The sequence below is a fragment of the Streptomyces netropsis genome, assembly GCF_014203545.1.
GTDB classification, from domain to species: domain Bacteria; phylum Actinomycetota; class Actinomycetes; order Streptomycetales; family Streptomycetaceae; genus Streptomyces; species Streptomyces netropsis.
In genome coordinates this window covers 320,204-421,248 of the sequence record NZ_JACHJG010000006.1, presented here as the reverse complement: position 1 = coordinate 421,248, position 101,045 = coordinate 320,204, and the positions used below count along the sequence as shown (strand labels likewise).

General features: G+C 69.8%; 94 protein-coding genes and 10 pseudogenes. 60 read left to right on the top strand and 44 right to left on the bottom strand.

What is annotated here, in order from left to right; all coding sequences use genetic code 11:
* Window positions 1-338 (bottom strand): annotated as a pseudogene (locus FHS38_RS35450) (hypothetical protein); the annotation flags it as partial.
* Between the two features lie 470 nt (window positions 339-808).
* Here FHS38_RS35450 and FHS38_RS17490 point away from each other — a divergent pair.
* On the top strand, window positions 809-1,345 hold the full coding sequence (locus FHS38_RS17490) for a molybdopterin-dependent oxidoreductase (protein WP_184734489.1): 537 nt from the start codon (window positions 809-811) through the stop codon (window positions 1,343-1,345).
* On the opposite strand, the gene FHS38_RS17485 is transcribed toward FHS38_RS17490, so the two are convergent.
* On the bottom strand, window positions 1,247-1,921 hold the full coding sequence (locus tag FHS38_RS17485; RefSeq protein WP_184734488.1) for an HAD family hydrolase: 675 nt from the start codon (window positions 1,919-1,921) through the stop codon (window positions 1,247-1,249). The two genes, FHS38_RS17490 and FHS38_RS17485, sit on opposite strands and share 99 nt — an antisense overlap.
* Window positions 1,922-2,174: 253 nt before the next feature.
* Window positions 2,175-2,555 (bottom strand): LysE family translocator, encoded by a 381-nt coding sequence (locus tag FHS38_RS36110; RefSeq protein WP_308433507.1) that lies wholly within the window; start codon window positions 2,553-2,555, stop codon window positions 2,175-2,177.
* A 532-nt stretch (window positions 2,556-3,087) separates the two neighbouring features.
* Between FHS38_RS36110 and FHS38_RS17475 the strand changes: the two genes are divergently transcribed.
* From FHS38_RS17475 to FHS38_RS17435, 9 genes and pseudogenes are all read left to right on the top strand, one after another.
* Window positions 3,088-4,245, top strand: coding sequence for an aminotransferase-like domain-containing protein (locus tag FHS38_RS17475; RefSeq protein WP_229822025.1), 1,158 nt, complete (start codon window positions 3,088-3,090; stop codon window positions 4,243-4,245).
* A 111-nt stretch (window positions 4,246-4,356) separates the two neighbouring features.
* A complete protein-coding gene (locus tag FHS38_RS36105) occupies window positions 4,357-4,719 on the top strand; it encodes a D-alanine--D-alanine ligase family protein (protein WP_184734487.1) in 363 nt (120 codons plus the stop codon).
* Window positions 4,716-4,811: a hypothetical protein gene (locus tag FHS38_RS36365; protein WP_373301769.1), complete on the top strand. Its 96-nt coding sequence runs from the start codon at window positions 4,716-4,718 to the stop codon at window positions 4,809-4,811. The genes FHS38_RS36105 and FHS38_RS36365 overlap by 4 nt, the downstream gene beginning before the upstream one ends.
* Before the next feature lie 305 nt (window positions 4,812-5,116).
* Entirely contained in the window at window positions 5,117-5,392 is a 276-nt protein-coding gene (locus tag FHS38_RS17460; RefSeq protein WP_184734485.1) for a hypothetical protein, read from the top strand.
* A 451-nt stretch (window positions 5,393-5,843) separates the two neighbouring features.
* Window positions 5,844-6,563, top strand: a complete 720-nt coding sequence (locus FHS38_RS17455) for an alpha/beta hydrolase (protein ID WP_184734484.1) — start codon at window positions 5,844-5,846, stop codon at window positions 6,561-6,563.
* A gap of 195 nt (window positions 6,564-6,758) precedes the next feature.
* Window positions 6,759-6,887 (top strand): annotated as a pseudogene (locus tag FHS38_RS36360) (helix-turn-helix domain-containing protein); the annotation flags it as partial.
* A 622-nt stretch (window positions 6,888-7,509) separates the two neighbouring features.
* Window positions 7,510-9,405: an AMP-binding protein gene (locus tag FHS38_RS17445; protein WP_184734483.1), complete on the top strand. Its 1,896-nt coding sequence runs from the start codon at window positions 7,510-7,512 to the stop codon at window positions 9,403-9,405.
* A 920-nt stretch (window positions 9,406-10,325) separates the two neighbouring features.
* A complete protein-coding gene (locus FHS38_RS17440; protein WP_184734482.1) occupies window positions 10,326-10,685 on the top strand; it encodes a UBP-type zinc finger domain-containing protein in 360 nt (119 codons plus the stop codon).
* A gap of 107 nt (window positions 10,686-10,792) precedes the next feature.
* Window positions 10,793-11,227 (top strand): hypothetical protein, encoded by a 435-nt coding sequence (locus FHS38_RS17435; protein ID WP_184734481.1) that lies wholly within the window; start codon window positions 10,793-10,795, stop codon window positions 11,225-11,227.
* Here FHS38_RS17435 and FHS38_RS17430 read toward each other — a convergent pair.
* Complete coding sequence (locus FHS38_RS17430) at window positions 11,196-11,708, bottom strand: low temperature requirement protein A (RefSeq protein ID WP_184734517.1); 513 nt, start codon at window positions 11,706-11,708, stop codon at window positions 11,196-11,198. The two genes, FHS38_RS17435 and FHS38_RS17430, sit on opposite strands and share 32 nt — an antisense overlap.
* A gap of 73 nt (window positions 11,709-11,781) precedes the next feature.
* Window positions 11,782-11,904, bottom strand: a pseudogene (locus tag FHS38_RS35435) (nuclear transport factor 2 family protein); the annotation flags it as partial.
* Window positions 11,905-12,864: 960 nt separating this feature from the next.
* Here FHS38_RS35435 and FHS38_RS17420 point away from each other — a divergent pair.
* Together FHS38_RS17420 and FHS38_RS17415 are read left to right on the top strand one after the other, a co-directional pair.
* Entirely contained in the window at window positions 12,865-14,700 is a 1,836-nt protein-coding gene (locus FHS38_RS17420; RefSeq protein ID WP_184734480.1) for a glycoside hydrolase family 15 protein, read from the top strand.
* Window positions 14,701-14,749: 49 nt separating this feature from the next.
* On the top strand, window positions 14,750-15,283 hold the full coding sequence (locus FHS38_RS17415; RefSeq protein WP_184734479.1) for a GlxA family transcriptional regulator: 534 nt from the start codon (window positions 14,750-14,752) through the stop codon (window positions 15,281-15,283).
* Between the two features lie 153 nt (window positions 15,284-15,436).
* Here FHS38_RS17415 and FHS38_RS17410 read toward each other — a convergent pair whose 3' ends face one another.
* Window positions 15,437-15,961 carry a MarR family winged helix-turn-helix transcriptional regulator gene (locus FHS38_RS17410; protein WP_184734478.1) on the bottom strand — a complete coding sequence of 175 codons (525 nt, stop codon included), beginning with the start codon at window positions 15,959-15,961 and terminating at the stop codon, window positions 15,437-15,439.
* A 112-nt stretch (window positions 15,962-16,073) separates the two neighbouring features.
* Here FHS38_RS17410 and FHS38_RS17405 point away from each other — a divergent pair, with 112 nt between their 5' ends.
* The 4 genes and pseudogenes from FHS38_RS17405 to FHS38_RS17395 all read left to right on the top strand — a co-directional run bounded on the left by FHS38_RS17405 (window position 16,074) and on the right by FHS38_RS17395 (window position 18,134).
* Window positions 16,074-16,649: an NADPH-dependent FMN reductase gene (locus FHS38_RS17405; RefSeq protein ID WP_184734477.1), complete on the top strand. Its 576-nt coding sequence runs from the start codon at window positions 16,074-16,076 to the stop codon at window positions 16,647-16,649.
* Window positions 16,650-16,740: 91 nt separating this feature from the next.
* Entirely contained in the window at window positions 16,741-17,169 is a 429-nt protein-coding gene (locus FHS38_RS17400; RefSeq protein ID WP_184734476.1) for a nitroreductase family deazaflavin-dependent oxidoreductase, read from the top strand.
* 203 nt (window positions 17,170-17,372) lie between these two features.
* Window positions 17,373-17,432 (top strand): annotated as a pseudogene (locus FHS38_RS36355) (hypothetical protein); the annotation flags it as partial.
* A gap of 39 nt (window positions 17,433-17,471) precedes the next feature.
* Window positions 17,472-18,134, top strand: coding sequence for an NADP-dependent oxidoreductase (locus FHS38_RS17395; RefSeq protein ID WP_308433506.1), 663 nt, complete (start codon window positions 17,472-17,474; stop codon window positions 18,132-18,134).
* A gap of 52 nt (window positions 18,135-18,186) precedes the next feature.
* Here FHS38_RS17395 and FHS38_RS17390 read toward each other — a convergent pair whose 3' ends face one another.
* Window positions 18,187-18,705 (bottom strand): winged helix-turn-helix transcriptional regulator, encoded by a 519-nt coding sequence (locus tag FHS38_RS17390; protein ID WP_513824523.1) that lies wholly within the window; start codon window positions 18,703-18,705, stop codon window positions 18,187-18,189.
* A gap of 104 nt (window positions 18,706-18,809) precedes the next feature.
* Between FHS38_RS17390 and FHS38_RS17385 the strand changes: the two genes are divergently transcribed.
* From FHS38_RS17385 to FHS38_RS35430, 3 genes and pseudogenes are all read left to right on the top strand, one after another.
* On the top strand, window positions 18,810-19,595 hold the full coding sequence (locus tag FHS38_RS17385) for an SDR family oxidoreductase (protein ID WP_184734474.1): 786 nt from the start codon (window positions 18,810-18,812) through the stop codon (window positions 19,593-19,595).
* A 63-nt stretch (window positions 19,596-19,658) separates the two neighbouring features.
* Window positions 19,659-19,976, top strand: coding sequence for a nuclear transport factor 2-like protein (locus FHS38_RS17380; protein ID WP_308433505.1), 318 nt, complete (start codon window positions 19,659-19,661; stop codon window positions 19,974-19,976).
* A 171-nt stretch (window positions 19,977-20,147) separates the two neighbouring features.
* Window positions 20,148-20,361 (top strand): annotated as a pseudogene (locus FHS38_RS35430) (MOSC domain-containing protein); the annotation flags it as partial.
* A gap of 15 nt (window positions 20,362-20,376) precedes the next feature.
* Here the strand turns inward: FHS38_RS35430 and FHS38_RS35425 are convergent.
* Window positions 20,377-20,829, bottom strand: a pseudogene (locus FHS38_RS35425) (transposase); the annotation flags it as partial.
* Here FHS38_RS35425 and FHS38_RS17375 point away from each other — a divergent pair.
* Window positions 20,773-21,066 carry a site-specific integrase gene (locus tag FHS38_RS17375; RefSeq protein ID WP_184734472.1) on the top strand — a complete coding sequence of 98 codons (294 nt, stop codon included), beginning with the start codon at window positions 20,773-20,775 and terminating at the stop codon, window positions 21,064-21,066. The pseudogene FHS38_RS35425 and the gene FHS38_RS17375 overlap by 57 nt on opposite strands.
* A 100-nt stretch (window positions 21,067-21,166) precedes the next feature.
* On the opposite strand, the gene FHS38_RS17370 is transcribed toward FHS38_RS17375, so the two are convergent.
* The 5 genes from FHS38_RS17370 to FHS38_RS17350 form a co-directional block, all read right to left on the bottom strand.
* Window positions 21,167-21,823 (bottom strand): hypothetical protein, encoded by a 657-nt coding sequence (locus FHS38_RS17370; RefSeq protein ID WP_184734471.1) that lies wholly within the window; start codon window positions 21,821-21,823, stop codon window positions 21,167-21,169.
* A gap of 65 nt (window positions 21,824-21,888) precedes the next feature.
* Entirely contained in the window at window positions 21,889-24,186 is a 2,298-nt protein-coding gene (locus FHS38_RS17365) for a hypothetical protein (protein WP_184734470.1), read from the bottom strand.
* Window positions 24,187-24,217: 31 nt separating this feature from the next.
* The gene (locus FHS38_RS17360; protein ID WP_184734469.1) at window positions 24,218-25,021 is read right to left on the bottom strand and encodes a hypothetical protein; all 804 of its coding nucleotides are present in this window, start codon (window positions 25,019-25,021) and stop codon (window positions 24,218-24,220) included.
* A 113-nt stretch (window positions 25,022-25,134) separates the two neighbouring features.
* On the bottom strand, window positions 25,135-25,773 hold the full coding sequence (locus tag FHS38_RS17355; protein ID WP_229822007.1) for a Crp/Fnr family transcriptional regulator: 639 nt from the start codon (window positions 25,771-25,773) through the stop codon (window positions 25,135-25,137).
* Between the two features lie 92 nt (window positions 25,774-25,865).
* Complete coding sequence (locus FHS38_RS17350; protein WP_184734467.1) at window positions 25,866-26,378, bottom strand: Pycsar system effector family protein; 513 nt, start codon at window positions 26,376-26,378, stop codon at window positions 25,866-25,868.
* Between the two features lie 511 nt (window positions 26,379-26,889).
* Here FHS38_RS17350 and FHS38_RS17345 point away from each other — a divergent pair.
* The 3 genes from FHS38_RS17345 to FHS38_RS36095 all read left to right on the top strand — a co-directional run bounded on the left by FHS38_RS17345 (window position 26,890) and on the right by FHS38_RS36095 (window position 29,182).
* Window positions 26,890-27,648 (top strand): MerR family transcriptional regulator, encoded by a 759-nt coding sequence (locus tag FHS38_RS17345; protein ID WP_184734466.1) that lies wholly within the window; start codon window positions 26,890-26,892, stop codon window positions 27,646-27,648.
* Between the two features lie 91 nt (window positions 27,649-27,739).
* Window positions 27,740-27,934 (top strand): hypothetical protein, encoded by a 195-nt coding sequence (locus tag FHS38_RS17340; protein ID WP_184734465.1) that lies wholly within the window; start codon window positions 27,740-27,742, stop codon window positions 27,932-27,934.
* Window positions 27,935-28,486: 552 nt separating this feature from the next.
* On the top strand, window positions 28,487-29,182 hold the full coding sequence (locus FHS38_RS36095) for an RICIN domain-containing protein (protein ID WP_184734464.1): 696 nt from the start codon (window positions 28,487-28,489) through the stop codon (window positions 29,180-29,182).
* A 103-nt stretch (window positions 29,183-29,285) separates the two neighbouring features.
* Here FHS38_RS36095 and FHS38_RS36540 read toward each other — a convergent pair.
* A pseudogene (locus FHS38_RS36540) lies at window positions 29,286-29,816 on the bottom strand (winged helix-turn-helix domain-containing protein); the annotation flags it as partial.
* Window positions 29,817-30,218: 402 nt separating this feature from the next.
* On the opposite strand from FHS38_RS36540, the gene FHS38_RS17325 reads away from it, so the two are divergent.
* A complete protein-coding gene (locus FHS38_RS17325) occupies window positions 30,219-30,518 on the top strand; it encodes a hypothetical protein (protein WP_229822000.1) in 300 nt (99 codons plus the stop codon).
* Between the two features lie 22 nt (window positions 30,519-30,540).
* Here the strand turns inward: FHS38_RS17325 and FHS38_RS17320 are convergent.
* The 3 genes and pseudogenes from FHS38_RS17320 to FHS38_RS17310 all read right to left on the bottom strand — a co-directional run.
* Window positions 30,541-30,892, bottom strand: a pseudogene (locus FHS38_RS17320) (transposase); the annotation flags it as partial.
* 194 nt (window positions 30,893-31,086) lie between these two features.
* A complete protein-coding gene (locus tag FHS38_RS17315) occupies window positions 31,087-32,343 on the bottom strand; it encodes a protein-glutamine gamma-glutamyltransferase (protein ID WP_184734462.1) in 1,257 nt (418 codons plus the stop codon).
* A gap of 280 nt (window positions 32,344-32,623) precedes the next feature.
* Window positions 32,624-33,106 (bottom strand): hypothetical protein, encoded by a 483-nt coding sequence (locus tag FHS38_RS17310; RefSeq protein WP_184734461.1) that lies wholly within the window; start codon window positions 33,104-33,106, stop codon window positions 32,624-32,626.
* A gap of 121 nt (window positions 33,107-33,227) precedes the next feature.
* On the opposite strand from FHS38_RS17310, the gene FHS38_RS36090 reads away from it, so the two are divergent.
* Window positions 33,228-33,461 carry a hypothetical protein gene (locus tag FHS38_RS36090; RefSeq protein ID WP_184734460.1) on the top strand — a complete coding sequence of 78 codons (234 nt, stop codon included), beginning with the start codon at window positions 33,228-33,230 and terminating at the stop codon, window positions 33,459-33,461.
* A 350-nt stretch (window positions 33,462-33,811) separates the two neighbouring features.
* On the opposite strand, the gene FHS38_RS17300 is transcribed toward FHS38_RS36090, so the two are convergent.
* Together FHS38_RS17300 and FHS38_RS17295 are read right to left on the bottom strand one after the other, a co-directional pair.
* Entirely contained in the window at window positions 33,812-34,693 is an 882-nt protein-coding gene (locus FHS38_RS17300) for a TIGR03620 family F420-dependent LLM class oxidoreductase (protein ID WP_184734459.1), read from the bottom strand.
* Window positions 34,690-35,616: an NmrA/HSCARG family protein gene (locus FHS38_RS17295; RefSeq protein ID WP_184734458.1), complete on the bottom strand. Its 927-nt coding sequence runs from the start codon at window positions 35,614-35,616 to the stop codon at window positions 34,690-34,692. The genes FHS38_RS17300 and FHS38_RS17295 overlap by 4 nt, the downstream gene beginning before the upstream one ends.
* 118 nt (window positions 35,617-35,734) lie before the next feature.
* Here FHS38_RS17295 and FHS38_RS17290 point away from each other — a divergent pair, with 118 nt between their 5' ends.
* Both FHS38_RS17290 and FHS38_RS36535 read left to right on the top strand, forming a co-directional pair.
* Window positions 35,735-36,310, top strand: coding sequence for a TetR/AcrR family transcriptional regulator (locus FHS38_RS17290; protein ID WP_308433504.1), 576 nt, complete (start codon window positions 35,735-35,737; stop codon window positions 36,308-36,310).
* 151 nt (window positions 36,311-36,461) lie between these two features.
* A complete protein-coding gene (locus FHS38_RS36535; protein ID WP_446556750.1) occupies window positions 36,462-36,782 on the top strand; it encodes a hypothetical protein in 321 nt (106 codons plus the stop codon).
* Here the strand turns inward: FHS38_RS36535 and FHS38_RS17285 are convergent.
* Together FHS38_RS17285 and FHS38_RS17280 are read right to left on the bottom strand one after the other, a co-directional pair.
* Window positions 36,686-37,096 carry a VOC family protein gene (locus FHS38_RS17285; RefSeq protein WP_184734457.1) on the bottom strand — a complete coding sequence of 137 codons (411 nt, stop codon included), beginning with the start codon at window positions 37,094-37,096 and terminating at the stop codon, window positions 36,686-36,688. The genes FHS38_RS36535 and FHS38_RS17285 overlap by 97 nt on opposite strands.
* Window positions 37,097-37,356: 260 nt before the next feature.
* Entirely contained in the window at window positions 37,357-38,178 is an 822-nt protein-coding gene (locus tag FHS38_RS17280; protein ID WP_221495076.1) for a helix-turn-helix domain-containing protein, read from the bottom strand.
* A gap of 297 nt (window positions 38,179-38,475) precedes the next feature.
* Between FHS38_RS17280 and FHS38_RS17275 the strand changes: the two genes are divergently transcribed.
* The 3 genes from FHS38_RS17275 (at window position 38,476) to FHS38_RS17265 (ending at window position 41,362) form a co-directional block, all read left to right on the top strand.
* The gene (locus FHS38_RS17275) at window positions 38,476-39,930 is read left to right on the top strand and encodes a serine hydrolase domain-containing protein (protein WP_184734455.1); all 1,455 of its coding nucleotides are present in this window, start codon (window positions 38,476-38,478) and stop codon (window positions 39,928-39,930) included.
* A gap of 780 nt (window positions 39,931-40,710) precedes the next feature.
* Window positions 40,711-40,947 (top strand): hypothetical protein, encoded by a 237-nt coding sequence (locus tag FHS38_RS17270; RefSeq protein ID WP_184734454.1) that lies wholly within the window; start codon window positions 40,711-40,713, stop codon window positions 40,945-40,947.
* A gap of 22 nt (window positions 40,948-40,969) precedes the next feature.
* Window positions 40,970-41,362, top strand: a complete 393-nt coding sequence (locus FHS38_RS17265; protein WP_184734453.1) for a class I SAM-dependent methyltransferase — start codon at window positions 40,970-40,972, stop codon at window positions 41,360-41,362.
* Between the two features lie 178 nt (window positions 41,363-41,540).
* Here FHS38_RS17265 and FHS38_RS17260 read toward each other — a convergent pair whose 3' ends face one another.
* Window positions 41,541-41,909: a hypothetical protein gene (locus FHS38_RS17260; protein WP_184734452.1), complete on the bottom strand. Its 369-nt coding sequence runs from the start codon at window positions 41,907-41,909 to the stop codon at window positions 41,541-41,543.
* A 102-nt stretch (window positions 41,910-42,011) separates the two neighbouring features.
* Here FHS38_RS17260 and sigJ point away from each other — a divergent pair, with 102 nt between their 5' ends.
* From sigJ to FHS38_RS17245, 3 genes and pseudogenes are all read left to right on the top strand, one after another.
* Window positions 42,012-42,929, top strand: coding sequence for an RNA polymerase sigma factor SigJ (gene sigJ, locus FHS38_RS17255; protein ID WP_184734451.1), 918 nt, complete (start codon window positions 42,012-42,014; stop codon window positions 42,927-42,929).
* A 154-nt stretch (window positions 42,930-43,083) separates the two neighbouring features.
* The gene (locus FHS38_RS17250; RefSeq protein WP_229821998.1) at window positions 43,084-43,620 is read left to right on the top strand and encodes a GNAT family N-acetyltransferase; all 537 of its coding nucleotides are present in this window, start codon (window positions 43,084-43,086) and stop codon (window positions 43,618-43,620) included.
* Window positions 43,533-44,038, top strand: a pseudogene (locus FHS38_RS17245) (transposase family protein); the annotation flags it as partial. The gene FHS38_RS17250 and the pseudogene FHS38_RS17245, both read left to right, overlap by 88 nt.
* 127 nt (window positions 44,039-44,165) lie before the next feature.
* Here FHS38_RS17245 and FHS38_RS17240 read toward each other — a convergent pair.
* A complete protein-coding gene (locus FHS38_RS17240; RefSeq protein WP_184734450.1) occupies window positions 44,166-44,600 on the bottom strand; it encodes a VOC family protein in 435 nt (144 codons plus the stop codon).
* A 220-nt stretch (window positions 44,601-44,820) separates the two neighbouring features.
* Between FHS38_RS17240 and FHS38_RS17235 the strand changes: the two genes are divergently transcribed.
* Both FHS38_RS17235 and FHS38_RS35400 read left to right on the top strand, forming a co-directional pair.
* Window positions 44,821-45,558: a dienelactone hydrolase family protein gene (locus tag FHS38_RS17235; RefSeq protein ID WP_184734449.1), complete on the top strand. Its 738-nt coding sequence runs from the start codon at window positions 44,821-44,823 to the stop codon at window positions 45,556-45,558.
* 284 nt (window positions 45,559-45,842) lie between these two features.
* Window positions 45,843-45,974 carry a hypothetical protein gene (locus FHS38_RS35400; RefSeq protein WP_260420763.1) on the top strand — a complete coding sequence of 44 codons (132 nt, stop codon included), beginning with the start codon at window positions 45,843-45,845 and terminating at the stop codon, window positions 45,972-45,974.
* Window positions 45,975-46,716: 742 nt separating this feature from the next.
* On the opposite strand, the gene FHS38_RS17230 is transcribed toward FHS38_RS35400, so the two are convergent.
* A complete protein-coding gene (locus FHS38_RS17230; protein ID WP_184734448.1) occupies window positions 46,717-47,451 on the bottom strand; it encodes an SDR family oxidoreductase in 735 nt (244 codons plus the stop codon).
* 138 nt (window positions 47,452-47,589) lie between these two features.
* On the opposite strand from FHS38_RS17230, the gene FHS38_RS17225 reads away from it, so the two are divergent.
* Both FHS38_RS17225 and FHS38_RS17220 read left to right on the top strand, forming a co-directional pair.
* Window positions 47,590-48,519: a helix-turn-helix transcriptional regulator gene (locus tag FHS38_RS17225; protein WP_184734447.1), complete on the top strand. Its 930-nt coding sequence runs from the start codon at window positions 47,590-47,592 to the stop codon at window positions 48,517-48,519.
* Window positions 48,520-48,663: 144 nt separating this feature from the next.
* Window positions 48,664-50,226, top strand: coding sequence for an FAD-dependent oxidoreductase (locus FHS38_RS17220; RefSeq protein WP_184734446.1), 1,563 nt, complete (start codon window positions 48,664-48,666; stop codon window positions 50,224-50,226).
* Between the two features lie 202 nt (window positions 50,227-50,428).
* Here FHS38_RS17220 and FHS38_RS17215 read toward each other — a convergent pair whose 3' ends face one another.
* From FHS38_RS17215 to FHS38_RS17205, 3 genes are all read right to left on the bottom strand, one after another.
* Window positions 50,429-50,698, bottom strand: coding sequence for a hypothetical protein (locus FHS38_RS17215; protein ID WP_184734445.1), 270 nt, complete (start codon window positions 50,696-50,698; stop codon window positions 50,429-50,431).
* A 220-nt stretch (window positions 50,699-50,918) separates the two neighbouring features.
* Window positions 50,919-51,458 (bottom strand): GNAT family N-acetyltransferase, encoded by a 540-nt coding sequence (locus FHS38_RS17210; RefSeq protein WP_184734444.1) that lies wholly within the window; start codon window positions 51,456-51,458, stop codon window positions 50,919-50,921.
* A gap of 291 nt (window positions 51,459-51,749) precedes the next feature.
* Window positions 51,750-52,379 carry a class I SAM-dependent methyltransferase gene (locus FHS38_RS17205; RefSeq protein ID WP_184734443.1) on the bottom strand — a complete coding sequence of 210 codons (630 nt, stop codon included), beginning with the start codon at window positions 52,377-52,379 and terminating at the stop codon, window positions 51,750-51,752.
* A 36-nt stretch (window positions 52,380-52,415) separates the two neighbouring features.
* Between FHS38_RS17205 and FHS38_RS17200 the strand changes: the two are divergent.
* A pseudogene (locus FHS38_RS17200) lies at window positions 52,416-53,327 on the top strand (IS5 family transposase).
* On the opposite strand, the gene FHS38_RS17195 reads toward FHS38_RS17200, so the two are convergent.
* Window positions 53,324-53,749 carry a hypothetical protein gene (locus FHS38_RS17195; protein ID WP_184734442.1) on the bottom strand — a complete coding sequence of 142 codons (426 nt, stop codon included), beginning with the start codon at window positions 53,747-53,749 and terminating at the stop codon, window positions 53,324-53,326. The pseudogene FHS38_RS17200 and the gene FHS38_RS17195 sit on opposite strands and share 4 nt — an antisense overlap.
* Window positions 53,750-53,818: 69 nt before the next feature.
* Window positions 53,819-55,444: a phytoene desaturase family protein gene (locus tag FHS38_RS17190; protein WP_184734441.1), complete on the bottom strand. Its 1,626-nt coding sequence runs from the start codon at window positions 55,442-55,444 to the stop codon at window positions 53,819-53,821.
* A 242-nt stretch (window positions 55,445-55,686) separates the two neighbouring features.
* On the opposite strand from FHS38_RS17190, the gene FHS38_RS17185 reads away from it, so the two are divergent.
* The 4 genes from FHS38_RS17185 to FHS38_RS17170 all read left to right on the top strand — a co-directional run bounded on the left by FHS38_RS17185 (window position 55,687) and on the right by FHS38_RS17170 (window position 61,560).
* On the top strand, window positions 55,687-56,076 hold the full coding sequence (locus FHS38_RS17185) for a hypothetical protein (RefSeq protein WP_184734440.1): 390 nt from the start codon (window positions 55,687-55,689) through the stop codon (window positions 56,074-56,076).
* A gap of 373 nt (window positions 56,077-56,449) precedes the next feature.
* Complete coding sequence (locus tag FHS38_RS17180; protein ID WP_229821997.1) at window positions 56,450-57,973, top strand: M23 family metallopeptidase domain-containing PLL-type lectin; 1,524 nt, start codon at window positions 56,450-56,452, stop codon at window positions 57,971-57,973.
* Window positions 57,974-58,074: 101 nt separating this feature from the next.
* Complete coding sequence (locus tag FHS38_RS17175; RefSeq protein ID WP_311775275.1) at window positions 58,075-59,490, top strand: DUF8189 domain-containing protein; 1,416 nt, start codon at window positions 58,075-58,077, stop codon at window positions 59,488-59,490.
* 66 nt (window positions 59,491-59,556) lie between these two features.
* Entirely contained in the window at window positions 59,557-61,560 is a 2,004-nt protein-coding gene (locus FHS38_RS17170) for a DUF8189 domain-containing protein (protein ID WP_184734438.1), read from the top strand.
* 80 nt (window positions 61,561-61,640) lie between these two features.
* Here the strand turns inward: FHS38_RS17170 and FHS38_RS17165 are convergent, their stop codons facing one another.
* The 3 genes from FHS38_RS17165 to FHS38_RS17155 form a co-directional block, all read right to left on the bottom strand.
* Window positions 61,641-62,678: a CU044_5270 family protein gene (locus FHS38_RS17165; RefSeq protein WP_184734437.1), complete on the bottom strand. Its 1,038-nt coding sequence runs from the start codon at window positions 62,676-62,678 to the stop codon at window positions 61,641-61,643.
* Complete coding sequence (locus FHS38_RS17160; protein ID WP_268246161.1) at window positions 62,675-63,304, bottom strand: RNA polymerase sigma factor; 630 nt, start codon at window positions 63,302-63,304, stop codon at window positions 62,675-62,677. The genes FHS38_RS17165 and FHS38_RS17160 overlap by 4 nt, the downstream gene beginning before the upstream one ends.
* A 149-nt stretch (window positions 63,305-63,453) precedes the next feature.
* On the bottom strand, window positions 63,454-63,948 hold the full coding sequence (locus FHS38_RS17155) for a cupin domain-containing protein (RefSeq protein ID WP_184734436.1): 495 nt from the start codon (window positions 63,946-63,948) through the stop codon (window positions 63,454-63,456).
* A 50-nt stretch (window positions 63,949-63,998) separates the two neighbouring features.
* On the opposite strand from FHS38_RS17155, the gene FHS38_RS17150 reads away from it, so the two are divergent.
* Complete coding sequence (locus FHS38_RS17150) at window positions 63,999-64,880, top strand: LysR family transcriptional regulator (RefSeq protein WP_184734435.1); 882 nt, start codon at window positions 63,999-64,001, stop codon at window positions 64,878-64,880.
* A gap of 317 nt (window positions 64,881-65,197) precedes the next feature.
* On the opposite strand, the gene FHS38_RS17145 is transcribed toward FHS38_RS17150, so the two are convergent.
* The 3 genes from FHS38_RS17145 to FHS38_RS17135 form a co-directional block, all read right to left on the bottom strand.
* The gene (locus tag FHS38_RS17145; protein ID WP_184734434.1) at window positions 65,198-67,783 is read right to left on the bottom strand and encodes a SpoIIE family protein phosphatase; all 2,586 of its coding nucleotides are present in this window, start codon (window positions 67,781-67,783) and stop codon (window positions 65,198-65,200) included.
* Window positions 67,784-68,253: 470 nt separating this feature from the next.
* Window positions 68,254-68,916 (bottom strand): SGNH/GDSL hydrolase family protein, encoded by a 663-nt coding sequence (locus FHS38_RS17140; RefSeq protein WP_184734433.1) that lies wholly within the window; start codon window positions 68,914-68,916, stop codon window positions 68,254-68,256.
* Window positions 68,917-68,977: 61 nt separating this feature from the next.
* Window positions 68,978-70,498: an FAD-dependent oxidoreductase gene (locus FHS38_RS17135; protein WP_184734432.1), complete on the bottom strand. Its 1,521-nt coding sequence runs from the start codon at window positions 70,496-70,498 to the stop codon at window positions 68,978-68,980.
* A 146-nt stretch (window positions 70,499-70,644) separates the two neighbouring features.
* Here FHS38_RS17135 and FHS38_RS17130 point away from each other — a divergent pair, with 146 nt between their 5' ends.
* Complete coding sequence (locus FHS38_RS17130) at window positions 70,645-73,914, top strand: ATP-binding protein (RefSeq protein ID WP_184734431.1); 3,270 nt, start codon at window positions 70,645-70,647, stop codon at window positions 73,912-73,914.
* Window positions 73,915-74,412: 498 nt separating this feature from the next.
* Window positions 74,413-76,047 (top strand): ribosomal protection-like ABC-F family protein, encoded by a 1,635-nt coding sequence (gene abc-f / locus FHS38_RS17125; protein WP_184734430.1) that lies wholly within the window; start codon window positions 74,413-74,415, stop codon window positions 76,045-76,047.
* Between the two features lie 463 nt (window positions 76,048-76,510).
* On the opposite strand, the gene FHS38_RS17120 is transcribed toward abc-f, so the two are convergent.
* From FHS38_RS17120 to FHS38_RS17105, 4 genes are all read right to left on the bottom strand, one after another.
* Window positions 76,511-77,500: a PI-PLC domain-containing protein gene (locus FHS38_RS17120; RefSeq protein WP_229821996.1), complete on the bottom strand. Its 990-nt coding sequence runs from the start codon at window positions 77,498-77,500 to the stop codon at window positions 76,511-76,513.
* Window positions 77,501-77,836: 336 nt separating this feature from the next.
* Window positions 77,837-78,637, bottom strand: coding sequence for an ABC transporter permease (locus FHS38_RS17115; RefSeq protein WP_184734429.1), 801 nt, complete (start codon window positions 78,635-78,637; stop codon window positions 77,837-77,839).
* On the bottom strand, window positions 78,634-79,269 hold the full coding sequence (locus tag FHS38_RS17110) for an ABC transporter ATP-binding protein (RefSeq protein WP_184734510.1): 636 nt from the start codon (window positions 79,267-79,269) through the stop codon (window positions 78,634-78,636). Before FHS38_RS17110 ends, FHS38_RS17115 begins: the two co-directional genes overlap by 4 nt.
* Before the next feature lie 65 nt (window positions 79,270-79,334).
* Entirely contained in the window at window positions 79,335-80,405 is a 1,071-nt protein-coding gene (locus tag FHS38_RS17105; RefSeq protein WP_229821995.1) for a polyprenyl synthetase family protein, read from the bottom strand.
* A gap of 404 nt (window positions 80,406-80,809) precedes the next feature.
* Here FHS38_RS17105 and FHS38_RS17100 point away from each other — a divergent pair, with 404 nt between their 5' ends.
* Window positions 80,810-82,147, top strand: coding sequence for a phosphatase PAP2 family protein (locus tag FHS38_RS17100; protein WP_373301775.1), 1,338 nt, complete (start codon window positions 80,810-80,812; stop codon window positions 82,145-82,147).
* A 175-nt stretch (window positions 82,148-82,322) separates the two neighbouring features.
* On the opposite strand, the gene FHS38_RS17095 is transcribed toward FHS38_RS17100, so the two are convergent.
* Together FHS38_RS17095 and FHS38_RS17090 are read right to left on the bottom strand one after the other, a co-directional pair.
* Entirely contained in the window at window positions 82,323-83,216 is an 894-nt protein-coding gene (locus tag FHS38_RS17095; RefSeq protein WP_229821993.1) for a hypothetical protein, read from the bottom strand.
* A 166-nt stretch (window positions 83,217-83,382) separates the two neighbouring features.
* Window positions 83,383-84,441: a saccharopine dehydrogenase family protein gene (locus FHS38_RS17090; RefSeq protein WP_184734426.1), complete on the bottom strand. Its 1,059-nt coding sequence runs from the start codon at window positions 84,439-84,441 to the stop codon at window positions 83,383-83,385.
* A gap of 111 nt (window positions 84,442-84,552) precedes the next feature.
* Between FHS38_RS17090 and FHS38_RS17085 the strand changes: the two genes are divergently transcribed.
* From FHS38_RS17085 to FHS38_RS17070, 4 genes are all read left to right on the top strand, one after another.
* Entirely contained in the window at window positions 84,553-85,539 is a 987-nt protein-coding gene (locus FHS38_RS17085; protein WP_184734425.1) for a helix-turn-helix domain-containing protein, read from the top strand.
* Between the two features lie 313 nt (window positions 85,540-85,852).
* Window positions 85,853-86,260 (top strand): YciI family protein, encoded by a 408-nt coding sequence (locus FHS38_RS17080; protein WP_184734424.1) that lies wholly within the window; start codon window positions 85,853-85,855, stop codon window positions 86,258-86,260.
* Between the two features lie 8 nt (window positions 86,261-86,268).
* The gene (locus tag FHS38_RS17075) at window positions 86,269-87,453 is read left to right on the top strand and encodes an RNA polymerase sigma factor (protein ID WP_184734508.1); all 1,185 of its coding nucleotides are present in this window, start codon (window positions 86,269-86,271) and stop codon (window positions 87,451-87,453) included.
* Window positions 87,454-87,610: 157 nt separating this feature from the next.
* Window positions 87,611-88,171, top strand: a complete 561-nt coding sequence (locus tag FHS38_RS17070) for a beta/gamma crystallin family protein (protein WP_184734423.1) — start codon at window positions 87,611-87,613, stop codon at window positions 88,169-88,171.
* Between the two features lie 120 nt (window positions 88,172-88,291).
* Here FHS38_RS17070 and FHS38_RS17065 read toward each other — a convergent pair whose 3' ends face one another.
* Entirely contained in the window at window positions 88,292-88,831 is a 540-nt protein-coding gene (locus FHS38_RS17065) for a flagellar hook-length control protein (RefSeq protein ID WP_184734422.1), read from the bottom strand.
* Window positions 88,832-88,986: 155 nt separating this feature from the next.
* Here FHS38_RS17065 and FHS38_RS17060 point away from each other — a divergent pair, with 155 nt between their 5' ends.
* Window positions 88,987-89,319, top strand: coding sequence for a PadR family transcriptional regulator (locus tag FHS38_RS17060; RefSeq protein WP_184734421.1), 333 nt, complete (start codon window positions 88,987-88,989; stop codon window positions 89,317-89,319).
* Window positions 89,316-90,230 (top strand): hypothetical protein, encoded by a 915-nt coding sequence (locus FHS38_RS17055; RefSeq protein ID WP_184734420.1) that lies wholly within the window; start codon window positions 89,316-89,318, stop codon window positions 90,228-90,230. Before FHS38_RS17060 ends, FHS38_RS17055 begins: the two co-directional genes overlap by 4 nt.
* A 186-nt stretch (window positions 90,231-90,416) precedes the next feature.
* Here the strand turns inward: FHS38_RS17055 and bla are convergent, their stop codons facing one another.
* Window positions 90,417-91,343 (bottom strand): class A beta-lactamase, encoded by a 927-nt coding sequence (gene bla / locus FHS38_RS17050; protein WP_184734419.1) that lies wholly within the window; start codon window positions 91,341-91,343, stop codon window positions 90,417-90,419.
* 163 nt (window positions 91,344-91,506) lie between these two features.
* On the opposite strand from bla, the gene FHS38_RS17045 reads away from it, so the two are divergent.
* From FHS38_RS17045 to FHS38_RS17020, 6 genes are all read left to right on the top strand, one after another.
* Window positions 91,507-92,409: a LysR family transcriptional regulator gene (locus FHS38_RS17045; RefSeq protein ID WP_229821992.1), complete on the top strand. Its 903-nt coding sequence runs from the start codon at window positions 91,507-91,509 to the stop codon at window positions 92,407-92,409.
* Entirely contained in the window at window positions 92,406-93,308 is a 903-nt protein-coding gene (locus tag FHS38_RS17040; RefSeq protein WP_184734417.1) for a serine hydrolase, read from the top strand. Before FHS38_RS17045 ends, FHS38_RS17040 begins: the two co-directional genes overlap by 4 nt.
* 60 nt (window positions 93,309-93,368) lie before the next feature.
* Window positions 93,369-94,157 carry an aminotransferase class IV gene (locus tag FHS38_RS17035; protein WP_184734416.1) on the top strand — a complete coding sequence of 263 codons (789 nt, stop codon included), beginning with the start codon at window positions 93,369-93,371 and terminating at the stop codon, window positions 94,155-94,157.
* Window positions 94,158-94,212: 55 nt separating this feature from the next.
* Complete coding sequence (locus FHS38_RS17030) at window positions 94,213-95,424, top strand: cytochrome P450 (RefSeq protein ID WP_184734415.1); 1,212 nt, start codon at window positions 94,213-94,215, stop codon at window positions 95,422-95,424.
* A 134-nt stretch (window positions 95,425-95,558) separates the two neighbouring features.
* Window positions 95,559-96,158 carry a 2'-5' RNA ligase family protein gene (locus tag FHS38_RS17025; RefSeq protein WP_184734414.1) on the top strand — a complete coding sequence of 200 codons (600 nt, stop codon included), beginning with the start codon at window positions 95,559-95,561 and terminating at the stop codon, window positions 96,156-96,158.
* Between the two features lie 240 nt (window positions 96,159-96,398).
* The gene (locus FHS38_RS17020) at window positions 96,399-97,619 is read left to right on the top strand and encodes an ATP-grasp domain-containing protein (protein ID WP_184734413.1); all 1,221 of its coding nucleotides are present in this window, start codon (window positions 96,399-96,401) and stop codon (window positions 97,617-97,619) included.
* A gap of 53 nt (window positions 97,620-97,672) precedes the next feature.
* Here the strand turns inward: FHS38_RS17020 and FHS38_RS17015 are convergent, their stop codons facing one another.
* Window positions 97,673-98,308, bottom strand: coding sequence for a hypothetical protein (locus FHS38_RS17015; protein WP_184734412.1), 636 nt, complete (start codon window positions 98,306-98,308; stop codon window positions 97,673-97,675).
* Between the two features lie 178 nt (window positions 98,309-98,486).
* On the opposite strand from FHS38_RS17015, the gene FHS38_RS17010 reads away from it, so the two are divergent.
* The gene (locus FHS38_RS17010; protein WP_229821991.1) at window positions 98,487-100,031 is read left to right on the top strand and encodes an FAD-dependent monooxygenase; all 1,545 of its coding nucleotides are present in this window, start codon (window positions 98,487-98,489) and stop codon (window positions 100,029-100,031) included.
* Window positions 100,032-100,237: 206 nt separating this feature from the next.
* Window positions 100,238-100,780, top strand: a complete 543-nt coding sequence (locus tag FHS38_RS17005; protein WP_184734411.1) for an RICIN domain-containing protein — start codon at window positions 100,238-100,240, stop codon at window positions 100,778-100,780.
* Window positions 100,781-101,045 lie beyond the last annotated feature (265 nt).

Below are 101,045 nucleotides of genomic sequence, written 5' to 3'. Positions count from 1 at the left end.
GTCTCGACGGCGAAACCGCCCTCGACGTTGCCGGTGAGGCCGACGGAGACCGAGATGGTCGTCTGGGTGCTGGTGGTGACGGTCTGGGTTCCGGTTGTGCCCTCGGTGACGTACCAGCCCTTGAAGTGGGTGATCGTCGGGGACACTTCGGTGCTCTTGATGTACGGGTGGCGTGTACCGAGGTCGGCCGCCGTACAGGTGTCGCCGGGCCCCGGCGTCTGCGCCGTCGTGGTGGTGGGTGCTGCGGCAGCCGGTGAGGCGGGGCAGGGCCCGGATCGACCAGACCGCTGTGGGAACCCTGGCGGATGGGATTCAGCTTGGGTAAAGCCCGACACCAGACAGGGTGATCAAGTCGCGGGGGCCACGGCGTCCACCAGCACGCGAGGCTGCCGCAGGGCTGCGTCTGTGTCGGCACCTGTGGTCTCGGCCACGGTCACGGCGGGGTGGAGGACGGCGACCAACCGGCCGGCCGGCCGCGATGGCGGGCGGCTGGTCGCGTAGACCGGATCTGGGCCAGTGCCAATCCCACTGCCCGCGGGCAAGGTCATCGGTCGGCTGTTGCTCCGCTGCGCTGGGCCGCCAGGCGCCCTGGCGGAGGTCGGCCAGCAGATTGGCGGCGTCGCGCCGGACGGCTTCAGCCAGGGGTTCGGCCACAGTCCGCCAACTCAGCGCCCGCCTCGCGGTCACGGGGCGGGCGCCGAAGTGTAGCTTCAGCCTGCGGGCGCCAGGTCTCTGGCAGCCTTCTTCGCAGCCATCTCCAGCTCGTACCGCCCCATCGTGGCGACGGCGGGGCGTCGTGAGGGAGGGCATGCCCCCGCCGGGGCAGCGTCTAGCGAAGGGCTGGCCGGTCTCGCACTACGGGCCCGTGCCCCGCTTCCGCCCGGACCGGTGGAATCTGCAGGTCTTCGGAGCCACCGCGACCCGGCAGACGTACTCCTGGACCTTCGACGAGGTCCTCACCATGCCCCGGGCGACCGTCCTCGCGGATCTGCACTGCGCATCCGGCACCAGCACCCTCGGCCACGAGTTCTTCGGCGTGCCCGCCTCCACCCTGCTGGACCTCGCTCCTCCCGCGCCGGGCGTCTCCCACGTCATGGCCTGGGCCGAGTACGGCTACAGCGCCAACCTCCGCCTGTCCGACTTCACCGCGGACTCCACCATCATGGCCACCCACCACGACGGCGAGCCGCTCACGCTCGAACACGGCTTCCCGCTTCGACCGCTCCTGCGCACCAAGCTGAGTGGGTCAGCGAACCGTGCCATCTCCCAGTTGCCTGGCCCAGTCCAGCAGTTCGCGCTCGGCCAGGCTGGTGCCCAGCCAGTCGTGGTCGAGGCCGGCTCCTGAAAGAGACGGTACGACCGCGACGTAGAGCCCGGCAGCACGCGCCGAGGCAATGCCCGTGGCCGAGTCCTCGAAGGCGACGGAACGCTTCGGGGCCACTCCGAGCGCCTCGCATGCGGTGAGGTAGAGCTCTGGTGCGGGCTTGGGGGAACGTACCTCGTCGGCGGCGAACGAGTGGGTGAAGCAGTCGGCGAGGCCGACCGACCACAGTGCCGCGTCCAGCAGTTCCCGGGGGCTGTTGCTGGCTACGGCGATGGGGACGGCCGCCCGGCAGGCGCGCACCAGTTCTGCCGCCCCGGGGAGGGCTGCGGCGCCTCGGGAAAGCTCCTTGCGGACTCTTTCGAGGAGGTTGGCGGCGAGTTCGGCACCGGCGCCGGGGCGGCCGAGGTACTGGGCCATGGCCTCTCCAGCGGCCTCCACGGTGCGGCCGATGACCAGGGCTTTCTGTTCGGGGCCGAAGGGATGGCCGTGAGCGGCGAAGATTGCGGTTTCCGCAACGGTCCAGCAGGCTTCGGTGTTGACCAGCAAGCCGTCGCAGTCGAAGACCACGGCCTCGGCGCTGATGGGGAGCGAACACATGCAGATGTCCTTTCGCTTCGGTTGATGCGCGGGTTACCCGTTCCGCGGCTGCCGGTGGTCTTGCGGATGCGTCGGGCCGGTGCGTCACTGCCCGAGCGCGAGGCGGATGCCGAAGGCGGCGATGACCGTGCCGGCGATGCGGTCGAGGTAGCGGCGGGTCGTTGCAGGCGATGTCGGAGCACGTGTGCGAAGGCGATCAGCGCGCAAGCCCGGACGACGGCCAGGGAGATGTGTACACCGGCCAGGAGCACGCCTAGAGCAACGTGCGAGGCGTCGGCCAGGATGAACTGCGGGAGCACCGCAACGTAGAAGGCGCCCATCTTCGGGTTGAGGAGATTGCTCGTGCTTGCCGCCAGCCGCCGAGCAGGGTATCCACGGCGCCTACCCTGGCCTTGGTCTCGGCCTCCGTTGTCTGCGGGCTCTCGCTCGATGAGTGGCGCCAGGCAGTCCACAGCAGCCTGCCGCCCATCCACACCAGGTATGCGGCTCCGGCCCAACGAAGTGTTTCGTAGACGAGGTGAGACGCCGTCAGCAGTGCGGTCACGCCGAGCGAGGTGAGGGTGCCCCAGGCCGGCGTGCCGCTCTGGATGCCGAGGACCACGCCCCAGGCACGACGATGGTGCCCGAGTGCCACGGTGCACAGGATGAGTGCGGCATCCAGTCCGGGAGTCGGCGTGAGAAGTCCTACTGTCAGAGCAAAAGCCCCTATCGCGCCTGGAGTGATCACGAGCGATTACCCTAGGTCGGGAGCCGTGGGGCGTCTACATTGCTGCCCGATGTCGGGCAGGAATCGCGGCGTTCGCCTCCGAACTTGTGCATCGCACCTCGCGATGACGTGTCCGGGATGCGCCTCAAGCGATGGGGTAAGCCGGTCAGCCTGGCCCCCTCTGGAACGAGGTGTCTACAGTCACGACGGCAGTACAGGCACAGGCCCCCCGGTGATCACGGAGCGTCGCAACTCCATGATCGCCAAGACCTGTGCCTGCCTCGCTGCCTGAACGACGATCTCATCTTGTGCGCGGGGCGACGCCTGTGGCCACCGTCGGGGAATGGGACACGAGGCCTCGCGGACGTGCGTGTCTCTCCGCAGTGTTCCACCCTGGAGAGAAGAACGGGTTGGCACATCAGTTGGAGGCGTCAGCGGATGAGCGATAGCGTCGTGTCCCTTGATCGCCTCCGAGGTCCGGGCCCTGTTCGCGGTGGCCGCCCGCCCGGAGGTGGTATCGCTGGCCGGCGGGATGCCGAACATCGCCGCACTGCCGCTGGAGACCGTCAGCGCCGTGATGGCCGACCTCGTCACCCAACAGGGGGTGGTCGCCCTCCAGTACGGGTCTGCCCAAGGTGTGGAGTCGCTGCGGGAGAGCATCTGCGAGGTCATGGCCCTTGAGGGCGTGGTCGGGAGCTCGGATGATGTGGTGGTCACCAGCGGCTCGCAGCAGGCCCTGGACCTGGTCGCCAAGATCTTCCTCGACCCCGGCGACACGGTCGTGACGGAAGCGCCCACGTACGTGACGGCGATCAACACCTTCGCCGCCTACCAGGCCCGCATCACCCACGTGCCCATGGACGACAACGGGGTCATCCCCGAGGCCCTGGCCGAGACGTTCGCCCGCCTGAGCGCCGAAGGGCACCCCGCCAAGCTCTTCTACACCGTGCCGACGTTCCAGAACCCCGCCGGTGTGACCCTCTCCACCACGCGGCGGCCAGAGGTCCTTGAAGCCTGCCGACGGGCCGGCGTCCTGGTCCTGGAGGACAACCCGTACGGGCTGCTGCGCTACGACGGCGAACCCGTGAGGGCCCTGCGCGCGGATGCCGAGCGTGCCCACGACGTGATCTACCTCGGCTCTTTCTCCAAGACCTTCGCCGCCGGGTTGCGCGTCGGCTGGGCCCTCGCCACCACAGCCGTCAAGGACAAGCTCGTCCTGGCCGCGGAGTCCGCGATCCTGTCGCAGTCCCCGTTCCCCCAGCTCGCCGTCGACCGCTACCTGCGCACTCAGCCCTGGTCCGACCAGATCAAGGTCTTCCGGGAGATATACAGGGAGCGCCGGGACGCGATGCTGGACGCCCTCACGGAGTACATGCCTCCGGGCGTGACGTGGACGACCCCGGCCGGCGGGTTCTTCGTGTGGGCCACCCTCTCCGAAGGGCTGGACGCCAAGGCGATGCTGCCGCGCGCCACCAGCGCCCGCGTCGCCTACGTACCGGGCACCGGGTTCTACGCCGACGACAGCGGCCAGGCCAACATGCGCCTGTCGTTCTGCTACCCGCCGCCCGAGCGCATCCGCGAAGGCGTCCGGCGCCTCGGCGACGTCATCACCCAGTGAGATCACGCTCCGCGATACCTTCGGCGCCGCACCCGCCCGATCCGTCCACGGCCCGCAGGCCCCCGGCCCTGAACTGCCCTGGCCACCCTCCTTCTTCTCCGGATGGCCACGATGAGCGATCTCAAGTCGGTACTCGTCCTCGCGAGCGGCCTGTCCTCCGAGCGCGAAGTCTCCCTGCGCTCCGGTTCCCACGTCACCCAGGCCCTGCGCCGGGCCGGCATCGAGGCCCAGCAGCGCGACGCCGACAGCACCCTCCTGCGCGACCTCGCTCAGGACCCGCCGAGCATCGTCCTGCCGCTGCTGCATGGCGCCGCCGGGGAAGACGGCACGATCAAAGAGGTGCTGGAGCTGGCCGGCGTCCCCTACATCGGAGCGCCCCCGGCGGCCTGCCGGGCTGCGTTCGACAAGCCCACCGCCAAGGAGGCACCGAGGGCCAGGTGCACATCCTCGAAACCAACGTCGCGCCCGGGATGACCCAGACCAGCACTTACCCGATGGCCCTGGAGGCCGCGGGCTACGACCTCGGCGGCTTTCTTCGCGACCTCGCAGCCAACAGCACTCACTGAGCGACGAGCAACGCGCTCTCTGGAACGCGTCCTGCTCCAACGGCTCGGTTGCCGCAAGCTGCTGGTGTTCGTGGCCAATGGCGACAGCGACCCGATATCGAGACCGCCGAGGGCGAGTTGCTCGAGGAACTGGAACGACCACGAGACTCGTTCGCCGACCACACGCTCAAGACGCTGTGGACGACCCTCCAGCCGGCCTGCTTCGTTGGCACCGCGATGGGGACCTACCTCACCCAGCCCTTCACCTTCACCCTCCCGGGCTTCGACACCAGGGAACTGGAACCCTGGCAGTTGAACGATGAGCGGTGGCGACGGCTCCGCGTGGTCTGGCCGGGCATCTCGCCGCCCATAACAGCGTCCAGGCCGTTCACGTCGGCGACGACTGCCTGATGCGGCGCGAGGACTACGACGTCGACATCAGGGCCGGCAGCGCCGCTGCCCACTACTTCTCGGGCTACACGCAGGTCGCCGGGATCACCCTCCCCACCGAGCACCGCATCCTCCCGCGCACACCCGAAGGCCAGGCGCCGGCCGAGCTGCTGCTCGTCACCATCGACCTCAGCGACATCTCCTTCGCCTGATCACCCTGAGAGGCCCTCCCGCGACGGCACCGCGACAGCCCGAGCCCGGCCACCCGACCCGCACCGCGCCAGCCCATCAGAACCGACGACGTCGAGGCGGCGCCCAAGAAGTGCTCCTCCGCGACCGAGTTCTTCCACACGACGGTCGACCGCCACCCCGACCTCCCCTACGGCAGGACCCTCCTGTGGGCCGGCGCGAAGACGATCTACGCCCTGCGTGAACCGGGGGCGGACCCCGTCGCCGCCGCTGTGGGCGGCTGGTTCCAGCCGCGATCGTCCCGTACCACGCGGCAGGAGGGCGACTCCACCCGGAGCGCCGGGCCTGGAGCTGCCGCGCGACTGCGCTCCTCACCCGATTGCGTGTGCCGAAAGACCCAGTGCGGTGACAACCCGGGTACAGCCTTGTGTTCAGGGCCGCTTGCGGCGTCCGTGAGCACGTACGGAGGTTGGGATGAGCAATCCATTTGAGACGGCACCAGCGTCGCGCGGACGTGCCGAGCGGGTGCACCCCGCGACGACACATCTGATCGTCCTGCCGGGCGGGGGCTATGCCTCGCATGCCCCACACGAGGCGGAGCCGATCGTTGCGTGGCTCTCCACACTGGGCCTGTCGGCGAGCGTTTTCCGCTACCCGCTCCACGTGCGGCATCCCGAACCCCTCCTGGCTCTGCGGGCCGAGATCCGCCGCAGGCGCGAACAGGGGGCGGACCGCATCGGGCTGATCGGCTTCTCGGCCGGCGGGCATCTCGCGGGCCTGGCCGCACTCGCACCCGGTGACGAGTCACGCGAGTCTGTCCAGTTCGCCGTGCTCGGCTACGCAATCACATCGATGGAGACCGAGACCTACCGACCCGCGCGACTGATCCTGCTCGGGGAGGATGTCTCACCGCACCTGCGCCGCCAGACATCCCTCGACGCGCTGGTGACCACGGCGTCTCCGCCCTTCTTCCTCTGGCACACCGCCGAGGACATCTACGTCCCGCCCGAGCACACCTACCGGCTGGCCTCGGCACTGGCTGCGCACGAGGTGCCGCACACCGTGTACGTCTTCGCCCACGGCCCGCACAGTCTCGGTCTCGCCCAGGGAGCGGGCGATGCCGCCACCTGGACACAGCTCGCGGAATCCTGGATCGCCGAACAGGTCCGCACGCCGGCCCCGGGCGCATCCTGACCAGATTCTCCACGCATGGTTCGACACCGCCTGAAACGGACGGTACTGATGACAGAGTTTTCTCCTGTTCCGGAATTCGCACGAGGGCTCGGGATCCCCAATTCCGGCTACCGGGTCACGCATCTGGGCGGAGGCGCCTACGGCATCACGGCATGGTGAACACCATGTTTCTGGTGACGCGCGGCGCTTGAGTACTTCGTCGCGGTGGCGGAGGAGCGGTCGTTCATCAAGGCGGCGGCACGCCACTATGTCGTACAGCCCGCGATCAGCCGGCAGATCCAGGCCTGGAGAGGGAGCTTGGCGAGCCCTTGTTCGAGAGGCTGACCCGGCAGGTGATCTTCACCTCCGGCATCCCCTGCTGCCGCACGCCCGCGCCTGCCTGGGCGCGCCGAGTCTGCCGTCCTGGAGTTCGCCGACCGTGCCCGACTGCTCAGCGGTTCGCTCGCACCCCCCACCAACCTCACCGTGATCACGCCGGCCGAGCACATCCATCAGCGCGTGTACCAGAGCAGGAGCAGCTGATCTTCGACTCGCCACTCGCCCTGAGGACCGACAGCAGAGGACGGTCTTTCGACGAGCACCCTGGTGTGACGATCCCGTCCGCCGGGGCGGCCGCGTGTCGGTCCAATCGACCACCACCAGGCGAAGTTCGGCGAACAGCCAGACCCCGACCTGTTTCAGCATCTTGTCGAGATACCGGATCGAGGCGACCATTGTGGTCCGCGAACCGTCCTCGGCCTCCGTCAGATGGTGAGCCAGTGCAGCAACTCTCCCCCACGACCGGCGCGCCCTCGCGCCGCCGCCGGCCTCCTTCGCCGGCGGGCTCCCACCGGCCGATCTCCAGCTCTTCAGCGTTCCTCAGGAAGCCCTCAGAGTTCGACCAATGCCGATCTTGTCCTGCCAGGTACCTGCACGGTGTCGCAACCGCACTACGAAAGAGGTAGGTATGCAGTTCGAGGACGTGCGGAGCGACTGGTCGACCGACCCTGGAGGCTTCTGGGAACGCCAGGCGGCCCGGCTCACCTGGGCGCGGACCCCGGATAAAGCCCTGGAGGCCGATGGTTCCGCGTTCTACCGCTGGTTCCCCGGCGGAATGATCAACGCGGCCGAGAACTGTCTGGACGTCCATCTCGCCGCGGGCCGGGGCGAGGACGTCGCGCTCATATTCGACAGCCCGCAGACCGGCGCCAAGGACACCTACTCCTACCGTCGTCTGCATGACGAGGTGGTTGCGTTCGCCGGGGCCCTCGATGACCTCGGACTGGCTGCCGACGAGACTGTCCTGATCTTCATGCCCGCCGTGCCGCAGACCGTCGTGGCCATGCTGGCCTGCGCCCGGCTCGGCCTCACTCACTCGGTCGTCGTCACATCGGTGCCCGTCGCGGTGCTCCGCGACCGCGTCGACGACGCCCGCCCGGCGGTCATCCTCACCGCGTCCGGCGGGTTCGACGGCCCGAACGCCACCGTCTACCAGCCGCTGTTTGAGGCCGCCCTCGCCCAGGCCCACCACCGGCCGCGGCACCTCGTGGTGCTGCAGCGCCCCCAAGCCGGCCGGTGGACGCCGGTACCCGGCCGCGACCTCGACTGGCACGACCTGACCGCCCACTCGACCAAGGCCGGGCCGGCGCCCGTTCCCGTGCCGTCGACGCACCCTCTCTACATGCTGTACACCTCCGGATCGACTTCCCGCCCCAAGGCCGTCACGCGGGACACCGGCGGTTACCTGACCGCGCTGCGCTGGGCCGCCGAGAAGGTGTTCGGCGTGCGTGCGGGCGACGTGTTCTGGACCGACTCCCACCCCGGCTGGGTAATGGGCCACTCGTTCACCGTGTACGGGGCCCTCGTCACCGGGGCAACGACCGTCGTCTACGAAGGGTCTCCGGTCGACACTCCCGACCCGTCGGCGTTCCCGCGGATCATCGCCGAGTACGGCGTCAGCGTGCTGTTCACCACGCCCATGACACTGCGCCGCATCCGCGCGGCGTCCCCGGAGGACCGGCCGTTCGGGTCCGGTGGCTCACCGCTGCGCGCGGTGTTCCTGGCCAGCGAACGGGTCGAGCCGGAGCTCATGGACTGGACCGGCCCGTTCTTCGGCTGCCCCGTCGTCGACAACTGGTGGCAGACCGAGACCGGCTGGCCGATCGCGTCCAACTGCCTGGGCCTTGGCCTGCTGCCGGTCAAGCCCGGCTCCGTGGCCCGGCCGCTGCCCGGCTATCGGGTCGAGATCCTCGACGAGGACGGACGCCCACTCCCGCCCGGAGAGCAGGGCCACGTCACCATCCGGCTTCCGCTGCCGCCCGGCTGCCTGACCACGCTGTGGAACGACGACGAGCGGTTCGCCGAGACCTACCTCAAGAACTTCCCCGGCCACTACGACACCTCCGACGCCGGCCACCTCGACGAGGACGGCTACTTGTGGATCGCGGGCCGCACCGACGACATCATCAACGTCGGCGGCGACAGCCTGTCCGGCCTCGATGTCGAGCACGTCATCGGCGCGCACCCGTCCGTCGAGCGCTGCGCGGTCGTCGCCGCCCCGGACGACTTCTACACCCAGGTCCCGGTCGCCTTCGTTGTCCAGCGCGACGATACCGACCTCGCCCCGCATCACCTGGCCCGTGAACTGCGTGCCCTGGTCGACGAACGGATCGGCGCATGGGCCCGGCTGACCCGCCTGCTCTTCGTACGCGCCCTGACCTACACCCCCTCCAGGAAGATCAAGCGCTCGGACCTGCGCGCCTGGCTGTCCACCGGCACCGGTCTGGACGTCCTCGCCGACATCCGCCTGACCTCGGACGTCATTGCAAAGGTGGTGGGGTGCAGCGCTGTTGAGGGACGGTGATCGCGCGGACCTTCGCCTTCCGGAAGTCTGAACGAGATCCGGGCGGCCGCCTCCCACGGCGATCCGGACCAAGGCCCGAGGCTCGCCCCGGCGCAGCGAGCCCTCGAGCGTCAGTACCGCGTCGTACTGTGCGCTGAACCGTGCATATGCCCTGAAGGTGGGGCCTGGTGCTGCGGCAACGCCGCCGCTCCGCTTCCAGAGGCCCGTCGGACATCGGCGAGGTCTCTGGAGGCGCTTCCCGATCTCGAGGTCGAGTCTCAAGTGAAGCAGGCTGTGGTCAGCTCTAGTCGGACGAATGCTGACCCTTTGCTGACTCTGCTGACGAGTAGCCAGTTTCCTGGAGTCGAGAGGTCTGGTCCCCGGACTCTTCGGCTGCCGCGGGCAGCTCTGGGTGGGCTCTCCTCCGAGGCCGCAGCCGCTGTCGGTCTGTCGTGGAAGCTGGTGTGCGGTGTTGTGGACAGTCAACAAAGTGCAGTGTTGAGGAAGCCGCCATCCGGCAGGATCGCCAGATCCGCGAGCAGATGCGGCACGGGGACGGTGCCGTCCCACCGGCTCGTCGGGAGCGGCCTGTGGGGAGGAGAACCCGCCCGGGACCGCTGACCGGGCGGGTTGGCGCTGCGGCCGTTGACGCACCTGCGCGGGCCGGACTCTGCGCTCGCGCGAGGATGGAGATGTGGGGGATCTGCGAGGCACAGACCTGGCGCACCTCGGCCAGAGTCCAAGAGCTGTCCCACGGCCGGGTTGTGCGCGAGGATGAGGAGCGCGGGTCCGCTGCGCTGAGCTCCTGCCAGGGCCTGCGAGCCTGATCCGCGCCGATTACGGTGGAGGGAAGGGGGTCATCCGTCTCGACTTCGGCTTCAAATGCCGAGACGCCGTCCGAAACGGCATCTGAGCGAAGCCTCGCCAGGGAGGCGCAGCGTATGGCTCACGAGCAGATCCCGGGTATTGATCTCACTGCGCGGCCGAGTGGGGACGGGTGTGTGGAGTGCCTGGCAGGCGATGGACCGGGGTGGTGGTTCCACTTGCGGCGCTGCGCGGCGTGCGGGCACATCGGATGCTGTGACTCCTCGCCCTCGCAGCACGGCACGAAGCATGCCCGGGCGGCCGGGCACGCCTTCCTGACGAGCTTCGAGCCCGGCGAGTCCTGGTTCCGGAACATCGAGACCGAGCAGTACTCCGAGGGTCCGCCACTGACACCGCCCACCTCACGCCCGACGTCGCAGCCGACCCTGGGGCCGCGGGGCAAAGCCCCGGCGGACTGGCAGCTTCACCTGCACTGACCTGGTCCGGGGCTCCGGAGCCAGTGGGTGGGGGAGAACCGGCCGCGTTTGACATGCTTCTAACGGATGGCAGGGTGGTATCCGGGGCCAATGTTGGGAGGCTCGGCATGGCATCCAGTTGGGCACGATGTTCCGCAGTACGGCAACTTCCGCTCAGGCTCACGGTCGGTGCGTTCTTCCTGAACTCCGGGCTCTCGAAACGCGGTGCTGATGAGGCCACCGCCGAGAGGCTGCAGCAGTTCGCCGCCACGACCTACCCGCTCCTGGGCAAGCACGACGCCCAGAAGTTCGTACGGGTGCTCTCCGCCGGGGAGCTCGCCATTGCCACCACCCTGCTCCTGCCGGTCGTTCCTGCCGCTGTCGCCGGGGTTGCGCTGACCGCTTTCTCCGTTGGCACCCTCGGGCTCTACCTGCGTACACCGGGGATGCGGCAGGAAGGCAGCCTGCGCCCGACCGAGCAGGGAACCGTGCTGGCCAAGGATGTCTGGATGCTGGGCATCGGCATCTCCCTCATCGCCGAGGGCCTGAACGAACACCGGTGACGCACCACGAGCACGTCAAGACGAGGTCCAGCAGCAGCCAGACGATGAGGCGACCATCGACAGGCAGCGAGGCCGTCGAGACCAGCAGAACCGCACAGGCGGCGGTCCCGGCCACGAACACCCGGGCGGAGCGGCGGTACTCCGTACTCGTGCCGCGCCCGGCAAGTCCCCAGACCAGGGCCAGGACCGCGAACAGCACCGCGGCGCTGACGGAGTGGGCGAAGCCGCCCGAGCCGCCGGCCTCCGGGATGAACGCGCCCAACGGGACCATGGCGAGAATCTGTACGAGCAGCACTGTCCGGCTCCGGGCGTCCTCGCGGCCGTGTAGTTCGTGGTAGAGGCTGCCGTTGAGCCAGGCGATCCAGATCAGCGCGAACACCGCGGCGAACACCGCGAGCCCGTGCCGGGTCACGTGCTCCGACAGATGATGCGCGGCCTGGCCGACCAGCACGACCACGACCAGGTCGTAGAACAGCTCCAGCGGGCTGACAGCCCGTTCGAGTCAGATGGTGGGCCAGACAGTAGGTTTCCCCTGTCACGCGATCGCCTTCCAGCTCGATCGTGCTCTGCCCGTTGAAGTGCATGGTGGCCGCGTAGGCGTTGAGCGCATCGAAAACCGGCGACAGCGACTTGCGGCCGTGCAACTCCCGCGCGGGCTCTGGGTCCCTCGCATCCATGTACACCACGAAGTGGGTGTCCTCGGTGAACAGGGCATCTGGCCCTTGGCGTCCCGCCGGTCGGCGCAGTGCGCGTAGGCGTCGATCAGTTCGCGGAGGGCGAGCCGGTCGGCGGCCTCCGCTTCGATGACTGACGTACGGATACTCACAGCGACATCTCCTTCACAGACCGCGGCGTCGCCACTGCCCGCCCCTGTTAAAGGTTCCCGCCGGGCAGGTGAACGGTCCTCACCTGATTCTGGTGATTCCCGCCGGCCCACCGCGATCATCGCCCGCCCGACGTTCTCGGTGCTGGTCACGTAGCGAGGTGCCACACGGCCACCGCTCCGGGCCGGACTCCACCGAGGGCAGAGGGAGTCTGTCCATCGGCCGGACGGCAACCGGGCCTCGCAACAGCGAGCGACAGCCGTTCCGTACGATCATCCGCAGCCAGGCGCCCACCGCCGCAGGTTCGGGGACGTCGCCCACCCGGCGAAGCGCGGTCACGGCCGCGTCCCGGCTCATCTTGACTTTGAACTGCGCATCGTCGAGGCGGCGGACGAGTGCCTGCGCCATCAGCGGTTCGGCAGGGACAGCGCGGAGTCCACGACGGCGGCGTACGCTGGGGCCATCTCCCTGTATCTGCGCTGGTGCGGGGAGAGTAGCCGGGCCTGGACCACTGGCGCCCGCCATCTGGGCATGTTCATGGTCTGGCTCGGACACGAGCCGAGGCACCCGACGTCGACACCGGTGTTCACCGGAGCAGGAGCCAAGCGGGTCTGCGGATCCGCGTCGGCTGAATTGATCGACCGCTCGGCGAAAGCAGTCGCGTCCCCCCGAGAAGCACCGGCGGCCGCCTGAAGCGAGTCGGCCGCCGAGTCTGTCCGCACGGCTCTGTCAGACCCCCGCCCCGAGTAGCGGTCTAGCATGAAAAGCAAGGCTTCGTCTCCAGGCCCGGGCCGCAGCAGCTGGGAGGCCGGTATGGCGTTCGACACGACTCGTTTCGAGCAGGCGGACGGCTGCCGTTACATCCCGATCTCCCAGCACGGCCTGATCGGCGATCTCCGTACGACCGCCCTGGTCGGCACGGACGGCACCATCGACTGGTACTGCTGCCCGCGCTTCGATGCGCCCAGCGTCTTCGGGTCCATCCTCGACGCCGACCGGGGCGGGTCGTTCGAGCTGGCCGCCGAGGTCCCGACCCGCACCAGGCAGTTCTACTTCCCCGACACGAACGTGCTGATCACGCGGTTCTTCGCCGCGGACGGGGTGGCGGAGATCCAGGACTTCATGCCCGTGGTCGACGAGTCGCGCGAGGCGGCCCGGCACCGGCTGATCCGGCGGGTGGTCTGCGTCCGCGGAACCCTCCCGTTCAGGGCGCGGATCGCCCCGCGCTTCGGCTACGGCGCCGAAGCGCACACCACGCACCTCGAAGGCCACACGGCGGTGTTCCGCTCCCCGTCACTGACGCTCGCGCTGACCGCCACCGCACCCCTGGAGAGCGACGGCCTGGACGTGTGGTCGTACTTCAAGCTCCTTGAGGGCGAGTCCAACGTGTTCGCCCTCGACCAGATCGGCGACGACGTCCCGGCCCGGTCGTGTCCGCGTGCCGAGGCGCAGGAGCAGGCCGAGGCGACCGTCCGGTTCTGGCGCCACTGGCTGGCCGGTTCGCGCTACCACGGGCGGTGGCGGGAGATGGTGAACCGCTCCGCGCTGGTGCTGAAGCTGCTCACCTACGCGCCGACCGGTGCGATCGTCGCCGCACCGACCACCAGCCTGCCCGAGCAGATCGGCGGCGAGCGCAACTGGGACTACCGGTACGTCTGGGTCCGCGACGCGGCCTTCTGCGTCTACGCGATGCTGCGCCTGGGGTTCACCTCGGAGGCCGAGGCGTTCATGGGGTTCCTCTCCGAGCGGGGCATCCTGCGGGGTACGGGGGAGAGCGGTCCGTTGCAGATCATGTACGGCATCGACGGACGCATCGATCTGCCCGAATATGAGCTTCCGTACCTGGAGGGATACCTCGGCTCCGCACCGGTCCGGGTGGGCAACGCCGCCACCGGCCAGCTCCAGCTGGACATCTACGGTGCGCTGATCGACTCGATCTACCTCTACGACAAGTGGGGGCAGCCGATCAGCAGTGACCGCTGGGACGAGGTCGGTGCCGTGGTGGACTGGCTGTGCGAGCACTGGGACCAGCCCGACGAGGGGGTGTGGGAGACCAGGGCGGGCCGGCGGAACTTCGTGTACTCGCGGCTGATGTGCTGGGTGGCGCTGGAGCGCGCGATGCGCATGGCGAACCGCCGCGGTCTGCCGGCGGACCTGCCCCGCTGGCGGGAGTCCCGGGACGCGATCTACCGGCAGATCATGCGGCGCGGCTGGTCGGCCGAGCGAGGGGCGTTCGTCCGGGGGCTGGACGACCACGTGCTGGACGCCTCGCTGCTGATGATGCCGATGGCCAAGTTCATCTCGCCCACCGACCCCAAGTGGCTCTCCACCCTGGACGCGCTCACCACGGACCTGGTCTCCGACTCGCTGGTATACCGATACGACCCGACCGCCAGTCCGGACGGCCTGCACGGCCCCGAGGGCACCTTCTCGATCTGCTCCTTCTGGTACGTGGAGGCGCTGGCCCGCGCAGGCCGGCTGGAGGAGGCCAGGCTCGCCTTCGAGAAGATGCTCACCTACGGCAACCACCTCGGTCTGTTCGCAGAGGAGATCGGCCCGACCGGGGAACAGCTGGGCAACTTCCCCCAGGCCTTCACCCACCTCTCGCTGATCAGCGCCGCCTTCAACCTCGACCGCGCGCTGGGCTGACGCAGCATCACCACCGGGACGGCGGTCGCGTAAGACTGTCGATCATGTCTTGCGGCTCGAACTGGCCGGCCAGGATTTCCGTGAAACGGGCCCTCACGTCCTCGTCCTCGACCTGTGCCTGCACCTCATCCGCCGCGATCACGGCACCCGACTGGCGAATCAGCGAGCACGTCTGCTGGTCGCCGCGCCTCACCGCGCGGGTGGCCAGGCCCAGTTCGTAGACCTGCCGATGCCCCCCGACCTGGATGACGGACCGGCGCCGGTGTACGGGTGGGCCCTGCACAACCTGCACCAGCCGCTCACCGTCGACCAGTTTGCGCACCAGGCAGGGATGTCGCGTCGTACCCTCATCCGACGCTTTCACGCCGACACCGGGCGACCGCCCATGCGTTGGCTGCTCGACGCAAGGCTCGGCCTCGCACGGGAACTCCTGGAATCGAGCGACCTGACGGTGGAAGCGGTCGCACGGCGCTGCGGCCTGGGCACCCCGGCCAACTTCCGGACCCTGTTCAAAGCCCACGTCGGAATACCGCCCCGCGCGTACCGCGAGACGTTCAACTCGGCCCCGCTGAGAAAGGTTTGATGTCCGGCCGATCGTTGTCGTCAACCACCGTCCAGCCGCCCCCCTGCCCCACCTCGCCTCCGACCTCCTCAAACAGCGCGGAGCCACCTACGTGCAGGCCGCCAGGTCAGAGCCCACATCCGCACGCCCGAACCCAGCCTTCTGCAACAAGGTTCAGGACCCGGGTTCGGCGACGTCGCACGGGTCGGATGTGACGTCGCAGGGGGCAGTGGCCAAGTCCATGTCCCGGACGTCGCAGGCGATCCGGCTGAGCAGGTTCCGGAACGCTTGGCGCTCATTCTCATCGAGTGCCTCAAGGAGCCGGTCTTCGGCTTCCCGTACCTGCCGCTGCAGCTCTTGGAGGGTGCTGACGCCGCGGGCGGTGGCGACGATCTTGCGTTGGCGCCGATCGGCAGGGGTGAGCCGGCGCTCGACCAGGCCGGCCGTGACGAGGTCGTCGATCAGGTAGGTCATCACCGTGCGGTCGATCCCCAGGTACGTGGCCAGGGCCAGCTGATTTTGCTGTTCACCTCGGACGACCACGGCGAGCGTCTGATAGCCGCGGGCACCCTGCGGGACGTCATCGAGGACCGACGCGACGACGGTCCGGTACGCGCGCATCAGAACGAGGAGGGAGAGACCGAAGTCCCCCGTGAAGTCGACACCGTCGACCGGCGTGGTCGGTGTCTTGCTGCCCATAACCGGAATGATACCCGCCCACTCGTTGTTGGACAGATCATCTGTACAGCATGCGATCTATCAGACAACGCACTTCGCGTGACGAAGCGCCGCAGATGAGAAGGCAACCGTCATGCTCAAGATCGGCATCATCCTCGGCAGCACCCGCCCCAACCGCAACGGCGAACAGGTCGCGAAGTGGGTGCTCGACATCGCCTCGCGCCGCGACGACGCCACGTTCGAGCTCATCGACCTCCGCGACCACCCCCTGCCGCACTTCGACGAGCCGATGCCGCCGATGTTCGGCCAGTACCAGAACGAGCACACCAGGCAATGGGCGGCCAAGATCGCCTCGTTTGACGGGTTCGTCATCGTGACACCCGAGTACAACCACGGCATCCCCGGCGTGCTCAAGAACGCCATCGACTACCTCTACGCCGAGTGGAACAACAAGGCGGTCGGCTTCGTGTCCTACGGCGGGGTCGGCGGCGTCCGGGCCGTCGAGCACCTACGCGCCGTCGCCGCCGAGCTCCAGATGGCTGACGTACGCCAGCAGGTCGCACTGTCGATGATCACCGAATTCGAGAACTTCAGGGTCTTCAAGCCCGGAGAGCACAACCTGCCCGCCCTGGACACGATGCTCGACCAGGTCATCGCCTGGAGCGCCGCGCTCGCACCGCTGCGCTCAGCCTCGGCCGTCGCCGCTTGAGCCGCCCGCCGGGCTCTGTTCACCCATTTGCGGCTCACAAGAAGTCCCGCCATGTCCTCGACAGCGACGTCGTGAACGACAGGAGTTCGTCATGAGCGAAGCACTCGACTGGAACGCGAAGACCATCGCGGAGTTCCGCGCGAACGAGGGCAGTGTCGGTGGGGTCTTCGAGGGCGCTCCGCTGGTCCTCGTCCGTCACCGCGGCCGCAAGAGCGGGCAGGAGCACGTCAGCCCGATGATGTACCTCCCGCACGACACCGCGCCGGACATCGTCTACGTCTTCGCAACCAAGGGCGGAGCACCCACCAACCCGGATTGGTACCGCAACCTGACCGCCGCCGGTGAGGGCACCGTCGAACGTGGCACCGAGACCTACCAGGTGACCGTCCGCGAACTGGTCGGCGCCGAACGCGACCGCATCTACGCCGAGCAAGCGCGGCGTTACCCCGGCTTTGCCGAGTACGCACGCCAGACTGCCGGAATCCGCATCATTCCCGTGCTCGAACTCCGGCGGGTGTAGCCCACAACCCTGTCAGCTTCGGAGAGTCGAAGGAGAGAGATCATGCCCAAGGCGGTCAGGTACGACGAGTTCGGCGGGGTCGACGTGTTGCGGGTCGACGAGGTGGAACGCCCGGTGCCCGGGGACGGGCAGGTCCTCGTACGCGTGAAAGCGGCCGGGATCAACCCCAGTGAGGCGGTCATCCGCACGGGGGCGTTGGCGACCTGTTCCCGTCGACGTTCCCGTCCGGGCAGGGCAGCGACCTCGCCGGGGTCATCGAGGAGGTCGGCGCCGGGGTCGCCGGATTCTCGGCCGGCGACGAGGTGATCGGATTCACCCAGAAGCGGGCCTCCCATGCCGAGCTGGTCCTGGTCGAGGCTGGTGACCTCACACGCAAGCCGGAGAAAGTCCCATGGGAGGTGGCCGGCAGCCTGTACGTCGTCGGTGTAACCGCATGGGGGGCGGTGCACGCCGTCCAGCCCAAGGAGGGCGAGACCGTCGTCATCTCCGGAGCCGCCGGGGGAGTCGGCTCGCTCGCCGTCCAGCTCGCGCGCCGTACCGGGGCCACGGTGATCGGCCTGGCGAGCGAGAGCAACCACGCGTGGCTGAAGAGCCACGAGGCGATCCCGGTCGCGTACGGCGAGGGCGTCGCGGACCGCATCAGGGCCGCCGCGCCCAGCGGTGTGGACGCCTTCCTCGACACCTTCGGCGACGGGTACGTCGAGCTGGCCCTCACCCTCGGCGTCGCGACCGATCGGGTCGACACCATCGCCGACTTCGCGGCCGCCGAGAAGCACGGGGTGAAGACAGACGGAGGGGTCGCGGCCGGGCCGGGCGCCAAGGTGCTCGCCGAGCTTGCCGGCCTGATCGCCGACGGACAGCTCGAGGTGCCGATCGCGAACGTCTACCCACTGGCGCAAGTCGGCGAGGCCTACACGGAGCTCGAACGCCGCCACACCCACGGCAAGATCGTCCTCAGGCCCTAGCAACCGTGCGATGGCTCGGGGTGCGGGCGACCTGTCCTTTGAGGTGGCCCGCTTACGTACCCGCCGTCGGGACCACTGGCAGTGGTCGCCGGTGGGCGTAGCGGCTGCGCATGGCGTCGCTGGCCGCAGGGCCCGCTGCGAAGACGTAGGCACGGCTGTCGTCGAGTCGCCGGCCGGTCCTGGCGTCGACGACTACGGGCTGGACCTCCTCGCCGCTTTCCGCGTCGACGAGAATCATGCTGCGTTCGTGCGGCTCCAGCCGGGAATTGCCCCACGCGGCCAGGGCGACGATCACCGGGCGCAGGGAGCGCCCGAGATCGGTCAATACGTACTCGTGGCGGACCGGATTGGTCTGGTAGGGCCGACGCTCCAGCAATCCGTCCGTCACGAGGGTCTTCAGGCGGGCCGTGAGCATGCTCGAGGAGATGCCCAGGTTCTCCTGGAACTGATCGAAGCGGGTGTAGCCGTCGAAGGCGTCGTGGAGGATCAGCAGCGTCCACCATTCACCGACGTGTTCCACCGTCGTGGACAGCGGGCACTCCCGGTCCTCCAGCCTGATGCGGCTCGCCACGGTGACCATCCCCTCGGTTACTGCTAAAGTAGAAGTGAGTAGCTTCTACTTTAGCAGTAACCGAGTGTGGTGCCGAACGTGCGCACCAGGGATCGGAAGACGCCATGACCAGCCCCGTCAACGAATCACTCGAAGGCCGCCGTGCCCTGGTCACCGGCGGCACCAAGGGCACCGGAGCCGCCATCGCCCGACGGCTCGCCGGCGCCGGCGCCGACGTGCTCGTCACCGGCCGCAGTCGCCCCGAGGAAGTCGAGGAAAAGACCTTCATCGCCGCCGACCTCTCGACCGCTGATGGCACCGATCGGGTGATCGTCGAAGTGGAGGCACGCCTGGGAGGTGTCGACGTCCTGGTCCACACCCTCGGCGGCTCCGAGGCGCCGGCCGGCGGATTCGCGGCGCTCGGCGAGGAGGACTGGGCCAAGGAGCTCAACGTGAACCTGCTGGCCGCGGTCCGCTTGGACCGCGGCCTCCTGCCCGGCATGATCACGAGCGGCAGGGGCGTGATCCTGCACGTCACCTCGATCCAGCGCCGCATGCCACTCTGGAACGGCACCCTGGCCTACGCAGCAGCCAAAGCGGCGCTGACCACCTACAGCAAGGGCCTGGCCAACGAGGTCGCCCCGCACGGCGTCCGCGTCAACACCGTCTCACCGGGCTTCATCCAGACCACCGCCGCAGACCACCTGGTCGCCAGGATCGCCCGGGAGGGCGGCGTCACCCGGGAAGCCGCCCTGGACCGGCTCATGGAATCGCTCGGCGGCATTCCCCTCGGCCGCCCCAACCGACCGGAGGAAGTCGCTGAACTCGTCGCCTTCCTCGTCTCCGACCGCGCCTCGGCCATCGTCGGCGCCGAACACGTCATCGACGGCGGCACCACCCCCACCGTCTGAGCCCCCACAGTCACGAGGACCGTCATGCCGAGCCATCAGCCCCACACCATCGCCCCGAGCAACTTGCCCAAGACGATCACCCGCTACCTGCGGGCCCACCACGACGACACCGCGACCGCAGTCGCCGCTTTCACCAGCGACGCCACGGTGACTGACGACGGCAGGACGTACCAGGGCGCCGCTGCAATCGAACAGTGGCTGAACCGCTCCGCCACCGAATTCACCTACACCATCGAACTCACCGAAGCGCAGCAGACCGATCCGACCCACTACGTCGCCACACATCACCTCGAAGGCAACTTCCCCGGAGGCAGTGTCGATCTGCGCTATCAGTTCAGCCTCCGCGACGACTTGATCGAGCGCCTGGTCATCGAGCCCTGACCCGCCTGGGCATGCTCCTTCCGGCCCTCGGAGGCCGCGGCAGCGTCCCGCCCTAACTCAATCAAGACGGTCGGGCACGGTGCCGGCACGGCTGTGCTCGCGGCCAACTCGCGGCTGCTGGACGGCATCGGCGGCCGCTACGTGGTCGACTGCAACGCGGCCGAGGTCCCCGAAATGGGCTATGCCAAGCTCGCGGTGCGCTGCGCGGTCACCCTGGTCGACCAGGAGGCCGGGCGCGGCAGGGGTGTGAGCCGCTGCGCACGCTCGCAAGCTACCGGCGAGCGGAGGCGTGGTGTTCGGCGTGAAGTCCTCTGTGGTGCGGCCGGGGAAGCTGTCTGTCGGCGACGAGGTGGTCGTCCACGAGTGGGGCGACGCCGATGGGTAGGAACCCCTTCTGCGATGAGTTCAGACGTCGCCAGCAGATGAGTGCACATCCCAGGGTGAGGAAGGCTTCGCGGATGTCGTCGCGAACCTCCCAGCGGATCCGCAGACGACAAAACCAGTGCAGGTGGGCGAACGCGCGCTCCACAAACCCGCGTTGGGCGTCAAGTCCCTAGCCGTGCTAGGCCCCGGCGGGCGATCAGCGGCTTCGTACCGAGCCCCCAGACCAGGCGGCGGTACTTGTCGGTCATAGCTGCGGTCGCCCAGCGCCGCGTCCGGGCGGCGCCGGGGCCGGCCTCGCTTGCCCCGCACCGGCGGCACAGCTTCGAGCAGCGGGATGGGCCGGGTGACATCGTTGCGGTTGCCGCCGGTCAGGGCGGCGGCGAGCGGGATGCCAGTGGCGTCGGTGAATCAGATGGTGCTTACTGACGGTTCCACCCCGGTCAACTTTCCCAACGGGCTGAACCGGATCGCGGGCGACTACCTGTTCTCCAACGTCGGACGCACCAACATCCTCATGTACTCCCTCGTCGACCGGCTCTGGCGCAACGCCAAGAAAGCCGCCGGCATCGTCTTCTGTTCCGCCGGCCTGTCCAAGGGCGTACCCGTCACCGACATGGCCGAATGGATCGGCCACCGCGACCCCAACATCACTCACCAGACCTACGCCCACATCATGCCCGACGCCCCAACCGTCTCCGGACCGTGATGGACTCCGTCTTCATGCTCGAGACCGAGCTGAGCCTGCCCCTGTAGTTCGACACACTCGTCGAGGCCGCATGGATCCCTATGGGGACGGCTGAGGCGCCTCACTGCTGCGGATGTTCTGTCGTCCCTCCGGGGTTCCCCAGTACGTCGTCGGCCAGGTCCCGCAGCCCGTGGCGGTCGATGAGCTCGGGAAGGGTGTCCTTGAACGCTTTGAGCAGCAGCTTCATCGCGTAGCGATCTCCGTGACGCGCAGGAAGTTCCGAGGAGAGCGTCTCCAGGCAGTCGAGCAGGGGGTACCACCATTGGCCGCCCAAGCGCAGGCTGCGCGACAGGCGCTGGAACGTCGCGATGTCCACGGTGCCGATGTCCTGCGGATGCCGGTCCAGGTGGTCCAGGAGGAGCATCTCCGGGTCGTTGTAGAGGTTTTCTTTCAAGTAGCGCAGCCGTGCGACGCGTGCCCTGTCCGCACGGTACTGCTCGGCGTCGGCGCGCGCCTGTGCGCTGAGTGTCAGCTGGACGTTCCCCCACAGTTCGGACCCCGGCATGCCGGGGAGCGGAGCGGGACGGCCGAGGTCCGCGTTGACCGCGTCCTCGGCGCCCGTGACCTCTGTCGCTTCCCATCTCTCGGTGACCGTCGTGGCTCGCCGCACGAGCTCGGTGATCACCATGGCCTCCGGCGCGTGGTGGTCCGTACGCCCCAGCGTCCACCCGGCGGAGAACACAGCGGTGAAGCAGACACGCGGAGTGGCACTGCGCACGCTCCGGGGCTCGGTAAAGGTGTGTTCTGTATGCGCGGGTGGACGCCGGCGAAGAAATCGGAAGGTCACGCGGGGTACGTCTCCAGAGTGATGCCGCCAAGATCGGGATCGGCCTCGATCTCGTCCTGCAACCGCGCACCCGCACCGCGACCGTCAGGCCCGCGGAGTTTGTTCAGCTCTTTCACCAGCTGGACGACTGCCATCAGCCCGACTCGGCCGGAGACGGCCTCGTGGACGACGTTCATGACCTGGTCGTGGAGCGCACCGCCGTCGGCGCCGAGCCATCGGGTGATCTCATCGAGGACTCCTGGGTACTGGTCCAGGTCGGTGAGGAGACGGCGCAGCGCAGCAGCGACACCCAACGCCGCGGGCCTGTCGCCTGTCAGGAGCCAGGGGCGGCCCTGTGTGCCGGCCTCGTCGACGGACATGAGGGCCAGCGTGCCCAGGTTCGCAGCCGGTGAGCCCGCGTCTCCGGCCTGGGCGTGCCACTCCGCGACTGCCTTGGCGAATCCACCGGTCAGTCTCCGGTCCGCGGCCACGGCCTTGAACGCGGCCAGGACATCGGCGTCCAGTGCCCGACCCGCGGGGTTGTCGGCGACCCGTCGCAGCCGGGTCACCGCGGGGCCGGGCTGGTCGGCGATCAGCTCACGGCACGCGGCGACCACCAGTCGGAGTGTCTCCTCCGTGGAATGGCCGGCCCAGACGTAGAGCAGCTGACGGGCCCGGCGGCCCAGGTGCTCGTCCCGTGCGGCTCCGACCATGACGGCCGTCGCGACCGATGCCTTGCCCAGGGACGCCGCCTGATCGCGGACCTCTGCCAGCTGCGAGTCGTCCTGGTGGTAGGCGAGGACGCCGAGGATGGCCCGAACGGCGGGGTCGCCGGCCGTTCCGCCGCTGTCCGCACCGCAGGCAATCATCCAGCGGATCAGCCGCTTGTGGAGGGGGTGGTACTGGCCCCAGACGTGGTTGAGCAGGGCCTCGCCGTAGTTCACCGAGGTGAAACGGGCCTGTCCGTACCGCACGTCGGCGCCGATGGAGTTGAAGCGTGTGCGCAGTCCGACGCCGCCGAGGATCTCCCTCAGGTCGGTAGTCTCCTTGTCCTCGGCGCCCTTCTTGCCGTTCGCTGCGTTTGCGCCGGCCAGGATCTCGGCCAGCCGCTCGGCGTCGGCGTGGATCCGGGCGGCCGGCCCGGAGCGGTGGACGGCCAGGGCGAGGGAGAGGCAGCGGTCGTCGAGGTCGAGGGGCCGCACGACATCATGCGCCGTACCGATTGCGCCCTCACCGCTTGCCCCGGGGGCTCCGAAGCGGATGTCGAGGTCCGTTCCCCAGTCCTTCGCCAGTTCCCTGACCTCTGGACGCAGACGGTTCTCGCGCGCTTCGCCGGTGGTTCCGTCCTCGGCAGCGGTACGTGCGTCTGCGGCGGCGAGGTTGATCATTTCGTCGACCAGCCACACGGCACGGACGGGTGTCCAGTCCGCGACACCCTCCTTGACCGCCGGGTCGTCGATGTAGTCCAGCAGGCTCGCATGCCCACGGGCCATCAGGTGTTGCCGCGCCACCAAGTGTGCGCGCGGGTGGGCCGACAGCCTCACGACGGCCAAGCCGTCCGGCACCTGGCCGGCGATGGGGGCCCAGAGCTCCGGCGTGAGGGTGATGACAAGACGGGACTCGATGCCGCCGAGCGTGTCCGCGTGCTTCCGCAGTCCGGTCAGGAACGTCTTGTCGATCCTGTCCCGCTGCGGATCCTGGAAGTCCAGCACATAGGCGCAGTTCGCCTGGGCAGGGAGCTTGCTGGTCAGCGGCCGGTCCCAACTGGCCTCGACCACGTGCAGGTCCACCGCTTCGTCGGTCTCCTCGGCGAGCAGGCGCAGGGAGAAGGTCGTGGCGCCGTGCTGACGAGGGGCGACGAGCAGGACGACAGGCGTGTCGGCGAGTGCCTTGGCCGCATGCTGCCGCACCTCCCGCCACTCCCGGGGCTCCACGTACGAGGCGTCGGAGAGGACACCGGCGCGCGAGACCGGAATGGTCTCCAACAAGTCGGCTGTCCGCACTTCGAGGCGTTGGTGGAAGTGCATGGGACCGCTGGGATTGCTGAAGAGATTGGCGACGGAAGCTATCGGGGGCTGGTGAGGGAGCGTCAGCGCGGCGATGGGCGCGTACGGCTTCACCCGGGGCGCGGGCAGCACCTCCTGCGGCCTGCCCTCCAGGTGCTGGTCGGGCGTCCCGAGCTGGGGGTCAGAATCGGCCTGGGCGGCGGCCGGGAGTTCGTACCCGGGCTGGGGGCGCGGTTCCGCGGGATCCAGCCGTGGTGCGGGAACGTCATCGGGCCCGGCCAAGGGCTCGACGGATGCGGGCTCGTTCACATTTCCTCCTCGGTGCGGGGATACCGGCCGGTCACTGCCCGGTCCCTCTGAAGTCCTGCTGAAATGAGAGGTCGCCTTGGGGCGAGTCGAAGAAGTTGGTCACGGAATTGATGGCGTTCCTGGGCGCTGCGGCAGGCTTTGCCGACGGCTCCGGGGCTCCGGGGCGGTGCTCGGCGTCGGCGCCGGTTGCCGAGGCGTGTGCGGGCGCGCCGAGAGCGGCCGGGCTGCGGCGCGGGACGTGCACCCAGGCGGCCTCGGAGTACTTGTTGCCTACTTGGGCCTGCGTCGGCAGGAAGTCGTGATCGGCGAGCCGCGTGGTGCGCTGGGCACGCACCACGGCCTGGAACACCGCGTCGGAGATCACCAGCGCCACGTAGGACCCGAGTTCCCGAGCCCTGTCCACGGCGTCACGGGCCGCATCGCTGTCGATCAGGCGGCACGCGTCATTGATCGGATCGCCCCGGTAACTGTCGGGCAGCGGCCCGACATGGACGCTCATCCGCACCCGGATCCCTGGCGTGGCTGCGAAGCGTTCCCGGTCGTAGCGGGCCAGGACACCGTCCAGGACCTCCGGCAGCGGATCGACGAGCCGCCACATCCGACGGACCGGCAGGGCCAGGACGCAGCCGTCCCCGGTGTCGCTCCAGTAGGGGCGCTGCTCCCATTCGTACCCGAGCCCGCTCTCGGCGAAGGCCGTGGCGAGCATGTTGTCGAGCGCGTCCCGCATGGCCGGCATCTGGTGGGAGGGGACCTTGCTGTAGCCCTTCATGTCGAAGACGACCAGGGCTTGGAAGTCGGGGAGGTCCCGGGAGTCGTCGAGCGGTAGTACCGCCATGCCTGCACGTCCTTCTCATGATCGGGGCTGGAGGGTGTCTCCGCGTGAAGATGATGGGCAATCGGCAAGCGTGGCGCTGCCCAGGAATGGGCAGCTCAGGTGTGGCGTCGGTCTCACCGTTTCGCGACGACGGCACGTAGCCCTTCACAGCATTCGAGAAGGAGTCCTCCGCCTGGCGCGGTACGGATCCAGCCCGCACTACGCCAGGGGGCGAGTGCCTGCACAACGGAATTGCGGGAGGCGCCGATGAGCTGGGCCAGTTCCTCCTGCGTCAGTCTGATCACGACAGGGCGGTCCGCAGGGCCTTGCGAGGCGATGGCCAAGCGGAGGAGCGCGGATGCCAGGCGGGCGGCCACCGAAGCGGTGGCCAGTTCCTGACGGATCTCCTCGCTCTCCCTGATCCGGCCGACCGCGTGCCGGGCCAGCGCGGGCAGCGCGCCGTATTCGTTGATGAAGGTCTCGAATGTGGGCGCGGGAACGGTGTGCACCCTGCAAGGCTCCGCTGCGATCACCGTGGCGCTTCGGACGCCACCGTCGAGCAGCGAGAGCTCACCCAGCAGTTCACCGGCTCCGCGCACAGCGAGCAGCGTGCGCTGGCCGTGGCCGTCCCGGCGGGTGACGGCGGCGGAGCCCGAACACAGCACCAGGACGTGGGTAGCGGGATCACCCTGGCGAAGGAGCACGCTGCGCGTCTCGCGCTGACGTTCCGGGACCAGGCGCAGGAGGGCGGCCCACATGTCTTCGCCGAGCAACGACCGGTGGGACTGGTACAAGGAGCTCCCCGTCATCTCGTGGGTGGGGGCTGCTGGAGACCCCGGCCTCTGGACCGACGAACTGAGGATATTCAATATGTCCAGGTGTCGACAGCGATGTCGACGAGAACGGCCGTGGCAGCCAGCCCTGCTGCGGCCAGCGCGACTTGCGTCCAGACCGCTGCCTTACGCAGCACCTTGAACTTCGCCCGGGCGAGAGCCGACAACTCCGTCGCTCGCCGGCTGTCGGCGCGGGCCAGTTCCAGACGGGTCAGTCCGGCCACGGCGGTCAGCACCTGTTCGGCGGTAGCATCCGCGCAGTCGAGATAGCAGACGGGGCGTTGCTGCTCGCCGGTCCGGAGGGACGGGCGTACAGCAGCCATGGACAGTCCCATGGACAGCAAGAAGCATCCACCCGCACACCACAAGGCGATCACAGCGCACGCGGGCAGCCCCTGTGCCGTTGCGGATATCACCGCAATGACGGCACCCAGACCGCCACCAGCGGCCGCACAGAGCGTCGCGGCTTTGACGTCACCACGCTGCAACTCGGCAAAGGCGTCGACCGCCAGGCCGCGCAAGTACGCCGCGGAGGTGTCGTCCAACTCCTCTGCTGTGGGGGGAGGTACAGATACAGGCCGACGGATTCCTGTGACGAAGCCCGCCCTTGAAGGGAGCATGATGCCTCCAGACTCCTGCCGGGAATTCCGGCACGCGAGGCGTCAAGCTTGACCAAATCCGCGGCGGGGCGCTGCCTACTGCTGGGCAGATGGCATGAGATGTGGCGCACGTTGGAGGGCTTGTGCAGGAGCGCGCTCTGGGGCAGCAGTGGCTCAATCTGCCCCCACGACTCATTTGTCGTCCTGGCTACTGAAGGTGGAGAGGATCGGCAGCTCGACCCGCTCCGACGCGCTGCGGTAGCCCCCAGGTCGATGGGTGCGGTCGCCCTGGTCGGCGAAGCGGGGCCGATCGGGCCGGCGTCGGTACGGCCGCGGCGACGGCGATGCGCTGGGATCCTGGGTGCGGGGGCTTGAAGCTGCCGCAGCGGAAGCTCCTACCGTCCTGACCAGGGCCGGAAAGACCGGCCCGGTGAAGCACTCGTGAGGGGAGGCGGCGATGGCCTGGCCGACTGGGGAGGTCGCCCGGATGTCGGGTGTGACGGCTCGGACACTGCGGCACTACGACGAGATCGGTCTGCTGCCGCCCGCCTGGATCGGCACCAACGGCCACCGCTACTACGAGGAAGGCGAGCTGCTGCGACTGCAGCAGATCCTCGTATTGCGGGCGCTGGGCCTGGGGCTGCCCGAGATCGGCAAGGTTCTGGCCTCGCAGGTCGACGAGGTGGAGGCCCTGCGGGGACACCACCGTCGCCTGCTCGCCGAGCGCGACCGGCTCGACGCCCTGGCCGGCACCGTCGCCCGCACGATCACCGAACTGGAGCATTCCAGGAGGGACGGCAGCCCCATGACCATCAACCGGCCGGAGAACCTCTTCGAGGGGATCGAGCCCGCCCAGTACCGGGAGAGCCTGCAAGACTTCCCGGAGCTGGCCGGGGCGATCGACCGGCACACCGCGACGATGAGCGAGGCCCGGGTCGAGGCCGGACACCGCGAGCGCACGGCCCAGATGATCCGGCTGGCCGAGCTGATGGCCGCAGGTACCCCGGCCGACGCCGAACCGGTGCAGGCCGAGGTCGACGCCCAGTACCAGGCGCTCGCCGGGCTCCGCGCCGTATCCGCCGAGGAGTACCGCGCGATTGGGCGTTCCTGCGTGGAGAACGAGCCGTGGCGCGCGGCCTACGAGACGATCGCGCCGGGCCTGGCCGCCTACCAGCGGGACGCCATCGCGGCGTACGCCACGAACCGGCTGAGCTGAGGGAATCGGGCCGCCGCCACGGGAACGGCCCGCGGCGGCGGCCCTGCGCCTACGTCGCCCACCGGCGCCTGCGGAACTTCGCCTGTGTGTGGTGAACACCCGCCGGGATGCGATCGTGATGTACCTCGAGGCCGGTCCGGACGAGTTCGAACTCGTCGACGGCTTCAGACGCGACGTCCGCGGGATCGGTCACCACGGTACCGGCGACCTGGAGGTCCGCCTGCGCTCCGGGACGGATCTGGAGCGGGCAGGCGAGATGATCCGCAGGAGCTACGAGGTGGCGTAGGAGGAGCGGGTGGCCTCAAGCCCCCGAGTTGCCACACCTGGATTCTGTCTGTCCGATCACAATCGGAGCAGCCGCGGTGGTGGCGCGAACGGACAACACTGCATGGGTTGCAGCTTCGGCGTCGATGGCGGCGGCCTTTCGGCGCCACCAGCGGCCAGGACAGCAAGTGGACCAGCACGATCGGCAATTACATCCAGGCCGCCGAGATCGTGACCCTGCAGGAGGCAGGTCCGACGCCGCCCGGCAGGTTCCAGGGCACCATCCCCGTTCCGGGACTGCCGCAGGTCGGCCGGGCGGGATACATCCAGCACCACCGCTGGGTGTACAGGTTCGCGGACTACGAGGTCTACTTCCTGCAGACCGACCGCATGGGCGGGCGCTACGAGGGCGGCCGCAGCAACGTCGCCGTCGTCACGCATCGCACACCGGACGAGGTGACCGCCGTGCCCAGCCCGATCGCCGACGGGCGAGCCGCGCTCGGGGTGCGGTTCGACGACGACCAGCCCCGCCACATCGAGAACATGCAGAGCGGCGGGACGCTGGAGGCCCTGGGTGGGGGCATGCTCAACGGCATGCCCGCCTGCCCTCACCAACCAGTGCAACGGAGGGTTCGCCCAGCGCTGGGACCTCGAATTCAACGGGACCGAAGCCGTCCGCATCCGGCTCCCCAAGGGCAGGTGCCTCAGCAGCCTGCTGGACCGCCGGGGCCACGGCAAGCCCCTCATGTTCGACTGCGGAACGAGCAGCCTCCAACGCTGGCGGCTGCTCTCGTTCGGCAACGAGCAGTACCAGATCCGCGGCCGGATGCTGGTCGGCGAACCCCGCGGGCTCGGCGGCACCCGCGTGTGCGCCCACCCGCACCGCACCAAGCCCACGTCCAACGAGGAGAAGTGGATCCCCGAATGGGTCGGCGCCGAGCGGCTGCGCATGCGCGACGCGGCGACCGGCCTCTGCATCGAGACGGACGCGAACGTCCCGAACGACGGGTTGCTCGGCCTCGACCTGCGGGCCTGCCACGGCTCCCGCGCCCAGACCTGGCACGTGGAGCCGGCCGCCGAGAGCACCTTCCGGCTCCGCAGCGACCAGCGCGTCCTCGGCACTGAGCCTTGCCTGGACCTGGACCAGCTGGCCGCCAACACCGGTTCGGACATCGTCAACGTCAATCAGTGCGAACGCGGCCGCGCCTCCCAGCGCTGGTTCTTCGCCTCCTTCGACGCCTCCGCCGGACCCGACGTGACGGGGGAGTGATACCCGCAGTGCACCACTGATGCGTGGCGGCCAGTGGGGCCGCCACGCATCACCACATCCCGGGCAGCGGGGCTCGGGATGTGGTCCAGGGCCGGGCAACAGACCGGCCGACGGGTGAAGCCTGCCTTGTCCTCGAAGCAGATGAAGTCCCCGCAGGCCGCCCGGGCGCTTTTACCTCCGCCCAGGTCGCCTCCTTCCACACCGCAACGGCCCGCTTGTCGCGTTCGGCCACCCGCCGCGCGGGCATCTGCGGAGTGAAGCCGAGCCGGCGCGTCAGCCGGGTGGCGCCCGAGACGCTGTAGGAGACGTGGAACTTCCTTCCGATCAGCGTGGCCACCCGAGTGGCCGTCCACACCTGGCCTCCACCCAGCCGTGAGCGGCCGGACCAGTTTCTCTAGGAAGCGTGGCGGCAATCGGCAACGGCTCTGCTCGGGCCACGCGAGACGAGGGCGCGATCCCCGCCCTGACACCACATCTGATGCCATTGGTAGGCCGACTCCCGGCTCACCCGCAGATGTCGGGCGACCTCCGGTGGCTTGACCTTGTCAGCGAACAGCTCCGCCACCTGCATCCGCACCGCCTCCCGGCGTCGACGTCCCGCAGCCGTCAGCCCACCGCCATCCGCATACCTCACACCCTCGACCAACCGTCACCAGCCCACCAGCAACAGGGAGTTCAGCAAACGTCACCCTGACGAGCCGAGATCAGTAACCGGGGATTCGCTGCTGGTACGCCCGGCAAAGGGCGATTGCCTGGAAGTGAAGGCCCTCTGGGTAAGGAGCTGTTCCCAACCCCGAGCCAGAGGCAAGGGTGTCATCGCGAGGTGGAGTCTGGAGGAGCCCGAGGCGAGAGTGGGCACCGAGGAACACGAACTGCGTGCAAGGCGTTCCGGTCGGGTGAGTTTGCTAAGGGCTGTCCCGAAAGGCGTCCCCGCGAAGCGGGCAGCAGCGCGGAGAGGGCGTTGCTGGAAGCTGCGGCTAGCCTGTAGGCGTCCGTGGAGTGGCGATCGTTGGGGGGACTGATGGGGCGCAGCAGGATGCCTGTCGGCAACGAGGGCAGGAGCGACCTCTGTCTCTTCATCGAGCCGCTGCGGGAGGACTACTGGCTGAATCCTGGAGAGGTTTTCACCGTGGGGCCGGAGTCCGAGGACATCGATGTCTGGTTCGAGACCTTCGTCTCGAAAGATTGCATCACAGTGTGGCTTTACGAGGATGGAGACGCTGCCAAACTGCTTGTCGGCTACACAGTGATTGATGCCGATGGCAATCTGCTGGAATGTGGCCACCAGAGGCCCTCGGGTCAGAAGTTCTCAGCAGCCGGCCCCGTCATGGACTGACTTGCGACTGTCTCTACTTCGATCACCCGGTCAGGGCGAGGTTGTGCAGATGGGCGACACCGAGCATGGCGTGGTGGACACCCTCGCCTTTGAGCCGGCAGTCCCGGAGGATCTTCCAGGTCTTCATGTGGGCGAATACTGCTCAACACGGGCCCGGACCTCTTTGTGGGAGCGATTGTGCTCCTCCTTCCAGGCAGGGAGTTCGGTCTGGCCGCGCTCACGGCGGTGAGGGATCACGAGTCCTGTGGCCGGATAGCCGCCGTCGGCGATCGTGAGCGTCGCGCCGACGGCGGTTTGGCACCGGACTCCTCCCACGCCTTGCAGTCGTTGCGGTTCCCGGCCAGCGGCTGGCCAACCACCACGACCATGCGGGTGTGAAGGTGAAGCCCGTCACCGGCAAGAAGGCCAGTACGTAAACGCGGCGACGGTCCAGGAACAGTGGTCGTTCTTATCCGGGGAGGTCTGCTCGGGTGTCGGTTGGGCTGAGGTTGTCGCCGCGCCGACGGTCCGCGTCGAGAGGTGTGGACTGACCCGGGCAGAAGTCAGCGGAGGCCGTAGTGCCGGCCTGTCACGACCAGCCTTGCTGCACCTCGGCGGGGGCGGTGTTCCAGCTCTTGGGTATGAACGTGATCACGTAGGTTCCGCGGTCGAAGTCCGCGTACCCGGCAGACCACTTCCGGAACGTGCTCTCGTGTACGTGCATGGGGCCCAGGTCGCTGTTGGGTGCGTGATAGTGGTCGCCGTGGGTCCATGTGGTCTTGTCGCCATCCGCTGCCGTTTGCGCCCCGAACCAGCCGTAGTCGAAATTGACCCAACTTTCGCCAGGGTTGGCGGGACTGCGCGGGATGCTTCTGTCCTTCGACATGTCGACCAGGCCGGTCCCCTGGCCGGGGCGGAAGGCTTCCGGGTCGCCGTACTTCCTCTTGTCGGAGGAGCCCCGCTGGTCCTGCCCGCTCCAGAAGTGCTTCGAGTAGATCACCGCCTTCATCTTGGACGGGTCGTAGTTGCCTCCGTCCCTTTCCTTGAAGGACGGTGTATTCCTCAGCGCCGAGTAGAAGTTCGAGCGGCTGTCCTCGTGGAGCAGAGCGTCATTTTTGTTCGTGAGGTCTGTCTTGAGGTTGCCGAGGTAAGTTCCCTCGTCGTGGGCGTTTTCCAGGGCCTTGTTCATGATGGACGCCACATCGCGCGCCCGCTTGAAACCCTTCCCCTCGTCGAAGCTGGCCTTGGCGATGCGACCCTCGAACTCCGCCCGCGTTTCATTGGGTCGGGGACTGGTGTTTTTCAGGTCGTTCTTGTACTTGTTCTCGTCGAAGGATGCGAACGCCAATTTGTTCGTCGGGTAGGGGCCCGAATTGACCCAGGTGACGCCGACGCAACCGTAGGACAGACTTTCTCGCTGCTCTGCGGTCATTTGCTGTCTCTTGCCGTCGCGGTGGCTGTAGACCTGCTGCCACTTGCGTATGTAGTTGTTGACGACCGTAGTGGCCCTGCCTCCGTAGGCCCGGTACGCGTCAGGCATCCTGTCGAGCGGCTCGGCGGGAGGGGTTTCCCTGTCGTCGACAGAGTCGGGGGTCCGGAAGGGCGCGCTGGCACTCGGAGGCAATTCCGCCGGAGGCTTGCCGGGTTGACCGAAAGCCAGAGCCCTGTCGTTCAGTGCGTTGATGTTCTTGACGTCATCCGCCGTCAGGCCGTGCGTTACGGCGTAGGACCCTTTCTCTACCCCATCGCCGCCGCTGGCGGCCTGGCTGAGCGACGGTGTGAATCCAGCGGTGCATACGACCGCACCCACAGTGGCGAAGGCGAGAAATCTCCGACGTTTGTACATGGAAATCAACAACTCCTTTGTGGTGAAGCCTGGTGGAACGAGGGCATGCGAGAGCACGACGCATGGGAGGGGGTTTCGGCGAGCTGCCGCTCAGGGCCTTGGCCGCGGTGTCCCGCGTCGCTGCGCCAGCGGCAGGAAGGCTGCCGCCGCGAGGCGGAAGGAGATGCAATGAATGCGGGAGATGGCGGTGGCGGCGCGGCCGTTGTCGGTCATGACCGTGGTGGCCGCCGGGCGGGCTGGGCGCGACTCGGTCGCCCGGTCGGGCGGGGCCGGTGGCTCGCTACATCAGGGTCGTCGCCGAGGCGACGACGCGGGCCCGGCCCGGGTGGTCGGGGTCGCCGTAGCGGACCTCGACGCGCGGGTGGGAGCGCATGAACTCGGTGTCGACCAGGCGGACCTGGCTGGGGTGGTCGACCGTGCGCACGGCGATGTCCGTGTCGAGGAAGAAGCTGAACTCGCCGGTGGCCGGGGCGTAGACGAAGAACTTGTGGCCCTCGAACTTCTGCTGCGCGACGTTGTCCGTCAGGACCAGGGACCAGAAACCCACACAGTGGCCCGCGGGGCACATGAACTGGAAGTCGGCCCGCAGGCCGTCCAGTTCCATCCAGCGGAAGGGGTTGTTGTCGTCTGTGTTGATCGTGGCAGCAGTGCCCGGGGCGGTCGTGTCCGGGGTGGCTGCCTGGGCTCCCTGGGTGAGGGGCAGGGCGAGGGCCGCGGTCACGGCGACGGTGGTGAGGGCGCGGAGAGCGGTTCTGCGTATCACTTCTCGGCTCCTGGATGAGTGATCAGGTTGATACGAGGAGTGATCATGTCCCTGTGTTAACTCCCTGGCAACATCATGGCTTTAAAACCGGCCAACCCGTCACGTAGGACGGTATCTGGCCATGCATCCGATCCGGCCCGACGTGGGGGATGCGATGCGGCAGCGCTCGCCTGCTCCTGGTGTGTGGTTCGCGGCGCCAGACTTGGTCGGCATCGACGTCTCACGTGGCCTTCGCCGCTGGCGCGAACGGCTGCGTGGTCGGACTCGGCGCGCCGACCACATCAAGCAGCCGGTGCTCAACGCGAAGTTGCCCGGCTCCCGGCTGGTCGGCCTCTCCCGCGTCGAACTGTCCTGAGCGAAGCTCGACAAGGAGTGGGTGGAGCTCGGCTGCGACATGTGCCCGGTCGAGGCGTACATCCGGTACGACAACGAAGCTACTTGGACGCCTGCTTCAAGCGGCTGCGTGACGCGTACGTCGCCACGGTGCGCGACCTCGGGGTGCCCGCCGAGGTGTCGCCGGAGGCATACGGCCGCACTACGCGGACTCATAGGCGCAGATGCGGCCGGTAAGGATGGCGACAGGCACGTGCCTGAAGGCGGATCCTGGCACCGGCGTGGAAGGGGTGGCGATGGCCCACGGCCGTGAGTCGGCTCAGGCCGCGTAGTCGAGGAAGCCGGCCAGGGTTCCTGTGCGGGTGTGCCCGGTCAGACAGGCAGGTGCATGGCGAGTTGCTCCCACTGTCGTACGGACGGGGGATCGGGTGTGGTGGTCATGAGGTGAAGGCTGACATGGTCGGCTCCGGCGTCGAAGTGCTCTTGGACGCGCTGGGCGATGTCCTCGGCACGACCGTGGGCCACTAGTGCGTCGACCAGCCGGTCGTCGAGCGCGTCCGGGTTCTCGTGTCCAAGTCCTCGCAGCAGTTCGCGACGGTTCGGCAGGGCGGCCGCGGCCGTGGTGCGGGCCAGGTCGGCGGTGTCGGCGCGGTCGTGGGTGAGCACGCACAGCTGGGTGACGGCCAACAGGCCGTCGTCCCCGAGAACGGTCCGGGCGGTGCGGGTGTACTCGATGGGCATGCCCAGCACCGTTGCGCCCCGGGCACGTTCGGCGGCGAGGGCGAGCATGCCGTGATCCAGGGCGGCGAGTACGCGGTGGGGTGAGGCAGCCGTGTCGGGCGGCCCGAACGGGGCGGTGTCCAGCGCGTCGAGGTAGGAGCGCATGGTGGCCAGGGGCGGCCCGAAGCGGTGACCGCGGATGTCCTCGGCCAGGCTGGGATGGCTGTCCCACAGGCCGAGCAGGAACCGTCCGGGGAACGCCTCCTCCAAGGTGCGCTGCCCGGCGGCGGCCGTGACCGGGTCGCGGGCGTAGATATCGGTCATGCCCGCGGCCACGGTGATGTGCCGGGTGGCCGACAGGAGCATCGCGGCCTGCGCCATGGCCTCCCGTCCCGTGATCTCGGGGAACCACAAGGTGCCGTATCCGAGGTCCTCGATCACGGCGGCGGCCTTACGGACCCCGGGTGCGGAGAGACGGTCGAAGTCCCCCGCCCAGATCCCGATGCGTCCGAGGTCGGGGGTGCGGGCGCTCACGCGTCCTGCCCTGCGGTGCCCGTGGAGTCCAGGAACGCGGCGATCTGGGACGCGCCGGTCCGCTCCAGCCAGGTGCCGAAGTCCATCGCGGCGGGGTGGATCTTCCGGGTGGCGGAAATGTCGGCTCGGTAGCCGTCAGCGTTGAGCCACTCGTTGGCGTAGGCGAAGTCTTCGCTCAGGGCCCGGATCGCGTCGATCGGGACCTGAACGTAGGGCAGCGGTATGCCGAGTGCCTTCCCGACGGCCGCGGCGATCTGAACCGGCGTGAGTTCGTCGCCGGCCAGGGAGACTTCCCTGCCGATCCACTCCTTCGGCCGGGAGAACGCCAGCGCGGCCACGGCGCCGACATCGTCGACGGCCATGATCTGCTGGGGGACCTCCGGCGCGAGCCCGGTGGACAGATTCCCGTTCCGCAGCGCATATCCGCCGGTGAAGTTCTCCATGAAGGACACCGGCCTGAGGATCGTCGTGGGCAGGCCGAGCGCGGCGATGTGCTGCTCGATCCGCCACTTGCTGACCAGGTTCACCGGCAGCTTCTCGTCAAGGTGTCGGTCCGCTTCGGCGACCGACGTGAAGACGAAGTGCCCGATGCCTGCGGCGTGCGCGGCCTCGGCGACGTTCACGCCCCAGCGCACCTCGTCCTCGGCGCTGAAGTCCGGCGCGGTGGCGGGCGAGCCGACGGTGGGCTGGACGCTGAACAGGCCCCAAGCGCCCTTGGCCGCGGCGGTCAGTGAGTCGACGTCCTCCATCTGCGCCCGCACGACCTGTGCCCCGGCCTGCCCCAGCGCTGTGGCCTGCGCCCCGTGCGGGTCGCGTGTCAGTGCGCGCACCTGCCAGCCGTCCCGGAGCAGGTGATGCGTCACGGCCCTGCCCTGCAGGCCGGTCGCTCCCGCCACCACGACGGTCTTGTGCGTCAGGTTCATGTTCTTCTCCATCGTGCCCGTGCGGAAGGGGAGCCATCCCGTAAGTGGGGTGGCCCTCCGTTTCTCGTTCGCTACGATATGGAGGGCCACCCCACTTTTCAAGCAGTCAGGAGTGCCTGTGCCCAAGGACGCCGCCCCGCCGCGCCGGACGATGCGCGCCGACGCCCGCCGCAACGCCGAAAAGATCGTGGCCGCCGCCGGGGCCCTGATCGCCGAGCAGGGCGCCGACGCCTCCCTGGAGGAGGTCGCCCGCCGCGCCGGAGTCGGCTCGGCCACCCTGCACCGCCACTTCCCCTCCCGCCAGGCACTCCTGGAGGCGGTCTTCAAGGACCGAGTGGAAGCTCTGTGCGCGAAGGCCGGAGATCTGCTCGCCGAACCCGACCCGGGCCAGGCCCTGTCCACCTGGCTTCGCGCCGTAGGCACACACGCCGTGGCCAACCGGGGACTGGGGGCGTCCCTGATGCGTGACGCAGACCTGACACTGGGCGAGACCTGCCACGACATGATCACCAATGCTGGAGACGCCCTCCTTGCACGCGCCCGAGCGGCAGACGCCGTGCGCCCCGAGCTGACCATCACCCAGCTGCTGAAACTCGTCGGCGCCATCGCGCTGGCCACAGAGCAGGACATCGACGGCCCGGCTGAGGCCGACCTCCTGCTTGCGATCGCCATCGACGGCGTCCGCGCGCGCTGACCCGGGCTCTCACGAACGGTCCTTGCCCGGAGCAAGATCGGAAACGGTCCACGCGCGTGGTCCGGACGCTGATCCCCTGTCACAACTGCTCCTCACTCAAGAGTGGGAACGGGGCACGTTCCTGAAATGGTTCGTGACAGCATCCGGGTTCATGACGGCCCTCAAACCGCATACGGAAGCGACGCGGACGACGTTGAGCGCCCCCGGTGCCCCGCGCTGCTCGGCCCAGCCCGGATCACCGTGCCGCTCACGTTCCGGAGCGGTCGCCGACACCTGTCACACCGGCCGCAACACCGTCGCGTTCATCGCAGTCATCGTTTCGATCCCGGGGTGGCCGGCGCCGGACGGCGCCGGCCACCCCGGGCCTACGAACGGTCAGCCATCGCCACGGCTCTGCCAGGCCGCGCGCTGGCGCAGCGCGATCCGGTTGCCGTCCGGATCCACTGCCTCGATGCGGACCCCGAACCCGTAGTCCTCCGGTTCGGGCTGGTCGAAGGTCACGCCGCGGTCGCGGAGCACCTTGAAGTCTGCCCGCAGGTCGTCCGATTCGAGGAAGAGCGGACCGGGCGTGGTGCCCTGCTGCCGCTCGACCGGCTCGCCTGAGGCCGCAGCGTGCGGCAAAAGGATGATCTCAAGCGGGCTGCCGGGGACGCCTATCGTGAGGAAGCGTCCGTCAGGACCCGGGTAATCGACGCGCTTCTCCAGGCCGAGCCGTTCCGTGTAGAACCTCAGCGCGCGCTCCTGATCAGTGACATGGAGCGTCACGTACATGATGTTTGTCAGCATCGTGTTGTCCTTCCATCTGTCGGTCTGCGTCACTTCACTGACGGCCCCCGACGGGAGAACGTGACGGATGGACGGAGAAATCTTTCCGAACGACGGCTTCGAGGGCTACCGGGCCCACCTCGCAGGCGGTCGCGAACCGGCTGCTGGGGCGCTCGGTCGCCACTGGGGAGTCAAGCGACGGGCACCACTACGCCGTCACGTGGCGCAACATACCGTCGGCAGTCGGCGCCGCAGCGGCGGACGTATCGCCTAGCGCCTCGTCAGGCCACATTCTCGATCAGGAATTGCTGGTCCGAGCCGTCGGTGCACCGCTTTTCGATGGCATTCGCTTCCGGGGCGGTGTCCTCGGCGGCGATGCCCACGCACCGGCCCGTGCCCGCCGGGCGCAGGCGGTAGCGCGTCGTGGCACCCACAGGCTCCACGCGGAAGTGCTGGTCCTTGTTGGAACGGCTGCACGCGTCCCAGGGTTCGAGCATGCCCTTCGCCGGGGCGCTCCGGCGGATGGTGAGGCAGCCCTTTCCGTGTTTGGGGTGGTGCCATTCGATGTAGTACGGGGCGTCGGCGCCGTCGTGCACCCGCTTGAGGTACGTGTGCGGCGGTCTCGCCTCCCCGCAGGGGCGCTGCGCGGCGATCGCGTTCGGGTACGCGCCACTGCGGTCGCGGCCCTCCGTCAGGCAGAGATTCGGGGTGCGCGCCGGGCGGATCTCCACCCAGCCACGTACCGCCGAGGCCGCCGGCGCACGTGTCCCGTTCTCGTCACCGGACAGCAGCGTCCACGCACCCGCCGCCAGCAGGAGGGCGGCGATCACGGCCACGGCGGCGGCCACCGGCCTGAGGCGGAAGCGCCATGACCTGCCCGGCCCGTCCTCGATGCGGCTGCGGGTCTCCAGCCACGCCGCGATCTCGCGTTCGTCGTCCACCCCACAGGCATGGAGGAACGCGACGAGCAGTTCCGGCCGTGGCAGGGAGTGGCCCTGGAGTACGTCCGAGAGGGTGCTGCGGGCGAGGATCTCGCCGCGGTCCTGCGCCCGCTGTTCCAACTCCCGGTAGGTCAGACCCGAACGGTCCTTGAGCCGGCGCATGCGATCGGTGAACCGCTCCGCGTCACGTGCGCTTCGCCGTTGTAAGCCTGTCCCCAGCATGCCGGAATGGTTCCCGGCGTCGGCCGGGGTCGCAATCCGCGAACCGGCCAAACTGCCCGGACAAGGCCCGGACACCAGACCACGACAACCCATCCAGGCCGACCGGCAGTTCCTGAAGCACTGCTCGTCCCGCCGCGTCTCCCGTGGCGCACGCTCTACGTACCTTGCGTACAGCGTTCTCTCGTGCGTACAGTGTTCGCAACGAGGGAACGTTGTACACATCGGGCGGGAGCGGGCATGTCGAAGAACGTGAGCTGGGACGAGCAAAGCAACCGGGACGCCAAGGGCGAGTGGGGGACCCGGGACTCGGCGGGCCGGAAGCTGGACCTTGCCCACTGGCAGGCCCGCCTCGACGAGCTGCGCGCCAAGCACCACGTCCCGGCCGCGTCGCTGGCGGTTCTCGTCGACGGGACCGTCCACGAGCTGGCCAGTGGCGTACTGCACCGTGGAACGGGCGTGGAGGCGACGACCGACTCGGTCTTCCAGATGGGCTCGATAGCCAAGGTCTACACCGCCACCCTGATCATGCAGCTCGCCGATTCGGGCCAACTGGACCTGGACGCACCGGTCGTGGACGTACTGCCGGAGTTCTCGGTCGCCGACCCCGAGGTGACCAGGGCGATCACCACGCGCCGGCTGCTCAGCCACACGAGCGGCCTCACCTGCGACTTCACCTATGACAGCGGGCGCGGCGACGACTGCCTCGCCAAGTACGTCGAGGCCGCGAAGGGCGTGGCGCTCGACTGCCCGCCCGGCGAGGCGCTCTCGTACAGCAGCATCGGGTACAACGTGCTCGGCCGCATCATCGAGGTGGTGACCGGCAAGGTCTGGGACGAGGCGCTGAAGGACCTGCTCTTCACCCCGCTCGGCCTTGACCACACCATGACGCTGCCCGAGGAGGCGCTGCGGTTCCGCGCGGCGATGAGCCACCTGGGCGAGCCGGGCCAGGACCCGGACCCGGCTCCGTCCTGGGACCTGATGCCGCGCTCGGCGGGCCCGTACGGCCGGGTCATCGCGACGGCCGGGGACCTCGCGCGGCTCGCGCGGATGCACCTCGCGGGCGGAGTGGCGGAGGACGGGACCCGGGTGCTCTCCGAGGAGACCGTCGCGCTGATGCAGCGCCGGGTCGTCGACTCCCCTGACAAGTGGTCGGTCAGCGCGGACGGCTGGGGCCTCGGCTGGACGCTGTACGACTGGAACGGAGTCCAGGGCTACGGTCACGACGGCGCCTCCATCGGCCAGTACGGCTATCTGCGCGTCGTCCCCTCGGCGGGCGTCGCGGTCGCGCTGCTCACCAACGGCGGCGGTGCGCGCGAGCTGTACGCGGTGCTCTACCGCGAACTCCTCGCCGAGCTCGCCGGGGTGACGATGCCGGCGGCCTTCGCCCCGCCGGCCCAGCCGCCCGTGGTCGACTTCGCGCCGCTCGTGGGCACGTACCGGCGCGAGGGTGTGGTCATCACCGTGACCGAGCGGGACGGTGCGGGGCACATGGTGTACGAGTTCGTCGACGGCATGAAGGACTTCTCCGAGCCCCTTCAGATCGACCTGATACCGGTGACGGAGACGGTCTTCGCCGGTACGGGGGTGGGCGCGGCGTTCAGCGAGGACTACATGCCCGTGATCTTCTCCACGCTGCGGGACGGCACGGGGTGCGTCTGCATCGGCATGCGCTGCGGCCCCAAGACCGCATAAGGGCTCTCCGCGTGGGCGGCGAAGCAGAAGTCGCGGCCGGTCCGTACGGTGCGGCGCGACGGGCGGGAGCCGGTGGGCCTGGATGCCGCGATCGACGCGCCGGTCACCGAGCGGGCCTGGGAGCTTCCGACCGCCGGCGCCGGCCCGCGGGACCGGTGGGCGGCCATCGCCCCGACCTCGCCCGGCACGTCGCCGCCGTCGGCTTCGCCCCCGATTCCGGCCGGTTCACCGTGTGTCCGGAGCCGGCGGCCTGGGCGACGAAGACGCACCTGGAGCAAGACCGCGTCATCGCTTACCGGAGTAGGCGTCCCGACATGACCGAGTTCCCAGAACACGGGCATGGATGGGGAGTTGGGGCAGTAGTGGCTGGGCGCGCACTGCGGTGCGCCTCCCCTCATGGATCGTCTCCGGACCCCGCCCCTCGGGGCCCGGCCCGAACCTGAGGAAAGGCCGCTGGCCGGGATCTCGGCGGCCGGTCTGAGGGGAGGCGCCCATGGGGCGTCGCAGGAAGCCGAAGCCATCGGTCCGGCAGCGTGTCGAGGACCTTCTGGTCCGCGGGGCACGGATGTTGGGTAGGTGGCTCAAGGGATGACCTGAGCCCCGTCATATGAGGCTCAGGCCAAAGTCCTCGGCTTTCGGCTGTTCGGGTTCCCGCCTACGGATTCCCGGTCCTGGGCGGGGGCCCTTCACGTTTCTCACGGTACCGGAACCCTGCCCGGCTGTGACCCGGGCGCCATTCCGCCCGGCGGACCCGAGGAACCGCCCACCGGGCCCCTCGCTGTGATCACCCGCTACACCTCCTGGTCACAGGTCCAGCGCCTGGCCCACCGCACCGGCGGCCACACCACCGGCCTCACCCGCACCCCGCCCGCGCGGCTGCGTCCGCTGATCCCCTCCCCGCCCACCTGCCACCTGCACCTCAACACCGCTCCCCGGCCTGGCCTCCCACCTCTGACGGCCCTGCGCGCGATCACCGCCGACGCCGGCCGCCCTCTGAGCGGAGAAGCGACGCGGTGACCGGCGCCGAGGCCAGCGGGACGTGACGCAGTTCGAGTCGTGGGCCGCCACCTACGACAGCAGCCCGCTCCAGAAGCGCTACTTCCACCCCGTCCAGCGGGCGTTGCTGCACCACTACTCCGCGTCCGTGGCGCCGAACCCGTCGCACGTGCTCGACATCGGCTGCGGCACCGGTTCCCTCCTGCGCCGGGCCCGCAGCGCGTTCCCCGGCAGCGTCCTCGTCGGCATCGACCCGGCGCCCTCGATGCTCCGCGCCGCCCGCGCCCGGCTTTGCCACCCCGGCCCGTCGGGCCGACGAGCTGTCGCGGCACCGCGGAGTTGCCTGCGCACTCACCGCCATGAGGGTGCGGGCGCCGCCGTCGGTGGTGGGCTCCACGGCGAGCAAGGCGCGCAGCGCCGTCCACTGCCCGCATGACTTGGCTGGGCGGCCCATGCCGCGCGGGCGGCGATGATCTGGGCGAATCGGCTGCACGGTGAAGCAACGGCTCGGCCCGTGCCCACGAGGCATCAGGCGACGAGACACCCAGACCAACGATCAGATGATCGCTGCAAGAAGCGGCCTGCGCTGATCCCGGCGGGCCCCGTGTCGGACCTCAGCGCCGGGCCAGCGCCAGCACGCTCAGACCGAACATCAGCACCCCCAGGGGGAGATGGACCGACGGGACGTGCGCGACGCCGAGCACGACCTGGACCGAGGCGAGTACGAGGAATCCTGACGCGTGCCAGACAGGCCGGGGCGAGCCGCCGCCCGGCTTCCATGCCAGCACCGCCGCGAGCACGTACAGCATCGACGCCCCGTACATCACACGGGCTCCGACGCTGTGCAGCGTCTCTCCGTAGGACGCGGTCAGCAGCAGTCCGGCGGAGACCGCCTGAAGGAAGATGGTCAGGGTCTGCAGGGCGATCGCGATGTGCAGGAACGAGGAACTGCGCTGCGTGTTCGCTGTCACCTTGGTGGCCATGTCACAGTCCCCATTTCCCGCCCTCGGGCAGTAGATCGATAAGGTCTCACCAGCCCGACGACGCGGGCCTGCGAAAGGTAAGGCGAGGGGGCGGCCGGAAGCATGGGGACTGTCGGGTCCAGCGCAGATGAGACAGCCGGCGAGCGACGCCAACTGATCAATGTTGCCTATCGGTTGCTCGGTTCGTTGACCGAGGCCGAGGACGCCGTACAGGATGCCTACGCACGCTGGTGCGCGCTGCCGCGCAGCCGGCAGGAGGAGATCCTGTCCCCGGGCGCCTGGCTGACGACGGTGACCAGCCGCATCTGCCTGGACCTGCTCGGCTCGGCGCGGGCCCGCCGTGAACGCTATGTCGGCGCGTGGCTGCCCGAGCCGCTGCCCGACCGCACCGAGTGGGACCGCGCGGGTGGTGCCGACCCCACCGGCCTTGCAGACCCCGCCGACCAGATGATCCTGGATGAGTCGGTGGCCATGGCCTTCCTCGTCGTCCTGGAGTCGATGACGCCCGCCGAGCGGGTGGCGTTCGTCCTGCACGACGTCTTCCGGTACCCGTTCGCCGAGATCGCCGACGTTCTCGGCCGGACCCCTGCGGCCTGCAAGCAACTGGCATCCTCCGCCCGGCGGCGGGCGAGCGTCGCGCACGCTCCGGTGACGGCGACCGGCCAGGCCGACGTGGTGAAGCACGTCAAAGAAGCATGGGAGACCAAGGACATCGCAGCCCTCGTCCGTCTCCTCAACCCGGCCGCCGTGATGACCGCCGACGGCGGCGGCATGGTCGGTACCGTCCTGCGCCCGGTTGAAGGCGGCGCGCGCATCGCCCAGTACATGGTCGCCATTGCCGACAAGGCTCCGGGGCTGGAACTCCTGGAGCGGTCGGTCAACGGTGTGCCGGGCCTGGTGGCCCAGCGTGCCGGCGTCGTCATGACCGTAGCCTCGTTCGACGTGTCCGACGGGCGCGTCACCCGGATCTGGGCGGTCCGCAACCCCGAGAAGCTGCGACTGTGGGCACGGGAGGGCTAGAGCCTGTCCGGCGGATCAGGCCGGGCGGCCGCGCCTGTCTGCGTCGGCGTGGCATCCGGTGCACGATCCCAGAGAGAAACCGGGCGGAGGCCACGAGGTACGACAAGCTCGCGGTCCGTTACGAGGCGACCGTCCTCGTCGCGACCATCGACGAATGGCTGTGATCGGCGCGGAAATCGGTTTGCCTCACCGTGCTGCAGGAGCGAAGCTCGCGCCCATGACCGCAGATTTCATTGTGCGTCCGGCCCGGCCCGCCGATGCCCGGACCTTGGCCGAACTGCGTTGGACGTTCAAGCAGGAGGACTACGAAGGGCAATCGCCCGCTCCTGCTCGGCACCTGGAAGAAGCCGAGCACTGGATCCGCGACCGGCTCAGCGATGGCCGCTGGTTGGCCTGGGTCACGGAGACCGGAGGCGAAATCTGCGGTCACGTCTACCTCTGTCTGGTGGAGCGGATGCCGGAGCCCTACGAGGACAACAACCCGGTCGGCTATGTCACGAACTTCTTCGTCATGCCGTCACAACGGAACAAAGGAGCTGGCTCGGCGCTCCTTGATGCGCTGAAGCAGCATTCACGCAGCGCTGGCCTCGAGGGTTTGATCGTCTGGCCGTCAGAGCGCAGCACCCCGCTCTATCAGCGGTCCGGTTTCCAGCCTCCAGAGGAACTGCTGGAACTTCCACTCGACACCTGATGAGATCCACTTCCGATACACCGCTAGTAGCGGCCTACTGGCGTACGAACTTGACGATGCGGCAGCTCACCCCGCTGTTCGGGGTGTCGCAGTCGGTCGGTCGACCGCATCATCGACCTCCTCGGGCCGTCGCTCGCGCTCCGGCCCCGCATCCGGTTTCGCAAGGACGCCGTGCTGATCGTCGACGGCACCCTGGTCCCCACGCGGGATCACACGGTTGCCGAGCAGTCGAAGAACTACCGGTACTCGACCAACCACCAGGTCGTCATCGACGCCGACACCCGACGCGTTGCCGGGCAGCGGCCGGCCGCTGCCCGGCAACCGCAACGACTGCAAGGCGCGGGAACTGTCCGGTGCGAAGGCCGCCGTCGGCCGGACCACGGTCATCACGGACGGCGGCTACCGGGACACCGGCATCACGGCGATGCTCGGCATCGCCCGACTGCGCAACCTTGTCCTCACGGGATAGCTTCCGCCCCACGCGAGACCACCTCCACGAGAGGCCCGAGGAAGACGGCTCCCCACCTCGCCGGCTCGGAGGATGCTCAGTCGAGACAGAACTCGTTGCCCTCGATGTCCTGCATCACGATGCACGACTCGTTCGTGTCATCGGCAAGCATGGTTCGCACGTGTACCGCGCCGAGCGCGACCAGTCGTGCGCACTCGGCCTGGAGCGTGGCGAGGCGCTCCTCACCCACGAGCCCGGTGCCGGCCCGCACGCACAGATGCACCCGATTCTTGACGACCTTGCCTTCGGGAACGCGCTGGAAGAGCAGCCGCGGGCCCACACCTGAGGGATCAACGCAGGAGAACCATTGCACCTGATGCTCAGGCGGCAGCGAGCGATGGTAGTCGTCCCACGTGTCGAACCCCTTCGGCACCGGCGACACGACGTACCCCAACACCTGGCACCAGAAACGAGCGAGGCGCTCAGGTTCTGCGCAGTCAAAGGTGACTTGGAACTGCTTGATCGATGACATCGGCGCACCATAACAGGGAGACGATGCCTCGGAGCTGCTGCTGCGAGGGTCAGCCTCCAACACCGTGGCCTGGGCAGGTGATCCGATAGCGCTGCCGTGGGGACGGGGTTTGTGACGGTTCTCGTGAGCCCTCGCCGTATTTCAGAGGGATACCCGCGCTGTTCTGCCGGCGGCAGAACACCAGCCGGACCGGGCTCGACGATCACTACAGTCCAGTCTCATGACGACGATTACGACGCGTACGGTCGAGTACCCGGCCGACGGTTTGACGATGATCGGGCACCTCGCGCTCCCGGCCGGTGTCGACCGCCGGCCCGCGGTGCTGCTCGGACCAGAGGGCATGGGGCTCAGCGACGTCGAGCGCCGCCGGGCCGACGCTCTCGCCGAACTGGGATATATAGCGCTGGCCTTCGACCTTCACGGCGGGCGCTATTTGGGTGAACCCGAGGAGATGCTGGCCCGTTGCCTGCCGCTGCTCGCTGATCCCGACCGGATGCGGGGCATCGGCCATGCGGCGCTCGACGTGTTGCGCACCGAACCGCGGACCGACCCCGACCGGATCGCCGCCGTCGGCTACGGCACCGGGGGCGCCGTAGGGCTGGAGCTCGGGCGCGACGGCGTCAGCCTGCGCGCGATCGGGACAGTCAACGCACTGACCACGGGCCGACCGGGCGAGGCGGCGCGCATTCGCTGCCCGGTGTGGGCCGGGGTCGGGTCGGAAGACCCGATCATGCCGCCCGCGCAACGAAACGCGTTCACCGCTGAGATGCAGGCCGCGGGCGTCGACTGGCGCCTCGCGGTCTACGGCGGCGCCTTGCACGCCTTCCACCACCCGCCGGTCGACCACCCCGTGGTCCCCGGCGTCGGCTACCACCCACGGCACGCGCAGCGAGCCTGGCGCGACGTCGTCGACCTGCTCGCCGAGTGCCTGCCCGTGACGGAGGACCTGGGGGCATGACCCAGGTAAGCATGCTGGCGCCGGGCACTGACAGTCCCCTCCCCTCAAGTCCGCACAGCAGAAGCGCATTCGGGCGGATGCTCGATCGCAGAAACGCGTTCGCAACTGCCGCAGTGAATGCCGGATTTACCGCGACAGAGCCCCTACCGTGATCACCGCGACCTGCGGCGGGCCATTCCGGCCGCCGGGGCGAGGTGTACGCATGTACTGCGGCAGTGTCAGGGGGCGGGGGCGGCGTGACGATCGAACCGGTGACCGGTCTCGGGAGTGGGGGCGCGCTTCGGTTGCACACTGCGGATGCGGGCGCGTTCGCGTCCTTGTGCTGCGAGGACGTCGGGGACGCCTTCAGCCACCTGCCCGACCCCGGTGAGCTCCCCGAGCCGTTCAAGGACCGGCTTCCCTCCGGCTTCCAGTAGATCCGGGCCGGACAGTTCGAACTGTCCGGCTGACCGTCGTCGACGCATTCGGCCGGAGCCTCGACGTCCGGAGGCAGCGGCGGAGGTCACGGGCGGCGGGGGAGCAGACCTCACCTGAGCCGGATCCGGCGGTGCCGAAGGCGACGGCTCAGGCAATGACGGCAGCGCCGGAAGCGGTCGGCAGGGCGGTTCGGGAGGGTCACCCAAGACCTCGGACGGCGACAACAGTGGTGGCTGGGGCGGCAACGGAGGATCCGGCGGTGACGGCGGTGCGGGCGGCCACGGCGGTGCAAACGGCAGTGGACCGGGCCGCGCGTCCGACGGCACGTCCGGCAGCGCGGGATGCGGCGGTGGCGGTGGTGGTGGCGGCTCCGGCACAGGCTTCGGCTGGAGCTCCGCTGGTGGTGGCGGTGGTGGCGGTGCCGGCGACCAGGGTGGCCACGGCGGCCAAGGGGGCGACGGCTACTTCGACGCCGGCAGGGCCACGCTGATCTCCGCCGACGTGAACAACACCGGCCCGGCGAAGGTCACCATCGCCTGGGGAGACCACGTCTTCCCCGCGTGAACCCGGCTTTGCCGGGCACGGCGCCACAGCACGCCGTGCCCGGCGAGCCGCCCCCGGACCGCACCGTCGACCGTCAGAGGACCGTCCGCCGGGGCTGACCCGCACGCGCCGGTGATGACGCCCGTCCGTGGTCGGCGGCAGCGGGCGGCACACCGGCTCCTGCGCTTCCGGGACGGGTCACTGGGCGCTCGCTGCGGGACGGACGACGATTTCGTTCACGTCGACCTGCGGAGGCTGGGAAAGGGCGTACGCAATGGCCTCCGCGATGGCCGAGGCGGGCAGCGCGACGGCGCGGTAGGTCTTCATCGCCTCCCTGGCCTCCGGGTCGGAGATGCTGTCAGCGAGTTCGGACTCGGTCACGCCCGGGGAGACGAGGGTGACCCGGATGTCCCCGGCGGACTCCTGGCGCAGTCCTTCGGAGATCGCGCGGACGGCGAACTTGGTGGCGCAGTAGACAGCAGCGGTGGGTGAGACCTCGTACGCGCCGACGGAGGCGATGTTCACGAAGTGCCCGCCGCCCTGTGCGCGCATCAGGGGCAGGGCGGCGGCGATACCGTGCAGGACTCCCCGCACGTTCACGTCGATCATGCGGTCCCACTCCTCGGTCCTGAGCGCTTCCAGCGGCGAAAGAGGCATCAGACCCGCGTTGTTCACCACGGCGTCGACCCGCCCGTACGCGGAAGCCGCCGCATTGATGAACGCGCGCGTGTCCGCCGCGTCGGTGACGTCCAGCCTTCGGAAGGCGGCGGTGCCGCCCGCCCCGGCGATCTCCTCGACCAGCCGCTCCAGCCGGTCGGTACGGCGCGCGCCGAGAAACACCCGGTGCCCGTCCGCTGCCAGACGGCGCGCGGTCGCCTCACCGATACCGCTGCTCGCACCGGTGACGGCCACAACCTTGGCGGTCTGCTCCATGCTTCTTCCTCCTGGGAGAGAACGGGGTCCAGCTCGTTCTCCGGAGTCTGGGCTCCGCCGGAAGGGCAGGCCAGGGCGGGCTGTTCCTGGGTACGACGCACCCAGGAACACAGCCGGGAAGGGGTCTAGCCTGACGAAATGACCAGCAACGCTCTCGGGGACTTCCTCCGCGCACACCGTGCACGACTGCGGCCCGGCGACGTAGGACTGCCCTCCTACGGCCGGCGCCGGGTGGCAGGACTGCGGCGGGAGGAGGTGGCCGTGCTGGCCGGCATGAACACCGACTACTACGCCCGCTTGGAACAAGGCCGCGAGCAGAGCCCCTCACCACAGGTCCTCGACGCGATCAGCGGCGCCCTGCGTATGGATCGCGAGGCACGTGAGCATCTGTACCGACTGGCGGGCACCCTGCCGGACGGGCACCGGACACCGCCGAGAGAGACGGTCAGCCCGATGCTGGGCCAATTGCTGAGCGGGTACACGAACACCCCGGCATTCGTCCTCAACCCGGCGCTGGACCTCTTGGCCACGAACAGCCTGGCCGACGCGCTCTTCTCGCCGTTCGAGACAGCGGACAACCTGGCCCGCATGACCTTCCTCGCCCCGGCAGGCCGCAGCTTCTACGCACAGTGGCACCGTGCCGCCGAGGCGGTCGTCTCCAGCCTGCGCCAGGCCACCGGCCTCGAACCGCACTATCCGCGTCTGCATGAACTGGTGAGCGCCCTTACCGAAACGAGCGAGGAATTCGCCACGCTCTGGCACGCGCACACGGTCTACGGAAAATCCCACGGCGCCAAAGAACTCATCCACCCCAAGGTCGGAAGTCTTTCGCTCGCCTACCATTCCTTCGACGTCCGCGGAGCGCCCGGTCAGCAAGTCGTGATCTACCACGCAGAACCGGGAAGTCCCAGCTTCCAGGCGCTCTCCCTGCTCGGCAGCCTCCACGCCACGCGCCTGCGCAGCCGGATGGACACCTCGACGTCAACGGGCGGCCCCGCCGCATCGTCGCCGTCATCCGCGAACAGCACCGTGCAGTCCATGAGTTCCTCGCACAGGGTCGGTTCCTGAAAAGGCATCAGCCACGACGAGGAGCGCGCGGACGGCCCGCTTCCCGTCCCTCTTCGCAGAGCCGGCCCCTTGACATCCCTGGGCCTGTTGTGGCTGGTCAGGGCGGTGGAAGGGCGTTTTTTACCCTCGTGCATAGTGGGCGCCATGGACTATGACGTAGTGGTGGCCGGAGCCGGCCCGGTCGGACTGATGCTGGCCTGCGAGCTCCGGCTCGGAGGCGCGCGGGTGGCCGTCCTGGAGCGCCTCACCGAAGTGAACCCGACGGTCAAGGGCGGGGCGATCACCACGCCCAGCGCCGAGGCGCTCTACCGCCGGGGCATGCTGCCCCCGCTGGCCGAGGTGCAGCGGCAGACGATGGACCGCTTCCGGGCGTTCATGCGCGAGCGGAACGACGGGGAGGGAGACGGGGCCGAAGGCCAAGGGCTCGGATTCGTCGGGCACTTCGCCGGGATCATGCTGCGCGCCGACCTGGTCGACCGTACGGAGCCGGGCCTCGGTGACGCCGGACCCGCGGGCGAGATCGCTTTCGTGGCGCAGCAGGACATCGAGCGGCTGCTCGTCGGGCGGGCGGACGAGCTCGGCGTCGACGTGCGCCGGGGAGTGGAGCTGACCGGCTTCGACGCGGAGGACGGGGGCGTCACCGTGCGGACGAGCGGCGGGGAGATACGCGCCGGCTGGCTCGTGGGCTGTGACGGCGGCCGCAGCACGGTCCGCAAGCTCGCGGGGTTCGAATTTCCCGGTACGGACCCGGAGGTCACCTGTCACCAGGCGGTCGTGGAGATGACCGGTGCCGAGGACCTGACGGTCGGTTGGACCGCCACGGACACCGGGGTGTACGCCCACGGGCCGATGCCGGGCCGCATCGTCACCGTGGAGTTCGACGGCCCGCCGGCCGACCGGGACGCGCCGGTCACCGCCGAGGACCTCCAGGCGCGGCTGCGCCGCGTCTCCGGCGTGGACGTCACGATCACCGAGGTGCGGACGGCGACCCGCTTCACCGACCACGCCCGCCAGGTCACCGACTACCGCAAGGGCCGGGTACTGCTGGCCGGCGACGCGGCGCACGTGCACTCCGCGTTCGGCAGCCAGGGGCTGAGCCTGGGCATCGGGGACGCGATGAACCTCGGCTGGAAGCTCGCCGCGGTGATCGGCGGCCGCGCGCCGGAGGGGCTGCTGGACACGTACACCGCCGAGCGCCACCCGGTCGGCGCGTGGGTCCTGGACTGGACCCGGTCCCAGGTCGCGGCCATGCGCCCGGACCCGCAGTCCCGGGCCCTGCGCGAGATCGTCAGCGACCTGGCGGAGACGGTATCGGGCACCACGTACCTCGTCGCGCGGCTCAACGGCGCCGCGGTGCGGTACGAGCTGCCGGGCGAGCACCCGCTGACCGGCCGTAGCGCCCCGGACCTCGAACTCACCGACGGCGGCCGCCTCGCGGACCACCTCCACGGCGGCCGGGCGCTGCTGCTCGACCTCGCCGACGACCCGGAGCTCCGGGCCCTCGCCGCGGGGTACGCCGACCGCGTCGACATCGTGACGGCCGGCTGCCCGTCCCGCCCGGAACTGGCGGCGGTCCTCGTCCGTCCGGACGGCTTCACGGCCTGGGCGGCCGACGCGGGGGCGCAGGCGCCGACATCGACGGCCGGGCTGGCGGAGGCGCTGGAGGAGTGGTTCGGAGTGCCGGAGGGCGCGGTGACACCGGGCTGATCCGCCGCTCCGGGTGGGTCGGGGGGCGCGAACTGTGCCCCCAGCCCGCTGCGTTCGTGGTCTTCCGCGATGGCCCGGGAATCCGGCCGCCGGGCATCGTGGGAGCTGCGTCGGGCAGCACCGGCAAGGCTCCGCACCGGTCGTGGTGCGAGTGCGGACCGCAGCATCCGGCTGTACGAGGCCACGACGTCGGCATGGTTGTTCATCGGCCAGTGGTGAGGCCGTTGAGCAGGTGGCCGAGCTCTGTCGGTGCCTGGATGTGGGCCCTGTGACCCTGGCCGGGAAGCACGTGGACTTCGGCGCGGGTGACGCGCTGCCGGACGTCGTCGAACGACTTTCCGTAGGGGGCCGTTCCGTGATTGCACTGGCCGATGATCAGGTCGACCCGGTCCGCCCGTCGTGCCGTCTGGTCCGGTGGCGGCGCGGAGTTGAGCGCCGCGAGCTCGGCGTGCGCCGGCCTGCTCGCACGCATCGAGCGAGCGGTCCAGGACGGGGAACTCGTCGCCGGGACCCACACGGCGGCCCTGACCGGACTCGTCCAGCCCGTGGTGCACGGATTGTCGGTGCGGCCCAACCTCGGCTGAACTCCCGGGCCGTGGCCCCGAGGTGCGACAAGCGGGCCTACGTCTTCCACGGAACAGCCGCCGTCGCAGTGATCCTTTTATGGCTCCGACCGGATCCTCCGGGCAGACCTAGCCCTTCGAGTCCGGCTTCCAGTCCTGGACGAGGAGCCCGAGCAGCACCTCGTCAAGAAACTCGCCCATCACCCAGGCCGAGGAGCGCAGCACGCCCTCGCGGACGAAGCCGTTGTGCTCGGCTGAGCGCAGCATCGCGGCGTTGTCGGACAGCGTCTCGATCTGCAGCCGCTGCAAGCCGCGCACGATGAAACCGTAGTGGCACAGCACCGCGACCACGTCGGTGCCGTAGCCCTTGCCGCGAGAGGACGGCAGCAGTCCAAGGCCGATGTGCGCGGACCGGTTGTGGTTGTCGATGCCCCACAGCACCGCGGTGCCGAGCGTGCCGCCGTCCAGCTCCACTACAGAGAACGGGACGTGCCCTTGCTCCTTGTCGTCCACCACGAGCCGCGAGTCCTTCGAGCCGGGTGTGATCGGCCGCCACGGCCGGCTCTCGGCCCGCGAGGAGTTGACCACGTCGTCGTAGAGCTCGGCCCGCAGGATCGGGATGTCGTCCTCGTGCCGGGCCCTGAGCCCGACCTTGCCGCCACTAAGCATGCAGGCTTCCTATCCGAACGGGTTCGCCGACGGCAAACCAATAAGGCAACTGCATCGGCACCTCCCAGGGCCCCGGGCCCGGAGGGCGTCGCTGGGCCCCGGAGGATCCGCTGGACAGGTCCCGGTGGGCCGTGCCGCCGCCAAGACCACCGACGGCCCGTTCGAGAAGATCCGGCTGTTTTCCATACGCGCCTAGGGCCTGTCTGACAATCCGCGTCGGATCAGCGAGCGTCTGCCGAGCCGGCGGTCCAGAGGTGCTCTGACCGTCCGGCAGGTATTGCCGGGCAGCACCTACGAACGGCGGGCCAGCAGGTGGGCGTCGAGGAAGCCCCGTTCGGAGCCCGGATCGTGGAGCAGCCGGGCGAAGGGAACGAGCCCGGTATCGGCCAGCAGTCCGGCGAGGCGGTCCGCTGGCCAGCTGTAGGCAGGTGTCACTTTGTGGTCGAACCGGACCGGCTGCGGTCCGTCGGTCCCGAAGAAGGACATCAGGAGCAGACCACCCGGAGCCAGGACGCGTACCTGCTCGGCGAGCAGCTCCGGGAGTTCTCCCGGAGGGGTGTGGATCATCGAGTAGTGGGCCAGTACGCCGCCGAGTGCGCCGTCCTCGATAGGCAGGGACTCCATCCGCGCCTCCTGGAAGCGCAGCGCCGGATGGGCCCGCCGGGCGTGGTCGACCATGCCGGGGGAGAGGTCGAGTCCGAAGGCGTTCAGGCCCAGTGCGTGCAGCATGGCCGTCAGATGTCCGGGCCCGCACCCGACGTCAGCTGCTCGCAGGTTGCCCGTCGCGCGCACCAGTTCGGCGAAGGTGCCGATCATGGCCCGGGCAAACGGTTGTGTCTCCAGCCGGTCCGCAAATAGCGATGCGTACAGCTCGACGACTCCGTCGTAGGCCGCCCTGGTCTCGTCCTGATGATTCGCCACAGGCGGGACTCTATAGCCGGTCTGATCATTGAGCTTGTGGCAGGTCGAGGTGGACTGACGGATGCGGCGTGGGAGCGAATAGAGCCCCTGTTGCCGCGGGCGGATGGGCGTGGCCGTCCGTGGCGTGATCACCGGCAGGTGGTCAACGGGGTGTTGTGGCGGCTGCGGACCGGGGCTCCGTGGCGCGACCTGCCCGAGCGGTATGGACCTTGGCAGACCGCCTACGAGCGATTCGCTCGCTGGGAAGCGGACGGGACCTGGACGAAGCTGCTGGAACACGTCCAGGTCCGCGACGACGCGGTGGGCCGGGTGGAGTGGACCGTCTCCGTCGACTCCACGATCAACCGAGCCCACCAGCATGCGGCCGGCGCCCGCAAAAAGGGGCCTCAGACGAGGACGAACCGGAAGATCCGGGCCGCTCGCAAGCGCGTCAGGCCCTTGGCCGGTCCCGGGGCGGGCTGACCACCAAGGTCCACCTCGCGGTCGACGGTCGGGGCCTGCCGCTGTCCATTGTGCTCACGCCCGGCAACGTCAACGATGCCACGGCCTTCGGCCAGATCCTCGACAGCATCCGCATCCCGCGCGCCGTTACGGGCCGACCTCGCACGACACCGGCGCGGGTGCTGGGCGACAAAGCGTATTCCAGCCGGGCGATACGCCACCTGCTGCGGCGCCGGGGCATCGTTGCCACGATCCCCGAACGCCACGACCAGATCGCCAACCGCCGACGACGTGGAACCTACGGCGGTCGCCCACCCGCCTTCGACAAGGACATCTACCGCAACCGCAACGAGGTCGAACGATGCTTCGCCCGTCTCAAGCAGTTCCGTGCGATCGCGACGAGGTTCGACAAGCTCGCCGATCGCTACCGGGCTGGAATCGTCGTGGCAGCTCTGATCCTGTGGCTCCGTGAACCTGTCGGTTGATCATTTGTCAGACAGACCCTAGTCCTCAAAAGGGATGAACCTGGCAAGCGAAGCCCAGTCCAGGGGACGCACGATCGTGGCCAGGTGGGCGAAGGGATCCTGCGCAGCCGTTTGGAACCACATCAGCGAGAGCACCGTATGCCCAGGCTCTGCGATGTCCTCGGGCTTCCACCATGAGGTCAGTCGAGCATGAACCGCCTCTCGCGGCAGCCACTCCTCGACCCGCCCCTCCGTATCGGCTCGGAGCTTGTCGAGATCGTGCACATACAAATGCGGCGTCGCTGCCATCGCCTTCTCGATGCCCATCAGGCGAAAGCGGCGGTGCAGGTGCGGCGTTCCTTCGAGCATGCCTTCACGGTCGTCACTTACCGTGAGTGCGCGAAGCTCGGCGTGTACTGGTCCCACCTGATAGCTGCGCAGCTCGTCACTCCTCATCTGGGTCACGGGCCAGAGGGTAGGCGTGTCCGACAAGCGGACCAAACGGCTTTCGTAACACGCCCTCGTAGTGCTTCGTCAGTGGCCCAGTGCGGCCATGGCCGCGTTGTGGCCGGGGATGCCGCTGACCAGGCCGCCGCGTGCCGCGCCCGAACCACACAGGAGGATGTTGGGATGGGCGGTCTCCACGCCCCACCGCGCAGCCGCCGAGACCTCGCCACCCATGTCCGTGTAGGGGAATTCGAGCGCGGAATGGAAGATGTTGCCGCCCGGTAGGCCCAGTTCCCGCTCGAGATCCAGGGGGCTCTTGGCCTCGATGCACGGGCGGCCGTCGCTGTCGACGGCCAGGCAGTCGGCGAGGGGCTCCGCGAGGTGGGAGTCGAGCTGTTCCAGCGTGGCCCGGAGCAGTCGCTCCCGGGTGGCGTCATGGTCGGTGGTGAACAACCGGGCCGGCGTGTGGAGCCCGAAGAGGGTGAGGGTGTGGTACCCCTCGCGGGCCAGTGCGGTGCCGAGAACGGAGGGGTCCGTGAGGGAGTGGCAGTAGATCTCCGAGGGCGGGGCGGACGGGATCCGGCCGGTGGACGCCTGCCGGTAGGCGGTCTCCAGCTCCTCGTAACCTTCGCTGATATGGAAGGTCCCCGAGAAGGCGGTGTGTGGTTCGACGGCGGTGTCCCGCAGTCTCGGCAGGCGTCGCAGCAGCATGTTGACCTTGAGCTGGGAGCCCTCGGCCGGCGGCGGGGGCTGCTCGCCCAGGAGGCGGGCCAGTTCGTGCGGGGAGGCGTTGACCAGGACGTCCCGCGCCGCGAACACACCCTGTGTGGAGGTCACCTCGGCCGTCCGGCCGTCCGTGGCGATGTGGGTCGCCTCGCACTCCGTGAGGATGTGTGTGCCGGCGGAGCGGGCCGCGTCGGCGAGGGCGTCGGTCAGTGCCCCCATCCCGCCCACGGGGACGTTCCAGTCGCCGGTGCCGCCGCCGATGACGTGGTAGAGGAAACAGCGGTTCTGGTGCAGCGCGGTGTCATGGGCGTGTGTGAAGGTGCCCACGAGAGCGTCGGTGAGCATCGTGCCGCGCACGAGGTCGTCGTCGAAAGCGGCCTCGATGGCCTCTCCGAGGGGTCGCTCGAAGAGGGCTTCCCAAGCGGACGGGTCGTCGATACGGCCGCGGAGTTCGGCGCGGGTGGGAAGCGGTTCGGTGAGGGTGGGGAAGACACGCTCGGCCACGTGCCGGGTCATGCCGTGGAACCGCTGCCAGGAGTCGAATTCCTTGTCCGAACCCGTGAGCCGGGCGAACGACGCGCGGGTGCGGGACGCATCACGCTCCACCAGGAGGCCGGTGGGCCGCCCCGCACGCACGGCGGGGGAGTAGGAGGAGACTGCGCGCCTGCGGACGGTGAAGCGCAGCCCGAGGTCCTTCACGATCTTCCGGGGCAGCAGGCCGACGAGATAGGCGTAGCGTGAGACCCGGGCGTCGAAGCCCGGGAAGAGGCGCGTGGAGACGGCCGCACCGCCGGTTCGGCCGAGGCGTTCCAGGAGGATCACACGGCGCCCGGCGCGGGCCAGATAGGCGGCGGCGACCAGACCGTTGTGACCACCGCCGACGATCACCGCGTCGTACGCCCCGACGGCCTGCCCGGCCCGGGGGCGGGCTCCCGTCCGGTGGGCGGCGTCCGGGATCGTCTCGGGTGTGTCCCTCGCTGTCGCCATGCCTCTTCGTACCACGCGTCGATCGGCGCTGCCAGACCCCGTCGAAGCGAGGCCGGGGCATCCGGAACCCCGGCTTTTCGGCCGTCACCAGCATCGGACGCACCCTCATCCGCTGCCGCCGCACCCATTGAGACGGCAGATAAAGGATGTCCGGGAACAGCAGCGGCCTCCTGACGTCTTCCCGATGGAGTGCAACTCCCCAGCAGCAGCTAGGATTTGGTCGTTCTTGAGAAGGGGCGTTGATGGGCACCAGATTTATTGAGGTAGACGAATCGCGGCAAGGCGAGCCGGGTGTGCAGAAGGGAGGCAGAACATTGACGGTGGGAGACCAGTCCTTCACCCAGGAGATATGGGTGAAGGTCGAGTCTTACGACGACCTCGATCCGACCGTGACCGGGGACGTCCATCTGCACACGTTCGCAGTCCCAGGTATGGAGGTCCGGGTGGGGGCCGCGAAGAACGATGAGGACGGAAGCAGCGAATTCGAACCCAGGTTGATCCCGTCTGTCCAGTATTACCAGATCGATCTCGGGCCCGACTCGCTGAATAAGCTCCATGATGCGCTCGAGCCCTTTATTGCCGCCGCGAAGGAATGTGAGCCGCCAAAGGTCCGCAAGGTACGCGCCAAGTAGTCCACAATGTCCCCTCGCGAGAGGGGACATTGCCGTATTGCAGACGGCGGGGCCCGCCTTGGTGGAACAGTCGCCGGCCTTTCCGCCACCCCGTCCGTATCCCCACCACAAGATCCGTAGGCGTAACTGCTCCCCGCCCGTGTGGGGCCGGTCGACGGCCGGCTGAAGGGAGACGCCGCACCTGGGACGGCAGGCGCACCGGCACCCCGGCCGCCGCGGACGCCGCTTTGTCAACCCGTAGCGTTCCCGATGCCCTCACCGGGCAGCCGTGGCTAGCGTCCACCCCGCCGGTGCGCGCCATCCCTCGCTCAACGAGCCGCGACCGTACCCCACCCGTCCGTTCCGACATGACCCCGAGGGGGAAGGACGCCACGTGCTACACGGTCTTTCCAGACGTGCGCTGCGCCTCGTTCTCGCGGCGGCAGTCACCGTACTGCCGTCGTTGATGACGACGTCCCCGGCCGCCGCGCGAGCCCAGGTAGCCGGATTCGCCGCTTCTTGCCCGACGGTCGGCTTCATTTCCGATCCCTACGGCGGCGCTCGCGATCACGACGGCATCGACATCGCCAGCAACTACGGCACTCCGATCCATGCCGTGGGCGACGGCGAGGTCATCAACTCAGGTCCCGCCGACGGCTACGGCCAGTGGATCCGCATCCTGCACCCCGACGGAACGGTGACCGAGTACGGGCACATGTACCGGCGGGACGTGTCCGTGGGCGACCGGGTGACGGCCGGTCAGCGCATCGCGCTCATGGGTGCCGAAGGCCAGGCCGACGGTCCCCACCTCCACCTGCGGGTGCGACGCGACACCAGCATGAATCATGGCATCGACCCCATTCCCTACCTCGCGGAACGCGGCGTGACCATACCGTGCACGCCAGGCCAACGCCCCGGGCCCCCGCCGTTGGTGTATCCGGTGGAGTCGGGCCGGGTGGTCTCGGCGCGGTCGGCCGACGGCAGGCTGGAGATCTTCGCGGCCGGGGCCGACGGGGTGCACCACGCCTGGCAGACCCAGGTCAACGGCGGCTGGTCGGAGTGGGAGCGGCTGGGCGGCCCCGGTAACGCGCAGCTCGCGGTCGCTCCCAACGCCGATGGCCGGCTGGAGGCATTCGCCGCCAACGGCGACACCGTCCAGCACCGTTACCAGCTGACGCCGTCCGGTGCCTGGTCGGACTGGGAGAACTTCGGTACCGGTGGAAGCACTGTCGCTGCCGGAGTCAACGGTGATGGCCGTATCGAGGTGTTCGCCTCCGGTCCGGTGGGCGTCTTCCACAGATATCAGACCGCGCCCAACAGCGGTTGGTCGACCTGGGAGCCCACGGGCGGTGGCCCCACCGGCAGCCGGGTGAAGATGGAGAAGGCTCCTGACGGCCGGCTCGAGGTGTTCGCCCTCAACGGGAGCGTCTTCCAGCACCAGTACCAGACCGCCGTCAACGGCGGCTGGTCGGAGTGGGAGGACTTCGGCGGTGGCGGTCACGACGTGACCGTCGACCACAATGCCGACGGTCGTCTCGAGGTGTTCGCTTCGGGACCGGTGGGGGTGTTCCACAGGTACCAGACGAGCCCCACCAGTTGGTCGGGGTGGGAGCCCACGCGAGGCCCTGCCAATTCCCGGCTCACGAGCGACCGCACCGCCGACGGGCGTGTCGAGGTCTTCGCCATCAACGGTGAGACCGCCGCGCACATCTGGCAGAAGGACGTGAACGCTCCCTACAGCGACTGGGACAACTTCGGCACCGGCGGAACCGAGATCACTGCCGCCACCAATGCCGACGGCCGTATCGAGGTCTTCGGCAGCAGTCAGGCGGGGGTCCACCACAGGTGGCAGACCGGGTTCAGCACCTGGTCGCAATGGACCTGGGTGAACGGCACCTCCGGTCCCCCCATGACATGACCGGCCACCTGAAGGGGCAGCAGTTGATATCGATCCTGGGCTATCGGCGAGCGAGAACGGCCTTGCCGGCCAGAGGTGCTTGCCGCCGTATCGTCGTGTCGGTGCTGGCTCCGCTGCTCGCCGCGGCGGGCCTGGTCATCGGCGCCTCACCGGCACAAGCGGACCCGAGCGACCTGTGCGCCCAGGTCGGCTACAACGCGGGCTGGCGCGGCGAGGCGCTGGAACTCGCCGTCGCCGTCGCACTGGCCGAGTCGAGCTGCAACCCGTCCGCGTCGAACACGACGGGCAACACCCCGGCGTCGACCGACCGCGGGCTGTGGCAGATCAACAACTACTGGCATGCGGAGGTCGACGACGCCTGCGCCTACGATGCCCAGTGCAACGCGAACGAGGCGTACCGTATCTCCAACCAGGGGAAGAACTGGCAGCCGTGGTCCACGTACGTCATGGGCCATCACCTGCGGCACATGGGCGAGGCACGCGCCGCGGTGGCGCGACTCGGGCATCCGGGCCCCGGCCCCGCGCCGCTGGTGTACCCCCAGGAGTCGGGCCGGGTGGTGTCGGCGCGGTCGGCCGACGGCCGACTGGAGGTGTTCGCGGCCGGGGCCGACGGGGTGCACCACGCCTGGCAGACCCAGGTCAACGGCGCCTGGTCGGAGTGGGAGCGGCTGGGCGGGCCCGGCCATGCGCAGCTCGCGATCGCGTCGAATGCCGACGGGCGTCTGGAGGCGTTCGCGATCAATGGCGACGTTGCCCAGCACCGCTATCAGCTCTCCCCGTCCGGCGCCTGGTCGGACTGGCAGGCGTTCGGTACCGGCGGGAGCAGCGTGGCCGCGGGGGTCAACGCCGATGGCCGTCTCGAGGTGTTCGCCTCGGGGCCGAAGGGGGTGTTCCACCGGTATCAGGCTGCTCCGAACGGCGGTTGGTCGGAGTGGGAGCCTTCCGGCGGTGGTCCCACGGACAGCCGGGTGAAGATGGAGAAGGCTGTCGACGGCCGTCTTGAGGTGTTCGCGCTCAACGGGAGCACGTTCCAGCATCAGTATCAGACGGCGGTCAACGGTGGTTGGTCGCAGTGGGAGGACTTCGGTGGCGGCGGTCATGACGTGACCGTCGACCACAACGCGGACGGCCGCTTGGAGGTGTTCGCTTCCGGCCCGGTGGGGGTGTTCCACAGGTATCAGACGAGTCCGACCAGTTGGTCGGGCTGGGAGCCGACGGGCGGTCCTGCGAATTCCCAGCTCACCAGCGACCGCAGTCCCGACGGGCGTGTGGAGGTCTTCGCCATCAACGGTGATGCCGCCATGCACATCTGGCAGAAGGGCGCGAACGCTCCTTACGCCGACTGGGACAACTTCGGAACCGGCGGCACCGAGATCAGTGCCACGGCGAATGCCGACGGCCGCATCGAGGTCTTCGGGACGAGCCAGGCCGGGGTGCACCACAGGTGGCAGACCGGCTTCAGCACCTGGTCCGAATGGGCCTGGCTCAACAGCACTTCCGGCCCGCCCGTCAAGTGAACCGACACCCGTGGCCGGCCGGGGCGACGAGGCCCGGCCGGCCGCGGCACCCCTGCGGGAGGACCCATGTATCCGATCAGCAGACGTCGTCTGCTCCAGGGCTGCGCCGCGGCGGGTGCCCTCGCACTGCCGGGGGCCGTGGGCGGCGCGGTCGCCACCGCTGCGCCGCCCCCGCCCCACCGGTGGATCGACGCGGGGCCCTTCACACACGTCTACGATCCGTCCACCCCCGGTGGGCGGCGCTACCTGAACGACCACACGCTGATCAAGGCAGCGGGCCAGTGGCACCTGTTCAGCATCGTCGGTGCCGGTGCGCCTCCCGGCCAAGCCCCCGACAGCGCGGCCGAGGTCTCCTTCGCCCACGCCTCCGCCCCGGATCCGTACGGACCATGGACCACGCACGCCGACGCGCTGACCGTCGACCCGGCCTACTTCGGCGAGGAACACCTGTGGGCGCCGCACGTCATCGAGGCAGGCGGCACGTACTGGATGTTCTATGCCGCCGGTGGCCGGAGCGGTGCCGCGATCAACCTCGCCACCTCGACCGACCTGTTCACCTGGACGCGAGTCCCGACCGGCCCGCTCTTCCGGGGGCGCGTGGCGCGCGACCCGATGGTGGTGAGGATCGCCGGCCAGTGGGTGATGTACTACACCGAACTGTCCGGCCAGGGCGGCCGGCACGTGGTGGCCTTCCGGCGCTCCGAGGACCTGTTGCACTGGAGTGAACCGGGAATCGCGTTCACCGACGCGACCACCGCCGCGACGGTATCGGTCACCGAGTCGCCCTTCGTCGTCGAGCGGGACGGCTGGTACTACCTGTTCATCGGGCCCCGCAACGGCTACGACGGCACCGACGTGTTCGCGTCCCGGAATCCGTTCTCCTTCGACCTCGGCGGTTACGCGGGCCATGTGCCCGGTCACGCGGTCGAGGTGGTCACCGACGGACAGGAGTGGCACGGGAGTGCCGCGGGCTGGTTCCGCCAGGGGCTGTACCTCGCCCCCTTGCAGTGGCGGGACACACCACCGCCCTGGCGGAGCGTCGACAACCCCGCCGCCGGACTGGATGTCGCCGGCCGGCTGACCGTGTTCGCGCTGGACGCGGGCGACGGTTCGTTGCTGCGACGCGCCCAACTGGACCCGCAGGCCGACACGTGGTCGCCGTGGGAGTCGTTCGGCGGACCGGCCGGGGCAGCTCCCACGCTCGGCCGCAACACCGACGGCAGGCTGGAGGTGTTCTCCCTCGCCCCGGGCGGTGTCAACCTGCACCACCGGGTGCAGCGGCCCGACGGCAGCTGGCACGACTGGGAGGAGTTCGGTGGCCCGGCAGGCGCAGCCCCGGCCGTCGCCCGCAACGCCGACGGCAGACTGGAGGTCTTCGCGCTCGGCCCGGGCGGCACCGCCATCGCCCGGCGACGGCAGGCCTCACCCGGATCGCCGACCTGGGACGCGTGGGACGGCGGCTTCGGCGGCCCCGCGGGCGCACCGCCCGTCGTCGCAGCCAACGCCGACGGGCGGTTGGAAGTCTTCGCCCTCGCGCCCGGTGGCGCCGGGATCTACCACCGGTGGCAGGAGAGTCCCAACGGCGCCTGGGCACAGTGGAGCCGCTTCGGCACCGCGGCCGGCACCGCGCCGCGCGTGGCACGTGACGGCAGCGGCAGGCTCACCGTCGCCGCGATGGCCCCGTCCGGTGTGGCGACGTTCTCCCGGCGGCAGACCGTGCCGAGCGGAGGCTGGGACGACTGGCAACCGATGTTCGGCTGGACCGCCACGGCCCCGGCGCTCGTCGCCGACGCCGACGGCAGGCTCGACGCCTTCGCCCTGTCTCCTGGCGGCGCTCGGCTCAGCCACCGCCGGCAGGTCACCCCCGGCGGTAGCTGGGATGCCGCTGACGACTTCGGCGAGCCCGGTGTCCAGCTCGCCGCCCTGCCCACGGCCACGGCTGATGCCACCGGACGGATTCACGTCTTCGCCGTTACCGCCCAAGGGCGGATACGCACTCGTGTACAGGCTCAGCCCGGCAGCGGCTGGCGCCCGTGGACCGCATTCGGTGACCGCTCAGTGGACCGGTAGCGGGCCCGGAACCGCCGCGGCGAGCGAGGCCCCTCGGGCAGGTGCGGCTGCCGATCCGGATGCTTGAGGTCAGGATCGGCTCAGAGCGTCGTGCCGTCGGGGAGTTCCTTCTTCGCGTCGACCACGGCTCGCTTGACGACCACGGTCTCGTAGGTGACGGCGCCGGGTTCGAGGCCCCGATACGGCTTGACCAGCACATCACGCTGGCCGAGGTACGCATAGGTGTTCCTGTCGAAGATCCACTCCTGACGGCTGTTGGGGCCGGTACAAGTGATCGCGACACCGGGCCGGCCGGTCGCGTCGGCAGCCTTGTCCACGAGCGTGACGCCCGGGATCTTGGCAGCCGCCTTGAACAGTGCGGCGCTGATCTTCGGCGCCGCGATCTGCTCCTCCAACAGCTGGCCTATCTCCCCGAACGCCGTCCAGTCGGCCTGCGGGTTGCCCATCCTGCCCCCCCGGTAGAGGCGCTTGAGCAGGACGTCGGGGTCGGTGGGGAGCGCCTTGACGCTGTTGTAGGAGCCCCGGTCGGTGACGTCATCGGGACGGTCGAGGTCGAGGTCCTCGCCGTTCTTGTCCATGAATGCATGGCCGGGCTCATAGAGGAAATTCTTGAGGCCGTCGGGCGAGTGCCAGACCTGGCGCGAGTGCAGCGGAGTCACCACGAGCTTCTCCTTGCCGCCCGCCCTGTCGACGCGCCCGCCCGTCACCTTGCTCTCCACGTAGATGTACTGGTCCTGCCGGGGCTCCAGGGCCGGCTGCCGCGCCGCCACGAGCGAGATGCGGTCGACGGTCGCCGACAGTCCTTTGCCGGTGCCGGGTTGCAGCTTCGCGCCGGCCTTCGGCGGGCGGGTGTCCGTACCCGAGGTGCCCGAGCTGTCCGGGGCAACGATCACGGCACCCGCGATCACGGCTGCGGCAGCCGGTAGCGCGATCCAGGCCGTGCGGTGCGCACGGGAGCGCGGTGCGTGCGGGGCGGTCCGGTGCGCCTCGGCCCACAGGGCCTCTTCGAGCAGGTCCTGCCGGGCCTTGGGCAGGGCGGTCTCGTCCTGCCGGGGGAGCAGGAGGTCGAAGTCGCTGTGGTCGAGCGGCTCTTGGGGCCGTCGGGAGATACGCATCATCGGTTCCACTTCTCGGTCGTCCGGTTCAGGTTCAGGTGCAGGTGGAGGTGCTCGGGCCGCCGGGCCGCCGTCTCGTCAGCGTGTTGCCGGAGCTCCTGTTCGGTGAGCTTGCGCAGGCGCTCGCGGGCCCGGAACAGCCGCGACCGTACGGTGCCGACGGCCACGCCCAGGACCTCGGCCGCTTCCGCATAGCTCAGGCCGGACCAGACGCAGAGGGTGACGACCTCGCGCTCCGACCGGCGCAGCTTCCCCAGGGCGTTCTTCGCGGCGGTGAGCTGTTCGGCGTCCGCCATCCTGCCCACCACTTCACCCGCGATGTCCGGCACGGCTTCCTTGGCGGGCATGCGGGCCAGGGCCTTCTCGTGGCGGCGGGCGGCACGGTTGGTGTTGCGCTGGACATTCACCGCGATGCCCATCAGCCAGGCCTTCGCGCCGTCCGGCTCCTCGGGAAGCTTGGCGCGGAGGCGCCAGGCCTCCAGGAACGTGAGCGAGACGATGTCCTCGGCGGTGGACCGGTCGCCGGTGGCGCGGATGGCGTAGCGGTGGACGATCTGGGCGTGTGAGCGGAAGAGATGGCGGAAGGAGTCCGGGTCGCCGTCCCTGATGCGGGTGTGTATTGACGTCACGTCTTGATATGTCCGATGGAAGGTACGGGTTCCCGTGATGTGGGTCACACGACGGGACGGCCTCCCCGCCCGTTCCCGGCTACCCCTTGGCCGAACCGGAGCGCGCCGCCACCGTCCCGAGGCACGGTGGGGCGGGCATCCCGCCGGCTTCAGGTGAGGTCGGTGGCGGGCTCGGTCGCGTAGTGGCTCATCAGCTGGATGCCGGCCTGTGGCGTCAGCGGCCGACCGTCGGCGATCACGTTCTGGAGGTCTCGGAAGTACTGCACGTACAGGTCGGGGGTGAAGATGCTGAGCATGACGGCGGGTTGGTCGGTCAGGTTGGCGAACGTGTGGGGGACGCCGGGCGGGACCATCACGAGCGTACCCGTGGTGGCGTCGTAGTCCTTGTCCCCGACGGTGAACCGCACCGTGCCGGAGACGATGTAGAAACCCTCGTCGTGCCGGGAGTGGCGGTGCTGCGGCGGTCCGGCGGTGTACGGGGCGAGGACGGACTCGGCGACAGCGAGGCGGTGCCCGGTATGGCTGCCGTCTTCGAGGACGCGCATGCGCGTGGTGCCCAGGTCGATCGTCTCGCCGTCGTCCGGGCCGACCACCGATACGGCGGGGTCGGCCTGCGGTGCGCAGGTCTTGGCTTCTTCGGTCATGCTCCGAGTGCACCGCCAGGGCCCTGCGACTGTCCAAGACTCATTGCGCGATGCCGATACCCGGTGGGTATCGTTGCAGCGTGGAGCTACGTACCCTGCGCTACTTCGTGGCGGTCGCTGAGGAACTCCACTTCGGCCGGGCCGCCACTCGACTGCACATGAGCCAGCCGCCGCTGAGCCGGGCGATCAAGCAACTGGAGGCCGAGGCCGGTGCCCTGCTCTTCGCCCGCTCGCCTGCCGGTGTCACGCTCACCCCGGTGGGCGCAGTGCTGCTCGATGAGGCGCGGGCCCTGCTCGACCACGCCGACCGCGTCCGCGCACGCGTCTTTGCGGCGGCCGGCGTCGCGACCCTCACCGTCGGCATCCTGGGCGACAGCACCGACCCGGGAGCGACCAGGCTGGCCGACGCCTACCGCCGGAGCCACCCCGACATCGACATCCGCATCCGCGACACCGACCTGACCGACCCGACCTGCGGGCTGCGCGCCGGATTGGTCGACATCGCCCTGACCCGTGCGCCCTTCGACGAGACCGCCCTGACGCTGCGTGAGCTGCGCACCGATCCGGTTGGCGTGGTCCTGCGCGCCGACGATCCGCTGGCCCGCCGCGGCCGGCTGCGGCGGGCCGACCTGGGCGACCGCCGCTGGTTCCAGTTCCCGCGGGGAACCGACCCGATCTGGCAGTCGTACTGGAACGGCGGCGAGCCGCGCGAGGGCCCAGTGGTGCGCGTCGTCCAGGAATGCCTGCAGGCCGTGCTGTGGAACGGCACGGTCGGCCTGGCCCCGCTCGGACACGACCTGCCCGCAGAGCTGGCCGCGGTGCCGCTGATCGACATGGCGCCCAGCCGAGTGGTGGCGGTGTGGAACAAGGGCGACACCAACCCGCTGATCCGATCGTTCATCGAGATCGCGACAGCCGCGTACCGTCACTGATACCCCGGCAGACGGTGCTGCCGCAGCTCGTGAACAACTCGAACGCGGCGGCCCTCGGGGGGCCGACCCCTGAAGTGGTGAACCTCCGCTGTCCGTTCTCGGGCTCCGGCTCAACTTTTCCGTGGGCTGAAACGCCGAGTGATGGCAGATGGCCCCTCAGGCCCTCGGGAGAGAACTTCACGCCGCACATGCGCGCGGGCCTCTTCCAGCCCCGCTCCCGGTTACCGGTCGGCCAGGCAGACGCCTCCGGACCGGGCCGACCGGGGACCCGGTCCGGAGGCATCGGCCTGCACCCGCTGCCTCGCGAAGATCGCTTGTCAAGCGGAGGACGCGGGCAGGTGGATGTCCAGGAGGCACACGTCGTCGCGCTGTTCGTCCGGGAGGAGACGGGACAACAGGGTGTCGAGCGAGCCGGGGCCGTCCGCGGACAGTTCGGTCTCGGCGGCGCGGGCGAGGCGGTCAAGTCCCTCGTCCAAGTGTTCCCCGGGGCGTTCGACCAGGCCGTCGGTGTACAGCAGCAGGTGGTCGCCGGGTGCGATCCGGCACACGGCCTCGCCGAAGAAGGGGCGCAGCGTGGCGCCGAGCAGTATGCCCTCGGGCGGGGAGAGGAACTCCGCCTTCCCGTGGCGCACGAGCAGGGGCGGTGGATGGCCCGCCTGGACCCACGTCAAGCAGCGGTCGGCGGGGTCGTAGCGGCCGAGCACGAGGGTGGCGGTGGCATGGTGGTCGCGGGTGTGCAGGAGCAGGGTGTTGAGCCGGTGCAGCGCACCGGTGAGCGACGAGCCGGTGACGACCATGCCCTTGGCCGTGAAACGCAGCTGGGCCATCGTGGCCACCGCGTCGATGCCGTGTCCGGCCACGTCGCCGACCGCGAAGAGTATGCCGCCGCCGGGCATTTCGAGGGCGCTGTACCAGTCGCCGCCCACGTTGAGGTCGTCGTGGGAGGGGAGGTAGGCGACGTCGACGCGCAGATCGCCCAGGTTCAGCGACTGCCCGGGCAGTGGCAGAAGGGCGTGCTGCAGGCGGGCGGCGACCGTCCGTTCCGCCTGCAGGACGTTGCGCTGGGCCAGGACGGCCTGCCGGCTCTCCGTCAGGGCCAGTTCGGCGGTGCGCTGCGCGGTGACGTCCTGAACGAAACCGTGCACTTCGACGGGGGTGCCGTGGGCGTCCGGCACCGCCTCGGCGACGACCCGCAGGTGCCGGACACCGCCCCGCGTCGTGATCCGGACCAGGTGGTCGACGGGGGTGCCCGGGCCCAGGAGCTTCTGGAGCGCGCGGGTGAAGTCCGGGGCGTCCTCGGGCAGGACGTCCCCGGGGAAGGCGTCGAGGGGCAGCGGGCCCGATCCCGGCTCGCGGTCGAGGATGGCGTGGACCTGGGGTGACCAGGTGATGGCGCCCGTGACGAGGTTCCAGTCCGTCCAGCCGAGGTTGCCGAGCCGCTGCAGGTCGGCCAGGAGGGCCTGTTGCCGGGCGGCGTCGTCGTGGCCCGTCCAGGTGACCACGAGGGCGTCACCGAGTTTCACCGCACGGACGGAGTAGACGGAGCGCTGCCGCAGGCCGGCGACGACCTCCTCGTAGGTGAAGGGCTCGCCCTCGTACGGCGTCCCCGTGGTGAGTGTCCGCAGGTAGCCCCGCCAGACGTCGGCGCCGGCCACGGTGGGGTAGCACTCCAGGACCCGCAGCCCGACCAGCCGGCGGCCGCGTCGGCCGGCGACGTCGACGGACTGGGGCGCGGCGGCGTCGATGCGGAAGTCCTCGACGTCACCCGCCGGTGACCGCAGGGGGGTGAGGAGGATGGCGGGGCCCGGGAGGACGTCGAAGACGGCCTGGACGAGTGCGGCCGTGCCGGCTTCGGGCCCTCCCGGGCAGTCGGGTTGCGCGGGCTGCCCGGCCGGTGCGCACCATCCGGACGCCTTCGGGGTCCCGGGCCTCCCGGACCACCTGGACGGACCGGGTCGTCCGTTCAGCCGGAGTGGCCCCGGGTGCGCATCCCCGGCGCGGAGGCTCCCGGCGCACAACCGGGCGACGGACTGCAGCAGCTCGCGCACGTCCTCGCCGAAGGGGGCGTCCACCGTGCGCAGGACGCCAAGGGCCGCGGTGACCCTGCCGCCCGTGGTGACCGGGAGCCAGGCGCGGGTGTGCCACTTCTGCGGTGGCTGCCCGATCAGGTGGTAGCGCTGTGCGTCCTGTTCCGGGTCCTCCAGCCATACGGCTTCGCCTCGGCGGACGGTGTCCAGGGCGGCGATGCCGCCGACGGGCGGCACGGACCGCCACTGGGCGGCGACCGCGGCCCCGATGCCGGCGTGCCCGGCGAGCTCCAGGGCGTCGTGCACGGTGCGGGAGAAGAGGAGGACGGCGTCGGCCCGGACCGGGGGCCCGGCCAGGTGGTCCAGCAGTTGTTCCGCGACATCCTGCGGGCAGGTGGCACCGGTGAGCGCGCTGCTGAGGTTGCCCAGGAGTGCGGTGGGGGAGGGCGTGCGCGGCTCCGTGCCGGATTCCGGCACCTGCCCGGCCCGGCTGGCGGCGGGGGCCGGGACGTGGCGCGTCGACCGGGACGGCCCCGGGGAATCCTGGTCCGAGACATCGGGAACGTGCGTGACGCTCTGGGCGGGGAGAAAGGGCGGGTGGGCCGCCTGCGGGATGTCACCGAGGGCGATCCAGCACTCCTCGGTCAGCGTACGGCTGCCGGCTCGCGCCCGCCGCGTCAGCTCCTCGTGTGCTTCCGCAGCCGAGCACCCCGACCGTGCCATCAGAAGGCCTTTGGCGCGCTCCAGCACGGCCGCGGTGGACGCCTGGTGGTGCAGGCGCTCGTTTTCGGCGCGTAACGCGGCCACGACCTTGGCCAGCGCGACGACGTCGGGTGCGACGCCGGATTCCTCATCCTTGACAGGTTCGCTCGTCACGTCACTGAGGATGTCACAGGCGGCAGCCGCAAGGACCGTGTGCGCAGGCTCCGGTGACCGGCCGGGCGGAGGGAGTCGCGCCCGGCTCCCGGCAACAGTGGCGGATCGGACACCAGGCTACTAACCGATGTGCCGTCACTTCCAATGGTGAACCCGGCCATTCCGGGCTTCCGGACGGCAGGTGTTCCCGCGCGGCCACCGCCCTGTCGAGGGCCGTCCAGGCGTCCACCTGCGGTGATGTGCCTCCCGAAGGGGTCCGAAGAAGCCTCTCAAATCTGCCTGAAGGTCAAGTTCATGGCTCATTCGGTCGGGGATTGATCAACCAGGTTCCTCAAGATTCATCACTTCGAGGCGTCGTCCCCTTCTGGTACGGCTACGAGCCCGGCGGCGGGGCGTCACGTGCGCGGGGCGCGCGAGGGTGTCCCGGCGGTGGCGCGAGCACCGGTGTCGCGGGCGATCGCGAGACACGGTCACGCGACCAGGCGCAGCCAGGCCGCCGCGAGTGCGGCGTGACCGGCCGGCGTCGGGTGCACGCCGTCCGCGGCCCAGTGTTCCGGTTCGGTCGTCGCGGCGAGTTCGGTGAACATGCTGTCGGCGGGAAGCAGATGGGCACCGTACTTGTCGGCGAGTTCCCGCACGGCCTGGATCTTCGGGTTCAGGTCGGCGCGCCATTCCTTTCGCTGTTCCTCTCCGATGAGCGCGACACCGGCCTCGACGACGCCGTGGATCGGCAAGAGGAACGGCTCGATGAGGATCAGCCCCGTGCCCGCTTCGGCCAGCGGCGCGAGCAGGCGGTCGTAACCTGCCGCGAAGTCCTCCGCGGGGATCACGTAGCCGTTCGGGTCGAGCGTGTGCCAGCCCATGTCGTTGACCCCGACGAGGATCGACACCACGTTCGGGCGCGCGTCGAGCACGTCCGTCTGCCACCGGGGTTCGAGGTCCATCACCTTGTGGCCCGCGATCGCGGAGTTCAGCCAGGTCACGGGACGGTCCGGGTGCCGGAGGCCCCACTCGCCCGCAACGCGCAGCGGGTAGCCGGACCCGAGGCCGTCTTCGCTCTCCGACCGTCGGCTGTCGGTGATCGAATCGCCGGTGAACACCACAGTGGCTCCCGGGCGGAGGGTGATCGTCATGTGTGCTCCTTGAAATGTGGGTCGGGGAAAGAGAGGGTTCACCAGGGAACAGAGCGGCGGCCTAGATTCCCGATTTGCCGAACCACTGGTCGGCGGCCCGCTCGAACGCTTTCCGGTCGACGTCGCGATCGCCCGCCCAGGCGACGATGCCGTCCGGCCGGACGAGCACGGCCCCCAGTCCGAGGTCGTTCCTCGCCGCCCCGGCCGCGTAGCGCAGTCGGCTCTGCCGGCCCGTCGCCGCATCGCGCAGGCGGCGGTCGGTGCTGAAATCGAGCGCGACGCCTCGTCCGTCCTGCAACAGCTCGCCGAGGCGCGTGCCGTCTTCGAGACGGAGGTCCGGGGCGTTGCGGCCGACCAACGGCTGCGTGCTGCCGAGGTCGTAGCGGATCGACGATCCCGACACCTTCTCGAACACATGGGTCGTTCCGTCACGGGTCCCGAGCAGGTCGCGCAGCAATCCCTGGAGCGCCTGGCCATGGGGGTCCGGCCTCATCACCGCCGCCTGGGCGCGCGTCCAATCGAGCACCCAAGCGCCGATCGGATGCCGCTCTCGGGTGTAGGTGTCGAGAAGCCCGTCCGGCGCGTGCCCGTGCGCGGTCGCCGCGAGCTTCCACCCCAGGTTCATGGCGTCGCCGATGCCGAGGTTGAGTCCCTGTCCGCCAAGGGGGGAGTGGATGTGCGCGGCGTCGCCCGCGAGCAGGACGCGCCCAAGCCGGTAGGTCGTCGTCTGCATCGCCCGATCGGTGAAGCTCGAGACGAGATGGACGTCGCTCAGCGTCACACCGGTGCCGGACACGCGGCGCAGCACCGTCTGGAGGTGGTCGAGAGTCGGCTGCCGCGAACGATCGAACGCGCCGCCGTCGAAGTCCATCATGCCGATGTGCCCCTCGGTGGGCATCCGGAGGTACATGCCCGTCGGCGTCAGGTTGATCCCGGGGCTCAGCCCGTCGGGATCGGCGACAGTGCCGAGCATGACGTAGCCGGTGAACAGCGGTTCGGTGCCGACGAACTCGAAGCCCGCGAGCCCGCGCACCGCGCTGCGTCCGCCATCGCAGCCGACGAGCCAGCGCGCCGCGTACGCGTGCTCGCCGGCGTACGCGACCACGCTCTCGTCGTCGTGCGTGATGGCTGAGACCGTGACGCCGCGCCTGATCTCCACGCCGAGCTCGGAAGCCCGCTCGGACAGCACCGTCTCGACCGCTTCGAGGTTCGTCAGCACGCCGTCCATCGCCGGGTTGGGAAGCCGAAACGGCAGGGCGGCGAGGTCGACCTCGGCCGGATCGAGCACCATGCCGGCGAAGTGGCCCACGCCACGCGGAGGTGACGGCTCGTCAGCATCGGGGTTCGGGACGGGATCGTCGTGGACGCCCGACGCCGTCAGCAGTGGGCGCAGCATCCCGCGGCGGTAGAACGCCTCGACCGACCCGGCGGACAAGCCCCGCATCCCGAGCGGGTCCGCCCGCCACGGGGAGCCGGGCTCCGGATCCCGCTCGAGCACCAGAACAGAGCAGCCCGCGAGGCCGAGTTCGCAGGCAAGGAACAGACCGACCGGACCGGCGCCCACGATCACTACGTCATGCATGAGAAATCCCCTTCCGAAGCCGCTTCTCCGCGACACGCCAAGATTGCTGCGGGCCACTCACACGGCGCGCACACGGCGTTGACACGAGGGCACACGGGCACTGCCCTGATGTGAGGACCCGGCCGTGCGTGTGTGAGGATCAGGGAATGGACGGGGGTGCGCGGCTTCGTGTCACGCTGCTCGGCGCCTTCCAGTTGTCCCGGGGTGACACCGCCCTGCCCGTACCGGGTGCCCGGTTGCAGGCTCTGGTCGTACGGCTGGCCCTCGCCGGCGGGCACGCGGTCGAGCAGAGCGGCCTCATCGACGCGATCTGGGCCGAGCACCCGCCGGCCGGCCCGGCCCACGCCCTGCAAGCCCTCGTCTCGCGGCTGCGCCGGAGCCTCGGCCCGGCCGGCGAGGTCGCGCAGTTCGCGGGCGGCTACCGGCTGGCCGTGGACGCGGCCGACGTGGACGCGCTGCGGTTCGAGCGACTCGCCGCCGAGGGCCGTGACCACCTGCGCGCCGACGACCCACATGCCGCGGCGGCCGTGCTCGGCGAGGCCGTGGCGCTGTGGGGCGACCGTCCCCGTGCCGAGCCCACGGTCGTCGCCGCGGTAGCGCCCGCCGTCGCGACCCGGCTGGCGCACACCTCGATCGAGGCCGTCGCCGACCTCGCCGACGCCGAGCTGGCGCTGGGCCGTGCCGACGCGGCCGCCGCTCGTCTGGCCGCGCTGCTTGCCGAGCACCCCGTCCACGAGCGCGCCGCCGCGCTCCTCATGGACGCGCTCGCCGCCCAAGGGCGGCAGGCGGATGCCCTCGCCCTGTACGAGCGGGTCCGCGAGCGCCTGGCCGATGTCCTCGGCGCCGACCCGGGCGCCGCCCTGAGCGAACGCCACCTGCGCCTGCTGCGCGCCGAGCGGCCCGCACCCGACGCCGCGCAGGTCAGGCAGAGCAACCTGCCCGCGCCGCTGACCAGTTTCATCGGCCGCGACGACGACCTTGCCCGGATCGACGCGCTGCTCGCCTCCGGGCGCCTGGTGACGGTGCTCGGTCCCGGCGGCGCCGGCAAGACGCGCCTGGCGGTCGAGGCCGCCCGCCGCCACCGGCACGAGTACCGCGACGGCGTGTGGCTGATCGACCTCGCCTCTGTCACCGAGCCGGCCAAGGTCGGCGCGGCGCTGCTGACCACGATCGGCCTGCGCGGCTCGGCGCTGTTCGAGGCCTCGGCCAAGTTGCGCGTCGACCCGGTCGGCGAGCTGGACGTGCTGGCGGACCAGCTGGACGGCCGGGAGAGCCTGCTCGTGGTGGACAACTGCGAGCATCTGATCGACGCTGTGGCGCACCTGATCGCGGCGCTGCTGGCCCGCTGCGCCGCGCTGCGGGTGCTGACCACGAGCCGGGAGCCACTGGCGGTCGACGGCGAGGCGCTGGTCCCGCTCGGCCCGCTCACCCTGCCCGCGCCGCACGAGGAGGTCGAGCAGGCCCGCCGTACGGCGTCGGTGCGCCTGTTCGCCGAGCGGGCGGCGGCCGTGCGGCCCGGGTTCGACGTCGACGAGCACAACCTCGGCGAGGTGCTGCGCGTCGTCCGCAGCCTGGACGGCATGCCGCTCGCACTCGAACTGGCCGCGGCCCGCCTGCGCACGCTCTCGCTGACCGGCCTGGCCGCCGGATTGTCCGACCGATTCCGCCTGCTCACCACCGGCAGCCGGACCGCCTTCCCCCGGCACCGCACGCTGCGCGCGGTCATCGCGTGGAGCTGGGACCTGCTCGGCGCGGACGCCCGTGCGGTCGCGGAGCGGATCTCGGTCCTGCCCGGCGGCATCACACCGGCCTCGGCCACCGCGGTCTGCGCCGGCACCGCGGTGCCTGCCGCCGACGTCCCGGAGCTGCTCGCGGACCTGGTCGACCGATCGTTGCTGCAACTCGCGTCGGACACCGGCCGCTACCGGATGCTGGAGACCATCCGCGAGTACGGCCTGGAGCGCCTGACCGAGCAGGGCACCCTGACCGGCGCGCGGGACCTGGCCGCCCGTTACTTCGCCGGGCTGGTCGCCCGCCACGACCCGCTGCTTCGCGGCCCCGAGCAGCTCGACGCACTCCACGTGCTGCACGCCGAGTACGACAACACACTCGCCGCCCTGCGCCACCTCTGCGACACCGACGACGCCGCCGGTGCGATCGCGCTCGCGGTGGACCTGATCTGGTACTGGCAGATGCTCGGCCGGCACCCCGACGCGGCCTACTGGCTCGGTGAGGCGGTCGCGCTGCCGGCTGAGCGGGCGAGCGTGCAACGCGACATCGCCGAGGGGCTGCTGGCGCTCAACACCGTCGCCACCCGGGGTGCGGTGGCCAACGACTGGATCAAGGAGCGGCGCGAGGAACTGCGGGCGCTCGCCGGGCGGCTGCTGAGCCATCCGGAGCTGCCGGTTCCCTGTGGCGTGCTGACCGCGGTCTGGGTGGCCTCCCTGGCGGAGACCGAGGTGCCGCCGACGGTCCTCCGGCAGCTGGCCGACGGGCCCGACGTGTGGCCGGCCGGGATGGCCCGCTTGGTCCGGGCCCAGTTCGCCGAGAACGACGGCCGTTTCGACCGGGTCCGCAGCGACGTGCGCGCCGCGCTGGAGTGTTTCGCCCGAGCGGGCGACCGCTGGGGCTTGGCCAAGGCGCTGCCCCTGCACGCGTTGGTGCGGCAGTACGACGGCGATCTCGACGGCGCACTGGCCGACCTGAACGAGGCCAAACGGCTGGCCCGCGAGTTCGGATCGCTCAGCCTCAGCGACGAGATCTTCGTCGACCTGCGCCTGATCGATCTGCACGTGCGGCTCGACGAGACCGCGCGGGCGGCTGAGACGATCGCCGTGGCCCGGGAGCGCGTGCTGCGCTCGGCGTCGCCCGAGATGGCCATTCTGCTCGACGCGCGGGAAGCCGCTCTGCGGGTGCGAACCGGCGACCTGGCCCAAGCGCGCGAGCTGATCGAGTCGATCGAGGCCGGACTGTCCGAGCAGCTCGTGTTCGGAGGCGACCAGGGGCAGGCACTGGTCGGCGCGGTGCGGGGCACGCTCTGTCTCGAACTCGGCGACGGGCCGGGCGCCGAAGAGGCGCTGGGCCGGGCGTACACGGCGGCGGTCGACAGCAGGGACATGCCGATCGTGGCGACGGTGGCGGTGACCGTGGCCGGCCTCGCCGCGCTGTACGGGCGGTACCGCGAAGTCGCTGTCCTGCTCGGCGCGGCGGCCCGTCTGCGCGGCGCCCACGACCTTACCGATCCGCAGGTCCGGGCGTTGAGCAGCCGCAGCCGAGCCACGCTCGGCGACGAGCGCTTCGCCGAGGCGTACGAGACGGGCTGGCAACTGGACGCGCCGGCGGCCCTGACCCGGACCGATCCGGCGCGGCTGCGCTGCGTGTCGCCGTCCGCGTCACCTCCCGAGCCGCGGCGCTGAGACGCAGCGGGGGTAAGCCCGCAGCGCGAACGGTACGAAGCAACGCGCAGCAGTCGGCCATCGCCCTCGACGCCGACCGCCTCTGACGACCATCAACTCTGTTGCAGAGCACGTCCCCGAAGGGGCGAGGAATCTCCTCCCCTGCCTGGCGTGGGACCTGGCGCTCTGAAGAGCGCGCCCTACTCGCCGAGCGGGCCGCCTTCGCGTCGGCGGCCATGGAGAAATGGGCTTGCGGGCAGCCGCGCGGAGCCTGATACGGTTTCCTCGACAGTGATCCTTCGTAGAGGAGTCCAGACATGGCGGGTGACGACGACATCTCCGGGTGATACCCGGATCTGATCGGCCATCGGCAGGCGCACCCTTGGCAGTGCCGCCGTTGTGGTCATCTCGTCGTCCCCTCTTTCCCTGTCTCAGGGGCAGTGTTCTTCGCATGACGATTCCCGCACAGCGGGTTCCTCGCGGAGTGGCCTGCCCTCTTTCCCTCACGAGGTCATCCCCATGTCCGACGCTTCCGTCACCTGCTCCCAGCTGACCTTCTCCTGGCCCGACGACACCCCGGTCTTCGAGAGCCTGTCCTTCACCATCGGCGCCGGCCGCACGGGCCTCGTGGCGCCCAACGGCTCCGGCAAGAGCACCCTGCTGAAGCTGATCGCCAGTGAACTGCGCCCCACAGAAGGGTCGTTGACCGTACGCGGCACGATCGGCTACCTCCCGCAGAACCTCCCCTTGACCGGCGAACCGACGGTGGCCGAGGTCCTGGGTGTCGACGCGGTGATCCGCGCCATCGACGCCGTCGAGTCCGGCGACGTGAGTGAGGAGCACTTCACGGCCATCGGCGACGACTGGGACATCGAAGAGCGCACCCAGGCCCAACTCGATCGGCTCGGCCTCGCCCATCTCGCCCTTGACCGGACCCTGGGCACACTCAGCGGCGGCCAGATCGTCAGCCTCGGTCTGGCGGCGCAGCTGCTCAAGCGCCCCGACGTGCTACTGCTGGACGAACCGACCAACAACCTCGACCTCGAAGCCCGCCACAAGCTCTACGACGTGCTCTCGGACTGGAAGGGCACTCTGCTGCTCGTCAGCCACGACCGGGCCCTGCTGGACCGCATGGAACGCATCGCCGAACTCGACCGCGGTGAACTGCGGCTGTACGGAGGCAACTTCACCCAGTACGAGCAGGCCGTACGGGCCGAGCGGGACGTCGCGGAGAAGAACGTCCGCAACGCCGAACAGGAGCTGAAGCGGGAGAAGCGCGAGATGCAGCAAGCCCGCGAACGGGCCGAGCGCCGCGCGAGCAACGCCGCCCGCAACCTCAAGAACGCCGGCCTGCCGCGCATCTTCGCCGGGAACATGAAGCGCGGCGCCCAGGAATCCGCCGGCCGGGCGGGCCAGATGCACGCCACTCGCCTTCACGAGGCACAGGCCCGGCTCGACGAAGCGGGACGCGCCCTGCGGGACGAGCAGCGGCTCGTCCTGGAACTGCCCGACACCGACGTCCCCGCCGGACGCACCGTCATTCTGGGCGAGCGGATGCAGATCCGCCACGGCGAGCGGAACCTGTTCGCGGGGGACGGCGTCGACCTCTCGATCCGCGGGCCCGAACGCATCGCGCTCACCGGACCCAACGGCGCGGGCAAGACCACGCTGTTGCGGCTGATCGCCGGGCACCTCGCCCTGGACAGCGGGAACATCAAGCGTGCCGACGGACGGATCGCCTCCCTGTCGCAGCGCCTCGATCTGCTCGACCCCGACCGCACCGTGGCCGAGAACTTCGCGGTGTTCGCCCCGCACCGGCCGGAGGCGGAGCGGATGAACCTGCTCGCGCGCTTCCTCTTCCGCGGCCCCCGAGCCCACCTGCCCGTGCGCGTACTCTCCGGCGGCGAACGCCTGCGCGCCACGCTCGCCTGCATCCTGTGTGCCGAACCGGCCCCGCAGCTCCTGCTGTTGGACGAGCCGACGAACAACCTCGACCTGGTCAGCGCGGGCCAGCTGGAGAGCGCCCTGACGTGCTATCGCGGCGCGTTCGTGGTGGTCAGCCACGACGAGCGCTTCCTGGCACAGATCGGCGTCGACCGGTGGCTGCGGGTCGCCGACGGCGAGCTGACGGAGACGGGAGCACCGCAGGCCTGAGCCGCCGACGTGCCGCCCGTGCCCACGCCCGAGGTGCCGCACCCGGTGGGCCCAGAAACGACCGCGTCGGACGGATCACCCTGCATCGCTCTGTCCTGCTCGCGCACGACATCGGCCGCCGCGTACCGCGCCCGCAGGAAGACCGCGGTCATCTCGACGGGGTGACCGCGGTACCTGTGGCCGTGCCTGCGCGGTCGGCGGTGGACGCTACGGATACCGCCTGGCGGCCCGAAGTCCCTGAGTCAGCACGGCCCGCGGAGGAAAGCGGTGACCGCTTCGGCGAAGTGGTCTGGAACATCGTGGTGCACGACGTGACCGGCGGGCAGCTCGACACGACGGAAGAGAATTGCCCACTGCATGCGGCCGTGTCCCAGCTGAGGAAGAGCCGTCGGCCGGGATCCCGGCCGACGGTCCGAGGGGGCCATGGGGCGCAGGGCGTACGGCGCCGGCCCGAGGCTGTCCGCTACTTGAACAGACGGTCACCGCTGGTGGCCATGCGGTGGGTGGTGCTGTGGCGGTTCACCCAGTCACGGACGAGGTTGATGGCGTTGGCGCACTGCCAGCCGTTGTCGTACTCGTGCTCTCCGGTGAAGTTGCCGTAGCCCGCGATGATGCCGTCCACCCGCGCATCGCCCAGCAGTTTGTCGACGTACCACGGATCGTTGTAGGTGGCCGTCCAGGACAGCGTGGCCGCGAGCTGTCCAGCGGCACGGTCCCCGGCGCCCTTCTTCAGTTCCGCGCACGTGTTGCGGCCGGCTTCCGTGCAGTTGCCGAACCCGTTGGGGAGATTGCCGTCGCCGTAGTCCATCACCCGGCGACCGACCGGGAATCCGGAACCGGACCGGTCGAAAGCGCTGCGGACCTGATCGCGGGTCCCGGTCGTCGTGATGCCCTCCAGGCTGCCGAGCCTGCCTTCCAGGCTCTTCCAGCCCCTGCCGCCGACGTCCGGGTTGCTGCCGCCGTGGTACTCGTAGAATCCGTAGAGCACCTGGATACCGGCGCCCGTCAGCCTCTGCGCCTTGTCGCGCAGTCCGGCGACGCTGCACGCACGGTTCTGCGCTTCTCCGCAGTAGTTCGGGTCCTTGATGTCCAGCCAGACCAGCCCCAGCCGACGCCCTGCTTTGGCGTGGGAGACGATGCGGTCGATCATGCTGTCGAAGCTGGGGCCCAGCCGGTTGTCACCGGCCGAGGAGCAGTCGTGCCAGGCGCGCCATTCGTTCGGATTCCACCAGGCACAGACGTCGATCTCGATGGCGTTGGCGCCATGGCTGATCGCGGCGTCCACGCCGTCCAGGGTGTTGACCCGGTGCGCGATGGCGTAGATCGCGTGACGCTGATCGGCTGCCGCCGCCGTGGTCGTACCGAGCGCGGTGGCACCGATGATCCCGCACAGTGCCGCCATCAGCGCCAGTAACGTCCGCGGGCCGGCGCCATGTCGTAAGTGAGTGGTCAAGAAAGGTACTCCTTCATCTCGGTGCCGCCACTTGGCGCACACCCCGAATCTCTCCATACGCGCCAGATCGTTGGATGTGGCACCTGGACGACCCGAGCTTGCGGGGTAATGCGCCCCGGCCGCCACCAAATCCCGACACTTCGGGACGCTGGAACGCGAAAGTGAGCTTTGACCAGGGAAGAAGTCAGCGGCCTGGAACGCCCGGCTGGAACGCTCCGGGCAAACGGAAAGCCGGCCACCATCCGGGGTAGTGCTCGATGTCGGCAGGCTTCGCGTACAGGGTGCCGGGCGGGAGCGGTGCCTTCCAGCGCCCGGCGAAGCGCATCTCGTGGCGGCTCACGTCAGTCTTCTGGTCGGCTGTGTGCTCCGGGGCACGCGGAGGTGGTTGCGGGTGCGAGCGAAGAAGGCGGCGGTTCCGAGTCCCCACATGAGGAGGAACCACAGTGGGCCGAGCAGGAGGTGTCCGTACGGGGTGTCCGTGGAGGTGAAGCCTGCGGCAACGCTGACCTGTGTCGGACCGTAGCCGGGGAGCAGTTGGAGCCCGTCCTTGTCGGCTCCCGTGTTGCTCATGGGGTTCTGCAGCATGGTGTCGAGCAGACTCGCCATGATGATGACGAACAGCGCCGCCAACTCGTTGCGCAGGAAGGCCCCGAGGAGGATGCCGATACCGCCGTAGGCGACCGTGGCGGTGAACAGACCGAGTGCGAGGAGCCCTGGCCGGACGGGATCCCAGTACCAGCAGATGACGGCCGTGGCGTAACCCGCGATGAGGGCGGAGGCGACGGTCATGGCAATGACCTTGCTCAGGAGCAGAAAGGTACGGGGATAGCCGGCGGACGCGAGCCTGCGGTCGAAGGCGAGGGACTTGAAGGTCGTGATGAACATCATGAAGCCGACGATGAGCGTCACCGTGTTCACGGCCCCGGACACCATCGTCAGATGATTTCCGTCGACGGTGACGGTACGCCCCGTCGCGCGCAGCAGGAACCGCGCCGGCGCCGGGGTGACGAACACGTGCTCCAGCGTCAGCCAGAGAGGGATGTACACGACGACCAGCACCAAGGCGAGGTGGTTGCGAGCGTGTTCCAGGAGAGCGAACGAGGCGCCCGTGCGGAGCCCTCTCTTCGTCCGGTTCAACGGTCCGCCCCTCGCGTCGCCCCCGCGCGCATCACGTCGGACTCTCCTGGCGTCGCCACTCCGTGACGCAGACGGAGCACGACGTCGAGCCGCTGGGTGTCCCAGGCCAGGTGCGACACGACGAGGACGCAGCGTCCCCGCTCGCGGAGCCGGGCCGCGACGTCCCAGAAGCGGAGGTATGTCTCCCAGTCGAATCCCTGATACGGCTCGTCCAGCAACAGCACGTCCGGGTCGTGCATGAGCGCCAGGGTGAGGTTGAGCTTCTGCCGGGTACCTCCGCTGAGGGCATCCACACGGGTGTGCCGGTATTCGGCGAAACCGAGTTCCTCGAGCAGTTCCCCGGCCCGGTCGGTCCCCTCCAGGCCGTAGGCGGTCCGGAACCAGATCAGATGCTGGTCGACGGTGAGGGAGTCGTTGAGCACCGTCTCCTGCGGGCAGTACCCAAGGGAGCCGCCGTGCTCGACACTGCCGGAGTCGGCAGCGATCTGGCCACACAGGATGCGCAGCAGCGTGCTCTTGCCGGAACCGTTCTCACCCACGACGCCTGCCAGTGTGCCCGGCTCCAGGCTGAAGGAGACGCCTCGCAGCACACGGCGTGACCTGTAGGACTTGTGTACGTCGTGCACGCGCAGGGCGTGCGGGCTTCGGGTCACGGCGAGTGCTTCCTCCGGCGTAACGATCGTCGTCGTGGTGACTGTCAGCTGCTGCGGCGGGAGAGGTCGGTGATGAAATGCCGCCACTGTTCCTGTACGTCGGCGGGGATGGGCGCCCCGCCGAGGGCCGCCAGTGCCGACGCCACGTGCCGGACAGCCGCCTCCTCGGAACGTCGCCTGCTCTCTGTCTCCTCCAGCAGTCGCATGGCTTCAGGGACATCACCCGGAGCCAGGGGGCCGGAGCCCAGCAGGGCCGCGAGCCGCCGGCCGGCGGCGGTGCCCGAGCCGACGGCGAGCAAGAGGGGCAATGTCTTCTTGCCGCACATCAGGTCCGCTCCGACGGGCTTCCCGGTGACTGTCCTCTCACCCCACAGGCCGAGGATGTCGTCGAGGATCTGGAAGGCCACCCCCAACTCGCTCCCCGCGGAATGGAGTGCCTGCACCATGGGGACCGGCCCGTCGGCCAGCACGGCGCCCAAAGCCGCTGCGCAGCCGAAGAGAGCGCCGGTCTTGCCGCGTGCCATGCGCACGTACCGGCTCGGCGAGACCTCGCTCACGGACCACCCTTCGAGCGAAAGATCTTCTGCCTGCCCCTCCACCATCTTCTCCACGGCCACGATGAGAGCGTCGGTGGCCGCAGCGGCCCCGGGGGCCTGCGCACGGAAGACCCCGGCGACCGCCTGCACAACGAGAGCGTCACCGGCGAGCACGGCCGGCCCCGTGCCGAACGCGGCCCAGGCGGCAGGCCGACCGCGACGCTCGGTGTCACCGTCCATGACGTCGTCGTGCAGCAGGGAAAGCTGATGCACAAGCTCGACGGCCGTTCCGGCGACCGCGGCCAACCGCTCCGGCGCCCCGACGGAGCGGACCGACAGCACCGCCAGCGCAGCGCGCACACGCTTGCCGGCCCGCTGCACGAGACCTGCGGAGCCCTCTGCGTCCCACCCCAGGTGGTAGCGGCACACCTGGGCCACGGACGGATGAAGCCCTGCCACGATCCGGCGCAGCTCGGGCTCGACGAGCGCCATGCCCCGCTCGAGGATCTCCTCACTTCCCGGCGGCAGCTTCGACGTGTCGTGCGAGACGGTGCTGTGCAACAGAATGCGTGTCCTCACTGCCTCGTCCCGCCCAGTGGCCCGCAGCCCGCAGTGGTCGTCTTCGGCCCTCGTCCACCGCATAACGACACCGATGATCGGGGAGTTACGGCAGCAGCTGCGGTCCGACCTGCACGTGCTGGCTGACGGCAAAGGCCACCTCGATACCTCTGAGGCGGCCCTCGCTCGGCACCGCCCGGAAGCATGACCTCGCCTTCGACGGACCTTCGTGCTGCCGGTGACCAGAGAGGCCCGCACCGCTCCAATGGCATGATCGGACTCTTGACGGGCGCCCTCACCGCCCGTCTTCACCGGAAGGCCACGCTGTCCAGCACGAAGAGTGACCCTTTTAATTAACGTCTAACAAATCGGTCGAAGAATTGATATCTATAGCATCGCGGGTGCTTTCGCGAATAAATTGCAGAATCAAGTTTTCCGCTTGGCGTCAACCCCGGGTGCTCCTGTGGGCCGTGGCGAGTGTGGTGGCCCTCGGATTCCTCATCGCGCTGGAGATCGCCGCGCGTCACTACGCCGGCCAACCGGGACCGATCACCAACCAGGTGAAAGAGGTGATATTCGCCCCCAAACCGGGGCCGCTGTACGCCGGTATGGCGTTGATGATGGTGGTGCTCACCTGGCGGCAACGATTCATCGCGGCTGGTGCCGCGATCGGCATTGACATCGTCTTCGTGCTGGTGCGGTGGGCGATCGACGCCGAGACGCCCGACGGCCATTTCTTCGGCAATGGCGCGTTGTGGGTGATTCTGGGCGTTGCTGTCATTGCTGTCACGCGCCGCACCGGCAGGGAACGTGTCCTGCTGCTGAAGGGCGTCGGACTGGGCCTGCTACTGGTGGCCGGTCGCAAGACCGGCGATACCTGGCTGCTCATCACGGCGAAGACCCGCCCGGCGGTGCTCGACCCGTACCTGGCGACCGCCGATCACGCACTGGGCAACCCGTCGTGGCTGGCAGGCCGCATCCTCCAGGCCGCCGGCCCGATCAGCACCCATCTTCTCGACCTGGTCTACGCTCAGCTCGCGGTGGCCGCGGTCGTTGCCGCGCTGTACCAGCTGCGCAACGTGGCGGCCGAGCGCCGCTTCCCGAGTCATCACCTGGTGCGCACCTTCCTGGTCATCGGCCTGCTCGGGCCGGCCATCTACATGATCTTCCCGGTGGTCGGACCGATCTTCGCCTACGGCCCGGGCACCTCCGGCACCGGCGGCGTGCACTGGGCGGTGGCCAACCTGTGGCCGGACACGCCGCCGCCGATCAGTGCCCCGCACCCGGTGCCGTACGACGGGATCACCCCGCGCAATTGCATGCCCAGCCTGCATACGGCGTGGGCTACCGCGATCTTCATTCATTCACGCAAGGGCCCAAGGATTCTGCGCTTCGCGGGGGCGTTCTGGCTGATTGCCACGCTCGGCGCGACGCTGGGATTCGGCTACCACTACGGCGTGGATCTCGTTGCCGGCGTGGTGTTCGCGCTCACCGTCGAGGCGGCACTGCGCTCGCTCGACCGTGGCTGGGACCGGTCGGGAATTCAGCTGGTCGCCTATGGCACAACCGTCTTCGCCGCGCTTTTGGTGTCCTATCGCTATCTGCCGATGGAGATGGCCAAGTATCCGTGGGTGTTCGGGCCTCTTGTCATCCTGGCGATGGCCTCAGTGATCTACGGCTATGTACGGACCACGAAACTGTGGGAACCGAAGGCCGCACCAGCAATGCAACCGGAACCGGAACCGCAACCCCAATTGGTATGAGTCATGGTGCGTCAGGTGAGCCGGCCCGACACGCCGCGAGGAGCCTCGCCCCGGGGTGCTGTCGGTGTGACCACTGTCACCGCCAGGGCGTCGAGCGTGAGGCGCCGCATGGACGGCGGGCGGGCGGGAGTACCTGGCGCGACGCCACCCGACAGCACTCCTGAACCGCGGGGCGTCAGCGGCCCAGGGGGAGCTGGTCTCCGGTGGCGCCGATCTCCAGGCGTGCGTAGTCGGGGTGGTCCAGGCGGTGGTGGGCGTAGATCTGGTCGGCCCACGGCGGGTCGAAGGGCGTGAAGGCCCGCAGGCCCAGGACGCGGCCGATCGGCCTGTCGGGGTGGGCGGCGTTGAAGTCGGCGAGGGCGGCGGCTTCGCCGATCTGCTCGATGGTTCCGGGCAGGTCGTCGAGGTAGCAGGTGACGCGCGGCAGCAGGTGCTCGTGTGCCGGGATGCGGAAGAGGTCCAGGGCGGTCGTCGTCGAGGTGTAGTGGTCCAGGTCGAGGCTGACGAAGCCGACCGGGTGATCGCGCAGTAGGTGGGCGTGGGTGTCGAGGTAATGGGGCAGCGTTTCGGCGAGGTCGCCGATCACCAGCTCGGCCGTGCCCAGGCGGGCACGTAGCCGGTCGTGGTCCATGGCGTAGAAGCCGGGACCGAACAGGTAGGGCAGATCCCGGGGATCCTTGGCGGCGGGCAGGCCCGCGCCGCTGTCGAAGCCGACCACCCGCACCGCCACGCCCGTGGCGGCGGCGTAGTACCGGGCGTGCTCGGCAAGGGCCAGCAAGCCGTTGCCCCCGGCCACCCCGAACTCCACCACCGTGACACCCCGGTGCCCCAGCCGTGCGGCCAGCTCGGTGGCCCGGCGCACGCCGTAGGCGTAGTGCGGCCGCTCGACCAGACCGAACCGGTATGCCGCGGGGGAGCCGACCCCGGGCAGCCGCCGTAACAGCCGGTTGCGGGCGGCGTGCCGGGTGCCGGACTTCGACCAGTCCCACAGCACGTCCGCCAGCCCGCCGACGGGCCGACGACCGAACGGATGCCCCTTCTGGGCGGTCGTACGTGAACCCGTGCGCACCACGGCACTCCCCTCCACGCTACGGACCACGAACAGCGGCAGCCTTCCCACCCGCACCCCCCGCCCAATCCCCGCCGGGCCGCCCGGTCGGCATGCAGCCAACGCGCCGAACGCGTCCGCGGGGGGATTCAACGCCGGTGGCACGTACGACGGCGCCACACAGCGATCACTCCGGCAGCCTGGCACCGAACCCGGGCGACTCCGGCCTCGCCAGGGTGATGTGCGGGGACAGCGCACGGAGGAAGTCGGGCGCGTCGAAGATCTCTCCTGCGGAGACGACGCCGACCGCGCGGGTCCGCCCTGTGAGGATGCGGTCGACCGCTTCCACCACGAGTGGTGCGGTGACGGCGTAGATGTCCTGACCGCGGGCCACGGCGCGCCGTTCGGCGTCGCCCGAGCGCACGACGACGTCGACGAGGAAGGTCTGGGCGGAGCGCCCGCGCTCGTCGACCGCGGCCGGCGTCGGTGTGTCCGGGGCCGCGATGTCCCGGGCCGCCTCGACCGTCATGTAGGTGCGCACTTCGGGGATGGACAGATGGCTGGGTACGGTCACGACGTCGGCCATCGTGAACTCCCCGATGACGGTCCGGGGGCCCATCGGGTCGGGGAAGGGCCACTCCAGGGTCGGCGGGGCGTCGTGACGGTGCTCCAGCCGCCCGTTGCTGTAGCGGATGCGCCCACCGCCCCGCCGCTGCCGGGAGACCGCGCCCGCCGCGCGCGTCCCGGCGGTGGGGTGCCAGCTGCTCAGTCCGTACGCGATGTGTGCCTCGTCGGCTGCCGTCCAGTCGCCCATGGCCGCGGTGGTCAGCAGGTCGCCGAAACCGCCGAAGAAGGCCATCGCCGGGACGATCACCGCTCCCGCGTCCCGTGCCCGGTCGGTGAAGTGCGCGAAGGTGTCGATGTTGGCTTCGATCTCGGCGGCCACGTCCAGGTACGGGATCCCGGCCCGTAGGGCTGCCTCGATCACGGGGGCGGCCGTCGTGGCGAAGGGCCCGGCGCAGTTGATCACGGCCGCCGCGCCGGCCAGTGCGCGGTCGAGCGAGGCCGGGTCGTCAACCGACGCCGGGCGGCTGCCCAGACCGGTCTCGTACGCCAGCGCCTTCAGTTTGTCGGCGTCGCGCCCGGAGAGGACCGGGAGGAACCCACGCTCCCTCAGCTCCGCCACCACGAACCGCCCGGTGTGCCCGTACGCGCCGAACACCGCCACCGTCTGGCCCGATCCCATGGGTTCTCCCCTGTACTCGAATGATCCGCTGTGATCCGTCCCGGACATCCTGGCGAAGGGCGGCACCTCACCACGACTGTCCGGAACGCCATGCCCCGTACAATTTCGGACATGACTACCGTTGCGCTGGCCGTCACGGACGGCATGCTGCATTTCGAACTGGCTCTGGCGTGCGAGGTCTTCGGATCCGACATGACCGGCGTGGTGGATCCCTGGTACCGCTTCTCGGTCTGCGGGCCGAGCGCCGTGCGGCTCGGCCGCGTCCAGTTGGAGCCCGACCACGGACTCGACCGCCTCCCGTGCGCCGACACCGTGATCGTCCCGGGCTGGGCCGACGTCGACCAGGACCCGCCGGCCGAGCTGATCGAGGCGGTGCGCTCGGCCCACGAGGCGGGCGCACGCGTGGTCTCCCTCTGCACGGGCGCCTTCGTGCTGGCCGCCGCCGGCCTGCTGGACGGCAAGCGCGCGACCACGCACTGGGCGCACGCGCAGGAACTGGCCGAGCGCCACCCCGAGGTGACGGTGGACCCGGACGTCCTCTACGTGGACAACGGCAGCGTGCTCACCTCCGCCGGCAAGGCCGCCGCCATGGACCTGTGCCTGCACCTCGTCCGCCTCGACCACGGCTCGTCGATCGCCAACACGCTCGCCCGCCGCCTGGTCGTGCCGCCGCACCGGGACGGCGGCCAGGCCCAGTTCGTGACCACGCCGGTGCCCGCCCCGGACAACCACCCGCTCGCCGATCTCTTCCCCTGGGCGATGCAACGGTTGGACCATCCGCTCACCGTGGAGGACCTGGCCCGCCAGGCACGGATGAGCGCGCGCAACCTGGGCCGCCACTTCAGGTCGGTGACCGGCACCACCCCTTTGCAGTGGCTGCACTCCCAACGAATCCGCCATGCGCAGGAGTTGCTGGAGACCACCGACGACACCATCGACACCATCGCGGCAGCCACCGGCATGGGCACCGCCACGACGCTGCGCCGGCACTTCAATCGGACGGTCGGTGTGTCGCCGGACACCTACCGCCGCACCTTCCGCTCGCGGACCCGCCCGGGCCCGAACGACGGCGGGCAACACCACCGACGCGAGTCGTAAGGGCCGGGAAGCGGGCGACCTACGCCCTCGCCCGTCACTGGCTCCCGGTCCTACGTCCCAGGTGACCGGGAGGCGTCGTGCCGGCCTTGGTGGTCCGGCCGCCCAACCCGTCGTCATCCAGCGCCGTCCTTGGCCTGAGGCCGGTCGTCCGGCAGCGTCACCGGAGCCGGGCAGGCCCGGCTCGCCACTGTTGAGCCGGTCTCGAATCGTCGGGGAAAAAGATTCGGGCGGCGATGTCGAGAATTCGTGTCCGGCTCCGTCCCCGCAGTGAACGCGACCACAATGGTTCGCACCAGTACCGAGGAGAAGCACGATGGCCAAGTACTTGCTGCTCAAGCACTACCGCGGCGCCCCGGCTGCGGTGAACGACGTGCCGATGGACCAGTGGAGCCCGGAGGAGATCTCGGCGCATGTGCAGTACATGAACGACTTCGCGGCGCGGCTGGAGAAGACAGGCGAGTTCGTCGACGGTCAGGCGCTCGCCCCCGAGGGAGCGTGGGTCCGCTACGACGGTGAGGGGCGCCCGCCGGTCACCGACGGCCCGTTCGCGGAGACCAAGGACCTCATCGCCGGCTGGATGATCATCGACGTCGACAGTTACGAGCGCGCCGTCGAGCTGGCCGGGGAGCTGTCGGCCGCCCCTGGGGCGGGCGGCAAGCCGATCCACGAGTGGCTGGAGGTACGCCCGTTCCTGTCCGCGCCGCCCACCATCACGGAGTGACCTCATCGATGGACGAGGCCCTGCTCCGGAGCCTCACGCCGAGTGTGCTCGGCATCCTCGTCCGCCGCGGAGCCGATTTCGCGGCGGCCGAGGACGCCGTGCAGGACGCGCTGGTCGAGGCGGTCCGGGTCTGGCCGGCCGACCTTTCCCCAAGCTCTCGGCTGCGCTCGAGCAAGGGAGACCCCATTCGGGACCCGAAGGGCTGGCTGGTCACCGTGGCCTGGCGCAAGTTCCTCGACGCGACCCGGGCGGACACCGCCCGCCGTCGGCGTGAGGACCTGGTCGACGAGGAGCCGGCGCCAGGGCCCGCTCCCGCGGTGGACGACACGCTCCAGCTCTACTTCCTGTGCGCCCATCCCTCGCTGACGCCGTCCTCCGCGGTCGCGCTCACCCTGCGCGCCGTCGGCGGGCTGACCACCCGCCAGATCGCCCAGGCCTACCTGGTACCCGAGGCGACCATGGCGCAGCGCATCAGCCGGGCCAAGCGCACCGTCTCCGGTGTGCGGTTCGACCAGCCCGGCGACGTCGCCACCGTGCTGCGCGTCCTCTACCTGGTCTTCAACGAGGGCTACTCCGGCGACGTCGACCTCGCCGCCGAGGCCATCCGGCTCACCCGGCAGCTCGCGGCCGCGATCGACCACCCCGAGGTGGCGGGGCTGCTCGCCCTCATGCTGCTCCACCACGCCCGGCGCGCCGCCCGGACCGGGCCCGACGGCAGCCTGGTGCCGCTCGCCGAGCAGGACCGCGGCCGGTGGGACACCGGGTCGATCGCCGAGGGCGTCGGGATCCTGCAGGCGGCCCTCGCCCGCGACCGACTGGGCGAGTTCCAGGCCCAGGCCGCCATCGCGGCACTCCACGCGGACGCACCCACCGCGGAGGAGACCGACTGGGTGCAGATCGTCGAGTGGTACGACGAGCTCGCGCGCCTGACCGACAGCCCGGTCGTCCGGCTCAACCGCGCGGTGGCCGTCGGCGAGGCCGACGGACCGCGCGCCGGCCTGGCGGCACTCGCGGTGCTGGACGACTCACTGCCCCGCCACGCCGCGGTGGCGGCGTACCTCCACGAACGCGACGGCGACCTGGCGACGGCGGCACGGCTGTACGCCGAGGCAGCCCGAAAGGCACCCGACCTCGCCGAGCGCGACCACCTGACGCGCCAGGCCGCCCGGCTCAACGCCCGCCGGTGCGGCTGACGGGGCGCGCCCGAATTCCCGCGGCACTTGGCGGAGTTCGGCCCGCTGTCCGGGAACAGTAGTGCATTCAACTGGCTGAGAATGCCCCTGGTATATACCTGGCGCAGCGGGGAGGATCCCGGATGTTGGCAGACCTTCCAAGATTCGGGAGTTGCCCGTGAGTTCACGTCTGACACGTATCGCCATCGCTGCCGGAGCCGGCCTGCTGGTCCTGGCCTCCGGGAGCGCCACCGCACAGGCCCAGACGAAACCTGCGTCCGAGGCAGAAACCTGCCTGGTCAACGTCGACACCAATACCACCCGGTGCTTCGGCACCTTCCGTGAGGCCGTCGCCGCCTCCACGGAGGGGCGGATCACCGACGCCCCCCTGTCCGGCAAGGACGCCGCACGGGACCGGAAGCTGGTCGACAGACTCCGTGTGTCCTCCGCCGCGAGCGGGAAGCCGAGCACCGAGCTCGCCATCCTCTACGAGCACTGGAACTTCGGCGGCAAGTCGATCATTCTCAACGGCAACGCATGCCAGAGCGGCAACGGCCGTGACTACGTGGGCGAGTTCACCGACTGGGCGGACACGTTCAGCTCGGTCGTCCCCGTCGCCTGCTGGATCGAGCTCTGGGCAGATCCCCACCAGACCGGCACGCACCAGGAATACCGCGACTCCACGCCCTATGTGGGGGATGCCATGAACGACCGGGCGAGTTCGTACGCCCTCCTGTAGTCCGTAAGCCCCGCTCGGTACGGGTGGGCGGTGCCGCTGGTGGTGGAGCCGCCATGGCGCGCCACCGGCGGCACCGCCGCGTACGCCCGAGCGGTCTGCCCGGCGCGGGCGAGTGCCGTGTCAGCTCCAGGGGTTGGCCGGCTGGTCGTTGATGGCTGTCCAGAAGCGGGTGCCGGCGGGGACGTCGCCGTAGGCCCAATAGCTCCAGCCTCCCGAGTTCTCAAGGCCCGGGCCGTATCGGCCGTCGTGGAACTCGGCCATGCGCCAACCGGGGCCGAAGTTGTTCGCGCAGACTCCGTCGGCGACCGCGCGGCTGGTCAGACGGGTGCCGCGGATCGGGCCGGTGGCTGCGACCTCGCCGCGCGCCCAGCCCGCGTAGAAACCGGGTGTGATGCCTGCGGGGGCCGGGCGGCCGTCGATTCTCAGGCAGAGCACGGGCAGCGCCGTGGTCGTGGCGGTGTCGCCCTGATAGGGGTTGCTCAGTGGACCGCCGCCCACCTGGACCGTTCCGCTGGGGCCGTCCGCGAGCAGGGTCCAGGTCATGGCCTTCCCGTTGGCGTTCTCGGAGGGAGTCGCGGCTGCCGCAGCCGGGGTCATGATGCTCCCCGTCACGGCCAGCGCCGCAACACCGAGAGCGAGGGCTGTCTTCACCGAGCGCATGGTTTCTCCTCACCGATGTGACATGAGATGTATGGCGCGACGGTCGGGATTCTTCACGCTCTTCACAAGACATCCAAGGGGGGAACCGGACACCGCACCGGAGGGGGACGTGTGCAGCCTTGCCTATAGGTCGTTCGCCGACATATGTTGATCACATGAGTAACCGAGTGGTGCAGGAGCCCACGCTTCTGCTGCTGACGGCACTTGCGGATGCGCCCCGGCACGGGTACGCGATCATGCAGGAAGTCCAGATGATCAGTCAGGGCCGGGTGAAAATGCGCACCGGCACCCTGTACGGAGCCCTTGATCGCCTCCTCGGCCAAGGGCTGATCGAGGTCCACGAAGAAGCCGTCGTGGACGGCCGTGCGCGACGCACTTACGCCCTGACCAAGGGCGGTCGCGCTGTGCTGGCCGAGGAGGCGGAGCGGCTGGCCGCGACCGCCCGCGAAGCCGTACGCCGTCTGAACCTCGGGGGAGTGACGGCATGACCACCCCCGTGATGCGCCTGTATCCGGCCGAGTACCGCGCCCGGTACGGGCATGAGATCGCCGAGGTCTACCGGCAAGCCGTCGACGGCGCCGGACGGCTTGCCAGGTCGCGTGAGGCGGCGGACCTTGCCGCGCACGCCCTGCGCATGCGGCTGCACGTCTCCTCCGACCGTCGCGCCGGGCGGCTTTTCGCGGCGGCCGCACCGTTCGTCGTGGCCGTCCTCGCGGCCCATGCGGGGCTCGAACTCTTCAATCTCGCCGCGTTCTTGCTCGACACCCGAGGCGACGGCCCATATCTCGGAGCCGCCGACTGGGTCTTCGCCGGCGTGTGGACGGCTGTCCTGGCCGCCGCAGTGGCCGCGCTTGCGGGCCGGTGGCCTGCCGGCCGCTGGTGCCTGGCGGTCGTCCTGGTGGTATGTGCGTTGCTGGCAGCGACCATCGGCCGAGGAGGAGTTCTGGGGGCTCCTGGCGCCCTCGTGGTCCTCTCCGTGCTGTCGGCCGCGATTCTGGTCGGCTGTCCGCCGGACATGGCTCCCGACTGGCGAGTGCGCCGCATCGCGTTCGGCGCGGCCATCGCGATCTGGGCTCCGCTCAGCGCTCTCTGCGTCATGTGGCGGACGCTCTTCGCCGATTACGTGGGGATCGAACTGGCGCTCCTGGCGGAATCCAACATGTGGCCCTGCCTGATCCTCGCGATCTCCGCCTGCGCTGTCGCGCGGGGAGGAGGGAGTGCCCGGCTCGCGTTGGCGGCCATGGTCACGGCGGCGCTGCCGGTCGTCGCCTATGACGCCGCCATCACCGGGTATCACCCCGGCCAGGCTGTCGTGCCCGCGCTCTCCTTCCTCCTGACAGCTGCGGTTCTCTTTGCCCGCCGCTCCGTCCCGAACCGGACATCCCCCCAGCGGGGTTGACGACGTGTCCTTGCTCGCCTTCGGTGGAGGCCTGCCCTGGGCGGGCCAGGTCGTCACCTGCCCGTAGCCACCCTCGCGCCGTCACCGCCCCCCGTACCGGGTTGCCGCTCCGACACCGCCGCCCAGCGCCAGGGCCAGAGGCCGCTGCCCGATGGTGAGGCCCCATGCGGAAGGCGCATGCTCCCGCTAGGACAAGGTGCCGGTGACGACGGATGCCGCCTCCGCGATCAGTTTGTTGTCGTAGGTGGAGTCTTCCTTGGTGCGGTTGGACATGATCGCCATGACGATCGGGGCGGCGTCGGGGGGCCACACCACGGCGATGTCGTTGCGCGTGCCGTAGCCCTGGCCGGCTCCGGTCTTGTCGCCGACCACCCAGCCCTTGGGCACCCCGGCCCTGATGAGCTCGTTTCCGGTGGTGTTGGTCCGCAGCCACTTCGTGAGCCGGTCCTTCTCGCTCTTGCCGAGGACGTCTCCGAGAACGTACGCGCGCAGGTCCTTGGCCAGCGCCCGCGGCGTGCTGGTGTCCCGGGTCTCGCCCGGGGCCCATCGGTTCAGCTCGGGCTCGCGGCGCTCCATCCGGGTGTCGTCGTCGCCGATCTCTTCGAGTGCGGCGTCGAGCCCCTTGGGGCCGCCGAGGGCGTCGAACAGCAGATTGCCCGCGGTGTTGTCGCTGTAGCGGACGGCGGCGTCACACAGCTCGTCCAGGCTCATCCCGGTCTCGACGTGCTTTTCGGTCACGGGGGAGTAGTCGACCAGATCGTCCTTGGAGTACTTGACCACCCGGTCCATCCCGCTCGGCGCATACTTTCGCAGCACGGCGGCGGCGGCCAGCGCCTTGAACGTCGAGGCATGCGCGAACCGCTCACCATCGTTGTAGGCGACCTCGCGCCCGGTGCCGGTGTCGACGGCGTAGACGCCCAGCCGTGCGTCGAACTTGCGCTCCAGCTCCTTGAATTCGCGGGCGTACGGTTTCGTGGCCGCGCTCGGCCTCGTCGTCGCGGCGGACGGGGACGCCGAAGCCGGGGAACCGCCTTGGCCACAGGCGGTGAGCGGGACGAGGGCGAGCGCGGCAAGCGCACCGAGAACGGCGCGGCGGGCAAAGGTGTGCTGCATGGTCCAAACCTCCGAGGGCGCCCACAGGGCGCGACAGGGATGGGGGAGACGGCCCATCCCGGTGTGTGGTCATGACTGCCGGGACCAGCCTCGCCTTCGAGTGATCATGCGGTCCAATACGCTTGTGCGTCGTTCCATGCCGATCTGGCATAGAGTTCGGACTGTGGATCTTGTGGGGGCATGTCGCGCGTTCGTCAGCGTCAGCAAGCACGGCAGCTTCACCGTCGGAGCGTCCGCCGCCCGGATGTCCCAGCCGGTGGCCAGCCGTCGCGTCGCGGCGCTGGAGGAACGCTTCGGTGAGCATTTGTTCGAGCGCACCTCGCGGCGGGCCGTCCTCACCCCCTTCGGCCGGGACCTGCTGCCGGTGGCCAGGCAGCTCGTGCAGGCGGCGGACGTGCTGCTCCACGAGGCGGAAGCCGCCAAGAGCAAGCCGTGGCGGCTCGCGGTGCCCGGCATCTGCTCCACGGTCGACCTCGCGCGACTCGTCGCCGACGCCCGGGGGCACGGTGTCACGCTCGACCTCCGCGTCGCGGAGCCCGCGCAGCGCAGGGAACTCGTCCACGCGCAGCAGGTACGTGCCGCCTTGCTCGCGGTCCCGTCGGACGAGGCGGCGTGGTCCGTGCCGCTCGGGCTCGCCGCCGCGCAGGACACCGGCGTGAAGCGCGTCTACGTGGAGGCGCTGCGGGTCGGACGGGGCTCGCCCGACCCGGCTCGTCGTATCTGGCTCCAGCCGGAGGACGACGTACCGCACATCCGCGACCCGTTGGCGCGACTGCGCGACGCGGTCGGCCTGCGGCCCGCGCAGCTCGTCGCGGCGGCCGACCTGACGACCGCCGCGGCAGAGGTCCTCTGCACCGGTGACCTGCTGCTGTGCTCCCCCGCACAGGCCGAGGAACTCGCCCTCCGCTGGTGGCCCATCGGCGAGATCACGCTCAGCCGGGGGTACGCGCTCGCCGCCGCCGCGGACGGCAACCCCCAGCACATCGAAGGACGCCTGGGCGACGCCATCGCCCGCTGCCTCGGCGCGGACACCCTGAGGGGAACCGCGGGAAGGACGACGACGTGAACACCGAGGCACTGCTGAGTGACCTGCGCCGCCAGTTGCACGACGGCGGTCTGCGCGGCTGCCTGCTCGTACGGGACCTCCACACCGGGGACGAGCTGGGGATCGAACCGGACATCCCGCTGCCCTCCGCGTCCCTGGTCAAGGTTCCGCTCGCGCTGGCGACGGTGGAACGCATCCGACGGGGCGAACTCGACGGAGCGACGACGCTCGACGTGCAACCCGGGCGGATCAACACGCCCGGCCCCACCGGGCTGAGCCGCTTCCGCCACCCCGCCCGCATCGCCATCGACGACCTGCTCTACCTGAGCACCTGCGTGAGCGACGGAACGGCCGCCGACACGCTGTTCGACCTCACCCCGACCGCCCAGGTCGCCGGCATCCTCCACGAGTTCGACCTCCGTGGCATCACCGTCCGTCACACCGTCCACGAGCTGTCCGACACCCCCGCGGAACGCCTCGACGCCGCCGAAGCCCATCTCGCCCACGCCCTCGCCATCGACGCCGGCACCAGCGGCCGCGGACACCGGGTGCCCCAGCTCGACACCACGCGGGCCAGCACCGGCAGCGCACGTGCCTGGGTCGAACTGCTCCAAGCCCTGTGGACACCATCGAAGATCCACCCCACGGTGGCCGAGCGCGTACGCGGCCTCATGGCCCACAACCTGCTCCGGCACCGGCTCGCCCCGGACTTCAGCTCCGACGCCACCACCTGGTCCTCCAAGACCGGCACCCTCCTCAACCTCCGACACGAGATCGGCGTCGTCGAGCACTCCGACGGTCAGGCCTTCGCCATCGCCGTCCTCACCGAATCACTCGTCCCGGCCGACACCCAGCCGGGCGCCGAAGCCCTCATGGCGCACGTCGCCCGAGCCCTGCGTGACCACCTTCGGCACCTTTAGCCGCCGCAGCTCCTGCGGTCGGCGGCGCGACGCGAAGCCCCGCCGCGTACGGTGGCGGACATGAACGATCTTTCCGCCCCGTACGTCGAGGTCGACGGCCGTACCGTCGACGCCGATCCGCTGTTCCTCGCGCTGATGGGCGGCTACGGCCACATGACCGCCATGCAGGTCAGGGAGGGCCGGGTACGCGGGCTGGGCCTCCACCTCACCCGGCTGGACACAGCCACCGAGGAGCTCTTCGGCGAGGGGCTGGACGGCGCGGCGGTCCGGGGCCGGATCCGGCAGGCCCTGGGCGAGGCAGGGGTGCGCGACGCTTCGGTCCGGGTCTACGTGTACGAGCCGGAACCCGGCGGCGGCACCGTGACAGCGGTGATCCTGCGGCCCCCCGCCCCCGAGCCCGGCCCGCAGAGCCTGCGCAGCGTCCCGTACGTGCGGCCCACCGCCCACCTCAAGCACGTGGGCGTCTTCGGGCAGGCGTACCACCTCAGGCGGGTGAAGGCCGAGGGATTCGACGAGGCACTGCTGGTGGAGCCCGACGGCACCGTGGCCGAGGGAGCCATCACCAACGTGGGCTTCATCGAAGGGGACACGGTGATCTGGCCCGCCGCCCCCGCCCTGGACGGCATCACGATGCTGGTGCTCCAACGGGAGATGGACCGGGCGGGCCTGCCGTGGCGGCGGCGCGGGATCCGGCTCGACGAAGTGGCGCGCTTCGACGCCGCGTTCGTCTGCAACTCCCTGGGGATCTCCCCGGTCACACGGATCGACGACGTGCGGTTCCCGCTGGACGCGGAGCCCGTCGGGGCGCTGCGGCAGCTGTACGCGGCCGCGCCGTGGGATGTGATCTGACCGCGGTCACGGCATGAGGCTGCCCGGGGCCCACCCTCACCGCTAGCATCCGCACATGGATGCGAACACCGGCTTCGACCCGTGGTCCCGCCGGTTCGTCGCCGACCCCTACCCGGGGTACGCGCGGCTGCGGACCGCCGGACGGGTGCACTGGTTCGAGCCGAGCCGTCAGTGGCTGGTGCCGCACTATGAGGACGTCCGGGCGCTGCTCCGCGACCGGCGGCTGGGCCGGACGTATCTCCACCGTTTCTCCCACGAGGAGTTCGGGCGCACCGCTCCGCCGGCGGCCCACGAGCCGTTCCACGTCCTCAACGGCAACGGCCTGCTGGACCTCGAACCGCCCGACCACACGCGCATCCGGCGCCTGGTGTCGAAGGCGTTCACTCCGCGCACGGTCGAGGACCTGATGCCGGTCGTGGCGCGGCTGGCGGGCGGGCTGGTGGACGAGCTGCTCGCCGAGGGCGGCGGAGATCTCATCAGCGCGGTCGCCGAGCCGCTGCCGGTGGCCGTCATCGCGGAGATGCTGGGCATCCCCGAGGCCGACCGGAAACTGCTGCGGCCCTGGTCGGCGGCGATCTGCGGGATGTACGAGCTCAACCCGGACGAGGAGAAGGCGCGGAACGCCGTCCGCGCCTCCCTCGACTTCTCCGCCTACCTCCGGCAGCTGATCGCCGATCGTCGCGCCCGCCCCGGCGACGACCTGATCACCGCGCTCGTCCACGCGCACGACGAAGGCGACCGGCTCACCGAGCAGGAAATGGTCTCGACCTGCGTCCTGTTGCTCAACGCGGGCCACGAGGCCACCGTCAACACCACGGGCAACGGCTGGTGGGCGCTCTTCCGCCACCCGGACCAGCTCGCCGCCCTGCGCGCGGACCCCGGGCTCCTGCCGGCAGCGGTCGAGGAGCTCATGCGCTACGACACCCCGTTGCAGCTCTTCGAACGGTGGGTGCTGGAGGACATCGAGATCGCCGGCACGGTCATTCCACGCGGCAGCGAGGTGGCCCTCCTCTTCGGCTCGGCCAACCGCGACCCCGCCCGCTTCCCCGACCCGGATCGCCTGGACGTCACCCGCGCGGACAACCCCCACCTCAGCCTGGGCGCGGGCATCCACTACTGCCTGGGCGCGCCGCTCGCCCGCCTGGAACTCGTCGCCTCCTTTGGTGAACTGCTGCGGCGGGCGCCCCGGCTGCGGCTCACGACGGAACCGGAGTGGAAGCCGGGCTTTGTGATCCGGGGGCTGCGGGAGCTTCTCGTCGCGTGCTGACGTCACTCCGTTCGTGCTTTCCGACAGCGTGACCGCGCACAGGGGCGTGTGCGAGTCACCTGTCCGGCCGGTGTCGGGCGCGGCTCGTCGTTCGCCGACTCGTGCGATGCGGTCGCGGTCCGGATCATGGCAGTGTGGACGGGAACCGGGTTTTCGGTGGGGCCGAGCCGGTGGACGCGCTCGAGGCGGCGCCGACGGCCCGGACGGCGGTGGCGTGGCTGCCGCCGCGGGGGCTCTGGCCGGCGATCCAGGACATCCGCTGGGAGCATGATCCGCAGGTACGGCGGTGGCCGCCGCATGTGAACCTGCTGTTCGGCTTCGTACCGGAGGAGGAATTCGCGCGGGCCGTGCCGCTGCTGTCCGCCGGGGCGGCGGAGAGCGCGGCGTTCACGGCGCGTCTGGCGGGTGTGCGGTACTTCCGGCACCGGAACGGCGCGACGGTGTGGCTCGATCCGGCTGCGGCGGGCCTGGCACCATGGGCCCGTCTTCACCGGGAGCTGGGGCTGCGGTTCCCGCTCTGCCGCGGGCGCGGCGGCCCCTTCACCCCGCATCTGTCCCTCGGCCGCACCCGGGAACCGCAGCGCCTGGCCGCCGAGTGCGGAGCCCGGCTCGGCTCACTGCCGGCCGTGGTCGAGGAGGTGGTCCTGCTCTCCCGGCGAGGCGAGGAGCCCATGCGGCCCCGGGCCGTAATCACGCTGGGCACGGGTGAGGTCCACCGCCTGCCGGAGTACTAGGGGATGGCGACGAGTTCACCTACCTCCCGGCGGCTTGCGGGGTCATAGGTTACGGCCACGCGTCCCCGGGCGGCAGGGGTGTCGTCGGCACCCTGGCGGCGGGCAGCCTGATGGGGGGAACATCGGCGCGGCGGGTCGAGCGGTGGGAGGCGGCCCGGGAGGCGGATGGCGGATACCCGGGCAGAGCCGTGGTCCCTTGCTCGTGGCGAAGCTCGGATGGAGCTGTGCGGCGGAGTGTGGATGATGCGTGTGGTGGTCCTGGGTGAGTTTCGGGCAGACAGGCTGGTTCCGCTGTTCGAGCAGCGTGGTGCCGATGTGGCCGTACTGGCGTTCGTGGGGCTGGAAGCGTTCCTCGGCCCTGGCGTGGAGTGCGGGATGCTGCCGACCGAGCTGAGTGAGTGTGCCCTGCTACGGCTGCTCGACGCCTACGGCGCTGACGTCGCCGTCCCCAACCTCGGGTGCCCCGGGCAGGAGCAATTCCTTCCGGTCTACGCGCGCGCCGCTCCTCGGGTGTGGGCAGCGGGGCGGCGCATGCCGGTGCACTCGGAAGGCTTCGCGACACTGGCCAGTGACAAGGTGGTACTGCACCGGGTTGCGCAGGAGCGGGGCTGGCCCGTACCCCGTGGTGTGGTGTGTGTGACGGCGCGGGAAGTGCGGGAAGCGGGCCGGGGGCTCGGGCTGCCGGTGCTGGTCAAGGAGGCCCGCAGTGAGTTCCATGCCGGGCGGCACTATGTGCGGGACGGTGACCACCTCGGACGGGTATCCGGTGAAGTGACCTGTCCGGTTCTGGTCCAGCAGGCGGTGGAAGGAGACGAGTACGCGATCGAGTTCCTCTCCGGCAGCCCGCACACGGTCGCTTGGCCGGTGGCTTCCCTGGGCCGGCTCGACAGTGCCTGCGCCCCGGGCACGCGGGTCCGGGTCGCGCCCGCGGCGCTCCCCACCCGGGCACAGGCCGAGCTGACCGCCACGGTCGCGGACATGGTGAAGACCTTCCGTCCATGGGGTCCGTGGCAAATGGACTTCGCCGTCACCGATGACGGCCGGCTCCAGCTGATCGAGGTGAACGGCCGACTGGGTGGTGTGTCGAACATGAGCTGGGCCAGTACGGGCCTGGATCCGCATGCGGTGCATGCGGAGGCAGCGTTCGGCCGCCGGCCCCCGAGCCCGCAGGCCGGGCGGGTGGCGCTCGAACTTCCGGTGAGGAACGACATGGTGCTGCCGCCGGCGCCGTCCGGGACCGAGCTGATGTGCTTTCCCGGGAACCCGGCCAACCGCGGCCCCTGTATCGGCGGGTTCCAGAGAGCGGTGCTGGGTGTGCCGACGGACCGGGCAGGCGTCGTGCGCGAGTGGCTGCCGACCCTGCCGCCGGGCGTACTGCTGAACAGCCCGGACGAGGCGGCTGCGCAACTCTCGCGCGGCGTTCACGCACTGCGGCAGGGAACCCCTCTCGTCGGCTGGTAGGTGCCGTTGGCCCCTGGGGAGGTCCTGCTCGGCGTGTTGCCTGACCGAGGTGGTCATGCAAGGAGGTTGGTGATGAGCTTGCGCACCCTGCCCTGTGCGACGGGCAGGACCCCGTGAACGAGCTGGGTGCCGTAGACAACGGTGGTTCCGGGCGGTGGGGTACAGGTCCAGCGGGTGTGCGCAATGTCGCTGAGGTTCACCGGGCCGCTGCGGGCGGTGATCTCGTGGACGAAACGCGTGCCGGGCGCGTAGTCGCTTCCGACGGTTGCGGTGACGTCGTTCCACAAGGCGCCATCCGCAGAGGTGTCGAGGTAGAACTCGCCGCCGCTCTCGGCGTCCTGGAGGTTGAAGGCGACCCGGGCGATCCTCTGTGGACGGGCCTGTGGGTCGCCTACGCCATGCACGTGGGGGCGGATCTTGTCGCCGGGTTTGAGGTCGTGGTAGAGCCACGGGTCGGTGCCCGTGGCGGAGGGGAATACCCGGTGGAGGACCGGGAGCGCACGCCGCATGGCGCTGTCCAGGATGGCCTGGGCCGGCTCGGGCGGGGTCATGCCTTCGCTGGGGCGCGCCGGGATCCAGCCGGTGGCGGCGAGGTGCTCGTCCAGGACCTTGATCAGCTGGGCGGTCTCCTCGCCGGTGAGGAAGCCCTCGATGGTCTGCACGGCCAGGGTCTCGGTCATGTGAATCACGAACGGGCTCCTCTCGCGGCACACAAGAATCGGCCACCCCATTGCAGTGCACGGCCGCGACGCTGCCAAGCTCTCCAACCGGCCATTGCGGCCTTCCGGAACGTTCGGGCCCCGGGGTGCCGCGACGGCGGAAAGAGATGGCTTGACGGCGTGCTCGCCCGCGTCAAAAGGTGGGGGAGTGACGTACCTGGGAAGAGCCGGGAACACCGAGGTGCTCGTGGTCGGTGCGGGTCCGGCCGGGCTGTTGGTCGCCTGCGAGCTGGCGCTTGCCGGCGTGCGGACGCGGATCGTCGAGAAACGCGTCGAGCCCCATCGGGAGTCACGGGCGCTGAACCTGCACCCCCGCAGCATCGAGCTGATGGACATGCGGGGCTTGGCCGAACGGTTCCTCGCCGAAGGCCGGACCGTGCCCGGCTGGCAGTTCACCGCGAGCCTCAAGCAGCACCTCGACTTCACCGTGCTCGATTCCCGGCACCCCTATGCCCTGCTGATCGCCCAGTCCCGCACCGAGGCCCTGCTCGCCCGACGGGCCGGGGAACTGGGAGTGCGGATCCATCGGGGGTACGAGGCCGTCGCCCTGCGCCAGGGTGCGGACAGTGCCGAAGTGGACCTGACCGGCCCGAGCGGCCCGGCCACTGTTCGGGCCCGGTACGTGGTCGGCTGTGACGGCGGGCGCAGCTTCATCCGGCAGGCGGTCGGCATCGGGTTTCCGGGAACGCGGGAGTCGATGACCGCGGTGGTGGGCGACTTCGCCGTCGCCGACCACGCGGACATCGACCGTGCCCGCCGGCACGGTGTGCTCGTCGCACGGCTGGAGGCCGGCCTGACCCGGTTCGTGGTCATGGACCCCCGGAGGATCCGGGTGCCCTCCACGGAGCCGGTCACGCTGGAAGAGTTCCGTACCTCGCTGATACGGGTGTGCGGAACGGACTGCGCGATCGACGAGCCGCGGTGGCTGTCACGGTTCGGCAATACCACCCGCCTTGCCGAGGCCTACCGCCGCGGCCGGGTCCTCCTGGCCGGTGACGCCGCGCACATCCACTTCCCCGTCGGGGCGCAGGGTCTCAACACCGGGCTGCAGGACGCGATGAACCTCGGCTGGAAGCTGGCTGCCGAGGTCCGCGGGTGGGCGTCACCCACACTCTTGGACAGCTACCACACCGAGCGTCACGCTGTGGGGCATGCCGTCACCACCGGCACCCGGGCCCAGACGTTACTGGTGGAACTGCCTCTCACCGAGCAGTACGGACGTCCCGCCCGCATCCTGTGCGAACTGCTCGACACCTTCCTGGGCATGGAGGAGGCCAATCGCTACGTGGCCGACCGGATCTCCGCACTCGACACGGCCTACCCGCCCTTTCCCCCCTCATGCGGCGCCGATCCCCTCACCGGCCGGCGCATGCCGGACATCAGCCTCACCACCACCGTGTCAGAACCCACTCACCTGTACGAGCTCCTGCACGACGGCCGCTTCGTTCTGCTGAACCTGAACGGCAACGACGAAACCCGTCAGCAGGCGGCCGGTGTCCCGAGCCGGCCCGGCCGTATCCGTGTGCTCTCCGCCTGCCCGCGCGACACCCGTCCGGACCTGGATGGCGTGACAGAGGTCCTCGTCCGCCCCGACGGCCACATCGCGTGGGCCACCCGAACCACCGACGCCCACGCCCGCCAGGCCGAACGGAACCGAGCACTGAGCACCTGGGCCGGAGCACAGGATCGATAGACGCAACATCGCGCGGCACGGCGGGAGCGGCTACCGGCACGAGTGTTGGCTTCCCGCCAAGTTGCCGGGGCGTCGTTCGGCGACTCCCTTTCCCCATGCGGGGTCGGTAGCCTGCGGCGTGGCCGGAGCCCGTTCGACGGGCACCGGAGCGCACGGCATGTACGGCTCGTGACCCATGCACTCGCGTCGAACGACGGAGGGGACACATGAAGTCGCACTATCGCCTGCCGGGAATCCTGGCGGCCGCCGCAGCAACGCTCGTCACTTCGGGGATCGCCGACGCCTCGGCCTCGGCCCCGGACAGCAAGCCCGGCCCGAGCGGTGCCACCGCCTACGGCTGGGTCCGCAACGCCAACAGCGCCCACTGCCTGGCCGTTCCCGGTGGCAGCACCGAGAACGGCATCGGGCTGATCCAGTGGGGCTGTGGCAGCTGGCGGGACCACTACTGGCAGTTCGAGTACGCCTTCAACAGTGGAGGCCGCAACTACTACCGCTTGAGAAACCTCAACAGCCAGCAGTGCCTCGCCGTACCGGGCGCCAGCACGACACCGGGCACCCAGGTCATCCAGTGGCCCTGCGGGACCTGGAAGGACCACTACTGGGGCATCGAGTACACCAACCGGGGCACGCGACTGGTGAACTGGAACAGCGGCCAGTGCCTGGCCATCCCCGGCGCCAGCCGCGTCCAGGGTGAGAAGGCCATCCAGTGGCCCTGCGGCACCTGGGCGGACCACTACTGGAACATCTGAGTTTCCGTACCCGGCCCTGTACTTCAGGTTCACGGCCAAAGGCGTGCCCGGCGGATCCGCTTCGCCGGGCACGCCCGTGCGCGCCGGAATGTGACGACGCCGTCCCGGCCTCCCCGGCCGTCCCGGCGCGACAGCGCCTTGGACCGGTGGATGTCCTCGGTGTGCACGAGGGGGGGGGGGGGGGGGGGGGGGGGGGGGGGGGGGGGGGGGGCGGGGGCGGGGGGGGGGGGGGGGGGGGGGGGGGGGGGGGGGGGGGGGCCCCGCA

What these genes read in the sequence shown, in the direction of transcription:
- FHS38_RS17490 (WP_184734489.1), top strand. Translation starts at nt 809, where the DNA reads ATGCCCCCGCCGGGGCAGCGTCTAGCGAAGGGCTGGCCGGTCTCGCAC.
- FHS38_RS17485 (WP_184734488.1), bottom strand. Translation starts at nt 1,921, where the DNA reads ATGTGTTCGCTCCCCATCAGCGCCGAGGCCGTGGTCTTCGACTGCGAC.
- FHS38_RS36105 (WP_184734487.1), top strand. Translation starts at nt 4,357, where the DNA reads ATGAGCGATCTCAAGTCGGTACTCGTCCTCGCGAGCGGCCTGTCCTCC.
- FHS38_RS36365 (WP_373301769.1), top strand. Translation starts at nt 4,716, where the DNA reads ATGACCCAGACCAGCACTTACCCGATGGCCCTGGAGGCCGCGGGCTAC.
- FHS38_RS17455 (WP_184734484.1), top strand. Translation starts at nt 5,844, where the DNA reads ATGAGCAATCCATTTGAGACGGCACCAGCGTCGCGCGGACGTGCCGAG.
- FHS38_RS17445 (WP_184734483.1), top strand. Translation starts at nt 7,510, where the DNA reads ATGCAGTTCGAGGACGTGCGGAGCGACTGGTCGACCGACCCTGGAGGC.
- FHS38_RS17440 (WP_184734482.1), top strand. Translation starts at nt 10,326, where the DNA reads ATGGCTCACGAGCAGATCCCGGGTATTGATCTCACTGCGCGGCCGAGT.
- FHS38_RS17435 (WP_184734481.1), top strand. Translation starts at nt 10,793, where the DNA reads ATGGCATCCAGTTGGGCACGATGTTCCGCAGTACGGCAACTTCCGCTC.
- FHS38_RS17420 (WP_184734480.1), top strand. Translation starts at nt 12,865, where the DNA reads ATGGCGTTCGACACGACTCGTTTCGAGCAGGCGGACGGCTGCCGTTAC.
- FHS38_RS17410 (WP_184734478.1), bottom strand. Translation starts at nt 15,961, where the DNA reads ATGGGCAGCAAGACACCGACCACGCCGGTCGACGGTGTCGACTTCACG.
- FHS38_RS17405 (WP_184734477.1), top strand. Translation starts at nt 16,074, where the DNA reads ATGCTCAAGATCGGCATCATCCTCGGCAGCACCCGCCCCAACCGCAAC.
- FHS38_RS17400 (WP_184734476.1), top strand. Translation starts at nt 16,741, where the DNA reads ATGAGCGAAGCACTCGACTGGAACGCGAAGACCATCGCGGAGTTCCGC.
- FHS38_RS17385 (WP_184734474.1), top strand. Translation starts at nt 18,810, where the DNA reads ATGACCAGCCCCGTCAACGAATCACTCGAAGGCCGCCGTGCCCTGGTC.
- FHS38_RS17375 (WP_184734472.1), top strand. Translation starts at nt 20,773, where the DNA reads ATGGTGCTTACTGACGGTTCCACCCCGGTCAACTTTCCCAACGGGCTG.
- FHS38_RS17360 (WP_184734469.1), bottom strand. Translation starts at nt 25,021, where the DNA reads ATGGCGGTACTACCGCTCGACGACTCCCGGGACCTCCCCGACTTCCAA.
- FHS38_RS17345 (WP_184734466.1), top strand. Translation starts at nt 26,890, where the DNA reads ATGGCCTGGCCGACTGGGGAGGTCGCCCGGATGTCGGGTGTGACGGCT.
- FHS38_RS17325 (WP_229822000.1), top strand. Translation starts at nt 30,219, where the DNA reads ATGCCTGTCGGCAACGAGGGCAGGAGCGACCTCTGTCTCTTCATCGAG.
- FHS38_RS17315 (WP_184734462.1), bottom strand. Translation starts at nt 32,343, where the DNA reads ATGTACAAACGTCGGAGATTTCTCGCCTTCGCCACTGTGGGTGCGGTC.
- FHS38_RS36090 (WP_184734460.1), top strand. Translation starts at nt 33,228, where the DNA reads ATGCATCCGATCCGGCCCGACGTGGGGGATGCGATGCGGCAGCGCTCG.
- FHS38_RS17295 (WP_184734458.1), bottom strand. Translation starts at nt 35,616, where the DNA reads ATGAACCTGACGCACAAGACCGTCGTGGTGGCGGGAGCGACCGGCCTG.
- FHS38_RS36535 (WP_446556750.1), top strand. Translation starts at nt 36,462, where the DNA reads ATGACGGCCCTCAAACCGCATACGGAAGCGACGCGGACGACGTTGAGC.
- FHS38_RS17285 (WP_184734457.1), bottom strand. Translation starts at nt 37,096, where the DNA reads ATGCTGACAAACATCATGTACGTGACGCTCCATGTCACTGATCAGGAG.
- FHS38_RS17280 (WP_221495076.1), bottom strand. Translation starts at nt 38,178, where the DNA reads ATGCGCCGGCTCAAGGACCGTTCGGGTCTGACCTACCGGGAGTTGGAA.
- FHS38_RS17275 (WP_184734455.1), top strand. Translation starts at nt 38,476, where the DNA reads ATGTCGAAGAACGTGAGCTGGGACGAGCAAAGCAACCGGGACGCCAAG.
- FHS38_RS17260 (WP_184734452.1), bottom strand. Translation starts at nt 41,909, where the DNA reads ATGGCCACCAAGGTGACAGCGAACACGCAGCGCAGTTCCTCGTTCCTG.
- sigJ (WP_184734451.1), top strand. Translation starts at nt 42,012, where the DNA reads ATGGGGACTGTCGGGTCCAGCGCAGATGAGACAGCCGGCGAGCGACGC.
- FHS38_RS17250 (WP_229821998.1), top strand. Translation starts at nt 43,084, where the DNA reads ATGGCTGTGATCGGCGCGGAAATCGGTTTGCCTCACCGTGCTGCAGGA.
- FHS38_RS17240 (WP_184734450.1), bottom strand. Translation starts at nt 44,600, where the DNA reads ATGTCATCGATCAAGCAGTTCCAAGTCACCTTTGACTGCGCAGAACCT.
- FHS38_RS17235 (WP_184734449.1), top strand. Translation starts at nt 44,821, where the DNA reads ATGACGACGATTACGACGCGTACGGTCGAGTACCCGGCCGACGGTTTG.
- FHS38_RS17230 (WP_184734448.1), bottom strand. Translation starts at nt 47,451, where the DNA reads ATGGAGCAGACCGCCAAGGTTGTGGCCGTCACCGGTGCGAGCAGCGGT.
- FHS38_RS17225 (WP_184734447.1), top strand. Translation starts at nt 47,590, where the DNA reads ATGACCAGCAACGCTCTCGGGGACTTCCTCCGCGCACACCGTGCACGA.
- FHS38_RS17220 (WP_184734446.1), top strand. Translation starts at nt 48,664, where the DNA reads ATGGACTATGACGTAGTGGTGGCCGGAGCCGGCCCGGTCGGACTGATG.
- FHS38_RS17215 (WP_184734445.1), bottom strand. Translation starts at nt 50,698, where the DNA reads ATGCGTGCGAGCAGGCCGGCGCACGCCGAGCTCGCGGCGCTCAACTCC.
- FHS38_RS17210 (WP_184734444.1), bottom strand. Translation starts at nt 51,458, where the DNA reads ATGCTTAGTGGCGGCAAGGTCGGGCTCAGGGCCCGGCACGAGGACGAC.
- FHS38_RS17190 (WP_184734441.1), bottom strand. Translation starts at nt 55,444, where the DNA reads ATGGCGACAGCGAGGGACACACCCGAGACGATCCCGGACGCCGCCCAC.
- FHS38_RS17185 (WP_184734440.1), top strand. Translation starts at nt 55,687, where the DNA reads ATGGGCACCAGATTTATTGAGGTAGACGAATCGCGGCAAGGCGAGCCG.
- FHS38_RS17170 (WP_184734438.1), top strand. Translation starts at nt 59,557, where the DNA reads ATGTATCCGATCAGCAGACGTCGTCTGCTCCAGGGCTGCGCCGCGGCG.
- FHS38_RS17165 (WP_184734437.1), bottom strand. Translation starts at nt 62,678, where the DNA reads ATGATGCGTATCTCCCGACGGCCCCAAGAGCCGCTCGACCACAGCGAC.
- FHS38_RS17155 (WP_184734436.1), bottom strand. Translation starts at nt 63,948, where the DNA reads ATGACCGAAGAAGCCAAGACCTGCGCACCGCAGGCCGACCCCGCCGTA.
- FHS38_RS17150 (WP_184734435.1), top strand. Translation starts at nt 63,999, where the DNA reads ATGCCGATACCCGGTGGGTATCGTTGCAGCGTGGAGCTACGTACCCTG.
- FHS38_RS17140 (WP_184734433.1), bottom strand. Translation starts at nt 68,916, where the DNA reads ATGACGATCACCCTCCGCCCGGGAGCCACTGTGGTGTTCACCGGCGAT.
- FHS38_RS17135 (WP_184734432.1), bottom strand. Translation starts at nt 70,498, where the DNA reads ATGCATGACGTAGTGATCGTGGGCGCCGGTCCGGTCGGTCTGTTCCTT.
- FHS38_RS17130 (WP_184734431.1), top strand. Translation starts at nt 70,645, where the DNA reads ATGGACGGGGGTGCGCGGCTTCGTGTCACGCTGCTCGGCGCCTTCCAG.
- abc-f (WP_184734430.1), top strand. Translation starts at nt 74,413, where the DNA reads ATGTCCGACGCTTCCGTCACCTGCTCCCAGCTGACCTTCTCCTGGCCC.
- FHS38_RS17090 (WP_184734426.1), bottom strand. Translation starts at nt 84,441, where the DNA reads ATGGGATCGGGCCAGACGGTGGCGGTGTTCGGCGCGTACGGGCACACC.
- FHS38_RS17085 (WP_184734425.1), top strand. Translation starts at nt 84,553, where the DNA reads ATGACTACCGTTGCGCTGGCCGTCACGGACGGCATGCTGCATTTCGAA.
- FHS38_RS17080 (WP_184734424.1), top strand. Translation starts at nt 85,853, where the DNA reads ATGGCCAAGTACTTGCTGCTCAAGCACTACCGCGGCGCCCCGGCTGCG.
- FHS38_RS17075 (WP_184734508.1), top strand. Translation starts at nt 86,269, where the DNA reads ATGGACGAGGCCCTGCTCCGGAGCCTCACGCCGAGTGTGCTCGGCATC.
- FHS38_RS17065 (WP_184734422.1), bottom strand. Translation starts at nt 88,831, where the DNA reads ATGCGCTCGGTGAAGACAGCCCTCGCTCTCGGTGTTGCGGCGCTGGCC.
- FHS38_RS17060 (WP_184734421.1), top strand. Translation starts at nt 88,987, where the DNA reads ATGAGTAACCGAGTGGTGCAGGAGCCCACGCTTCTGCTGCTGACGGCA.
- FHS38_RS17055 (WP_184734420.1), top strand. Translation starts at nt 89,316, where the DNA reads ATGACCACCCCCGTGATGCGCCTGTATCCGGCCGAGTACCGCGCCCGG.
- bla (WP_184734419.1), bottom strand. Translation starts at nt 91,343, where the DNA reads ATGCAGCACACCTTTGCCCGCCGCGCCGTTCTCGGTGCGCTTGCCGCG.
- FHS38_RS17035 (WP_184734416.1), top strand. Translation starts at nt 93,369, where the DNA reads ATGAACGATCTTTCCGCCCCGTACGTCGAGGTCGACGGCCGTACCGTC.
- FHS38_RS17030 (WP_184734415.1), top strand. Translation starts at nt 94,213, where the DNA reads ATGGATGCGAACACCGGCTTCGACCCGTGGTCCCGCCGGTTCGTCGCC.
- FHS38_RS17020 (WP_184734413.1), top strand. Translation starts at nt 96,399, where the DNA reads ATGATGCGTGTGGTGGTCCTGGGTGAGTTTCGGGCAGACAGGCTGGTT.
- FHS38_RS17005 (WP_184734411.1), top strand. Translation starts at nt 100,238, where the DNA reads ATGAAGTCGCACTATCGCCTGCCGGGAATCCTGGCGGCCGCCGCAGCA.